This window comes from Phycisphaerae bacterium, from assembly GCA_035275405.1.
Classification (GTDB): domain Bacteria; phylum Planctomycetota; class Phycisphaerae; order UBA1845; family UTPLA1; genus DATEMU01.
On the sequence record DATEMU010000003.1, the window covers coordinates 518,178 to 633,520 of the forward strand.

Annotated in this window: 99 protein-coding genes, 1 tRNA gene and 2 pseudogenes (2 of these 102 cut by a window edge); 53 read left to right on the top strand and 49 right to left on the bottom strand. The window is 62.1% G+C overall.

Annotation, left to right across the window (positions count from 1 at the left end):
- Nucleotides 1-1,190, bottom strand: the 5' portion of a protein-coding gene (locus tag VJZ71_04065; protein ID HKQ47229.1) for an NCS2 family permease. Its footprint begins 682 nt before the window's first position; the window shows 1,190 of its 1,872 coding nt (coding positions 1-1,190); its start codon is at nt 1,188-1,190; the stop codon falls past the left edge of the window.
- A gap of 335 nt (nt 1,191-1,525) precedes the next feature.
- On the opposite strand from VJZ71_04065, the gene VJZ71_04070 reads away from it, so the two are divergent.
- The 5 genes from VJZ71_04070 to VJZ71_04090 all read left to right on the top strand — a co-directional run bounded on the left by VJZ71_04070 (nt 1,526) and on the right by VJZ71_04090 (nt 4,313).
- Nucleotides 1,526-1,747, top strand: coding sequence for a hypothetical protein (locus VJZ71_04070; GenBank protein ID HKQ47230.1), 222 nt, complete (start codon nt 1,526-1,528; stop codon nt 1,745-1,747).
- A 26-nt stretch (nt 1,748-1,773) separates the two neighbouring features.
- Entirely contained in the window at nt 1,774-2,559 is a 786-nt protein-coding gene (locus VJZ71_04075; GenBank protein ID HKQ47231.1) for a hypothetical protein, read from the top strand.
- A gap of 782 nt (nt 2,560-3,341) precedes the next feature.
- Entirely contained in the window at nt 3,342-3,551 is a 210-nt protein-coding gene (locus tag VJZ71_04080; GenBank protein ID HKQ47232.1) for a hypothetical protein, read from the top strand.
- Nucleotides 3,552-3,631: 80 nt separating this feature from the next.
- Nucleotides 3,632-3,928 carry a MoaD/ThiS family protein gene (locus tag VJZ71_04085; GenBank protein ID HKQ47233.1) on the top strand — a complete coding sequence of 99 codons (297 nt, stop codon included), beginning with the start codon at nt 3,632-3,634 and terminating at the stop codon, nt 3,926-3,928.
- Nucleotides 3,929-3,953: 25 nt separating this feature from the next.
- Nucleotides 3,954-4,313 carry a DUF1428 domain-containing protein gene (locus tag VJZ71_04090; protein ID HKQ47234.1) on the top strand — a complete coding sequence of 120 codons (360 nt, stop codon included), beginning with the start codon at nt 3,954-3,956 and terminating at the stop codon, nt 4,311-4,313.
- Between the two features lie 66 nt (nt 4,314-4,379).
- Here VJZ71_04090 and VJZ71_04095 read toward each other — a convergent pair whose 3' ends face one another.
- The 3 genes from VJZ71_04095 to VJZ71_04105 all read right to left on the bottom strand — a co-directional run bounded on the left by VJZ71_04095 (nt 4,380) and on the right by VJZ71_04105 (nt 7,489).
- The gene (locus VJZ71_04095; GenBank protein ID HKQ47235.1) at nt 4,380-5,582 is read right to left on the bottom strand and encodes an amidohydrolase family protein; all 1,203 of its coding nucleotides are present in this window, start codon (nt 5,580-5,582) and stop codon (nt 4,380-4,382) included.
- Between the two features lie 95 nt (nt 5,583-5,677).
- On the bottom strand, nt 5,678-6,973 hold the full coding sequence (locus tag VJZ71_04100; GenBank protein ID HKQ47236.1) for an amidohydrolase family protein: 1,296 nt from the start codon (nt 6,971-6,973) through the stop codon (nt 5,678-5,680).
- Nucleotides 6,974-7,114: 141 nt separating this feature from the next.
- A complete protein-coding gene (locus tag VJZ71_04105) occupies nt 7,115-7,489 on the bottom strand; it encodes a thrombospondin type 3 repeat-containing protein (protein HKQ47237.1) in 375 nt (124 codons plus the stop codon).
- Nucleotides 7,490-7,774: 285 nt separating this feature from the next.
- Here VJZ71_04105 and VJZ71_04110 point away from each other — a divergent pair, with 285 nt between their 5' ends.
- A complete protein-coding gene (locus VJZ71_04110; GenBank protein HKQ47238.1) occupies nt 7,775-8,098 on the top strand; it encodes a rhodanese-like domain-containing protein in 324 nt (107 codons plus the stop codon).
- 24 nt (nt 8,099-8,122) lie between these two features.
- Here the strand turns inward: VJZ71_04110 and VJZ71_04115 are convergent, their stop codons facing one another.
- Nucleotides 8,123-8,272, bottom strand: coding sequence for a hypothetical protein (locus VJZ71_04115; GenBank protein HKQ47239.1), 150 nt, complete (start codon nt 8,270-8,272; stop codon nt 8,123-8,125).
- Between the two features lie 61 nt (nt 8,273-8,333).
- Here VJZ71_04115 and VJZ71_04120 point away from each other — a divergent pair, with 61 nt between their 5' ends.
- Together VJZ71_04120 and VJZ71_04125 are read left to right on the top strand one after the other, a co-directional pair.
- On the top strand, nt 8,334-8,594 hold the full coding sequence (locus VJZ71_04120) for a DUF3175 domain-containing protein (protein HKQ47240.1): 261 nt from the start codon (nt 8,334-8,336) through the stop codon (nt 8,592-8,594).
- Nucleotides 8,595-8,795: 201 nt separating this feature from the next.
- Nucleotides 8,796-9,977: a PQQ-binding-like beta-propeller repeat protein gene (locus VJZ71_04125; GenBank protein HKQ47241.1), complete on the top strand. Its 1,182-nt coding sequence runs from the start codon at nt 8,796-8,798 to the stop codon at nt 9,975-9,977.
- Nucleotides 9,978-10,017: 40 nt separating this feature from the next.
- On the opposite strand, the gene VJZ71_04130 is transcribed toward VJZ71_04125, so the two are convergent.
- Complete coding sequence (locus tag VJZ71_04130) at nt 10,018-11,544, bottom strand: transglutaminase family protein (GenBank protein HKQ47242.1); 1,527 nt, start codon at nt 11,542-11,544, stop codon at nt 10,018-10,020.
- Nucleotides 11,545-11,657: 113 nt separating this feature from the next.
- Between VJZ71_04130 and VJZ71_04135 the strand changes: the two genes are divergently transcribed.
- Nucleotides 11,658-12,206 (top strand): hypothetical protein, encoded by a 549-nt coding sequence (locus VJZ71_04135; protein ID HKQ47243.1) that lies wholly within the window; start codon nt 11,658-11,660, stop codon nt 12,204-12,206.
- 46 nt (nt 12,207-12,252) lie between these two features.
- On the opposite strand, the gene VJZ71_04140 is transcribed toward VJZ71_04135, so the two are convergent.
- Nucleotides 12,253-13,020 carry a DUF4190 domain-containing protein gene (locus VJZ71_04140; GenBank protein ID HKQ47244.1) on the bottom strand — a complete coding sequence of 256 codons (768 nt, stop codon included), beginning with the start codon at nt 13,018-13,020 and terminating at the stop codon, nt 12,253-12,255.
- A gap of 39 nt (nt 13,021-13,059) precedes the next feature.
- On the bottom strand, nt 13,060-14,304 hold the full coding sequence (locus VJZ71_04145; GenBank protein HKQ47245.1) for an alcohol dehydrogenase catalytic domain-containing protein: 1,245 nt from the start codon (nt 14,302-14,304) through the stop codon (nt 13,060-13,062).
- Nucleotides 14,305-14,545: 241 nt separating this feature from the next.
- Between VJZ71_04145 and VJZ71_04150 the strand changes: the two genes are divergently transcribed.
- The 3 genes from VJZ71_04150 (at nt 14,546) to VJZ71_04160 (ending at nt 18,296) form a co-directional block, all read left to right on the top strand.
- Nucleotides 14,546-15,115 carry a response regulator gene (locus VJZ71_04150; protein ID HKQ47246.1) on the top strand — a complete coding sequence of 190 codons (570 nt, stop codon included), beginning with the start codon at nt 14,546-14,548 and terminating at the stop codon, nt 15,113-15,115.
- 24 nt (nt 15,116-15,139) lie between these two features.
- Nucleotides 15,140-17,425: an HDOD domain-containing protein gene (locus VJZ71_04155; GenBank protein HKQ47247.1), complete on the top strand. Its 2,286-nt coding sequence runs from the start codon at nt 15,140-15,142 to the stop codon at nt 17,423-17,425.
- A gap of 274 nt (nt 17,426-17,699) precedes the next feature.
- A complete protein-coding gene (locus VJZ71_04160) occupies nt 17,700-18,296 on the top strand; it encodes a hypothetical protein (protein HKQ47248.1) in 597 nt (198 codons plus the stop codon).
- A 597-nt stretch (nt 18,297-18,893) separates the two neighbouring features.
- Here the strand turns inward: VJZ71_04160 and VJZ71_04165 are convergent.
- Nucleotides 18,894-19,655 (bottom strand): MBL fold metallo-hydrolase, encoded by a 762-nt coding sequence (locus VJZ71_04165; protein HKQ47249.1) that lies wholly within the window; start codon nt 19,653-19,655, stop codon nt 18,894-18,896.
- A 122-nt stretch (nt 19,656-19,777) separates the two neighbouring features.
- Between VJZ71_04165 and VJZ71_04170 the strand changes: the two genes are divergently transcribed.
- Nucleotides 19,778-21,553 (top strand): hypothetical protein, encoded by a 1,776-nt coding sequence (locus VJZ71_04170; protein HKQ47250.1) that lies wholly within the window; start codon nt 19,778-19,780, stop codon nt 21,551-21,553.
- Nucleotides 21,554-21,557: 4 nt separating this feature from the next.
- Here the strand turns inward: VJZ71_04170 and VJZ71_04175 are convergent, their stop codons facing one another.
- Entirely contained in the window at nt 21,558-22,154 is a 597-nt protein-coding gene (locus VJZ71_04175; GenBank protein ID HKQ47251.1) for a Uma2 family endonuclease, read from the bottom strand.
- Between the two features lie 123 nt (nt 22,155-22,277).
- Here VJZ71_04175 and VJZ71_04180 point away from each other — a divergent pair, with 123 nt between their 5' ends.
- The gene (locus VJZ71_04180) at nt 22,278-23,747 is read left to right on the top strand and encodes an AMP-binding protein (protein ID HKQ47252.1); all 1,470 of its coding nucleotides are present in this window, start codon (nt 22,278-22,280) and stop codon (nt 23,745-23,747) included.
- A gap of 102 nt (nt 23,748-23,849) precedes the next feature.
- Nucleotides 23,850-25,169: a C45 family peptidase gene (locus VJZ71_04185; protein HKQ47253.1), complete on the top strand. Its 1,320-nt coding sequence runs from the start codon at nt 23,850-23,852 to the stop codon at nt 25,167-25,169.
- A 1,095-nt stretch (nt 25,170-26,264) separates the two neighbouring features.
- On the opposite strand, the gene VJZ71_04190 is transcribed toward VJZ71_04185, so the two are convergent.
- The 4 genes from VJZ71_04190 to VJZ71_04205 all read right to left on the bottom strand — a co-directional run bounded on the left by VJZ71_04190 (nt 26,265) and on the right by VJZ71_04205 (nt 30,731).
- Nucleotides 26,265-27,248 (bottom strand): hypothetical protein, encoded by a 984-nt coding sequence (locus tag VJZ71_04190; GenBank protein HKQ47254.1) that lies wholly within the window; start codon nt 27,246-27,248, stop codon nt 26,265-26,267.
- 79 nt (nt 27,249-27,327) lie between these two features.
- A complete protein-coding gene (locus VJZ71_04195; GenBank protein ID HKQ47255.1) occupies nt 27,328-27,588 on the bottom strand; it encodes a hypothetical protein in 261 nt (86 codons plus the stop codon).
- A 699-nt stretch (nt 27,589-28,287) separates the two neighbouring features.
- Complete coding sequence (locus VJZ71_04200) at nt 28,288-28,689, bottom strand: hypothetical protein (protein ID HKQ47256.1); 402 nt, start codon at nt 28,687-28,689, stop codon at nt 28,288-28,290.
- A gap of 80 nt (nt 28,690-28,769) precedes the next feature.
- Nucleotides 28,770-30,731 carry a tetratricopeptide repeat protein gene (locus tag VJZ71_04205; GenBank protein ID HKQ47257.1) on the bottom strand — a complete coding sequence of 654 codons (1,962 nt, stop codon included), beginning with the start codon at nt 30,729-30,731 and terminating at the stop codon, nt 28,770-28,772.
- Between the two features lie 161 nt (nt 30,732-30,892).
- Here VJZ71_04205 and VJZ71_04210 point away from each other — a divergent pair, with 161 nt between their 5' ends.
- Entirely contained in the window at nt 30,893-32,266 is a 1,374-nt protein-coding gene (locus VJZ71_04210; GenBank protein HKQ47258.1) for an alpha/beta fold hydrolase, read from the top strand.
- A gap of 11 nt (nt 32,267-32,277) precedes the next feature.
- Here VJZ71_04210 and ade read toward each other — a convergent pair whose 3' ends face one another.
- Nucleotides 32,278-34,020 carry an adenine deaminase gene (ade, locus tag VJZ71_04215; GenBank protein HKQ47259.1) on the bottom strand — a complete coding sequence of 581 codons (1,743 nt, stop codon included), beginning with the start codon at nt 34,018-34,020 and terminating at the stop codon, nt 32,278-32,280.
- 160 nt (nt 34,021-34,180) lie between these two features.
- Here ade and rpsP point away from each other — a divergent pair, with 160 nt between their 5' ends.
- The 3 genes from rpsP to rplS all read left to right on the top strand — a co-directional run bounded on the left by rpsP (nt 34,181) and on the right by rplS (nt 35,753).
- Nucleotides 34,181-34,441, top strand: coding sequence for a 30S ribosomal protein S16 (rpsP, locus tag VJZ71_04220; protein HKQ47260.1), 261 nt, complete (start codon nt 34,181-34,183; stop codon nt 34,439-34,441).
- An 87-nt stretch (nt 34,442-34,528) separates the two neighbouring features.
- Nucleotides 34,529-35,290: a tRNA (guanosine(37)-N1)-methyltransferase TrmD gene (trmD, locus tag VJZ71_04225; GenBank protein ID HKQ47261.1), complete on the top strand. Its 762-nt coding sequence runs from the start codon at nt 34,529-34,531 to the stop codon at nt 35,288-35,290.
- 19 nt (nt 35,291-35,309) lie between these two features.
- Complete coding sequence (gene rplS / locus VJZ71_04230) at nt 35,310-35,753, top strand: 50S ribosomal protein L19 (GenBank protein HKQ47262.1); 444 nt, start codon at nt 35,310-35,312, stop codon at nt 35,751-35,753.
- Nucleotides 35,754-35,781: 28 nt separating this feature from the next.
- Here the strand turns inward: rplS and VJZ71_04235 are convergent, their stop codons facing one another.
- Nucleotides 35,782-36,858, bottom strand: coding sequence for a hypothetical protein (locus tag VJZ71_04235; GenBank protein HKQ47263.1), 1,077 nt, complete (start codon nt 36,856-36,858; stop codon nt 35,782-35,784).
- Nucleotides 36,859-37,265: 407 nt separating this feature from the next.
- Between VJZ71_04235 and VJZ71_04240 the strand changes: the two genes are divergently transcribed.
- From VJZ71_04240 to VJZ71_04250, 3 genes are read left to right on the top strand one after another with little or no spacing between them, the layout of a single operon-like run.
- Complete coding sequence (locus VJZ71_04240) at nt 37,266-37,637, top strand: YraN family protein (protein HKQ47264.1); 372 nt, start codon at nt 37,266-37,268, stop codon at nt 37,635-37,637.
- Nucleotides 37,638-37,678: 41 nt separating this feature from the next.
- Nucleotides 37,679-38,452, top strand: coding sequence for a TatD family hydrolase (locus tag VJZ71_04245; protein ID HKQ47265.1), 774 nt, complete (start codon nt 37,679-37,681; stop codon nt 38,450-38,452).
- The gene (locus VJZ71_04250) at nt 38,449-39,417 is read left to right on the top strand and encodes an ROK family protein (GenBank protein HKQ47266.1); all 969 of its coding nucleotides are present in this window, start codon (nt 38,449-38,451) and stop codon (nt 39,415-39,417) included. The genes VJZ71_04245 and VJZ71_04250 overlap by 4 nt, the downstream gene beginning before the upstream one ends.
- A gap of 13 nt (nt 39,418-39,430) precedes the next feature.
- Here the strand turns inward: VJZ71_04250 and VJZ71_04255 are convergent, their stop codons facing one another.
- The 5 genes from VJZ71_04255 to VJZ71_04275 all read right to left on the bottom strand — a co-directional run bounded on the left by VJZ71_04255 (nt 39,431) and on the right by VJZ71_04275 (nt 43,611).
- Nucleotides 39,431-39,685, bottom strand: a complete 255-nt coding sequence (locus VJZ71_04255; protein ID HKQ47267.1) for a hypothetical protein — start codon at nt 39,683-39,685, stop codon at nt 39,431-39,433.
- Between the two features lie 124 nt (nt 39,686-39,809).
- Nucleotides 39,810-40,412, bottom strand: coding sequence for a hypothetical protein (locus VJZ71_04260; GenBank protein HKQ47268.1), 603 nt, complete (start codon nt 40,410-40,412; stop codon nt 39,810-39,812).
- Nucleotides 40,413-40,449: 37 nt separating this feature from the next.
- Nucleotides 40,450-41,352 (bottom strand): DNA-formamidopyrimidine glycosylase family protein, encoded by a 903-nt coding sequence (locus VJZ71_04265; GenBank protein ID HKQ47269.1) that lies wholly within the window; start codon nt 41,350-41,352, stop codon nt 40,450-40,452.
- A gap of 52 nt (nt 41,353-41,404) precedes the next feature.
- Complete coding sequence (locus VJZ71_04270; protein HKQ47270.1) at nt 41,405-41,839, bottom strand: CBS domain-containing protein; 435 nt, start codon at nt 41,837-41,839, stop codon at nt 41,405-41,407.
- A gap of 83 nt (nt 41,840-41,922) precedes the next feature.
- Nucleotides 41,923-43,611 carry an ATP-binding protein gene (locus VJZ71_04275; GenBank protein ID HKQ47271.1) on the bottom strand — a complete coding sequence of 563 codons (1,689 nt, stop codon included), beginning with the start codon at nt 43,609-43,611 and terminating at the stop codon, nt 41,923-41,925.
- A gap of 299 nt (nt 43,612-43,910) precedes the next feature.
- Here VJZ71_04275 and VJZ71_04280 point away from each other — a divergent pair, with 299 nt between their 5' ends.
- Together VJZ71_04280 and VJZ71_04285 are read left to right on the top strand one after the other, a co-directional pair.
- Nucleotides 43,911-44,324: a hypothetical protein gene (locus VJZ71_04280; protein ID HKQ47272.1), complete on the top strand. Its 414-nt coding sequence runs from the start codon at nt 43,911-43,913 to the stop codon at nt 44,322-44,324.
- Nucleotides 44,325-44,602: 278 nt separating this feature from the next.
- Complete coding sequence (locus VJZ71_04285) at nt 44,603-45,676, top strand: choice-of-anchor P family protein (GenBank protein ID HKQ47273.1); 1,074 nt, start codon at nt 44,603-44,605, stop codon at nt 45,674-45,676.
- Nucleotides 45,677-45,749: 73 nt separating this feature from the next.
- On the opposite strand, the gene VJZ71_04290 is transcribed toward VJZ71_04285, so the two are convergent.
- A complete protein-coding gene (locus VJZ71_04290; protein HKQ47274.1) occupies nt 45,750-46,238 on the bottom strand; it encodes a hypothetical protein in 489 nt (162 codons plus the stop codon).
- A 52-nt stretch (nt 46,239-46,290) separates the two neighbouring features.
- Entirely contained in the window at nt 46,291-46,818 is a 528-nt protein-coding gene (locus tag VJZ71_04295) for a hypothetical protein (protein ID HKQ47275.1), read from the bottom strand.
- A gap of 429 nt (nt 46,819-47,247) precedes the next feature.
- Here VJZ71_04295 and VJZ71_04300 point away from each other — a divergent pair, with 429 nt between their 5' ends.
- Nucleotides 47,248-47,709 carry an Rrf2 family transcriptional regulator gene (locus VJZ71_04300; GenBank protein ID HKQ47276.1) on the top strand — a complete coding sequence of 154 codons (462 nt, stop codon included), beginning with the start codon at nt 47,248-47,250 and terminating at the stop codon, nt 47,707-47,709.
- A gap of 44 nt (nt 47,710-47,753) precedes the next feature.
- Here VJZ71_04300 and VJZ71_04305 read toward each other — a convergent pair whose 3' ends face one another.
- The 9 genes from VJZ71_04305 to VJZ71_04345 form a co-directional block, all read right to left on the bottom strand.
- Nucleotides 47,754-48,449, bottom strand: a complete 696-nt coding sequence (locus VJZ71_04305) for a hypothetical protein (protein HKQ47277.1) — start codon at nt 48,447-48,449, stop codon at nt 47,754-47,756.
- A gap of 53 nt (nt 48,450-48,502) precedes the next feature.
- Nucleotides 48,503-49,015 (bottom strand): DUF456 domain-containing protein, encoded by a 513-nt coding sequence (locus VJZ71_04310; GenBank protein HKQ47278.1) that lies wholly within the window; start codon nt 49,013-49,015, stop codon nt 48,503-48,505.
- 11 nt (nt 49,016-49,026) lie between these two features.
- Entirely contained in the window at nt 49,027-49,299 is a 273-nt protein-coding gene (locus tag VJZ71_04315; GenBank protein HKQ47279.1) for a EutN/CcmL family microcompartment protein, read from the bottom strand.
- A 4-nt stretch (nt 49,300-49,303) separates the two neighbouring features.
- A complete protein-coding gene (locus tag VJZ71_04320; GenBank protein ID HKQ47280.1) occupies nt 49,304-49,579 on the bottom strand; it encodes a EutN/CcmL family microcompartment protein in 276 nt (91 codons plus the stop codon).
- Nucleotides 49,579-50,196 carry a BMC domain-containing protein gene (locus tag VJZ71_04325; GenBank protein ID HKQ47281.1) on the bottom strand — a complete coding sequence of 206 codons (618 nt, stop codon included), beginning with the start codon at nt 50,194-50,196 and terminating at the stop codon, nt 49,579-49,581. Before VJZ71_04325 ends, VJZ71_04320 begins: the two co-directional genes overlap by 1 nt.
- A 6-nt stretch (nt 50,197-50,202) precedes the next feature.
- Nucleotides 50,203-51,660, bottom strand: a complete 1,458-nt coding sequence (locus VJZ71_04330; GenBank protein ID HKQ47282.1) for an aldehyde dehydrogenase family protein — start codon at nt 51,658-51,660, stop codon at nt 50,203-50,205.
- Nucleotides 51,661-51,750: 90 nt separating this feature from the next.
- A complete protein-coding gene (locus tag VJZ71_04335) occupies nt 51,751-52,038 on the bottom strand; it encodes a EutN/CcmL family microcompartment protein (protein ID HKQ47283.1) in 288 nt (95 codons plus the stop codon).
- Nucleotides 52,039-52,105: 67 nt separating this feature from the next.
- The gene (locus VJZ71_04340) at nt 52,106-52,414 is read right to left on the bottom strand and encodes a BMC domain-containing protein (protein ID HKQ47284.1); all 309 of its coding nucleotides are present in this window, start codon (nt 52,412-52,414) and stop codon (nt 52,106-52,108) included.
- A 23-nt stretch (nt 52,415-52,437) separates the two neighbouring features.
- Nucleotides 52,438-53,076, bottom strand: coding sequence for a hypothetical protein (locus VJZ71_04345; protein ID HKQ47285.1), 639 nt, complete (start codon nt 53,074-53,076; stop codon nt 52,438-52,440).
- A gap of 213 nt (nt 53,077-53,289) precedes the next feature.
- Between VJZ71_04345 and VJZ71_04350 the strand changes: the two genes are divergently transcribed.
- Nucleotides 53,290-53,478 carry a hypothetical protein gene (locus tag VJZ71_04350; GenBank protein HKQ47286.1) on the top strand — a complete coding sequence of 63 codons (189 nt, stop codon included), beginning with the start codon at nt 53,290-53,292 and terminating at the stop codon, nt 53,476-53,478.
- On the top strand, nt 53,463-53,765 hold the full coding sequence (locus VJZ71_04355) for a type II toxin-antitoxin system RelE/ParE family toxin (GenBank protein HKQ47287.1): 303 nt from the start codon (nt 53,463-53,465) through the stop codon (nt 53,763-53,765). The genes VJZ71_04350 and VJZ71_04355 overlap by 16 nt, the downstream gene beginning before the upstream one ends.
- A 9-nt stretch (nt 53,766-53,774) precedes the next feature.
- On the opposite strand, the gene VJZ71_04360 is transcribed toward VJZ71_04355, so the two are convergent.
- A complete protein-coding gene (locus VJZ71_04360; GenBank protein HKQ47288.1) occupies nt 53,775-55,904 on the bottom strand; it encodes a prolyl oligopeptidase family serine peptidase in 2,130 nt (709 codons plus the stop codon).
- A 288-nt stretch (nt 55,905-56,192) separates the two neighbouring features.
- On the opposite strand from VJZ71_04360, the gene VJZ71_04365 reads away from it, so the two are divergent.
- Together VJZ71_04365 and lysA are read left to right on the top strand one after the other, a co-directional pair.
- Nucleotides 56,193-56,777: a hypothetical protein gene (locus tag VJZ71_04365; protein HKQ47289.1), complete on the top strand. Its 585-nt coding sequence runs from the start codon at nt 56,193-56,195 to the stop codon at nt 56,775-56,777.
- 28 nt (nt 56,778-56,805) lie between these two features.
- Nucleotides 56,806-58,110: a diaminopimelate decarboxylase gene (lysA, locus tag VJZ71_04370; protein ID HKQ47290.1), complete on the top strand. Its 1,305-nt coding sequence runs from the start codon at nt 56,806-56,808 to the stop codon at nt 58,108-58,110.
- On the opposite strand, the gene VJZ71_04375 is transcribed toward lysA, so the two are convergent.
- Together VJZ71_04375 and VJZ71_04380 are read right to left on the bottom strand one after the other, a co-directional pair.
- Nucleotides 58,107-60,425, bottom strand: coding sequence for an O-antigen ligase family protein (locus tag VJZ71_04375; GenBank protein ID HKQ47291.1), 2,319 nt, complete (start codon nt 60,423-60,425; stop codon nt 58,107-58,109). The two genes, lysA and VJZ71_04375, sit on opposite strands and share 4 nt — an antisense overlap.
- Nucleotides 60,422-61,510, bottom strand: a complete 1,089-nt coding sequence (locus VJZ71_04380; GenBank protein HKQ47292.1) for an MraY family glycosyltransferase — start codon at nt 61,508-61,510, stop codon at nt 60,422-60,424. The genes VJZ71_04375 and VJZ71_04380 overlap by 4 nt, the downstream gene beginning before the upstream one ends.
- A gap of 167 nt (nt 61,511-61,677) precedes the next feature.
- Between VJZ71_04380 and VJZ71_04385 the strand changes: the two genes are divergently transcribed.
- Complete coding sequence (locus tag VJZ71_04385) at nt 61,678-62,244, top strand: 5-formyltetrahydrofolate cyclo-ligase (protein ID HKQ47293.1); 567 nt, start codon at nt 61,678-61,680, stop codon at nt 62,242-62,244.
- 51 nt (nt 62,245-62,295) lie between these two features.
- Here VJZ71_04385 and VJZ71_04390 read toward each other — a convergent pair whose 3' ends face one another.
- Nucleotides 62,296-62,973, bottom strand: coding sequence for a hypothetical protein (locus VJZ71_04390; GenBank protein HKQ47294.1), 678 nt, complete (start codon nt 62,971-62,973; stop codon nt 62,296-62,298).
- An 859-nt stretch (nt 62,974-63,832) separates the two neighbouring features.
- Between VJZ71_04390 and VJZ71_04395 the strand changes: the two genes are divergently transcribed.
- Nucleotides 63,833-64,438 carry a hypothetical protein gene (locus tag VJZ71_04395; GenBank protein ID HKQ47295.1) on the top strand — a complete coding sequence of 202 codons (606 nt, stop codon included), beginning with the start codon at nt 63,833-63,835 and terminating at the stop codon, nt 64,436-64,438.
- 608 nt (nt 64,439-65,046) lie between these two features.
- A complete protein-coding gene (locus VJZ71_04400; GenBank protein ID HKQ47296.1) occupies nt 65,047-65,526 on the top strand; it encodes a hypothetical protein in 480 nt (159 codons plus the stop codon).
- A gap of 285 nt (nt 65,527-65,811) precedes the next feature.
- On the opposite strand, the gene fabG is transcribed toward VJZ71_04400, so the two are convergent.
- Nucleotides 65,812-66,558, bottom strand: coding sequence for a 3-oxoacyl-[acyl-carrier-protein] reductase (fabG, locus tag VJZ71_04405; protein ID HKQ47297.1), 747 nt, complete (start codon nt 66,556-66,558; stop codon nt 65,812-65,814).
- 172 nt (nt 66,559-66,730) lie between these two features.
- Here fabG and VJZ71_04410 point away from each other — a divergent pair, with 172 nt between their 5' ends.
- Nucleotides 66,731-68,440 carry a M2 family metallopeptidase gene (locus VJZ71_04410; protein HKQ47298.1) on the top strand — a complete coding sequence of 570 codons (1,710 nt, stop codon included), beginning with the start codon at nt 66,731-66,733 and terminating at the stop codon, nt 68,438-68,440.
- Between the two features lie 19 nt (nt 68,441-68,459).
- Here the strand turns inward: VJZ71_04410 and VJZ71_04415 are convergent, their stop codons facing one another.
- From VJZ71_04415 to VJZ71_04440, 6 genes are all read right to left on the bottom strand, one after another.
- Nucleotides 68,460-70,532: a S46 family peptidase gene (locus tag VJZ71_04415; GenBank protein HKQ47299.1), complete on the bottom strand. Its 2,073-nt coding sequence runs from the start codon at nt 70,530-70,532 to the stop codon at nt 68,460-68,462.
- 113 nt (nt 70,533-70,645) lie between these two features.
- Nucleotides 70,646-71,839: an exo-alpha-sialidase gene (locus VJZ71_04420; GenBank protein HKQ47300.1), complete on the bottom strand. Its 1,194-nt coding sequence runs from the start codon at nt 71,837-71,839 to the stop codon at nt 70,646-70,648.
- Between the two features lie 32 nt (nt 71,840-71,871).
- A complete protein-coding gene (locus VJZ71_04425) occupies nt 71,872-72,318 on the bottom strand; it encodes a DoxX family protein (GenBank protein ID HKQ47301.1) in 447 nt (148 codons plus the stop codon).
- Between the two features lie 182 nt (nt 72,319-72,500).
- Nucleotides 72,501-72,785 carry a hypothetical protein gene (locus tag VJZ71_04430; protein ID HKQ47302.1) on the bottom strand — a complete coding sequence of 95 codons (285 nt, stop codon included), beginning with the start codon at nt 72,783-72,785 and terminating at the stop codon, nt 72,501-72,503.
- Between the two features lie 35 nt (nt 72,786-72,820).
- Nucleotides 72,821-76,165: a protein kinase gene (locus VJZ71_04435; GenBank protein HKQ47303.1), complete on the bottom strand. Its 3,345-nt coding sequence runs from the start codon at nt 76,163-76,165 to the stop codon at nt 72,821-72,823.
- Nucleotides 76,166-76,183: 18 nt separating this feature from the next.
- Nucleotides 76,184-76,789, bottom strand: coding sequence for an RNA polymerase sigma factor (locus tag VJZ71_04440; GenBank protein HKQ47304.1), 606 nt, complete (start codon nt 76,787-76,789; stop codon nt 76,184-76,186).
- A gap of 268 nt (nt 76,790-77,057) precedes the next feature.
- Here VJZ71_04440 and VJZ71_04445 point away from each other — a divergent pair, with 268 nt between their 5' ends.
- On the top strand, nt 77,058-80,357 hold the full coding sequence (locus tag VJZ71_04445; protein ID HKQ47305.1) for a dockerin type I repeat-containing protein: 3,300 nt from the start codon (nt 77,058-77,060) through the stop codon (nt 80,355-80,357).
- 101 nt (nt 80,358-80,458) lie between these two features.
- Here VJZ71_04445 and VJZ71_04450 read toward each other — a convergent pair whose 3' ends face one another.
- From VJZ71_04450 to VJZ71_04460, 3 genes are all read right to left on the bottom strand, one after another.
- Entirely contained in the window at nt 80,459-83,716 is a 3,258-nt protein-coding gene (locus VJZ71_04450) for a dockerin type I repeat-containing protein (GenBank protein HKQ47306.1), read from the bottom strand.
- A gap of 88 nt (nt 83,717-83,804) precedes the next feature.
- Nucleotides 83,805-84,842 (bottom strand): prepilin-type N-terminal cleavage/methylation domain-containing protein, encoded by a 1,038-nt coding sequence (locus VJZ71_04455; GenBank protein ID HKQ47307.1) that lies wholly within the window; start codon nt 84,840-84,842, stop codon nt 83,805-83,807.
- 489 nt (nt 84,843-85,331) lie between these two features.
- Nucleotides 85,332-85,787, bottom strand: coding sequence for a hypothetical protein (locus VJZ71_04460; GenBank protein HKQ47308.1), 456 nt, complete (start codon nt 85,785-85,787; stop codon nt 85,332-85,334).
- Nucleotides 85,788-86,092: 305 nt separating this feature from the next.
- Here VJZ71_04460 and VJZ71_04465 point away from each other — a divergent pair, with 305 nt between their 5' ends.
- The 11 genes and pseudogenes from VJZ71_04465 (at nt 86,093) to VJZ71_04515 (ending at nt 97,193) form a co-directional block, all read left to right on the top strand.
- Entirely contained in the window at nt 86,093-86,704 is a 612-nt protein-coding gene (locus VJZ71_04465) for a sigma-70 family RNA polymerase sigma factor (GenBank protein HKQ47309.1), read from the top strand.
- Complete coding sequence (locus VJZ71_04470) at nt 86,701-87,402, top strand: zf-HC2 domain-containing protein (protein HKQ47310.1); 702 nt, start codon at nt 86,701-86,703, stop codon at nt 87,400-87,402. Before VJZ71_04465 ends, VJZ71_04470 begins: the two co-directional genes overlap by 4 nt.
- 70 nt (nt 87,403-87,472) lie before the next feature.
- On the top strand, nt 87,473-88,606 hold the full coding sequence (locus VJZ71_04475) for an STN domain-containing protein (protein ID HKQ47311.1): 1,134 nt from the start codon (nt 87,473-87,475) through the stop codon (nt 88,604-88,606).
- Between the two features lie 71 nt (nt 88,607-88,677).
- Nucleotides 88,678-89,121: pseudogene (gene rpiB / locus VJZ71_04480) on the top strand (ribose 5-phosphate isomerase B).
- A gap of 291 nt (nt 89,122-89,412) precedes the next feature.
- The gene (deoC, locus tag VJZ71_04485) at nt 89,413-90,162 is read left to right on the top strand and encodes a deoxyribose-phosphate aldolase (GenBank protein HKQ47312.1); all 750 of its coding nucleotides are present in this window, start codon (nt 89,413-89,415) and stop codon (nt 90,160-90,162) included.
- An 86-nt stretch (nt 90,163-90,248) separates the two neighbouring features.
- Nucleotides 90,249-91,523 carry a GTPase HflX gene (gene hflX / locus VJZ71_04490; protein ID HKQ47313.1) on the top strand — a complete coding sequence of 425 codons (1,275 nt, stop codon included), beginning with the start codon at nt 90,249-90,251 and terminating at the stop codon, nt 91,521-91,523.
- A gap of 173 nt (nt 91,524-91,696) precedes the next feature.
- Entirely contained in the window at nt 91,697-92,404 is a 708-nt protein-coding gene (locus tag VJZ71_04495) for a PilZ domain-containing protein (protein ID HKQ47314.1), read from the top strand.
- Nucleotides 92,401-93,150, top strand: a complete 750-nt coding sequence (locus VJZ71_04500) for a hypothetical protein (protein ID HKQ47315.1) — start codon at nt 92,401-92,403, stop codon at nt 93,148-93,150. The genes VJZ71_04495 and VJZ71_04500 overlap by 4 nt, the downstream gene beginning before the upstream one ends.
- Nucleotides 93,151-93,488: 338 nt before the next feature.
- Nucleotides 93,489-96,017: a matrixin family metalloprotease gene (locus VJZ71_04505; GenBank protein ID HKQ47316.1), complete on the top strand. Its 2,529-nt coding sequence runs from the start codon at nt 93,489-93,491 to the stop codon at nt 96,015-96,017.
- Nucleotides 96,018-96,059: 42 nt separating this feature from the next.
- Nucleotides 96,060-97,109, top strand: coding sequence for a thiamine phosphate synthase (gene thiE / locus VJZ71_04510; GenBank protein ID HKQ47317.1), 1,050 nt, complete (start codon nt 96,060-96,062; stop codon nt 97,107-97,109).
- Between the two features lie 11 nt (nt 97,110-97,120).
- A tRNA-Ala gene (locus tag VJZ71_04515) sits at nt 97,121-97,193 on the top strand.
- A 144-nt stretch (nt 97,194-97,337) separates the two neighbouring features.
- Here VJZ71_04515 and VJZ71_04520 read toward each other — a convergent pair.
- Nucleotides 97,338-98,318, bottom strand: coding sequence for a GDP-mannose 4,6-dehydratase (locus VJZ71_04520; GenBank protein HKQ47318.1), 981 nt, complete (start codon nt 98,316-98,318; stop codon nt 97,338-97,340).
- 61 nt (nt 98,319-98,379) lie between these two features.
- The gene (locus VJZ71_04525; protein ID HKQ47319.1) at nt 98,380-99,351 is read right to left on the bottom strand and encodes a hypothetical protein; all 972 of its coding nucleotides are present in this window, start codon (nt 99,349-99,351) and stop codon (nt 98,380-98,382) included.
- Between the two features lie 376 nt (nt 99,352-99,727).
- Here VJZ71_04525 and VJZ71_04530 point away from each other — a divergent pair, with 376 nt between their 5' ends.
- From VJZ71_04530 to VJZ71_04565, 8 genes and pseudogenes are all read left to right on the top strand, one after another.
- Nucleotides 99,728-100,783 (top strand): MoxR family ATPase, encoded by a 1,056-nt coding sequence (locus tag VJZ71_04530; GenBank protein ID HKQ47320.1) that lies wholly within the window; start codon nt 99,728-99,730, stop codon nt 100,781-100,783.
- A gap of 23 nt (nt 100,784-100,806) precedes the next feature.
- A complete protein-coding gene (locus VJZ71_04535; GenBank protein HKQ47321.1) occupies nt 100,807-101,733 on the top strand; it encodes a DUF58 domain-containing protein in 927 nt (308 codons plus the stop codon).
- A 7-nt stretch (nt 101,734-101,740) separates the two neighbouring features.
- On the top strand, nt 101,741-103,888 hold the full coding sequence (locus VJZ71_04540) for a BatA domain-containing protein (protein ID HKQ47322.1): 2,148 nt from the start codon (nt 101,741-101,743) through the stop codon (nt 103,886-103,888).
- A complete protein-coding gene (locus VJZ71_04545; GenBank protein ID HKQ47323.1) occupies nt 103,885-106,290 on the top strand; it encodes a VWA domain-containing protein in 2,406 nt (801 codons plus the stop codon). The genes VJZ71_04540 and VJZ71_04545 overlap by 4 nt, the downstream gene beginning before the upstream one ends.
- The gene (locus VJZ71_04550; GenBank protein ID HKQ47324.1) at nt 106,257-110,477 is read left to right on the top strand and encodes a hypothetical protein; all 4,221 of its coding nucleotides are present in this window, start codon (nt 106,257-106,259) and stop codon (nt 110,475-110,477) included. Before VJZ71_04545 ends, VJZ71_04550 begins: the two co-directional genes overlap by 34 nt.
- Nucleotides 110,464-111,558, top strand: a complete 1,095-nt coding sequence (locus VJZ71_04555; protein ID HKQ47325.1) for a prenyltransferase/squalene oxidase repeat-containing protein — start codon at nt 110,464-110,466, stop codon at nt 111,556-111,558. Before VJZ71_04550 ends, VJZ71_04555 begins: the two co-directional genes overlap by 14 nt.
- Nucleotides 111,559-111,656: 98 nt before the next feature.
- Nucleotides 111,657-112,781 (top strand): NPCBM/NEW2 domain-containing protein, encoded by a 1,125-nt coding sequence (locus VJZ71_04560; GenBank protein ID HKQ47326.1) that lies wholly within the window; start codon nt 111,657-111,659, stop codon nt 112,779-112,781.
- A gap of 205 nt (nt 112,782-112,986) precedes the next feature.
- Nucleotides 112,987-113,178, top strand: a pseudogene (locus VJZ71_04565) (translation initiation factor).
- Here VJZ71_04565 and VJZ71_04570 read toward each other — a convergent pair.
- Nucleotides 113,151-115,343, bottom strand: the 3' portion of a protein-coding gene (locus VJZ71_04570) for a tetratricopeptide repeat protein (GenBank protein ID HKQ47327.1). The gene runs 396 nt beyond the window's last position; the window shows 2,193 of its 2,589 coding nt (coding positions 397-2,589); its start codon lies beyond the right edge, outside the window; its stop codon occupies nt 113,151-113,153. The pseudogene VJZ71_04565 and the gene VJZ71_04570 sit on opposite strands and share 28 nt — an antisense overlap.

The following is a 115,343-nucleotide window of genomic DNA, read 5'->3' on the forward strand; positions in this document are numbered from 1 at the left end:
GCGATGATGACACCGATGTAGAGCACGATCGCCATGCCCGCCTCCATCGGGATCACGGCGAAGGTGAGCTGCCCCAGTCCCAGGATGAACACGACCGTGAAAAAGAGGCCGTTGATGATCGAATACCCGCACCGCGCCCCCAGGGCCTTCCAGCCGGGATGGCCGATGTAGATCGTCGTCGGGAAGCAGCTCCCGAACAGACCCGCCGCGATCGTCCCGACGCCGTTGACCGCCATGCACGGGCCGGTCGAGAAGCGATCGCCCGCGGCCTCGGCCGATTCAATGTTCTGCAGCGAGCCGATCGCGTTGATCAGGCCCATCGGAACGATCACGCCGAGAAACGACCAGAGCAGATCGGGATGATCGCGGAACAGATCGACGATCTCGCGGCCGAAGAAGTGCGGCTCGAGCAGCTTGTTCCAGGCGGGCTGCTGCACGAACCCGCCGATCGTCGCGCGGACGCCTTCCCACGCGGTCGTCACGTCGCCGGTGCTCATCATCTTTGGCCCCAGACCGGAAATCAGCGGCAGCGTCCACGCGAGGATTGTTCCCAGCGCCAGTGCGACGAGACCGCTGGGCATGCCGAGCGGAAATCGTACGCGCGCGAAGTAGCCGATCAGCACGACAAACAGCGGCACCATCGCCACGAGCGGTCGCTCGTAGATCTGAAAGGCGAAGGGGCTGGCGATGAAGATAACGCCGATCGCCGCAAGGGCGGAGAGCAGCGCCGCCCGCGGCGTGACGCGGCGGACCCAGCCGCCGATGAAGGCCCCGAGAAATTCAATGACCCCGCTGCCGATGCAGGCGACGAGCCCGACCTTCCACGCCAACTCGCCCGCCTGCTCCGGGCCGAGTTCGGCGGAGAAGCGCTGATAGACCGGGGCGAGGATGAAGAGGATGTACGCGAAGACGGACGGCGTGTTGATGCCGTAAGGCAGGGCGGTGCAGGTCGGGTTGCCGTCGCGCCGCGCGACCCGCCGGGCGTGCAGGGCGTAGTACAGGTTGCCGATGAGCAGGCTGACGGCGATACCCGGCAGGACGCGGTGGTAGACGAGCTCGTCGGTAAATCCGCAGAGCTGCGTGCACAGCGCGACGATGACGAGCACTTGCACGAGGTTGTCGACAGCGAGGCCGAAGAAGCCGTCGAGATCGCCTTTGACGAACCATCGGTAGCGGATCGTGGATGCCATGAGCCACTCCCCCTCTCCCTTCGAGGGAGAGGGCCGGGGTGAGGGTTCGATGCAGTGTTCCTGCGAGAGTCCTTTCTCGCAGGCGTGCCGGCGGGAGTCTGTTCCCACAAGGCTATTTCAGCGACTTGCCCACCAAGCCGCGATTATTTCAGCGGCAGGTTATACCACCGACCGAGGGGCAGGAGAATAATCGCCTGAGTCAGGGGTACAATGAAGAAATGGGCCATCGCGAACAACATGGGTTTCGGGTCGTTCCGTCTATTTTTAGATTGCGAATAAGTCCGGCCCTCCTTGCCTTGATTGTTCTTTTCGCAGGGATCACGCTTGGCGATTTGATGATTGCCGCTGGCATTGGAACCGGCTCGCGTTTTCAAAAGATCTTCGGGGGCATCATCATGATCGGCTCACCGTGCGTGGCGATCGCCTTGATGGTCGTCGAAGGTCGGAGAAACAAGCGGGAGTCTATGCCGCCCGGTCACTGCCACTCCTGCGGCTACAACCTCACCGGTAACGTCAGCGGTCGCTGCCCGGAATGCGGAACGCCCGTTTCACTATGATACAACAATTCCCAGTTTCTGACAGAATGTCGCTAAGACAAAAGGGGTTGTTGCTCGTCGCTGGAGTAGCGGCGCTCTTGATGGTCGCGTTCTGGATCACATCCTATTTCTGGACCGCCATCCTGAAAGTCGAATCTTGCATTTTCGCGATCCATCGTGGAGTTATCGATTGGTGGCCTGAATACGATCTTCACATGGACATCGAGATTCCGAGCAGCGCCATAGCACTTCACAAGGCGGATCAGGCCCTGTTTGTGATTGGGCAGATACCCCTCGGAGCGCTTGTGGTGGTGTGCCTCGCGGCATTCCTCGCTTGGACGCCAAACCCACAAATTGGAAAAATCTGCCTTCGATTCCGAACTCGACCGCGCACGAGAGTGGCGTTCGCCTGCTTTTGCGTGTCTCTGCTCGTTTGTTGGGCGCTGAGCCTGGGACGAGAGATGGGCGCCCAAATCCCTTTCGCCCGCGCAGCGGTCGCGACGGGCCAAGTTCACTTTGCATGGAATCCGTCATCGGGGAGTGATAAGAAATCGGACGCCGTGCGAAGTGCCGATTTCGACCTTTGGTGCCGTGAAGCAATGATGCGGTCTTGCCCGGGCTGCGAACAGGGCTATTACATGAATTCGTACCACACAATGAATGGAATCAACCTCCTCTGGCCGTTTTCCATCTTTGTCTCCGGTTTTTTTCTCATGGAGCGCGGTGTTCGTGAAGCCAGAAAAGGACATTTGTGTCACCGCTGCGGCTACAACCTCACCGGCAACGTCAGCGGTCGCTGCCCGGAGTGCGGAACGATATGCAAGCCGCATTGAACGCTGCAACTACTTCTCGGCCCGCCCATAAGTCGCACGTGCTCTTGTTGGTCGGCGGTGCGATCCTCGTTCTGGCGATCATGGTTTGGTCAGCGTTCTCGCAGCGCGCGATCTTTTTCCACCATATTCCCCTTAGCGACGGATTCATCCGTATTGAAATCCGGGAGGGCCGACTTCGATTTGACGGAAAGACGCCCACAAGCGCAGGTGTGTCCTCGTACCCTCATCTTGCAAGAGTGCCGGGCATCCTATCCTACCTATGGTACGTAACGAATATTGGCATGGCGACCACACCCCCACGACCGGGAGCAACTTGGCTGAGCTGGCATTCGAGGATTCATCTCGGAGTTTTTATTGCGATACTCATGCTATATCCGGCGATCGTCTCTCGCGACGCCCGAAGCCTCTTAAAGTGGGCCGGGCTCGGATGCTGCATAGCGATCTTTGCCAAACTAGTCGTGGCTTTTCGCGTCGCCGCTACCTCACGAAACTACAGCCCGGAAAGGCTGTTTCTCGACTTGGCCGTACAGTTCTTCGTGGTGCTGATTCCGACAGCACTTTTGTTCTTGTGGGCCATGAAGGCTGAGAAAAAGCCCGGATATTGTGCGCGATGCGGCTACAACCTCACTGGCAACGTCAGCGGTCGCTGCCCAGAGTGCGCAGCGCCGGTCGGGGGAACAATCCCCGATCCGGCATAGGACGAATGCCCCGGAAGCCGATAGAAAGAAGGCGGGACACCGCGAGACTATGATCCACCGGTCTCGCCGATTCGGAGATTGAACATGCGACTTGTCCTGAGCTTTGTATTTGCCCTGGGGATGGCCGTCGGATTGGGTGCGGGGTGCTCCGACAACAGCCATGAGTGCTGCGACCATCATGCGCGCCACGACGACGCGGACATCAAGGTCGATGCGCCCTACGCCCGCGTCCGAGTTAACATCCCGGACAATGATGATGACGACGTCGACGTCGATGTGGATGTCGACGATTAGCGCGGGCGGGTCGATCCGCCACACGAAAATAGCGAGAGGCCTTAGCTCAGTTCCTGGCGACGATCTTCGCGCTGCGTGACATGATCCGAGTCGTTATCCCATTCCACCTGCGAACCCTGGCCTGCGTGGACGACGAGGTGCCTCTTGATGTGGAAGGCCCAATCACACAGCGCTCCGTCCTCGACGCCCTCGATGCCCGTTATCCGATGCTCCGCGGCACGATCCGCGATCATGGCACGTTGAAACGTCGGCCGTTTATCCGCTTTTTCGCCTGCGAACGTGACCTGTCGCACGAATCGCCGGATGTCCCGCTGCCCGAGGCGGTCGCGACCGGCCGCGAACCCTTCCTTATTGTCGGCGCGATCGCAGGCGGTTAGACTGGCTGCCAACGGAGGAAATACCATGGCTTATGTTGATGGATACGTACTGCCGGTACCCAAGAAAAACCTCAAGGCCTATGTCGGCATTGCGAAAAAGGCCGGCAAGATCTGGCGCGACCACGGCGCGCTCGAGTATCGCGAGTGCGTCGGAGAGGACCTGAACGTGAAGTTCGGAATGCCGTTTCCCAAGCTGGTCAAGCCCAAGACCGGCGAGACGGTCGTCTTCTCGTACATCGTCTTCAAGTCGCGGGCCCATCGCGACAAGGTGAACGCCAAGGTCATGAAGGACCCGCGCCTCATGCAGATGTGCGACCCGAAGAAGATGCCCTTCGACTGTAAGCGGATGGTCTACGGCGGATTCGAGACGCTGGTCGACGCCTAAGGCGGTGTTTCCCGGCGCACGACGGAGGCAGTGCCGAGCAGGATCGCGCACCGCCGCCGCGCATTCCTATCGCGTCTCGCTGCTGACGACCTGGCCGTTGATCACCACGCCGGTGCAATGCGTCGTGTATTCGAAGGGATCGCCGTCGTAGAGGGCCACGTCGGCGTCCTTGCCCGGTTCCAGGGAGCCTACGCGGTCGGAAATGCCGAGCATTTTCGCCGCGTCGATCGTGATCGTGCCTAGCGCCTGCTCAAACGTCAGGCCGTTCGCCGCTGCGATGGCCGCCTCGAAGAGGGCGATGCGCGTCTTGGGGACGTAGTCCTCATAGCCGCTTTGCAAGGCGACCGGGATCCCGGCCTTGATCAGCGTCGCCGCCGATTCCATGCTCAGATTCTCCGTCTCGCCGCGACCGGTACGCGTCATGGTCGGGTGGATGATGACCGGCACGCCGGCAGCCTTGATCTGGTCCATGACGAGGTAAGATTCCGCCGCACCGTCCAGCACGATCTTGATCTTGAACTCCCCGGCCACGCGCAGGGCCGAAACGATGTCCGTCGCCCGGTGGACCGTGACCAGCAGCGGCAGTTCGCCCTTGAGGACGCGCGTCATCGTCTCCAGCCGCAGATCGCGGTCAGGCCGCTTCTTTTCATCCGGCAGTTCCAGTTTTCGCTGGTACTCCTGGGCCTTGATGAGCTGTGCGCGGAGCATCGCGATCGCCTTGGAGCGCGTGCCGGGAGATTTTTTCTCGGCATCTTTCCCCTTGGCCCGCGCATCTTCGCCCAGCGTACAGGCCACCATTGCGGTTGGATTGATGACCGCGTCCTCGACCGTGTTGCCGGTCGTCTTGACGATCATCGTCTGTCCGGAGATGAGCGCGCCGGGGGCGTGGCCGGTGTGCAGGGTCGTGACGCCGAAGCCGCGGACCCATTCGATGAGGCGTTCCTGCGCGTTGTAGGAATCGATGGCCCGCAACTCGGGCTGAATCGGTTCGCTGGCATCGAGCTGGTCCTGGTCCTGATCCTGATTGAGATAGCCGGTCAGGCCGACGACGCTGTGGGCATCGATGAGGCCGGGCGTGACGACCTTGGCCGTGAGTGTCTTTACTCCGTCGGGGATCGTGACGGTATCGGCCGGACCGACCTTAACGATCTTTTGGGCTTCAATGAGAACAACGCCGTCCTTGATTGGCGCGCCGACCATCGTGTAGACCGTTTCACCGCGAATGGCGAGTTGGGCTGAAGCGGGCGCGGACGAATAGAGCAGATTCACCACAGAGGCACAGAGACACAAAGAAAGGACTCTGTTCTTCGTCTCGGTGCCTCTGTGCCTCTGTGGTGCATCTTCTGTTTTCGAAGAGTTCATGGCTATTTTTCCCCGGTCTCAAAGCAGCACAGGTGCATCTCCTGGTCCCGGCCCGCGCCGTAACCGCCGACGGCGTAGAGGTAGTCCTTCGGATCGCTGCGATCAAAGACTTTTTCGCCTTCGACGTACGTCTCCAGCACCTTGGTATAGACGCTCAAAGGATCGCCGGACAGGATGATGAAATCCGCGTCCTTGCCCGGTTCGAGCGAGCCGATCCGTTTATCCAGATCGATCATTTTCGCCCCGGCCATCGTCATCGCGTAGAGCGCCTTTTCGCGGGACATCCCGGCTCGCACGCCCAGCGCGGCCGACCGGAGAAAATGCCGCGAATCGGTGATCCAATCGTCGCTATGGTAAGCAGTCAGGACGCCCGCCTTCTCCAGGACCGCACCGGTATTAAGCAGCAAATCTCTGGCCTCGATCTTCCCGCCCGGGCTGTCCACGAGGATGATCGAACACGGAACGCCGGCTTTGGCGATCTCCTCCGCGACCTTCCAACCCTCGCTGACGTGGTGAAGCACGACGCGGAAGTGAAACTCCTGCGACAGGCGAATGACGGTGAGGATGTCGTCGGCACGGTGGGTGTGATGGTGGACGATCCGCTTTCCGTCGAGCACTTCGAGGAGGCCTTCCATCTCCAGATCTCGCTCGGGTCGTTTTTCCGGGTCGTCGCCGGCTTGCTGAAGTTTGCGGCGATATTCCTGGGCCTTGACGAACTTTTCGCGTATCAGTGCGGCGGACTTCGAGCGCGTACCGGGAAACGGCGCCTCGCGCTGGGAGTTGGTGCCGTTGGCCATCTTCATGCCGCCGAGGATATTGCCCGCCTCGTCGTGGATCGCCATCTCTTCAATCGTGCGGGCCTTGCGAAGCTTCAGATAGATTGTCTGGCCGCTCAGCAGGTGGCCGGAACCGGGCATGACGTTCAGCGTGGTCATGCCGCCGGCCCGCGCGCGGACAAAGCCGGAATCGCGGACATTGACGGAATCGAGCACGCGGACATCGGGCTGGATCGGCCCGCTGCTGTCGGCGGCCCAACCGCCGCCGATGTGGCTGTGAGTGTCCACCAGGCCGGGCATGATGACTTTGCCCGTGCAGTCGACGCGCTGCGCGTCCGCGAATCCAGCGTCGGGACCCACCGCTACGATTCTTCCTTTGTGCACGACAATCGTGCCGTGGGCGATCGGGTCGCCGACAATGGGAATGATCTTCGCCCCGACAAATGCCACGGGCTCGTCCTGCGCGGGGGCGAGGGAAGTTAGCAGTAACAGGGTGGAAATCGCAAGGGATGCGTACTTCATCGATCCGCTCCAAACCTCAGGACCTTCTTCCCGAAGGAGCGGATCTTAACGGATCGGGCCGATCGCGTCCCCCAGTGCCCGCACTGCGGGTGGGGGCACTGGGCAACGCGTCGATCAGGGGCAATTGATCCCGAATAGAAGTTATTGAACCAGCGGATTCAGGGGCTGGGCGTCGCAGACATCCCCGGCGCTGTCGAAGTCCGCGTTTTCCTGGCCGGGATTGCTTTGCGCTGGGCAATTGTCGCACGCGTCGCCCACGCCGTCGACGTCGGCGTCGAGTTGATTCCCGTTGGCCGTATTGTCGCAGTTGTCGCAGGCGTTACCGACGCCGTCCGAGTCGTCATCCGCCTGATCCGTATTGCCCACCGTCGGACAATTGTCGGCGTTGTTGATGACGCTGTCGCCATCCGCATCATTCGTAAACAACCCGAGCAGAATGTTGCAGCCGGTCAGCACCAGTAAACTGAGCGCGCAACACACTACAAACCGAGTCCCGATCAATCTTGCCGTGGCCATGCTCTACCTCCACGAAAAGGGTTCCACGCGAGGGCCGGCGAGGATGGTTCAGTTGAGTCACCGCGCTTCCGCGGTTGAGATTAGCCGTGCCGAAGGATGCTATTCAGCACGTTTCAATGCGGTCAAGGTGTATCTAAAACCCCGGTAACGAATGCCCGTGTTTTTGCTGAATAATTGAGAATCGGCGCGTCAAGATCACATTCTGTTTACGTCGAATTCATCACCCATTCATGGCTGTCGCGCAGACTGGTGAGTGTTGCCGTCAGTCCCCCTTTGGAGTAACCGATGCCTACGACGATTCAAACGATTTCAAAAGAAGAACTGTCACAGAAGCTTTCGGAACACGATCGATTCCAACTCCTGAACGTGCTGGAGCCCGAATACTACAAGGAAGGGATCATCCGCGGCTCTCGAAAGATTCCGCTTTCACAACTCGACCGGCGATTCAATGAGCTGGATAAGTCGCAGGAAGTGGTGGTGTATTGCGCCAGCCACGATTGCCCGGCTTCCCGCCAGGCCGCCGAAGCCCTCGCGGCAAAAGGTTTCGACGTGAAGGCCTACGAAGGCGGCATCAAGGAGTGGAAAGAAGCCGGACTGCCGACCGAATGATCGCCGTCCCTGCGCGCCAAGGGCTTACGCCCTCTTGAAATACTGGATGGCGCGCTCGTGCTTCTCGGCCGCTGCCCGCGAGTTGAACGTGCCCAGATTGCGACGTCGCCCGCTCTTCGGGTTTTTCTTACGCGAGTAGAGTCGATACTGACCGGTGGCCAGTTTGCGGATCATCAATCATCTCCTTTTGGCGCGGCCCGAAAGATCCTAGGCGCTGCAAGGGAGGAAATCGCGCGTGGCGGAAAAGAAAAAATGGTCGCACAAGGTCAAGACGACGTCGACGTATCCGCCCGCGGGCCTTTTTACCAGGAGCGCCCCCGCGATTGCTCGTGGAATGGCCAGCAGGCGCGTCAGCCCCAAGGGCATCAGTTCCGGCATCCGCATGATCCAGTTTTTCATTAACCGGGCAGGCAAGGGGCTGTCGCCGACGCGCCGTCGCGAACTCGAACGGGCCAAGCGAATGCTCCAGGCGCGATTGAAACGACGCCGGGCTTGAACCGGCCAGAGTCTCGGCGCAAGATGTGCAGGGCGGTGTCCTATGCGAATCCGATCGGCGTTTGTCCTCAGCTCTTGTCTGTTCGCTTTCACGAGTCCTCCTGTGAGAGCCGGCAACTGGCCTTCCTTCCGCGGACCCAATGGGCGCGGTATCGGCGATGGCCGACCGCCAATTGAATGGGACGTAGAATCCGGGGAACATGTGAAATGGAAATCGTCCATCCCCGGCCAGGGCCATTCTTCCCCGATCCTGTGGGGCGATCGCATTTTCCTCACGACGGCCGTCAGCGCGGATAAGTCATCGCCGGAATTCAAGACCGGCTGGCTCGACGGCACCGGCGAGTCCGCGGCGGACGAGGGGCCGTGGACGTGGAAGGTATTGTGCCTCAACAAGAAGGATGGTCGCCTCGTGTGGCAGCGCGACGCCCACACGGGTATTCCCAAGTCCAAGCGTCACATCAAGGCCACGTATGCGAACAGTACGCCTGCGACCGATGGCACGCACGTCGTCGCCTTCTTCGGCTCCGAGGGCCTCTACTGTTACGATGTCGAGGGCGAGCTTCTTTGGAAGAAAGACCTCGGTCTGCTCAAAAGCGGTCCCTACAACGCGGAGGATCTGGAGTGGGGCAGCGCGAATTCGCCGATTATCCATGATGGTCAGGTCATCCTCCAGTGCGACGCGATGAACAACGCGTTCTGGGCCAGTTTCGACGTGAAGACCGGCCGCGAGCTGCGCCGCGTGAAGCGCGTCGATATCACGACGTGGAGCACGCCGAGCATCGCCGAGTCCGGCGGGCGAACGCAGGTCGTTTGCAACGGATACAAGGAGATGGCGGGATACGATCTGAAGACTGGAGAACGATTATGGACGCTGCACGGAGGCGGCGACTGTCCAGTCCCGACACCGCAAGTCGTCGGCGACATGATCTACCTGACGAACGGTCATGGCCGCAGCCCAATCTACGCCATCCGCGCGGATGCCCGCGGCGACCTGACGCCGACCGATGAGGTTGCGCTACCCGAAGGCCTTGCCTGGTGCCAACCGAAAAACGGCTCCTATATGCCGACGCCGCTGGTGTTGGACAAAAACCTCTACGTGGCGAGCGACAACGGCATCCTCGCGGCATATGACGCGAAGACCGGGAAGCAACTCTATCGCGAGCGGATCAAGGGAGCCGGCACATTTTCCGCGTCAATCGTCGCTGCCGACGACCGCCTCTACTTCGTCAACGAAGCGGGCGACGTGTTCGTCTTTCAGGCGGGCGATTCGTTCAAGCTCCTGGCGAGCAACTCCATGAACGAAATCTGCCTGGCCACGCCGGCGATTGCGGATGGGCAGATCTTCATCCGCGGCCGGGATCATCTCTATTGCATTGGCGATTAATATGAGGCAGCCGCCCCCGACGGCGTTTGTGAGTGAGGCACTACTTCACTTCCACGACCTCGATCTGCAATCGCCCCAGTAGCGGCAACATGGTCGCAATGGAATCGAGAATCCCCTCGTCGTTGAGCGGAAGCAGCGAGAGCGCCACGTGAGTCGGGTCGCAATCGGTCTGCCGCAGCGCCGCGTCGATGTCCACCCATTGGCCGCCGATGTTGACTTGTGCCCACATGTGATAGCCGAAGGCGGCTTCGTGGCCCTCGGCATAGCCCTCCGGTATCTGCACGATCCCGCTGACGCCGCGGGCCGGCAACCCTGCCGACCGCGCCAAGGCCGCCAGCAACACGCCGTGTTCTGTGCAATCGCCGGCCTTGTTGCGAGCGACTTCGCTCGCCGTTGCAAAGCCCACGTCCAGGCTCTTGTCCTCGACGAAGTCCGTGACAAACTTCCGCAGCGCGTCTGCCTTGTCCGCGGGCGACTTCACTCCCCGAACCGCCTTTCGCGCGAGCTTCTTTATTCGCCCATCCTCCAGATCCAGCATCGTAGATGATCGCAGATACTCACGCAGTTCCGCAGAGGGCGCGCCGGCGCTGGCCCTCTCGACTTTCTTCCAGTCAATGCGGCGAATCGTCAGCAGGCCTTCGTGGTCGTTGATGCGCCGAAACGACTGCATGCCCGTCTTGGGCAACTCCGGCAGCTTGCGCGGATCATCCGCGGGCAGGCGAAGGCGCAAAGTAACTTCCCGCGCCTCCGGGTCGATGCGCTGCTCGACCGGTATAAACGTACTGAGAAACAACTCCGGCGGCGCCCCGCCCTTAAGGGCCTCCTCCCTGGTCGAGCGGACCACCGTAATTTTGGCGATGCCCATGTCGAGCGTCGTCAGCAGCGGCGTCGAATCTTCATCCACCCATGACTCCGTCACGATCGGCATTCCCTGAAGCTGCATCGTGGCCGTGACGCGCCAGGCATCCACCTTTTTTCCGTCCAGCTCGATCCTGTCCTTGCCGTGGACCTTAAAGGTCATGCTCACGGGGCCGTCCGGCTTCATGCTCGGTTCGTACGTCTTCACGGTGAACTCGGTACCCGTCTTCAGGCCGCGTTTCCGCTGCTCCAGCAACTGGCCCCAGGCGAACTTGATCTCGGGATCGAAGTCCATCGTCTCTTGGCGCGAAGCGCCGGCCTGCATCGTTGTCAGCGTCAGCCGACCGTCCTTGATCACCCCGGAGTGTCCGATCGGCATCTGCCCCATCGTGGATTCGTGGGAGAAGGCGATCGGTCGGCCGCCCAGCGTCTCGCGATAGCTCTGATCCATCGTGATCTTCACGGTCGCCTCCGCCCGCGCGATCTCGAAGCTCATGCGCACCTGGGAATGAACTTCGTCCCCCTTGCGGTCGGCGGAGGCCATCATGTATCCGCACTTGGTGTCCTGCATTTTGACGACGTACCACTCCTCCTCGCCGTCGGGGTATTGGATGTCCGACGGAGTCCGCGCGAACGTCCCCAACGCAATCGACAGCACCATCGCCGCAGCGGACAAGTAAGTTCGACGCCGTAAGAGCAAGTGAGGCATGATTACTCCTTCTGAACGGTCAGGTCTCGCCGGTTTTTCGGTTTACTTGACTGTCCGATTCCAGGAGTTATTATCCTAGTCCGATGAACGCAGGGACGCGAATTATCGGTTCGATGCTGCTGATCACCGTCGCGGCGGCCGGCTGTCAGCGTCCGGCCCCTCCCGAATCCCCCACGGCGTCGACGATTACCGACGAAGATGTTCAACCGCTGTGGGACACGGCTCTGGCCGTCCTCATCAAACACGACTTCCGTCCCGATCGCCAGGACCGCACTGCGGGGATCATCACCACTCATCCGACAACCAGCAAACAGTGGCATGAGCCATGGCGGCAGGACGTCGCGGATTCATACAGCCTTGGCGAGGCCTCGCTGCACACCGTTCAGCGCCAGGCGACGGTGCGGTTCATTCGTCATCCAAAAGACCAACCTCCCGCTGCTGATAATTGGGCGATCGAGGTGCAAGTCGATATCTATCGCCTGTCCGTCCCGGAATACCAGATCACGTCGTCTTCGTCCGCCATCCGCAGCTTCAACGCCGACCTTCCGACGGTCACGGGGGAAAAAGTGGCCGACGCCCGCGCCGCCCGTCGCTGGGTTCCCCTGGGCCGCGACGGGGCCATGGAAGAGCGGCTATTGTCGCGAATCCTCGCGTCGTATTGATCTGGGAACGCAAGGCCCGGGCTAGCGCGGCCATCATTGTTCATCCTCAAAAAATCCCCACATTCCGCGCCACAAAGATCAGCACAGACACTCCGCCGCACACGATTCCGCAGATGCTCATCGACCGGCCCGCGCCAATCTGCCCCAGGGTCCGAGCACGCTGAAGGGCCATGGCGCCAAAGATGACCGCGGCCGGACCGAGAACAGGCAGGCAGTACGTCGGAAGCGAGAGAACCCCCAGCGTCAGGGCAAAGGGGGCCAGCGAATTCGTAATCGGCCCGGCCTCCATGATCTGCGTGGCCCCCTCCATCGTGAACGGCATCCCACACGCTCGGCACGTATTCACATCAACCGGCATGTCGCGGCCGCAGCGCGGACAGACGATGACCTGCTCGCCGTTGGCCAACCGCTTGATCGTCGGCGCTTTTGTTCCGGCGGTCGCATAGGCGTGCATCGGCGTCGGCAGTTGACCGTCCTCCGCCACGGCGGCGGGACCGGCGGCGAGGCCCGAACTCGGATCCATCATCGGAACCGTGAACACGCCGCCGCAGGTCGGACAGCGTCCCAACTGTCCGCACTGCTCTCCGCGGGCTTCGAGAATGGACCCGCAACGGGTACAGGAAAACGTGAACCGGGCCAATTTGGCGGTCGGCCGCACGGAAGGGTTTGACGGCCGGACGACGAAGGGTTTCTCGCCCTCGGCGGGAAGGCTGAAGTGACACGCACAGTGCGGACAAGCCATCATCTTGCCGACGAGATCAGGCGTGATCGTCAGGGACTTGCGGCAGGCCGGACAGTCCAACAGGTAGCCCATTGCGCGGAATCATACCTTGTGGGCGGCGTGGCGGCGGCGCTAACTGCTCTGGGGATCGAAGACAGCCTTGACGATCGGGTGTCGGCCCCTCGCCAGAAGGTGTCCCAGGGCGGTTCGATATTCGCTGAGTTTGTAGCGCGCGACGGGAATGGCCGACAAGTCGAGCCGCCCGGCCCGCAACCACTCCAGCACCAGTTGATACGTATGAATCGGCCGCTCGCCGTCGCATTCGATCTGCCGGCCGTTGGCCCCGACCACTTGAATCTCGTTGAACCAAAGCGGCGTCGTATCCACGAGCGCGATCCCGCTGGTGCCCACGAGCACCACCGTACCGCGACTGCGGGTCCACTTCATGGCGTCGGTCAGGCTCGTTCCGGTTCCGATGCAATCGAACGTCAGATCGAAACCGCCGATCAGCGCCTGATTCCCGAACCGCCCGGCCAGACGGCGGCCGCCGACGGCATCGGCGATAGCGTCATAACGCTCGGCGTTACCGGCCCCGCGCGGAATCCGAAGGATGGACGTCGCTCCGAGGGCGCCGGCCAGTTCCCCCTGAAATGCATGCCTCGCCAGGATCGTAATCGGATTGTCGTGTCCCAGCGCCCGGATGGCGGCAATGATGCCCAAGGCGACAATTCCCGATCCGCAAACAAGTATGGCCTCTCCGGGCTTCGGTCGTCGGCGCAGGACCGCATGCGCAGCGGAAGCAATCGGGTCCAGGAGCACGGCGACCTCGTCGCTGATTGAATCGTTTACGAGGTGAAGCTGCGAGTGATGAGCAACAAAATACTCGGCCCAGCTTCCGCCGGTCCTGGCATTGAGCCCGATCAGGGAGCGGGGCGGAAAACCGTTTTCGGCCGCGCTCTCGCAAAGCGAGCTTCGCCCCGCGGCGCACTGCCGACATAGCGCGTCCGTGCCGCGAGCCCTGCATCCCAGCGCGGGCTCAACGCACACCCGCTGACCGATCCGGTAGTCATCGACACCGTCGCCGACCTGATCAATCGTCGCGACGTTTTCGTGACCGAGGACCGCCGGAAAACTGGCGAAGGCCTGAAGTATCGTCGCGGGATGCTGGCGCTGCGTTATCAACGCGAGGTCAGTGCCGCAGATGCCGCCGAGGCGCGTTTTCAAGCGAACCCAACCCGGGCCCGGCAGTTCCGGCATCGGTCGGTCCACGAGGCGCAGTCCCGACAAGGCGCCGTAGTAGGCTCGTTGCGCGACGGCCCCCGCGACCTTGCAGATCACCCATCGGAAAGGGGAAACATCGTAAACAAGGGCCTTCATGGGGCGCGTAGTATAGGCCCGGCCAGTGAATAGTATTTGACACAATGGCAAGGAGCCGCGGAAGCGACTTGTTACTTTCAGTTCTCAATGTTCTTTGTGCAGGCCACCGTGAATTCGCTATTCAACATGTTGAGGTCGCACAATTTTGGCCTTGTTAATTTGGGGGCTCTAGGTAGGATGCGTATAAGACCGAAAATAGAAAAGGGTGGCGGCAATGCACTCCCCGCCGACCGAGTGGCGTATGAAGGCCGTCTTCACTACTGGCGAGATCGCCGAAATCTGCAAGATCAGCCAGCAGACCGTGATCCGCTGCTTCGACAGCGGCCGGCTCAAGGGATTCCGCGTGCCCGGTTCGAAGTTTCGTCGCGTGCCCCGGGCCGAACTCATCGCTTTCATGAAGCAGAACAATATCCCGATCGAGAACCTCGACACGGGCAAGCGGCGCGTGCTCATCGTCGATGACGATCCCGCCATCGTGGACATGCTGACCGACCTGCTCGGCCGCGACGGCCGCTTCGAAGTAAAGTCGGCGTCCAACGGTTTCGACGCTGGAGCCCTGACCAAAGAATACAAGCCGGACGTCCTGCTTCTCGACTACCTCCTGCCCGACGTGAACGGCAATGTCGTCTGCCAGCGGGTGCGCAGTGACCCTGAGCTCGCGCACACGAAAATCATCATCGTTTCCGGAGCGGTGGCGCCGGCGGAACTCGAAAAGCTCCGCGCTGCGGGGGCCGACGATTTCATCAAGAAGCCGTTCGACATCGACAAACTCATTGACCGAATCGCGGAACTGTGCAGCAGCGTTTATTAGTTCGCATGTGAAGGGAAGACCGCCATGTCCGAAGCACCTCGCCCAGGCGGAACCTCGCAGCTCGAAGATGGACCGTGGGGCACGGCCGCCGCCGCCGATCCCCACAAGGTTGAGCAGATCCTCTCCCAGCTCGATGAACTGCCGCCGCCTCGGGTAGGGGGTTTACGAACGGCCGATGCCGGCCGACTCGCGAATTCGATTGTCGCGGACGCCCCATTACTCGCCGAGATGCGAGCGATTCAGGCATTGCCAGCGTTCGATCCCCGGCCGGCACGAGTCTTCGTCGGGGAGTGGATCGCCCTGCACGGCGTCGAGGGGGTTCGAGCGCTCGCCCTCGCCCTCAAAATCCTGGACAACTTGGAAACCGGCTGCGGGGATCGCCGTGGTCGCCTCGACCAGGCTGAATTCAGGCGGCACGGCCTGGCCGTCGCGTGTGGCGCCGCACAAATCAGCCAGGCATTGGAAATGCCGGTCGCGTCGCTCGAAATGTTCGCGGCGGGGCTGGTCCACGATATCGGCAAGGCCGCGCTCGATGCGGCACTGCCGAAAAGCTACGTCCGCGTGCTTCGCCGCTTCGAAGCGACCGGTGCGGACTTCGCCGACGTCGAGCAGGCCGTTCTCGGCATCGATCATCTGGCTGCGGGCCGTCATCTCGCGCAGCGCTGGGGACTTCCGGAGCGGGTCGCGGAGTGCATCTGGTTGCACCATCACCTGCCCGAGTCGCTGCCGGCCGCTGTCGCTGTCGGGAGGCACGTGCAAATCGTTCAACTCGCCGACACCCTTGCCCGGGAGCGACGGATCGGCTTCTCCGGTACTCCAACCATCGCCCGCTCTTCGCAGCTTCTCGCCATTCAACTCGGTCTCTCGGAAGAGAAACGAAATACCATTGCCGACGCACTCCTGAGCGAAGTCTCGGCGCGGGCCGGTTGGCTGTCGCCCCGGCCGAAAACCGATCCTGTCAGTTCGGCCCTTGTGGCCTCGGTGCGCGACAAGTCGGTTCGATTGATGGAGGAAAACCGCCGGCTCAAAACGGATCTTCGCTACTTCACGGCCGTCGACCGGTTCAACCAGTCCTTGTCGGCCACTGCCAGCGTGCGCGAGGTATGCGCCGCCGGGGCCGGGGCCATTCAGCGGGCATGTCGAACCAGCCTTCATGAAGTTCGCGCGGTCGTCTTTGTCGTCAGTGCGAACGGCCAGTGGGTCGATGTCGGCTGGGCGGAGGGCCAGACACGCAGCGCCGTATATCAGCGATCGGTCGACGCAGCGGGCGGTACGTCGTCCGCGACACCCGAAGCGCAACATGCAGAAGCCGGTGCAGGGCTTTTGGCGGTGCCCGGCGACTTCGCGGACGTCATTGATCGTGCGCGAGGGGCGCTGGGCAACGGAACCGTGCGGCTATTGCCCATTCTTCATGACAACCGCTGGGTGGGGGGCGCGCTGCTGACCGGGACCGATGACGCAATGACCGCGCTGGAGCGGCAAATAACAGGGCTTTCCGCTTTGGCGCACGCCGTCGGTCTCGCTCTCGCTCGTGCCGGGGAATATGCCGCTGGTCGCCGCCTCGCTGACGAACTCGCCGCCGCGCAGCGCCGCGCTGCCGCGCTGGAGCCGCACCGGATTCGTAACAGCACGCTCGATACCGTACTCGCCATGGCCGCCGGCGCCGCGCACGACCTCAACAATCCGTTGGCCGTCATTTCCGGCCGCGCACAGCTCCTTCACAGCCGCATCACCAACGAACCGGTTCGCGCGGTTCTGAAGGAAATAGCCGGCCAGGCTCAAAGTGCCAGTAACATCGTCACCGAGTTAATGGACTTTGCCCGACCCTGCACCCCCGTTCCCGAATCCATCAATCCCGCGGAGTTTTTTGAGACCCTCCGGACAGAACTGGCCGCCGCGGGATTATTGGATGGGCGGGACCTGTCGTTGGAGGTTGCCCCATCTACGCCGCCTGTATGGTTTGATCGCACACAGTTATCGCATCTCTTTCGGGAACTCATCGCCAATTCCGTCGAGGCCACGACCCCCGACGGCGGCCGTTTGACCGTCAAGGCCGCTCCCGATCTGGCCGAAGAACACGTCGTCATGCGGGTGTCCGACAATGGACGTGGCATGACGGCGGACGTACTCGGGCGGGCGATGGATCCGTTTTTCTCGCACCGACCGGCGGGCCGCGGACGGGGGCTGGGGTTGGCCCGAGTGCAGCGCTGGGTCGCGGCCGGTCAGGCGGCGATTCAGATTGATAGCCAACCCGGTCAGGGAACAACGGTCACTCTGCGACTGCCTGTCCCGCCCGTTCAAACAAAGTAAGCGAACTTCGGGCGAGGGCCGCTATCTGAAAACGGCGGCCGATTGGGGGGTCAATCAACCAGTATTCATGCGCCAACAGGCGACAACGAATTCCGGGCCAGGCGGGTCGCGTAGGCCTCTCTCCCTCCTCCCCTCGCTCTCACGGCTGAAACGGCCCGCCGGCCACTTTTTTCCCTCCCCTTGCGAAGGGGCGGGTCAGGGTGGGGTTGATCAGTATTCGCCTCGGATGGAGTGAATGGGGAACGAAGCAAGGAAGCGAATGAAGGAAGCAAGGATGCCACACAACCATCTTCAAATCCTGATCGTCGCGGATGAGCCCGATATCACCGCGATGCTGGCCACGCACATTATGACCGCCCGGGACGACGCGCACGTGTCCGTCGTGGACACGATCAAAGAGGCCCGTCGACTCGCTGCCTCCGATGCCTTCGACGTGATCGTCGCTCAGGAAAACCTTTCCGACGGTTCAGCCCTGGGGCTGGTTGAAGTCGCCGCAAAGGCCGTTGTGACGCCGCTGGTCGTTGTCGCACCTAATGCGGACGTCGAGCAGGTTCGCTCGACCTTCCGCGAAGGCGCGGCCGACGTGATCGACTCGGCGGCCGACGGTGAAGGACTCTTGGACTGCATCGATCGCGTGGTCGCACGCGGTCGCCAGGAGCAGCGCCGCGGCCGGCGCAGCCGTCGCCTTCGCCGCGTCTCCTCGCGGCTCATCAAGGATCGCCGCGAGCTGCGCCAGCGCGTGGATCTGATCTGCCGGGACGTTGTCGACGCTTATCGGCGGCTGGCGGAAAAGGTCGTGGCCGCCAAAAACGGCGACGACCCGCGCAACCCCATTCGCCGCGCCCCGCGGCCGATGGTGGAAGACAACTGAATCGCCGCTCGTCTCATAACGAAATTTCATCCTCTCCACCGCCGTCCGTGTTTTCGACCCTTCGCAGATTCCTCGGATTCGCCCGCGAAGTCTCCCCCTTTCAGGAATACAACTGAATAGAGGAAATCCGTCCCTATCAGCGCCGCGCTGCGCGGGATGGACCTCGATGGGGAGGAAATCCAGTGGTGGCGGGTTCATCCTTCGGCGCGATCGCGCCGAGGGTCCTCTATGCGCGATCCTGTTTCGGCGTCCCGCTCTGGGCCGGTCGCATGTGGCTCCCCGCACCGGCGCTGGCGGCGCTTTGCTCGCGACTGCGAATTCGCCTGCCGGAACCGATCGGCTACGCGATCGAACGCGTCAGCCCGGCGTACTACGTCGAACTTCGCGCGCTGGATATTGCGAAAGCCGAAGCGGAGGACTCGACGCGAAACCTCAGCCCAGCGCCCGTCAAACCGTCTTCTCTGCTTTGGCCTTTTCGATGGCCTCAACCACTAGGTTCGCGGCCATCAGAGTCGCCAACTCAATTTTTGGAACAAGGCCCACCAAGATACATTGACCTCCTGAATTGATCGCGGCTGTTCTTATTCGAGGCGGCCCCTACACCTCAAACACATCGCTCACTTGGTACCGCGATGCCAGATGCACCGGAAACAAGCTTCCGATCCGCTTGCGATGCGTCTCCAGCGCAAGATCCGGCCGGTTGTTCTCCTGGCTCAGGTGCGCGACGGCCACCCATTGCAGACGGCGCGATTTGCAGCGCTGCGACAACTCCGCCGCCTCGTCGTTGGACAGGTGGCCCGCGTCCCCGGCGATGCGGCGTTTGAGTTGCTCGGGATACGACCCCGTCCGCAGCATTTCCACGTCGTAGTTGCTTTCCAGGTAAGCCGCATCCACTTCCCCCAGCACCGACTGGAGTGCCGCGAATGGATGGCCCAGATCCGTAAAGATCCCCAGCCGCTTGCCCTCGTGTTCCACGACGAAACAAACCGTGTCGATCCCGTCGTGCGGCGTGCGGATGGTGTGGACGCTGACATCACCGAATTCGAGACGGTCACCGGGGGTGTAGGATCGCACATCCCGCACTTTCCCAAGTTTGTAACGGATGGCCCGAAAAACTGCGTTGCTCATGTAGATAGGGAGCCCGAACTTCCGCTGGAACACGCCGGCACAGCGGGTGTGGTCATAGTGATCGTGGGAGATGATAAGGGCCTGGACGTCGCGGATGTCGCGGCCGTGGGCCCGCATCCGGTTGGCGGCCTGCTCGCCGCTGATCCCCGCGTCAAAGAGCAGCCGGGTGTCCCCCGCCTCGACGTAGATCGAATTCCCGTTCGAGCCGGACTGCAATGAAAACGTCAGCATCGGCCCCCAGTATAAACGCCAAAACGCCGAAATAAAGAGGGAGGACGAGGCTCTTGCCGAGCCGGCTCGATCGAAGCGAACCACTTATGCTAAAATCCGTTTCTTAGGAAGGAAGCCTGACTATGCTCAACGTTGTCCATGTCACCCACGAGGCCGTGCAGAAGATCGGGGGAATCGGTTCGGTTCTCGAAGGGCTGATTACTTCGCCGGCCTATTCCGAAGCCGTCCATCGCACGATCCTCTTATGCCCCCTGTTCCGCGCCGACGGTCACGTAGACGACCGCCTCGGGCCGGAAGGGGAGGTTCTGTACTCGTCCATCGACGGCCGGACGAATCACGCCCTGGCGGAGGCCTTTCGGCAGGTTCAGCAACGCTTTCACGTCGAGATCGTCTACGGCCGGCGCATGCTCCGCGATCCGCTTACGGGCACTGTGCAGCGCCCGGAAGTCGTCTTGATTGACATTGGCCGCGCGGCGGCGGACGCGGTCAACGCCCTAAAGGGCCGGTTCTACGAGGCCTTCGGGATCGTCTCCACGCGCTATGAGCAAAGTTGGGAGTACGAGCAATACCTTCGACTGGCCGAGCCGGGTCTGGCCGCCGTTCGCGCCCTATGCGGCGGTGCGGCTCATTCGCAGAGTGTCATCGTCGCGCATGAATTCATGGGCCTGCCGACGGCCCTGGCCGCGAAGCTCCATCCCGAGTGGAACATGCGGACGGTCTATTATGCCCACGAAGTTCCGCCGATTCGCAAGATCGTCGAGGAGCATTCCGGCCACGACACGATGTTCTACAACGTCCTGGCGCATGCACAAAGAGAGGGCCGCTACATCAATGACGTGTTCGGCGACCAGTCAGGCTACTTTCGCCACGCCCTCGCCGAGGCCAGCCGCCATCTGGACGTGACCCTCGCCGTCGGCGATTACGTGGTGGACGAATTGCACTTCCTCTCGCCGGAGATGAAGCGATCGAACATCCGCCTGACGTACAATGGCATCCCCGCCTACGAGAATGCGGAAAAAGAAGCCGCCGCCAGCAAAGAGCGCCTCGCCGATTACGCCGAGGCCCTGCTCGGCGACCGCCCGGACTACATCTTCACGCACGTGACGCGCATGACGCCGAGCAAGGGGCTCTGGCGCGACCTCAACGTGATGAAATACATCGAGGAGGACTTCCGCCGCCACGAAACGACCGCGGTGCTCTTCGTCCTTTCTACTGAAATAGGCGGGCCGCGGCCCCCCGACGACGTTCGGCACATGGAGCGCTGGTGGGATTGGCCCGTCGCCCATCGCGAGGGAATGCCCGATCTCACCGCCGGCGAGGCCCTGTTTTACTCCGGCGTGCAGTCCTTCAACGCCCGCAGCCGCAACGCCAAGATCGTCTATATCAACCAATTTGGGTTCGACCGGTCGAGCTGTGGCACGAGGATGCCGCGCGACATGCAGTTCTGGGACATCCGCCGGGGCAGCGACGTCGAGTTCGGCCAGTCGATCTACGAACCCTTCGGCATCGCCCAGTTGGAGGCATTGTCCTTCGGGGCGATCTGCGTGATGAGCAGCATCTGCGGCTGCGCCGGGTTCGTCTCTAAGGTCGCGGGTCGCGGCGGCACGCCGAACGTCGTCGTCGCGGATTACACCAATTACCGCACAACACCGGACACGATCGAGGAGTACATGCGGATGACCCGCGAGGCCCGCGAGGATTTCGACGACGAAGTCGCCGCCGACGTGGCCCGCGAATTGCTCAAGCGCCTGCCGCGATCCCACGAAGAGAAGGCCGCTTACATACGCAGGGGTTATGAACTCGCCAGCCAGATGAGCTGGGACGTGATCGCGAAAGACTACTTCCTTCCGGCGATCCGCGAGATCTCCGACGCGAAACCGTCGGCCGGCGCGGCATGACGAGTCATTCGAACGATCGCCGCAAGCGATTCAGATCGAGTTCGAACCCTGGGATGGCCTCGCTCATGAGTTGGTCTCCTTTAGGGGCCATCATGACATACCGCCCCTGCTTCAGCGAATAAAAAGCCAACTCCTTGCGATAGGGGTCGATGATCCAATATTCGGGGACGCCGCAGCGTTCGTAGTCCCCCTTCTTCGTTTCGTAGTCAAAGCGGCGCGAGGAGGTCGAGATGATCTCCACGACGAGGTCCGGCGCCCCGGTAATGCGCGTCAGATTCTTGGAAACCCGTTCCTGCCGAAGGAACACGATATCCGGGCGATAGACCAGATCGCCGCCGCGCGGGCCCTCACCAAGATAGACATCCACTTCGACAAAGACCTCGCCGACGGGATGAGTATCAAGATATTGGTCAATCTGCGACGAGATTTTCACGGCCACTTTTTGGTGCAGGGGCAGAGGGCTGGGCGACATGCAAACCACTCCGTCAATTAGCTCATACCACTCCTCAGTCTCCGGAAGCGACGCATACTCCTCGGCCGTCATCCGCAGACCCTGAAGAAGCTCCGACTTTTCTGATGCGATCAACACAGCAGCCGCCATGGTGTTCTCCTGACCTGCTATTTTAGCACCGTCGCCGGATAATCGGAAGCCCGAAGTTGGGCGGTGTTCCCTTGGTGTAGAGTGCACTATTATCTTCGATAAGTCCTGATTTCGGAGCGCACCATGCTGATAGAAACCTTACTCGCCTCCGCCGAGCGCGGTCCCGACAAGCCCGCGGTGAGTGATCCCTTCACCTCGCTCACGTTCGCCAACCTCCTCCGCTTCGCCGACGTCATGCGCCGGCAGGTGGAGAAAACCACGCAGGCGCCGCATGTCGGAATCCTCATGCCGAGCAGTTGCGCATTTGCCGGGACCTTCTACGGCATCCTCTGGGCCGGTCGGACCGTCGTGCCGCTCAACTTCCTTCTCCAGCCCCCCGAAATCGCCGCGATCATCAATGACGCCGGACTCGACACGATCTACACCGTCAAACATTTCGCGGACGCCGTCGCGCAGCTTCCCGTGAAGGCGATTTTCATGGAGGACCTGCCGATCAAGCGCGAGATGGTGCTGGAGCGGCTCCATCGCACGCCGCCGCCGCCGAGCGTGCAGCCCGACGACACCGCGATCCTGCTCTACACTTCCGGCACTTCGGGTGTGCCCAAGGGTGTGTGTCAGACTTATCGCAACCTGAAAAGCGACATGGACGCCGCGGTTGAAAAGGCCCAGCTCAAGCGGGACCATCATTTCCTCGGTGTCCTGCCGCTCTTCCACAGCTTCGGCATCACGGCAATGCTCCTCGTCCCCGTCGCCCTCGGCTCCTCCACCTATTACCTCCCGCGCTTTACCCCCGCGGGAATCATCGAGGCCATCCGCGAGCAAAAGGTCAGCGTGACGATGATGATCGCCAGCATGTTCACCGCAATGCTCCGCGTAAAAAAGGCCACGCCCGACGATTTCGCCACGATCGAATACGCCCTCAGCGGCGGCGAGGCCCTCCCCGACGCCGTCCACGCCGCCTTCAAGGAGCGCTTCGGGGTCGACATCCTCCAGGGCTACGGCATGACCGAGGCCTCGCCCGTCGTCAGCCTCAACGTCCCCTGGTCCAACCGCGTGGGCACTGTCGGTCAGGCCATCCCCGGCGCGGAAGTGGCGGCGTTCGACGACGAGGGCAAGCGCGTCGCCGCGGGAGAGGTCGGCGAGCTGCGTGTCCGTGGGCCGATGGTCATGAAGGGCTACTATCATAAAGAGGCCGAAACACGCGCGGCGATCACTCCGGACGGCTGGTATTGCACCGGCGACATGGGCACGGTCGATGCCGACGGATACATCCGCATCACCGGCCGCAAGAAGGAGATGATCATCGTCGGCGGGGAGAACGTGTACCCGCGCGAGATCGAGGCGGTCCTGGAGGACCATCCCGCCGTCGCCGAGGCGGCAGTCGTAGGGCAAATGGATGCGTCACGCGGCGAGGTCGTCGTTGCGTTCGTCGTCCCGCGCGAGGGACAGGAAACAACGGAAATCGCCCTGCGAGACTTCTGCCGCGACCGCGTGGCGGGCTACAAAGTCCCGCGCCGCGTGGTGATCGCCAGCGATCTCCCCCGCGGCCCGACAGGAAAAATCCTGAAGCGCAAGCTGAAGGAACTGCTGTAGGACGGGTTCCACCCGCCATCGCCGGCGACAAGGTTGTGTTTGCGGAGCGGAGGAGGCCTGAGCTTGACCGCAAGATTGGAACGCAAATTCTCTGATCCTCAAATGAATCGCTCGAACCGGCTTGCCGTTTGGCAGATCAATCGAATCCGTCAACGCCTTGGATTCTGGTGCGTTGCATCCGCCATTTCGGTATTCGCATTTCCTTATGCTGTCATTGCCGCCGAGCCCTCGAAACCCATCAACGGCGAGCTCCGCGAAATCAAGGGCGTCCCCGTCCTCCGCATCTGGGGCACCCCGCGCGAGCAAGGCTACGCTCAGGGCTACCTCCTCGCCCCACAGGGAATCAAGCTCCTGGACGGCTATCTCCGCGGTCTCGGCGGCCCGGACGCCATCAAGGCCTACGAAATCACCTCCTTCATGGTCATGCAGCGGATGAAAATCCCGCAGGCCTACAAGGAAGAACTCGAAGGCATCATCGCCGGAGGCAAAGCCCGCCTCGGCGACAAGTTGACCGTCCCCGCCCTCGGCCGCGCGCTGGAGTATCGCGACCTCCTCGCCATCAATTGTATCCCCTACACCGCGCGGATGGGCTGCTCATCCTTCGCCGCCTGGGGACCGCTCACCGAAAAAGGCCACACCCTCGTCGGCCGAAACCTCGACTGGGTTCACTATCCCGCCCTGGACGGTCAGCAGATCGTCGTCGTCCGCATCCCGCCCGACGGGAACAAGACCCTCGCCTGGGTCTCCGTTACCTGGCCCTGCTTCATCGGCTGCCTGACCGGAATGAACGCCGAGGGCGTGACCATCAGCATCCACGACGCCGAAGGCCCGACGGCCAGCGATCCCTCGCGCCTGGCCCCACGGGCGATGGCCCTGCGCGAAGCGTTGGAGCAGGCGCACGCCGCCACGGCCCTCGACGATGTCGCCCGCGTACTGAAATCCCGCACGACCGCCGTCGGCAACAACGTCCCCGTCGCCTTCCCCTACGACGGCAAGCACGCCTCCGCGGGCGTCTTCGAATACGACGGCGATCTGGACAAGGACAGCGGTGTCACCCTGCGCATGTGTGAGTCGAAATCCGGCCCCTACGCCGGAATGCTCACCTGCACCAACCACTATCTCAGTCGCCGTCCGTCGGTCTCCTGCGATCGCTACGAGAAGATCGATCGCCGCCTCCACGAAGCCGCCTCCGGTCATCACAAGATCGGCCTGCCCGAGGCCTGGCAAATCTTGAAGAGCTCCCAGTTCACCGGCCGCGTGCTGACCTACCACAGCGTCGTCTTCGAGCCGAATGAGATGCGCATGCACGTCGCCTTCGCCGTCGGCCAGCGCCCCGCCCCCGAGAATCCGTCTATCGAACTGGACGTACGCTCGCTGCTCCTGGAGTCGCCGCCCCCGCGCCTTCCCAGCCCGAAGGGCTGATCGACAGTAGGCAGGGCAACGCCCCCGTCTGGATTTTCAGCCTGAAGGGCTGACCGTTAGTAGGCAGGAGGCAACGCCCCTGTTACCAAGCCCACCAAAAATAGAATCATGATCACGAAGGGATCGAATGGTTCTTAGCCCCCAACGGGGGCGCAGGACCGTAGCCACGGTCGCGAGACCGTGGGAAGGATGTCCCCCAAAATAAATCCCCCGCCCCGAAGCGGGCGGAGGAATTGCGCAATCCCGGCGCCGGCCGCCATCGTTTTCTGTCCCTTCCGTCTCTTTTGTCCTTTTGGTCCCTTCCGTCACTTTGCTCTTCCCCAACGCCAAAGGCGTTCCATCACATAGCCCAGGGTTGTCCCGGCGCGCCGGGGCTACCCTGGGGGACCGCGCATTGAATTCACGCTGCTACCCCAACGGGGTTGTGTCCCGCCCCCCCCGCTTCCAATATGATGGCCTTCTTTTGCTCCTCTGGAATCGCCGTCCCACACTCCGGACATCGACCGCTGACATTGCCGGTGAGGTTGTAGCCGCAGTCTCTGCAACGAAACCGCCGATTGAACCGGTTGAGCTTGCGAGTTACACGCCAAAGGGGAAGTGCCAATACCACCGTTGCAGATAGCGAAATTGGAACGCTGTACAAACTTCTCCCGGACTCGAAGAACATCCACGGTAACGGCCAGCAAACAAATTGAGGGTTGTAGTTTTCACGAATGTGCCATCCTTTTGTTGGGCCATATTCAGGAGGCCCGTGAAGAATAGCCAAGTGACCGCTGCAAAACGACACTTCATTGGGCGACATATCGCTGTCCCAGCTCACGACCCAGATGCAGCTGAGAATCGTGAGCCCGACGATGAGAAGCAAACTCGCGCCGTACAACTGCCTCGCGCGTTGAAGTCGACGGATTATCCGATCTCGTTGCAACACAGACTATTAATCCACCGGCGACTGTTCCCGATCGAGGCCTATGATAGTCCCACACTCCGGGCACCGTCCGCTCACGTGGCCGACCAGACTATATTGGCATCGCCGACAGACGTGTGAACACGTACCACGCCGGCGATGCCTTCGGCCATAGACGATCAACGCGATCATCACTTCCAGACCTCGTCCCACCCCTCAGTAACCGGGCTTTGCTTCCGTTGAATCTCCTCCCGAAGCAGCGTCGAAAAAACGGAGTCGTATCGCCCGTCCCCACCGTGTATCCGGTAGAGGGTGCGCGTCCCGCTGACTGTTTCATTAGTCGGAAAATCAATCGCGGCCGACACCTTGATTCGCTCATTTTCGATGGACTTCGCGCTTAGCTTGTAGTAAAGACTGTCCTCGCCCTTTCTGACGATTTCGATCACGATGCTGCTGACAGCCGGGAGATATCGCGCCTCGCGCAGCTGCAACACAGCGCTCATGGTAAACACGCGATCACCCTCATACTCGATCTGCCCAAGCCCCTGAAATGCCGACTCCAGCGTCCCCGACCAATCGAAGGTCCCGTCTTCCCGGACGACCAACACGGCCCTGGGATCGTCCGGCGACAAAGACCATTTTCCCGCGAGGCGGGAAGTATTGTCTACCCGGTATCGCCGTCGATCGTGCCGCGTAAGTCTCAGCGAACTCAGGGGTGCATAGAAGCCGCCACAATCCATCAACGCCGAACCATCGCCTTGCAGTTCCAGATTGATAAATGCTTCATCATCGGGGCTACTCGTGGCCCCGTCCGCCCCGCCGCGCTGAATCCTCACGCGCGTCTGCGTCGGCGTGTATTCCGCCGCGGTCAACCTGAATGCGCCGCAAGTGTCGCCTGCATTTCTGAGGCCATGCAGTCCATAGGGCGAAGTCATGAGAGAACGCGACCAATCAATCATTCCATCCGGTTCGATCGTCACGAAGACCACCCGCTCATTGGCCCACCATTGCGGCGAGGTCCCGCTTGAATCCTGCCCTTCACTAACTGCCCGCTCCACTTCCCTCCAGGGAATCGACCACCGCCCCGCCAGCTTCGAAAACGTCGGCTCGTCCGCAACGCGGATATTGCTCGCCCCGCACCCCGATCCTGTCGCGATCGCCACCGCGATGATCATGAGGGATAACCTTGACATATCCGCCGCTACGCGGCGCCGCTCGCCCATGACTCACCGATAATCTGACCCAGTAGCCGCATTACCGCTTCGCAAACGCTTCCCATTCCGAATAAAAATCACGAGCGGGATCAGGATTAACCCAATAGGGACCGTCCTTGTGCCAGCGCTCATACATCGCCCCATCGGGGGTGTACCAGATCGCCTCTCTGATCCATTCATGCCTATTGTGATACCACTCCACCTCGGGCCTCTCAAAGACGAACACGGCCTGAAGGCGATCATCGTGTCCGTAGAAGCGCACGCGTCCCCAAGGATCGCCAAACCACTTCCATCCCGTCACTCGAGTAATCGGTCTAGCAACGTCTTCGGGCCAGATGCGTTGAAGACACTCCGCTTGTGACATCGGGAGTGGTACAAGGTTGAATCTCCAAAGACCCCACAACACGACCACAGCAATGGGTACACCTAAGAGCGTGAGATAGAACCTTGAAGCGCGCCGGGGACGCCTCCGGAAGGTTTTGGGCTCGTTTATGTTGAACCCTTGTCCACACTCTGGACATCGCGAACAGGCGGGAAGCCCAAGGAGAGAATATCCGCACTTCCTGCAATATCGATCCCCACTCGGGCTCGGCATCGAGTATTCAGGCATGATCACCTCTTCGTACTCCCGTAGGGTGGCCACAACCTTTTCTGTCGCCCCATCCGACACGCGCACCTGATAATCAAACGCCACTCACTACAACGATAGTCGCCCCTCGCCCGCCCGCGCAACGCCCTGGCTCGCGATTTTCTTTACCTCGCTATTCCGCGCCTAACCCATTGCCCCGCCACCACTAACAGTCCGACGCAATCTAGTCCGAGTTTACAGTCGCCGCGAACCTCAAGTCGAAGTTCCAGAGTTCACCCGCCAAGGCGGGTGGCGGACCCCAAGCCCCAAGCCCCAAGCCCCAAGCCCCAAGCCTCCGCACACCCCTGCCTTCACCTGATCGTCTACACCCCCGTTCCCCTGATCAACTATTCACCTGTTCCCCTGTTCAGATTAGAGGGAGCGCTGAGCAAGAGTATCTGGCAGAGGACAAATAGAAGCGGCGAAGCCGCCGCGCTTACGCTGCAATGGCCACTGATCACTGTTCACTGGCCACCAGCTCTGCGGAGTCTCCGCGCCATGAAGATGATTTTCAAGATTTTCAAGCGTTTTCAACTTCAAGAGTTTGATCGTTTGCATCTCGCGGCTCCGCTCAACTCCCGTCGCCTCACCTGCTCTCCTGCCTGCCTGTTCTCCTGCTCTGATATGGCGCTCGTTTGCGGTCGATTGCGCAGCAAACAAACCTCTCGGTATCTCTGTGCCTTCTTCAATCCTGTCAATCCTGTCAATCGTGTCCATTCGTCTGTGCCCATCTGCGTCATCTGCGGAACCATTTTTTCGCTCGTTCTCGCTCAATTTCGCCCCCCTCCCCCCGGGGATTCGAGTTCGAACCTCATCCGCGCAGGGAACTCGACATAGAAGTGTGATTCGCTTTCTTAGCGACCGCGGGATGCTCCCGCCGCCGCCTCCAGCCTCCCCCGCACCGCAGCATCATCCGGATTTACCGCCAGCACCCGCCGATACTGCTCCGCCGCCTCCGCCTGGCGCCCCAGCCGCATCAGGCAATCCGCGTAGTTCGTGCGAATCACCGTCGCCGACGGCGCGATCCTCAGCGCCGCCTCGTAGTGGGCCGGGGCCTCCTCGGCGCGGCCGAGCTGGATCAGAAGGCCCGCCAGGTTGTTGTGGGCGCCAGCCGAATCCGGCTGCAATCGCAGCGCCGATGCGTACGCCTCCGCCGCCTCCGCCAGCCGGCCGACCTTCGACAGCGCGTTGCCCAGGTTGTTGTGCGCCCCGGCCCAATCCGCATCCGACCGGATGGCCGCCTGGTAATGCCCAATCGCGTCCTGCGTCCGACCCTGCTCCGCCAGCAGCACGCCGAGGTTGTTGTGCGCCTCCGCATGCTCGGGTTGCAGCGCCAAGGCCCGTTCGTACTCTGCGATGGCCTCCGCCTTTCGCCCCTCCTGCGCATAGACGATCGCCAAGTTGTTGTGCGTCCGCGCGTCGCTCGGATCGAGCGCCAGTGCGTCCCGATAGTGCCCGATCGCCTCGTCCCTTTGGCCCGATTCCGCTTTTGCCACTCCCAACGCGAAGTGCGCGCGCGGATTGTTCGGCCGCTTCTCGAGGACGTCCGTCCACATTCGCACGACCGATTCATAGTCGCGGTTCCGCGCAATCGTCGCGCCTCCCAGCGCCGCCGCGACGATCAGCAGCAAGACGACCCCGACCGGCCGGTGGCCTCGCGGCGCAAACTGTCGAAGCGCGCTGTCCACGACGAAGACAACGATCGCGATCACGGCCGCCAGCGGCAGATACATCCGATGCTCAAACGCCGCGTCCTTGATTGTCACGAAGCTCGACGTCGGCGCGAGGATCAGGAAAAACCACACTCCGAGAAACCCGATCGCCGGTCGCCGCACCGACGCCCAAAGCGTCGCGGCCAGGAGCGCGCCAATGAACAACCCTGGCCCGATCGCTTCCCGCGCGGGCGTCACCAGCGGCCACGCATAGTCCAGGCACAATGGATCTGGCCAGAGAGACAATCGAATGTAATGCACGATCACACCGAGTTGTGTCGTAGCGTAATCGAGCGGCGTGATCCCCTTGATCCCCACCCCCGCCGTCACCGACCGCGGTCCGCCCGCGACCAGCCACGCGAGAATCAGCCATGTCGCCGCCAGGCTGGCATAAAGTCCCCAGCGCCGCCGCAGCGCCTCTCGAAACGTCCCCGCAAGAATCGCCCGGTCGTAAAGCAGCGCCACGACCGGCGCGGTCACCATGACCTCTTTCGTCGCCATCCCCAACCCGCAGGCTGCGACCGCAAGGATGAACCATCGAAGCCCCGGCTGCTCCGCATGGCGAATCACGGCGTACAAAGTGAGCAAATAGAACAACCCCATCAGCGATTCAACGCGCTGGATGACGTAGGTCACGCTCTCCGTCTGCAACGGATGCACGACCCAGAGCAGAGCCGTGGCCGTCGCGAGTCCCGTGGCAGAGGCATGAAACCGCTGGTCCTTCAAGCAGAGCAGCGTGCGCCGCACAATTCCAAACAGAACCAGTCCCGCGCAGAGGTGGATCAACAGATTGACGACGTGATACCCGCGAGTCGAAAGTCCGCCGGCTGCGTGGTTTAGCGCCAGCGTCAAATTCGCCACCGGCCGCCCCGCCACGGTCGTGTTCCGCGGGGGCGAGAGAACTCCGCTGAGCGGCCACCATTGGCGGATCGTGCTGTTCTCGACGATGCCATCCTGATCGTCAAAGATAAACGGCCCGCCAAGACTGTTCGCATACACGACAATCCCCGCGAGGACGATCGCAAAGTGGCCCACCGTACGAATCGTTCGATCGCCGCGGCTCGCGCTGTCCGCCGCCTTCGATTTCTTCGCCTTTCTGCCCATGGCGGCAGGATAGGCCCAAGCCCGCACCTCCGCCAAACATCCGCGTGCCGGTCCGGCGTGCAATCATCGGAGTCGCCGCGTTAATATTGCTTGTTGAGCAGCGTTTCTTCTAAAGACACTGCAGTATCCTTGGCTCCATCGTCTTGAGGGAGAATTGCAATATGAAGTCAAACCGCCGGGTTGCTGTCGGACTTTGCCTCACCTCCATTGCGGTGGCGGCGTCGCCCGTTTTAGCCGGCCCAAAGTCCAAGAAAGAACCTGCCTCCGCACAGCGCCGGGAAAAAAGGGCCGACGCCGTCGTGAAGGCCCTCGCTGCGGGCAAATATGCCGACGCCACGAAGTGGTTCGACAAGACATTGAAGGGCGCCTTGCCCGCGGCGAAGCTCGAGGAGATTTGGAAATCCCTCGAGACGCAATGTGGTTCGTTCAAATCGTTCGGTCCACAGCACGCCCGGAAGGACGGCGGCAATAACGCGATCTCTGTTCCCGCCGAATTCGACAAAGCCAAACTGCAGCTGCAACTCGTTTTCGACAAATCCGACAAGATCACCGGCTTCTGGATCAAACCCGCCGAAGGCGCCGACCTCTCGCCCAAGCCCTCCGCGCCACCGCCGTATGACGAACCCGGCATGTATACGGAAACGGCCGTCGAATTCGGGAAAAGCCCGTGGACGATCAACGGCAAGCTGACGGTCCCGCGCATGCGGGTCCTCTGCCCCGTCGTCGTTCTGGTCCACGGCTCCGGCCCGCACGATGAGGATGAAACCATCGGCCCCAACAAGGTCTTTCGCGATTTGGCGTACGGTCTTTCGTCGAACGGCGTCGCCGTCCTCCGCTACCACAAGCGCACCCACGCACACAAGGCGGAACTGGCCAAGACCGGTAAAATCACCGTACGCGAAGAGGTGATCGACGACGCGCTGGCGGCGCTGAAGTTTGTACGGACACAATCAAACGTCGACACGTCGCGTGTCTATCTGCTCGGCCATAGCCTCGGCGCGACTCTTGCGCCGCAGATTGCGACCGACGACAAGAAACTCGGAGGAGTCGTCCTTCTTTCCGGCACGTCGCGAAACTTTTATGACGTCATTCTCGGTCAGCTTTCGTATCTTGCCTCGCTTCCCGGACCCGATCAGGAAGTCACGAGGAAATTGTTCGAGGAAAATCGAAAAAAAATCGCCCTCACTCGATTCGGGAAGGCGCAGCCGGGAACCGATCTGCTTGGCGCACCGATAGGCTATTGGGATGACCTGAACAAATACGCGCAAAAAGCCGTCCCGCAGGCGGCGGCGCTGGATTGCCGCATCCTCGTCTGCGGCGGGGGCCGAGATCACCAGATCACGAAGGAGGACTTTGAGATCTACCGAAAGGGCCTGGGAAGCAGGAAAAACGTCACGTTCAAATGGTACGACGACCTGAACCACCTCTACATGACCGGCAAAGGCATGTCCACGCCGGCGGAATACGAAAAGGCCGGTTACGTCGACAAGAAAGTGATTGATGATTTGGCGGAGTGGATTCGCGAGGGTTCTTGAGACCATCGGGCTTAATTCGAAATCAATAAGATCGGCTCAAACCGCTCCACATCGATCAGCCCCAGATTCGTCAGCTTCAACTTCCCGATCACCGACAGACTCAGGAACGACAGAGCCATGAACGGCTGCTCCAGCCGGCAGCCCAATTGCCGCGCCGCGGCGCACACCTCGCGCAGCTTGTCGGCCACCGCCTCCGCCGGCTCATCGCTGACCAACCCTGCGATCGGAAGCGGCACTTCGGCCACCACGTTCCCGTCCGCCGCGACGACGAGGCCGCCGCGCATCTTCACCAGCCGCACGGCCGCCGCCATCATGTCCTCATCCGACATGCCGACCACGATGATGTTGTGCGCGTCGTGGGCCACCGACGAAGCCATTGCTCCGCGCTGCAGATTGAATCCGCGGACAAATCCCCGTCCAATCTCTCCGCTCGCCCGATGGCGCTCGATGACCACCAGCTTGGCCAGGTCCCGCGACGCATCGGCCACCAGCTGGCCATCGCGCACCGCCGCCGATTCGACGCTTCGCTCCGTGTCGATGCGGTTCTCCAAGACGTGGATGACGTGGATCTTCGGCGGCGATTGCGAAGTCGCCCCCGGCGGCGCCGCCACGACAAAGTCCTTCGGCTCGATCCAATGTACGTCTACGCTGCTCCGCAGCGCCGCCCGCCCGGTTGCGGTGGGGCGGTCCACCACGCACCGTCCATCCTCCGCCACGAGCCGACCGCGATGATAGGTTTCCACGACGCGGCAGCTTTTCAGATCCTCCAGGACCGCCAAATCCGCGCGATAACCCGGCAGGATTGCGCCGGCCTGCCGCAGTCCGAAGTACCGCGCTGCGTTGAATCCGGCCAGTTTCACCGCCAGGATCGGATCGAGCCCGCCCGCGATCGCAGTCCGCACCATGTAATCGATTTGCCCCTCCTCAAGCAGATCGCGCACGTCCTTGTCGTCTGTGCAAAACATGAAACGGTCGGCCGTTTCCGGTTTCACCAGCGACAACAGCGCCGCCAGGTTTCGCGTCTGCGAGCCTTCGCGGATCATGATGCACAGCCCGCGGCGCAGCTTCTCCGCCGCCTCCTCGGCGCGGGTGCATTCGTGATCGCTCATGATCCCCGCCGCCGCATACGCGGTCAGCGCCGCACCCTTCACGGCGGGGGCGTGCCCGTCGATGACGCGCTCCTTGCAGATCGCCAGCTTCGCAAGCACCTCCGCGTCGCCTTCAATCACGCCGGGGTAGTTCATCATCTCCGCCAGCCCCAGCACCCACGGATTCGACAGAAACGGCGCGAGATCCTCCGACGTAAGCTGTGCCCCTGCGGTCTCCAGCGGACTCGCCGGCACGCACGAGCTGAGCATCACATAGACATCGATTGGCGCGTACTTCGCCTCCCGAAGAACATACGAGATGCCCTCCGCCCCCATGACGTTGGCGAACTCGTGCGGGTCGGCCACGACCGCCGTCGTCCCATGGGCCGTCACCACTTGCGCGAACTCCGGCACGGCCAGGAGCGACGATTCGATGTGGACATGGGCGTCGATAAACCCCGGAGCGACATAGCGTCCCGCCAAATCGATGGTCTTGGTCGCTTGATAATCCCCGATTCCGGCGATTCGCTCGCCTACAATGGCGATGTCGCCTTCCTGTATTTCGTGGGATACGACATTGACGATTTTGGAGTTCTTGAGGACTAAATCGGCCGGCCGGCGGCCCGCGGCGACATCGATAAGTTGACGTAAGTGGTTATCGGACACGGACGTAACCTCTGTTAGGGCGGTATTATACCGCGACGGGACGATCCAATGACAGACGTCCAAAGCACGCCAAACTACGGGTTGCCGAACCCCGGCTTTGTGGTATCATTCGGAGTTCTTCGCTGTTTGGAAGGCGATGTAGTATCAATCTGAGGCACCCATGGCAGTCACCCTGAGACTCGTTCGACTCGGCCGCCGCAATCGGTCATTCTTTCGTCTTCGCGCATCGGATCGCCGCGATCCGACCGGCGGTCGGTTCCTGGAAGAATTGGGATTCGTCGATCCCATCCAAAAAGATCAAAGCAAACAGGTCGTTCTGAAAAAGGAGCGTATCGAACATTGGCTAAAAAACGGAGCCACGGCGTCCGACACCGTACGGACCCTGCTCAAAAAGCACGGCATCGGCACGCAGCGCGCGTGAGTTAGCCGGGTGGCACGGGCGTCTCCGCCCGTGAATCCCTTTCGGTTCGCTCCGTCGCACGGCCGATCGCCACCGGCAGGTTTCGCCATGCGGATCGACGTGCTGACACTTTTCCCGGAGGCCTGCGAGCCCTTCTTTGAGGCGAGCGTCCTTGGCCGGGCCCGACGATCGGGCCGAGTGACGATTACCTGTCACAACATCCGGGACTTCACCACCGACCCCCATCGAAAGGTCGACGATCGACCCTTCGGCGGCGGACCCGGGATGGTCATGATGTGTCAGCCGGTCATCGACGCGGTCGAGGCCGTAGAAAAATTAGCGGAGTCGCCCGCGACACGCGTCTTGCTGACGCCGCAGGGAATGCGGCTCGATCAACGAATCGTTGAGGAGTTGTCGACGCGGTCGCGGTTATTACTCGTTGCCGGCCATTACGAAGGCTTCGACGAGCGAATTCGAGAGTTGCTGTCGCCGATGGAGATTTCCGTCGGGGACTACGTGCTGTCCGGCGGCGAAGCGGCGGCGATGGTGGTCGTGGACGCCGTCGTGCGGCTGTTGCCGGGAGTGCTCGGCGACGAGACCTCGATTGAGGAAGAGTCGTTTTCGACGCAGCCGCTGGCTGCGGAAAACGGCGCAGGCCGCGCAGAACTTGCGGCGTACCTGGAGTACCCGCAATACACCCGCCCGCGGGTGTATCGAGAGAAGGAAGTCCCGGAGATCCTCCTCAGCGGCGATCACGCCCGTATCCGGGCGTGGCGCGCCGACGAGGCCCTCCGTCGAACAGTGGAGAGACGCCCGGATTTGGTGGCGAATCGGTTGACGAAGACGGACACCCCGGAATGCCGACATTGAGAAGGTCAGGAGACGTATCATGCGAAACAGATTCATTGACAGCATCGAAAAGGGCCGGCTCCGCAAGGAACCTTTGGCCTTCGACATCGGCGATACCGTCTCCGTCGGCGTGCGGATCATTGAAGGTTCGAAGGAACGCGTGCAGCCCTACGTCGGCGTCGTCATCGGACGACAGGGCCGGGGCATGAACGAGACCTTTACCGTCCGGCGCATCGTCAACAATGAAGGCGTTGAACGGATCTTTCCGATCCAGTCGCCGCGCATCGTGGCGGTCGAAGTGATTCGCCACGGCAAGGTCCGCCGCAGCAAGCTCTACTACCTCCGCGACCGCGTCGGCAAATCCCGCAAGCTCCGCGAACGCCGCGGCGGCGAGCGCGCCGAAGAAGCCTCCGGCGCCGCCGAAACCCCCGGCGTCCCTACAGAGAAAATCCCCCGCGGCGCGCAAGTCGCCGTGCCGGTCTGATCCCCCATCGGGCCAGGCCCCGCCGTAGTCAGTCGTCGTAATCGATCAACCGGCCACTTTCATCGAATCGCAATTCGATGGTCTCGCTTTTTGACTTCGCTTTTCTAACGCCCCGTCCGTGTTTCTCTTTATACTTCCACTTTACCCAGTGCATCTCGACTTCGGCCTCAAGTTCCCCGGTTTCTTCGTCAAAGTCCTCGTGCGTTACCTCGGCAACGACCTCGTTTTCAATAGGATCGAGGCCTTCAGCACGACAAAATAGATCTACGGCGATCTCCGCTAACTTATCGCTTTCAGGAGCCGGGGGGTACGCCGCTTCTGGATCCAGGTGGCGCGGCTCAACGACGGTGGTCCGGCCCGGTGGATTCGGAGGACCGGAAAACGAAGGTTCCACACGATAAGGATGCCCTTGCGGTGAATCCGAATACTCTCGCGGGGGTTCGGCGGGCGCGGAGGGGCGATCTTGAAATTGCGGCCTGGGCGCCTCGACCCGCCCTGCACTCGGCGGTCGCTGTGACGGCTGCGCCCTCGATCGCTTGTCAGGTTGCGACGGCGGCTTGGCGGCACTTCCAGCGATCTCAATAAAAGGCCGGATCGTCGAATCCTCCGGATTGGCGGCGATGTAATCAAGAAGCGTTTGAGCGCCCGCTGCGCGATCGCCGCTGAAATACCGCACAAAGCCCAGAAGGAAGTACATTCGCGAACTCTTGGAGTGAAGCTGGGTGATTTGCTCCAGGTTCGCGAGTTGTTTCTCGATAATGCCAATCTCACCAAATAGTCCGCGCATATCCAGCGGAGTCGCGGCCAGGTCCGGGGCGATCTTCATGACTTCGCGAGCCGTCGTCGCCGCATTCTCGAAATCGCCGAGGGCAAATTCGCTGAATGACTTCGATAAGCGGCTTCGTGGATCATGCGGGTTGAGCGACGCGGCACTGGCAAAGTACTCACGAGCCTTTGCATAATGGCCATCCAGAAGCGCCTTCTCGCCCTGATCGAGAAGCCCCTCTGCATCCGAGGCCGTGTCCTCTGGAATGGGGCCGACACGGTCAGGACTCGATCGTGGCCCCTCGAATTTTTCCCCCGGCTCACCCCCAGCCCCAGTCACCGGAGGTGCCGCCGCCAAAACTGCGAGCAGTGCAATGGATCTGTACAGCGGGAATAAGTAACGATCTGAAAGTATCATCTCTGCAACTCCGATCGGTGGTTGGAGGTTTCGCCGACGGACATTTGGAGGCGGTGGGAGTTATAGCCGACCGTCCCCCCTATATGATAGCCCAGACCTTTCGTGTCATGCCGAAAAGAAAGTGCATCTGACTCGCGATGTTCGGTCATGCAGGCGTATGACTTCCGCGCATTTCCAAATTCTGTCAATCCTGTAATCCTGTCAGTCTAGAAGAAGCCAGAATCCCCTCCGCTTGGCCTGCCGGCGTTGTAGCATCAGGCGCTCGGGGCTGTTTGAAAATGGCCTGAGTCACTCGACACGATTCGTGGCCCAGGCCAAAATCTCGTCTCATGCGTACCGCCACCCAACAACTCGGTCAGGCCGGCGAAAAAATCGCCCGGCGCTTCCTGAAGAAGAACGGTTTCCGCGTCCTCGCCGCCAACTACGAGTGCGCCGCGGGCGAGATCGACCTCATCGGTTTTCGCGAAGGCTGCATCGTCTTCTTCGAGGTCAAGAGCCGCGCCTCCGACGCCGCCGCTCCGCCGGAAGAAAACATTACGCCCGCCAAGCGTCGGCAGATGGAAAAGACTGCCCGCTACTGGCTCGCCGCCCACCGCCATCCCGATTGTGCGTACCGTTTCGATGCGATCAGCGTGGTCATTCCGCCCGAGGGCGAGCCAACGGTCCGGCACATCATCGAAGCCTTCACGCCCTCGCGGTAGAATGGCGTGGTGGCGATTCTCACCGGTCCTTGGCGGCGCGCATGATCGACTCTCATTGCCATCTCACCTATCCCGAACTCGGCTCGCAGATTCCCGCCGTGCTTCAGCGCGCCGCCGCCGCGGGCGTGCGGGAGTGCGTGACCATCGCGACGGACATGGATGACGCGAGAAAAGCCCTGGACCTCTCCGCGCAGTTCCCCAACGTCCACGTCGTCTGCGGCATCCATCCGCATCAGGCCGGCAAGGTTGAGGCGGGATGGGACGCCGCACTCACTGCGCTCGTCCGCCGCGAGGATGTCCACGCCGTCGGTGAGATGGGCCTCGACTATCACTACGACTTCTCCGACCGCGAGTCGCAGCAGCGCGTCTTTGCCCGTCAGCTCGAAATTGCCGCCGAAGTGAAAAAACCCGTCGTTATCCATTGCCGCGAGGCCCACACCGACGTGCTCAATTCGCTCGCGGGTTGCCAAGGCATCCCCAACGTGGTATTCCACTGCTTTACCGGCAGCGAGTCGGAGGCGAATGAGATTCTGGAGCGCGGCTACTGGATTTCGCTGACCGGCGTTGTCACCTTCAAACGCTCCGGCGAGCTGCGCCGTGTGGCCGCGATGATCCCCGAGGACCGGCTGATGATCGAAACCGACTCGCCCTACCTGTCGCCCGAGCCGGTCCGCAATGCCCGCCCCAACGAGCCGTCGTACCTGCCGCATACGGCCCGCTGCATCGCCGCGGCCCGCGGAATCAATTTGGAAACGCTGATTACGATCACCGAGGCGAACACCCGCCGGTTCTACCATCTGCCTGTGCCTCAATGAGCGAACCTGCGACCAGACTGGCGATTGGTGTCGACGTCGGTGGAACAGCCGTCAAGGCGGGTCTCGTCGATGAACTCGGTCGCGTCCTGCAAACCGACTGTGTCCCCACCGAGGCGGATCGTGGAGTGGATCACGTGCTGGCCCGTCTTGCCGACGTGGTCGGAAAGCTGCAAGTTGCCGCCCAAAGCATGACTCGGCCCGTGCTCGGCGTCGGTCTCGGCGTCCCCGGCACCCTCAGCCGCGCGCGAGGGATCGTCATCTCCCCACCGAACCTGCCGGGCTGGAAAAACGTTCCCATCGTCAAGCGCCTCAAGGCCGCGACGGGCCTGACGATCTGGCTCGACAACGACGCCAACAACGCCGCCCTCGGCGAGGCCCTTTGCGGCGCCGGTCGCGGCGTTCAAGACATGGTCATGCTGACCCTCGGCACGGGGGTTGGCGGCGGTATCATCGCCGGCGGCCGGCTCTGGCGCGGGGCGCAGGAAAATGCCGGCGAACTGGGCCACATGATCGTCCAGGCCGGCGGTCGCCGCTGCGGCTGCGGTCAACTCGGCTGCCTCGAGGCCCTCGCTTCCGCCACGGCGACGGTGACGACCGTGAGCGAATTCCTCGCGCAGGGCCGCGACTCAACGCTGCAACAGATCTTGAAATCCGGCCGCGACCTGCAATGCGAAGATGTCCAGAAGGCCGCCGACGCAGGGGATGCGGTCGGGCGCGAAGCGTGGCTGCAAACCTGCCGCTACCTGGCCATCGCCTGCATCAACATCCACCACATCCTCAACCCGCAGCGAATCGTACTTTCCGGGGGAATGAGCAGCGCCGGTCAGTCACTGCTTCAGCCCGTCACTCAATTCATCGCCGAATTCGAATCGAAAATGCTCGGCGACCCGCCTGAAATCCGCCTCGCCGAACTCGGTAACGACGCCGGTTTCATCGGCTCGGCGCTGAGCGTGTTTCAGCCGTAGTTCTTCGGTTCGCCTATTCGCGGATGTATTCATCCCACGCATCATTGGCCGTGTCGAAGACGTCTTGGCGATAGTCGTTGACGCTTTGGACAACGGAAGCGTCCGGGAGGAAACCCAGCGAACCGAAACCGTATGGATCGTAATAGTCATAATAGCCGCCGAATTCCGTCAGATCGCAGCCGCTTGCCGAGAAGATGCCCGCGAGCGCGAGCAAGATAAGTCCCGTTCGACGTGCCGATAAACCGATCATCTTTTTTGGAACTGCCATGCGTGTACCTCCTTCGCGCAACAACACAGGCAACGAAATGACCTGTTAACCGCTCAATTCATCGCGTTTCATTTCTATACAAAATAGCCGGCCCGCAAGCAAACCCGTCGCACTTTTCCCTTTTTCACGGCCGTGCGGGCTCGGTTTTGCGGACGACGCTGCCGCACTCCGGACAGATGCCGCTGACGTTACCGGTCAGGTCGTAACCGCAGGTCAGGCAAAGGTACGGCGAAAGTCGGCGGACGACATCATCATCCTTCACGCCCATGAACCCGACTCGCAGACCGGCGCGCCGTAGCACACGCGTGGCCCGATTATTGATGTAAAGCAGGACCAGGAAATTGACCATCGGCATCCAACAGGTCAGGACAAAGAGGATGATGAGCGCGGCGCGGTGGGGGAGCGCCGCGCTCATCCAGATTGTGGCAAGCACCACTGCAAGAAGCGTTCCCACCCAGATGACGCCCGCGCCCATTACGAAAACCATGTTGACGCCGGATTGGCTGAGGGCGGCGATCATGAAGATATAACTCGCGACGCACGCCAGGGTCATCCAAAGGAGCCAACGTTGACGCCGCGCGATGCTCCGCATTTCGTTCCCGCCCGCCAATTCCACTTCCCATTGCCGGTCGGCAGCGGCGTGAAATCCGCACACCGGGCACGGTGCCTCGATGGACCGTGGATCGAGGGATGAGTGCTTGCAGGTAGGGCAAATAAACCGGGGCATGACGTTCTCGCCGGGTGTCGCCATTATGGCGGAGAATTCATTGGGCGTCGCCTTCCAGTTCCTCAATTGTTCTCGGCCAATCTTCCTTGAGCAATCGTGAAAGCGACCGATCCGCCAGGACGCGCCCCTCCGTCTGGCATCGCGGGCAATAGTTCGTCTCATTTTCCGCGTATCGGATCCGCTGCACTTTCGTTCCGCACGCCGGGCAGGGTTTTCCAAAACGGCCATGCACCGCGAAATCCGGCCGGAAGGCCGTGATCTCGCCGGGACCGGGAAAGCGTTCGCCAAACTCTTTCAGGAGCACATCCGTCCATTGCCGAAGCGTCGATTGGGTGACGCGATAGAGCCGCGCGATCTCTTCCCCGGTCAGTCTCTGCGTCAGCTTGACCGGCGACAATCCCGCCGCATGGAGAATCTCGTCGGAATAGGCGTTTCCAATGCCCGCGAAGAGACGCGGATCGGTCAGCGATCGTTTCACCGTATGGTTTTCACGAACGAGCCGATCATGAAACGTGGCCGCATCCACCTCAAACGGCTCAATACCACCCGGGTCATGTGCCGCCAGCGCCGTTTGGCCCCGTACGAGATGGATAGACGCCCTTTTCTTCTTGCTCGCCTCCGTCAATAGAAGTGTTCCCCTGGGGAAATGCATCGCCGCGAGGGATATCTTGCGCGGCGGCCTCGTCTGACGCGGTTCCCAGCGGAGCCGCCCGGCGATCATCAGATGCAGGATCAGGAAAAGGTCTTCGTCCAGCGCGAGGACCAGCCGCTTTCCGATCCGGCGAATATCTTGAACCCGTTTCCCATCGACCGCCTCAATTGGCGGCTCGTAAGTCCGCACGACGAACGGGCTGATGATCCGAAACCGCGTCAGTCGTTCCCCGACGATGCGTCGACGCAGGCCCTCTCGATAGACCTCGATGTCGGGAAGCTCGGGCATGACGAATGGAGGGGACTCGGGCCGCGACCAGAAAACGTGAATAAGAGAACGGTTACCTCGGCCCCTGCATGTATTCGTGAAGATACTTGATCGTCTCTTCCGATTCCTGCAGTTCCTGCGCGAGAATGTCCCCGCTGGAGACCATGCCGACGAGCTTGCCGCCCTCCACGACGGGAAGGTGCCGAAGCTTGTGCCGCGTCATGACGCTGCGGCAGGCGTCGATCGTTGTGTTCTGCACGCAGAAGGCCACCTTGTCCGTCATGACCTCGTGGACTTTGGTCTTTTTGGGATCGCGCTCGGCGCCGGCCACGCGATTCATCACGTCGCGCTCCGTGAAGATTCCGGCGATCCGGCCTTCCTGCATCACCACGACCGCGCCGATCCGCCGTTCGTTCATCAGGCGGATCGCCTCAAAGACCGTCGCGTCGCGCTCGACCGTGGCCACGTCGTGGCCCTTTTTGTTCAGCAGATCGCGAACCAGTGACATGGCACACCTCGTCTTCGTCCGGCCCGATGTCCGAGAGATTATATCGAGCTCGGTTCGATTGCCAGCGGGTGCGACAAACGGAATTAGGTATCGTCCGGCGCATACGCCGGGCCGTGCGTGGCCGCGCTATCCACGCCCGGTGTCGGGTTGACGGGCAGGCGGACGCGGATCAACGTGCCTTCCCCCGCCATTGACGTCACTTCGATCCGCCCGCCATGTTCGTCCACAATCTTCCGGGCCACCGCCAGGCCCAAACCGGTACCCCCATGGCCTTTGGTTGAGTAAAAAGCGTCGAAGATCCGATCGCGCATCTCCTCGGGAATGCCCGGCCCGTTGTCCCCCACACTGAGCACGACCCATTGGCCGGTCGGATCGAGCGCCGTCTTGACTTGCACGACCCCGGTCGTCTTGGGCACCGCGTCGATCGCGTTGGCGACGATATTGAGCGCGACCTGATGAATGCCGTCCTCGTCCATGGGGACCGCGGGGACCATTTCATTCAATTCGCCCTTGACCAGCACGGCCTTGTCGTCCGCCCGCCGCTGGACGAGTTTGAGCACGTCCGCCACGACGGAGTTGAGCTGCACTGGCGCGCGGCGGGGCGTGCGCTGCTTGGCGAAGGCCAGCATATTCATCGTCAGCGAATAGATCTTGTCGAGGTTCCGCTGAAAGATCTGCCAGCCCTGATCCACGGTCGGCAGCGCCTGTTTGGACAGCCCCATTTCAATAATGTCGCTGCCGCCGCTCATGCCCTGCAGGATGTTCTTGATGTAATGCGACAGCGCCGCCACGGTCTCGCCGGTGGCCGCAAGCCGTTCCGTGCGCATTCGTTCGTTGACCAGGCGCACATCCTCCAGCGCCAAGCCGGCCATCTGGCCGATCGCGGCGACCAGACGTAGCTGTTCTTCCGTATGAATATGCGTGGCCATCGCGCATTCGATATACAGCACCCCGAGTATTTGTTCCCGCGAAACCAGGGGCACGCAAATCACCGAGCGAAGGCCGATGTTTTGCGACGCGCTCGCCCGTTCGAGTCCGCTGAAGCGCGCGTCACTGGTGGCGTTTGACGCCAGAATGCCTTCCTTCCGCTCGATGACGTGGTCCAGAATCGCCTTGTTGGCCCGGATCTTCTCCGGCGCGTCGTTGCGCTGCCGCACAACCTCCGTTTCAAACGTGCCGGTCTGCGGATCTTTGATGAGTACGAATCCGCGATCGGCCGGGACTTCTTCGAACAGGATGTCCAGAACGCGCTCCGCAAGTTGTTGCGGCGTGACCACGGCGGAAACCGCGTCCAGTAACGCCGACATGACCCGCCACGAGCGCACCGCCTCGGCCGCCGCCGGAGAGGCCAGGATCATGCTGTCCTCGCTCCCGGCGACGGAGCCGATAATTGAGGCATCGCCGCGATCGCCGCCGGCCTCCAGATCGACCAGTTCACCGGCAATGGGCGCCGTCCGCTTCGACGGGTCGACGACCGCGTCTTCGCTGCTATCCCAGACCAGGATCGTGCCGCCCATGCGGATTTGATCGCCGTGCCGCAGGCGTGTCGGCCGCTCCAGACGCCGGGAATTCAGGTACGTCCCGTTCGCGCTGCGATGATCTTCGAGCGTCCAACCCCGGCCGGTGGGAAGAATCTCGGCGTGCCGCCGCGAAACGGTATAGTCCGTGAGCGCGATCTGTTCGCTCGCGCGCCCGAGAAGGATTGACGCCCCATCCACGGTCTTGTATCGCAGCCCCTTGTCGGGGCCTTGGATCACCAGGAGGCTGGGCAACTTAACATGCTCCGGTCATTAGAGTCCGCGAACCCGCACTCGACAGAGCGCCAAAGGCCATCGGTTTGGCGACGGCCGAACTGAAGTGTCGGCGGCCAAGACAGCCCCGTCAGATCTGTCGTTGGGTGGGGCTCGATCGGGTCAACTCCACCAAAAAGTCTAGCCCGTTGACACGAGGGGGTCAAACCGGTTGCCAGCGCGGCGCCGGGGCGCTACGATGGCCGGCCGAGTCGGCGGCTTATCGGCCTGATGGGAGAGATTCCCCGCCACGCGCACGGAAACCAGGACCGGCCCGGCAAATGTCTCGAATTACGGAAATTGAACGAAAGCGGTTGCAATCAGCCATTCTGGAGCACGATTTCCTCCATCGCGTCTTGAGGCAGATCGAACGCCTTCATCGTGTCGTCTTTCACGAGCAAACCCGGCATCTGGATCGGCAGTACATCCGAGCGTCGGCCGAGGAAATCCTGATCGCCGACCTCGTCAACCGCCACGAAGGCAATTTTGACAGCATTTATTTTGCATTGCGAAAGGCCGAAGATTCGGGCCGCTCCTGGGAACAGGCCATCAGCGAATACGCGGCCTACGCACACAATTACTTCACCACGCCGCTCGGCGTGGTCATGCGCCGCGATCTCTTCGGCGACGATTGCCATTTCGTCACGCCGGCGGCCGGGAAGCTGGCCGGCCCCCACAGCAAGTCGACATCATAATCACCACTTCACGGGGCGCCGGCCGACTTGGTCAACTACCGGCGCCTTGAAGATTATTCCCATTGCGCGGGGGCGCGTTCGGGGTTTTCACCAGGGTAATGCCCATTCTCCGCCGCGAGCGTCGCTTCACCACCCGGAGATGGGCTGACAGCAAGTTCAGAGTCGCGCGCACCGGCCGAACCGCGAAACCCCGGGAATAAACTTGGAAGGTCGGCGGAATGTCGGGCCCGGAGAAATGTCAACTTTGTGAGCGGGACAGGCCTTTGGGAGAAAAATTTATGATTACCCGCAGATCCCTCAAGACAGGACCCCTGGCGTTGCGCTCGTGGAGCGCTGTCTTCGCGACATCTTTGTGCCTTTTGGGCGCCTGGATGGCCGCGTGCGATATCATGCCCGTGCCTCCCCCAGTCGAGCCGGATCCGTTTAGCGGCCGCGCGGGAATCTTCCGGGCCACGATTAACGGCGTCGAACACAGCCTGGTCGATACCGGTCCGCTTCCCGCGGAAGGCGGCGCCCTCGAAGAGTCGGCGTTGGATGCCAACATCGCCGGCATTGTCACGGCGCAAATCCTCCATGCCTCCGTCATTGCCGAGGGATCAAAGGTCGAAGCGGAAGCCTCCGTCGCCGACTTCGATCTGAACGTAGAGGACCACAACATCTCCTTGGGCTTTTTCATTTCCCGGGCGTCCGCCGAATGCCAGGGGGGGCAACCCGTCGTTGCCGGGAGCACCGAGATCGTCGAGCTGGTCGTCGACGGAAATGCCGTATCGGCCTCCGGTACGCCGAACCAAATCTATACGATCAATGACATCAACGGCGTCGAGGTCGGCCGCATCACCATCAACGAGCAGGTGTCCACCATCGATGGGGACATCGGCGACATGACCGTCAACGCCTTGCACATCGTGATCCACGGCAAGGCCGACATCGTCGTCGGCAATGCCCACGCCGATATCAAGTGCATCGCCGCGCCGCCCCCGCCTCCTCCGGGCGACGACTTTGTCACCGGCGGCGGGTTCATTGACACGACTCCGACGGGCTCTTTTGCCAACTTCGGCGTGGCCGGCGGCACCCGCGGCGGCGTGCTCTTCGGACACCTCGTCTATATCGATCATGGCACGGACCTCAAGGTCAAGGGGACCGGCATCACCGCGTACACCGTCGTGGATGCCACGACCCGCCGGATCGAAGGTCCTTGTGAGATCAATCAAGTCGCCGGCGCCACGTTTGTCGTGGAGGTCGCCGACAATGGCGAGCCCGGGATCGATGATACGTTCATGATCACGCTCTCCAACGGCTATACCGCCACCGGTACGCTCGTCGGCGGGAACATTCAACTGCACGATCAATAGAACGAAGCCTCCCCCCGTTGGGCCGGATAGGGACATCGCAGCCCCCGTCACCGCAAGGTGGCGGGGGCCTGCGTTACTTGATGAACGGCCCAAACGCGCGGTCATAGCCTTCGAGCATCTGCCGCGTCTTGCTGCGTACGGCGGGGTCCGACAATTCGTTGAGATCGCGCAGCTCGAACGCCGTCGCAAAGTAGAAGTACTTCATCTCCTCGCGGAAGTGCTCCACCGTCGGCTCCAGCCATTCCAGGCCGGCTTCGTGGAAGCCCATCTCCACGAACTCGCTCATCGTATCGCCCGACTCCTCGATCCTCTCTTCGAAGTCCTCGCTCTTCCATCGATCGTCCGTCAGGACGCCGACCCGTACTTGCGGTATCAGCGGCCGGACCGCGATCTCGAACCAGACGTGTTCGTTGACGGACGACCGCCAGCGCGTCGCCAGCGTCGAGCCGTCCTCACGATCGTGCCGATGCGAGCCGGCGAATCGTTCATCCCTCGCCAGGGCCGTTTCGAAGTGGACTCGAAATGCCTCGACCTTGTCTCGTTGTTCCGTCGTGACTGCCATGCAGAGCCTATCCTGGGTAAGGGGTGAGTGGAGACCGACTCGCTTTCCTACCTCAACCCGGCGAGCGGACGCGGATGTCGTCACGGGCACCCAGCCATACCAGGACTTGCCTTCGCAAGAGGGTGAGCGGCCGGAATACCCATCGGTGCCATCGTATCCAAAACGGGGGGCGGCCGAAACGGTCGGCGTCGGCTCGGCTGAGCTGATCAGGCCGCAAGCGACGCCAGTGCTTGTAAAGATGGTACCGATCCGAGGCCCGAAGCATGTCCCCGATCAACCGAAGGAAAAGTGTCTGGCCGCCACGGTTGGCCGGCACATGCCAGGAAATCTGAAAGTCAATCAGATAGGGCCGCCCATCCTCGCCGAGCAGAACATTCTCGCGTTTCTCAAGGTCCACGTAGGCGATGTCGCGGTGATGCAGCGCTTCCAGAATGGCCGCCAATTGACCAAAGAACCGATCGCCCGGGGCGTCGTCCCTGGAAAGGGGTCGTCCCTCGACGTATTCGTGCGCGAAACCGGTCGGCCCCCATCTTCCCACGAACTTGGGCACGCCGGCGATTCCCTGAGCGTGTGTATACAAACGTATCTCATGTTCTGTAAGTACTCTTCCCAACCATCTCAGCGGGATTCCAAAAACAGGCGCGATCCGTCCGATCTTAACCACAATTTTTTGTGCGCCCCCTTGATACAACCCCGTCGCGGCGAAAAAATCGTGTTTAAACGTCCGTACCCGCTGGTAGCTCGACCCTCCGACCATCACCGACGCCGGCAAGTCCTCACCGGCCAGCGCACGGAGCCAGGCGGGGGAGTCGGCGTTGGTTTTTTGGTTGTCCGCGATCATCGCACCGGATAGATTGTTAAGGCCCGTCCCCACGGGCGAGTGTGTTTGGTCATCCCGATCATGCCCAGCGGCATAAGCTTTAGTGGCGGCTCCAAAAGGCAATAGCTATTATCTGATATATCCGAATGGGGCCGATGCGCCCGTGCAACACAGCATCGGGAGAAAAACATGCTCCGCAAGAAAACAGCAGCGTACGCACTTCTCGCCGTTTACGAAATCGCCCAGCAACAGCAAGGCGCCGCCGATCCGCTCGGCGTCCGCGCCGGCGACATCGCCCAGAAGCACAAGCTTCCCAAGGCCTATGCCGCCAAGATATTAAGCCAACTCGCCAGCGCCGGCGTGCTGCACTCCGATCGCGGCCCGCGCGGTGGCTTTAGACTGAGCCGCCCTGTGGAAAAGATATCACTCTTCGATGTCTTCCAGGGCGTCGGTGTCCTCTCGTCGCCGCGCTCGCGCGGCCCTATCGTCAAGGGTCTTCCGAATGCTGTCCAGTCGGTCCTCGATCGCACCGATCAGGAAGCCTCCAACGCCCTCCGCGACCTCTTCATGCGCACCACCCTCGCCGACCTCCTGAAATCATCCACCGTCAACACCCCGCCCATCCGCCAGCAGGTGCCGTCGCTGGTTTAGTAGCGTTTCCTCGAGCCACTGCTCATGTGTCGCGCAAAGTACCGTCAATTTCCGGATTGGCTCGTAGGGCGAGAGCTCGCGCCGCCTTCGCCGCCCTGCGGGTCGCGATAGTCCTCCACCGCCTCGACTGCCGACCAGTACGCCGCCTCCGCGTCGTACAAGTTGGATTCGCGGTTGGATTGCAACAACCGTTCCGCCGCCTCCGGGTTCTTTTCCTTGGCCCGGGCATAGTTCGCCTGAAAGATGTCGTCCATTTTCTTCCACGAGCGAAGCCGCTCGCCGACGATGTCGAAGATCACCCGCTCCACACCCCGCGCGTCCTTGGTCCGGTCGAAAAAGCGTTCGATAATCTCTGCCGGCGACTCAAAGAGAAGGTGCACGCCCCGCTCCATCCAATCGGGATCGGCCGTAGAGAGAAGCCTGACCGCCACCTCGACGCGGAGCGCCGGGTCCTTCGGCTTGCCCAGGAGCGCCACCACGCGGCTGGCGATTTCTTCGTCGGGATCGGCGATGTACTCGATCAGTTCGACACTGACCGCGTCCCCCATCGCCGCCAATTGTCGGTGCGCCGATTCTCGCGCCTTGAAATCCGGCGATCCCAGTTCGGCCACCAGCCGTACGATCTCGGGGCGGCCGGCGGGTCGCGTTGCCGGCTGCGACGCCGGTTGAGACGTCGGTCCAAAGCCCGGCGGTATGACGGTCAGGGCCGAAACAATGAAGAACGTGAAGGTAGCCTGCATGGTGGAAGTAGTCCGATCCGCTCCCGGCGCGCCGGGATCGCGACTGCACTATCCTACCAGACGGCTGACGCCGCGAGCACAAGCACGATGCCCGCAATGACGAGGGCGGCGGACGTCTTGGCCATCATGCCGATCAGTCGCCCGATGGTGGCAAACACCCCGACCTTCGTCCCTGCGGTAAAGTCTTGCCGGACGCTCATTTCTCCGGCCAGGGCCCCCAGGAAGCACCCGGCCATCCCGCCGAGGATGGTCCCAAGGATCGGAATCGGCGCCGAGAGCAGGATCATCCCGGCCAGGCCGCCGATGACCGCGCCGATGCTCGCCCTTCGGCTCGCCCCTCCCTTACGGGCGATGACATACGACGCCCCCGTCTCGATGACCTCCGCCGCGAGCGCCGCGGCCGCCAGTCCGACCAGCCATTTGCAGCCCATCGCCCCCCAGCCGTGATACCAGTCGTATCCGATCGCCGCGGCAAGGATGAGCCACGTCCCGGGAAGTTGAAGCGCGGCGAGAAGGATGCCGGCGAGGGCGGTCAGACAAAGCACGGCGAAAAGAGTGTATTCCATTCCGATGATGATTACCCGCCGACATTCACGTCGTCGACAATCCCCACGATCACACTTCGGACCGGGCCGTTGGGGTCGTCAAGCACCTGTCGCGCACCGTTGCCTTCGTCGTTAACAAGCACGCGATCGCCGACTCCTGCATCGACCGTATCGACGGCAATGACATACCGGCCGGTCGGTTTTCCTTCCGCGTCAAGATAATCCACGACGAGCTTTCGGCGGGTAACGTAGAACGGGTGCTGAATCGTCGAATACATCGAACCGCGAACGATTCCCAGGATCATGCGACTACTCCGCGACGACGTCGACGCCGTCCACGATGCCAATGATCGTATGATCGACCGGCACGAACCATGGTTCCAGAGCCAACGCCGCCTCGCGCCCGCCTTCGTAGTAGATCAGCTCGCCCGGCCCTGCCATCCGCGTCGCGTCACAACAGACGATCGGTGACCCAGCGTCTTTACGGTGCTTGTCGAGCGGCTGGACGAGCAGCATCGGCACGCCCTTGAGGCCTTCATAGGCCACGCAGGGCACGACGGTCCCGATGACGCGGCCCAGAAGCATCAGCCGCCCTCCCTGCCGGTGTTGCGAGTATCCCTACCCGTACCCTCCTGGAAATACGTCGACTTCGCGTACATCGCCCGAAGCTCCGCATCGATCCGCGGGATGATCGTCTTCCAGACTGGTTGATTGCGATGAGCGATCCGCGACGTGCCGATCTCGATCGCCGCCTCCACGTCCGCCTGTACGCCCGCAAAATGCGCCAGCCCCTTGCCATCCAGGCCGTCGCCGAGGCGAATCTCGACGACCTCGACGTTCGCGCCTTTAACGGCTGCGTCCGCCGCCTCGATGACCGCCGCCATCGAAAAGGTCTCGATAATTCCCAGCGTGTCCTCCCGCCAGTCGCCTCGTCGCCCGAGGATGGCTTCGTAAACGCTCGGCGCGACGTCGGGCAGGAACACCCGGTCAATCACGCAATCCGCTCCGAAGCGGCATCCTTCCACATACGATTCATCCACCGCCGCAACCTGACCGCTGAACAGGATAGCGTACTTGCCGGGATGGAGCGTCCCCGTACGGACGATCGTCACTGGAGATTTCTTGGCAATGGCGTCCGATGCCCGCGCGCCGATGGCGATGCTTCCGAACTCGATCAGCGCGATGGCGGGATGTTCATCCACGAGGGTTCACACGATCCTGAAATGATCCACGATCACACAGCGCCGCTCTCGCGAAAACGATCGCGGGTCGGTCAGTCCCTCGCCCGTTGGGCTGGCGATGGAGAAGGAGCTGTAGCCCTCGCCACCTTCGCCGAGGCCCGCGTAGATCGGCCCGTTTTTTACAAAGATGCTGCAATTGATTCGCCGGGCCATTTCGCTTAAGTGCGACAAGTGCTTGGAATGCATCGCCGCGGAGTGACCGAAGCCGTGCTCGGCGGCGACGGCCAGATCGACCGCTTCGTGTACGTTGGCCACTCGCGCGACTGGGAGGACGGGCATGAGCTGTTCTGTCCAGATCAGCGGGTGCTCGACGGGTACGTCGAGTACAGCGAGACGAACGCTGTCCGGGACGCGCATGCCGATCTGCTCCAGAATGACGTTTGCATTCTTGCCGACCCATTTCTTGTTCGTGACGCCCGGCTTGCGCGGCCCGCGCGTCTCCTCGAAGATGACCTTTTCGATCGCCGCCGCCTGGGGCCGCGTCAGAACCACAGCGCCTGCCGCTTCCATGGCTTTGATGAAGCGATCGGCCACCGACGCGACGACGAAGACTTCCTTCTCGTCCGTACAGACGACGTTGTTGTCGAAGGATGCACCCAACACCACGTCGCGCCCGGCCTTCTCGATATCGGCGGTCTCATCAACGACGACCGGGGGATTACCCGGCCCGGCGCAGATCGCCCGCTTACCGCTGGCCATGGCCGCCTGCACGACGCCGGGCCCGCCCGTGACGACGAGCAACCGCACGCCTTTGTGCTTCATCAGTTCCTGGGCGCTTTCGATGGTCGGCTCGGCCATCGCCGTGATGACGTTGGGAGGCCCGCCCGCGCGGATGATCGCCTCGTTGATGAGGCCGACATTGCGGCACGAGACGCGCTTGGCATTGGGATGGACGTTGAAGACGACCGTGTTGCCCGCCGAGACCATGCCGATGGAGTTGCAGATGATGGTCGACGTCGGGTTGGTCGTCGGCGTGATGGCCGCGATGACGCCGAAGGGCGCCCGTTCCATGATCGTCAGGCCGTTATCGCCCGAGACGGCCCGTGGCTCGATGGCCTCCGGACCCGGCGTCTTGCGCGTTACGACGCGGTTCTTGACGATCTTGTCTTCGACGCGCCCCAACCCCGTTTCTTCGCGGGCCTCACGGGCCAGATCGATTGCGTGGGCCAGCATCGATTCGCGAATGGAGGCGATGATTGCCTTGCGTTGCTCAAGCCCGATCCTGCCGAGGGCGACGAACGACTCCCGGGCCGCCGCAACACATTCATCGATGGAGCGAAAGACCCCCATCGGCCGCGCGCCGCCGCGCGCCAGCGTCTCCGCCTGGGCAGGAGCGATCGTCGGCGATGTCGGCGCCGAGGCGCGCAGCCGATCCGCGACCCTGCGAGCGATGGCGTCGATTTGGGTATCCGAGAGCTGCGACATGGGGCGCCCAATTACAAATGTCGAATTACGAATTACGAAAGGAGAGCGGCGACGGACAGGCTTTTGTCATTCGAAATCCGTCATTCGTCATTATTTCTTGTATTTCATCTCCCCGCCGACTTCCCACTGATCCACGATCGCCATCACCACGGCATCGACTGGTCGCTTGTCGGTCGCCACCGTTTGCCGCGCCGACGAGCCGCTGGCATACAGCACCATCTCTCCGACACCCGCCCCGACCGCATCGGCGGCCACGACCGTTGTGCCCGCGGCCTTGCCTTCCATGTCCACGTTGCGAAGGAGCAGCAGCTTCAGACCGGAAAGGCTCTGTTCCTTTCGGGTGGAAACGACGGTCCCGATGACTTGAGCAAGCAACATGACAGCACGCGCCGGACTTTGAGCCGCGACCTTGAAAAGCGAAGGCCGGTTCAGGGACCGCTTTTCGCTATTGTCCCTTCGCCGCTTTCTTCGCCTGCTCCGCGCGGCCCAGCGGCAGCACCGTGTCCACGTTCGTGTGCGGCCGGGCAATGACATGGACGGAGACGATTTCACCGACGCGCGAAGCGGCCGCCTGCCCGGCGTCGCAGGCGGCCTTTACGGCCGCGACATCCCCGCGAACGATGGCCGTGACGTATCCGCCGCCGATCTTCTCGTAGCTGACCAATTCGACCTTCGCGGCCTTCACCATCGCGTCCGAGGCTTCGACCATCGCTGCAAAGCCGCGAGTCTCAATCATTCCAAGTGCATCAGTCATTCGTCAAAACCTCCCGAACATGTCTAGTGATGCTTGTGCTCTTCCGTCCGCCCCGTTACGCCTGCGATTGCGGCCTCGGCCGCACGATAGGCCACGTCGATATCCCGTTCCTCGCCGCCCAGATAGACGCGGCCGAAGCTCCCGAAGGTCCGCACTTCCAAAATGTTGATCTGCGCCGCTTTCTCCGCCTCATTCGCCGCGAGCGCCGCGTAGGCCGCCGGCTCCAGCTCCATGATATAGAGTGTGTGCCCCGGCAGGAGCATGTTGCCGTGTCGCATCCGGTTGATGAGCTGCGTCTGGTACGCATCGACGTTGCGGATCACCTGGCTGGAGCCGACCTTGGGCTTGCGCCGGTCATCTTCCTTGATCTCCAGCGCCTCGAGGATCGCCCGACCGGCCGCGCGGACGTCCGCCTGCGACTCCGAGTGGATCTCCAGCATCCCGTACAGCCGCTCGACGATTTGCATGCCTGGAGTGACGTGGGTGCTCTTCAGCGCAATGTCGGTAATGCGGTTGATCTCGATGCCCGGTGAAATCTCGACGTACAGCGACGCCATCTTGGGGACGGGCAAAAACCCCTGCGCCACGGTCGCGATGAAGGAGGCGTACTGGGGCTGCATGCTGTCGAGGAAGACGTAGGAACGAAGATCGACGCGGCTCATGCGATGGGCACCCGACCGGCAGGATCATTCCTGCAAATAATGGCGTTAACGTAGGGCGAGGGTAAGAGGATGTCAAACCGTTTGGCGACGGCGTCCTGGTGAAATGTCGCCCACGTCGCTGGGACCAAGGGGGACTTGGCGTGCGAACGGCCCCCAGGGATGGTATAATAGGGCAGTAGGGTGAGCAGGTCAGCCGGCACCACGAGCAATGCCATGTTGAATACAAAGGAACAGGTCCGAGAGCTTCTTGATCGTTTACCAGACGATTGTTCGATCGAGGATGTACAATATCAACTCTATGTAGCAGATACAATTCGCCGGCGGCTGGAAATGGCGAAATCCGCACCACTGATCCCGCAAGATCAAGCTGAGACTCGTCTGCAAAAATGGCTTATCAAGTAAGTTGGCTGGACGCCGCCCTCTTAGATCTCGAAGGGATAGTGGAGTTCATTTTCCTCGATTCACCTGCTTACGCTTCCGTGGTGGCGGCGCGGGTGCTCGCCGAGGCAAGACTTCTCTGTGAATTTCCCCGAATTGGCCGGTGCGTTCCCGAATGGGACGACGAGAACATCCGAGAGCGAATCATTTATAGTTATCGACTTATCTATCAGGTTGGTGATGGTGAAATCACAATACTCGCGGTCATCCACGGCGCGAGGAACCTGCCGGACGAAATACGAAATCGATAATCTAACGATTCATCCCCGAATCTTGGAATCATCCATCCCCAGCGTTCGTACCAGAAAGCCCCACTTGTCGGCCTGCTCTTCGATGATCTTGGTCGTGGGTTTGCCCGCGCCGTGGCCCGCGCGGGTCTCGATGCGGATCAGGACGGGGGCCTTGCCCGCCTGCGCTTCCTGGAGCGCGGCCGCGAACTTGAAGCTGTGCGCCGGGACCACGCGATCGTCATGATCCGCCGTCGTGACCAGCGTCGCCGGATAGGACTTGCCCGGTTTGATGTTGTGCAGCGGCGAATACGCGAATTGCGTTTTGAATTCGTCGGGGTCCTCCGAGCAGCCGTAATCACTCTTCCACGCCCAGCCAATCGTGAACTTGTGGAATCGAAGCATGTCCATCACACCAACCGCCGGCAACGCCGCGCCGAACAGGTCCGGTCGCTGCGTCATGCACGCGCCGACCAACAGGCCGCCGTTGCTGCCGCCGCCGATCGCCAGCCTCTCGCTCCGCGTGTATTGATTGGCGATTAGCCACTCACCGGCGGCGATGAAGTCATCGAAGACGTTCTGTTTGTTCTTGAGCCGCCCGGCGTCGTGCCAGTCCTGACCGTACTCGCCGCCGCCGCGGAGGTTGGCCATCGCATAGACGCCGCCCATCTCCATCCAAACGACGTTGCTCACCGAGAAAAACGGCGTCATTGAGGCCTTGAAGCCGCCGTAGCCGTAGAGATAGGTCGGGTTGTTGCCATCCAGCTCCAGCCCCTTCCTGTGCGTGATGAACATCGGGATCTGCGTGCCGTCTTTGCTGCTGTAGAAAATCTGCTTCGTCTCGAAGTCGGCCGGGTTGAAATCGACCGTCGGCTGCTTGAAGACCGTGCTCGTACCGGTGGGGATGTCGTAGCGATAGACCGTCGCGGGCGTGGCGAAACTCGTGTAGGAGTAAAAAGTTTCGGTATCGCTGCGCTTGCCGCCGAATCCGCCCGCCGTGCCGAGCCCCGGCAGCTCCACATCGCGAACGAACGTTCCGCCCAAGTCGTAGAGCTTGATCTCACTGTACGCGTCCTTGAGATAGGAACAGATGAACCGATCGCCGACAAGCGTCACGCCTTGCAGCGTCGCCTTGGACTCGGGGATCAGTTCCTTCCAATCGGCCTTCGCGGGATGGTGGGTGTTGACTGCGATGACTCGTCCCCGCGAGGCGTTCAAATCGGTCTGAAAGAAAAAGACCGGCCCGTCGTTGTCGATGAAGTTGTACTCGGCGTCGAAGTCGTTCAGCAGTTCGACGACCTTCGCGCCGGCATCCTGCAAGTCCTTAAAGAAAACACGGTTCTTTTGTTCGGTGCCTTTCCACACAGTTAGGATGAGATATCGTCCGTCATCCGTCACGCTGCCGGCAAACCCCCACTCCTTCTCATCCGGGCGCTCGTAGACCAACACATCTTCAGACTGTGGTGTTCCGAGCCGGTGGTAATAGAGTTTGTGAAAGTAGTTGGCCTGCATCAGCTTGCCGGCTTCGTTCGGCTCGTCATAACGGCTGTAAAAAAAGCCGTTGTTGTCAGACGTCCACGAGGCGCCCGAGAATTTGACCCACTTGATTTCGTCACTGGTGTCGTGGCCCGTGGCGATGTCGCGGACACGATAGGTAACCCAATCCGAGCCGGCGTCGGAAATACCGTAGGCCATGTACCGGCCGTCGTCGCTGATGGTGTAACCGGCCAGCGCGACCGTGCCGTCGGCCGAGAGCGTGTTCGGGTCGATCAGCACGCGCGCCGCACCATCCAGCTGCTCCGCGGTGTAAACGACGTTTTGATTCTGCAGGCCGTCGTTCTTCGAAAAGAAATACCTTCCTCCTTCTTTGAACGGTACGCCGTATTTCTCATAATCCCACAATTTTGTCAGACGCGATTTGATTTTCCCCCGCGCGGGAATCTGTTCCAGATAGCCAAACGTCACCTTGTTCTCGGCTTCGACCCACGCCTTCGTCTCCGCCGAGTTGTCATCCTCCAGCCAGCGGTAGGGATCGGCGACCTTGGTGCCGTGATAGTCGTCCACCTGATCGACCTTTTTGGCCTTGGGGTAATCCAACGGTCGACCGGAATAGGTCGTCGGCCCGCCGCATCCTGCGGAACCACCAACCAATGCTGCCGCCATTAATGCCGTTAGGAGTCGAAAACACATCGCTGGTCTCTCCGCACAAGGGGTGTCTTCCCGCCCTGGGGCCGGGTAAGTGTCGATGGACGGGCAGAACAAATCTGCCGCCCGCTGCACTGATCATTGTAAAGTAAACGACCGCCCTGCTCCAATCTCACCGGCGAGAGAAAACGGGGGCTGGTCGCCCCGTTTGGGCGACAGGGCATGCCGATTCTGTGTCTTGTGGGGCAGGACGATGATGGCGAGAATTCCGGGTCCGGGCGGCCGTAACCGTTGGAGGACGAACCGATGAAAAGTAGATCCGTCTACCTGGCCATGGGCCTGCTGGCGCTGGCCCTCACAGGAATTCGCGTTAAGTCGGAGCCGACAACGACGACGGGCCCCGATCTAGATGAATCGAAGGCGCTCCTTCGCTCCGACGAGACCGGTCGGAAGGCCGGTATCCGCAGGCGCGAGCGCGAGTTCAAGAAGGCCCTCACGGGGGCGACGTTGAAGGGCACCTGGCAGATGACCGGCGAGGAGGGCCTCGCGGGCAAGGCCCCGCTCAGCGAACCGCGGCCGGAAGTGTACACGATCGACAAGGTCTCCAAGGCGAGCGACGACTACTGGGTCATCACCGCGCGGATTCAGTACGCTGATAAGAATGTGTACATCCCCGTTACCGTCCGCGTCGTTTGGGCCGAGGACGTGGCGATGATCACGCTCGATGAGATGGCGTTGCCCGGACTGGGGACCTACTCGGCGCGGGTGATGATCCATCGCGGCTTTTATAGCGGGACGTGGTTCGGCAAGAACTACGGCGGCGTATTGTCGGGTCAGATCGTTCACAACGAGGCAGCCAAGCCTGATTCCGCGACTCAACCCGCTCAGTAAAAAAGCGGGCGAGGAACGCAAATCATCAATGGACCACTTTCAATATCAGAGCGGCGAGCTTTTTTGCGAAGGCGTACCTATCTCGCAAATATCCGACGCCATCGGTACCCCCGTCTACATCTATTCGGCCGCCACGCTCCTGCGTCATTACGACGCCGTCGCCGCCGCCTTCGCCGCCGTTGATCCGTTGATTTGTTACTCCATAAAGAGCTGTGGCAACTTCCATATCTGTCGCTTGCTCCGCGAGCGCGGCGCCGGATTTGACGTGGTCTCCGGAGGAGAAGTCGTCCGCGCGCTCGCGGCGGGGGGGGAACCCGCCAAAATCGTCTTCGCCGGGGTCGGCAAGACCGACGAAGAAATCGAACGGGCCATCGACGCGAATATTGGCTGGTTCAATATCGAGTCCGAGGCCGAACTGGAGAATCTGATCGCCATCGCCCGTCGGCGCGGCATCTCGGTGAGCGCCGCCCTCCGAGTCAATCCCGACGTAGACCCCAAGACCCACCGGTATACCAGCACCGGCAAGAAAGAGACGAAATTCGGCGTCGATCTCGATCGTGCCCGCCGCGTCTTCGATCATTACGGCCGTCAAGATTCGGTCCGCCTTCGCGGCATCCATCTGCACATCGGCTCGCCGGTCAATACCGTCGAACCGTATGTCGCGGCCATTCAAAAGGGTCTCGCGCTCATCGACGAGCTTCGCACGTGCGGGTTCCTGATCGATATGTTGGACATCGGCGGCGGTTTCGGCGCGCACTACAAGGGCAGCGAGGCTCCGCCCGCGGTTCGCTACGCCGAGGCGATCGTGCCGCTTCTCGCTCCCTATGCGGGACAGGGCGCGACCAAACCGCGATTGCAAATCATCATGGAGCCCGGCCGGTCGATCGCCGCCAATGCCGGCATTCTGGTGACGCGGGTACTTTACCTGAAGAAGTCCGGCGAGCGGGATTTTCTCATCATCGACGCGGGGATGAATGACCTGATCCGACCGGCCCTTTATGAGGCCTATCACTTCATCTGGCCCGTCCGCCCGGCGACGGGTTTCGTCACAAACGAGCGCGGCGAATGTGTTAACCTCCCCGGCCTCACTCCCATGGACGTCGTCGGCCCGGTCTGCGAAAGCGGCGACTTTTTCGCCCACGAGCGGATGCTGCCGCCGATGCAGCGCGGCGACCTCGTCGCTATTTTCACCGCCGGGGCCTACGGCATGGTCATGGCCAGCCACTACAACAGCCGGCCCAATCCGCCGGAGGTTCTCGTCGAAGGTGACGGTTATCGCGTCATCCGCCGACGGGAGACGTACGAGGACCTATTGTTGCCCGAACAGACTTAGGGTTGCGAGGTGGGAACCGCAAGTTGCGACAGGCGATCTTGAATCGCCGCGCGGTTCTCCGCGCCCAACCGGTTAGGGGCCGAGACATAAATTCGTCGATCGTCCAGGTCCAGGGCATTTTGCAATTCCGCCGCGGCCAATCTTCGCAGTTCCGGCGAATCGGTGAGCCGCGCGAATTGTTCGTACAGCGTCGCGAGTACCAGCCGCCTGTTCGGCGACGTGGGGTACATCTCGACGGCTCGCAGCATCGAAGCGATGGATCGGTCCCTATCGGCCGGATCGTTGGTGCGGCTAAAACGGCGAAAATAAAGGGTCGCGAGATAGTGATGGGTCGAGGCGTTCTGCGGATCCCGGGTCTGGAGCATTCTTGCATATTCGGCCGCGAAATCGACCTGCTCAATCGTTGACGCCCGGCGCGTGAGTTCCTCGACCAACTCGTCAACGGCCGTCCCATCGAGCGGCCAGGCGTCGATCGCCCGTATGTACGCCTGATATCCTCCAGAATTCTGATACTCCTCCCACAAGTTCCCCTTGCCGCTCGTTCGAGCCTCCTGCAGAGCAGCGCCGGCAATGGCCATGGGCCGTACAACGAACGCGACGAACAAGACAATTCCAACAAATCCGAATGCCCCCACCACGACGCCCGCACTTTTCTTCGGCGAAGGGACGACGACGCGATCAGTTGACTCCCATCGCGCATCGCGCACCGCCAGCGCAACGGCCATTATGGCGAAGAACGTCGTCGCCGCGCCGCCCTGGAACATCGCGAGGTCGATCCCCGTGTGAATCAGGAATCCGATCATTCCGGCACACAACGTCGTGAGCATCGGTCCGGGCACGTCATTCGCCACAAAGCGGGACGCGCTCGATTCGCACGACACGGTGATGGAGCTGATGACCCAGAGAATCGCCGGCAGATAGAGCACCAAGATCGTGAAGTCCTGGGGCGAGCCTGCGAGCAGTGCCGCCCACGATGCGAATACGATGGCGCCGATCGCGCCGGTCCAGAGGACGATCGATCCGCCGGCTTGATCGGCTTCAACAACGTGCGAACCAACGAGGAGAATACGGTCCGGCTTGCCTTCACCTTTCGCCAACCGCAGGCTCACGCCGAGGAAAACGGCGAACATCCCGGTCAATCCTACGGCGCCCCACTCCGCCAGCGCCTTGACGGGCCAACTGTGCGGGTCCTCCACGTCCTCGGGGCATTCCACTGCCTTGTAACGCGAAAAATACCGCCCAAAGTTGTCCGCGCCGATTCCCCAAAGGCCTTGATCGCGTATCAGGGTCGACGCACCCTGCCAATAGAACGAACGAAAGAGCATCGACCGCCCGAGCGACTCCGGTCTGGCCTGCAATGTGGCAACGAGCGCGACGGCGGCAATGGCAAACGCCGTCCAAAACGCCGCCGCGATCGCGTACGGTCGTCGTCGAATCACGTCTGAAAACCGGCTGGTGAAAAGCCAGATGAGTATTGCAACGCCGCAGGCCGCCGCCGCGCCTTTGCTCTGGGCGAAGTACAGGGCGGCGAACGCGGCAACCCCGATCAGTGCTGGCATAATCAGTGTCCACACGGGTCGCCGACGCCAGCGCGACTGGGCAACTGCCGCTGCCGTCATGATGACCAGGATCAGGTAACTGGCGAGGACATTGGGGTGCTGGAAATAGCCGCTGACCGCGCCGGAGCGCATCCGCTGCTCGAAGTCGTGTAGCATCCCAGACGAACGATCGTCGGCTCCAGAGTCCTGCGTAAACTCCGCCTTGTGCTCCTCGTAATACTGAATGGTGTCGGGAATCTCGACCCAGCGCTGATAAGCGCACTTCGCGGCGACCATTGCGCCGGTAGCCAGGATGGCGATGAGCACCAGTCGCACGTGCCACGGTCGGACAAGGAGTTGCCGCAGGGTCAGCAAATAGAGAAGCAAGCCCAGGAAATCGAGGCTGCCCGTGAGCGCCAGGTGCTTTTGTCCCGCGCGGGCCGTGCTGACGGTCATCGCGATCGCGAGAACGGCGATACCCAGCTCCGATCCCGTCCACCGATAGGCTCGTCCGCCCTGCCAAAGCCGAACTGCCGCGACGAGCACCGCAGCGCCGAGGATCACCGCGAAGATCGCCGTCGTCGTCGCGGGCATCGCCCCCGGCGGCGTATCGAGATGGCGCAGCAGCCGGGCGACCTCAAATGTTCGTGTCTCGGAGATAACGGCTCGAAGCGGTATTAGCGCGACCAATACCAGAAGTGCGAGGCGTTCGAAGATTGTCAGATCGCCGGCGGCGAATCCCGTTAATTGGCCATCCTCGCGTTGAGGTTTGCTCACGGTCGCCCCGCGCTTTCCAATAGCGCCACGAGCGCGACGACCAGCACCGTCTGAAGGCCGATCCCCCACGCCAACGTCCAGCTCGCCGTCGGCAGGAGCAGCGCCGGCAGTGCCGTCACCAGCGTAGCCAACCAGATCACCAGCACGGCCTGCCGCTCGCTCATTCCGCGCGACACGAGACGGTGGGAGAAGTGCCTCCGATCGCCGCTCCAGATCGGCGCACCGGTCCGGGCGCGAAGAAAGATGACGCTGAGAGTGTCATAGAGCGGTACCGCCATGACCACGAGGGGTGCGATCACGCCGACGGGATGCTGGCCCTGTACCGGCGAGGCAAACGTCGTCAGGATGGTGAAGACCGCAAGAAGTAGACCGACGAGCAGGCTTCCCGCATCGCCCAGATAGATGCTGGCCGGATAGAAATTCAGCGGCAGGAACCCCATCAGGGCCCCCGCCAGCAGCCAACAGCACGCCGGCACGAACACCTGCCCCGCGCCCTGGGCCGTCATGGCGAAGACTCCGGCGGCGATCATCCCCACGCCCGCCGCCAGACCGTCCATGTTGTCCAGGAAATTGAGCGAGTTCGTCAGCGTGAGAATCCACAGCACCGAAAGCGCCGTCGAGATCGCCGGGTGCAGGTGCGACAACAAGCGCAGGTTGCAGCCGACGACCAGGGCCAACGCGATCGCCAGTTGGACGAGGAACTTCAACCCCGCCGGCAGCGGTCGCGCATCGTCGATCAACCCAAGGATGCAGATCGCCGTCGCCGCGGCCGCGATGGCCAGGGCCATCGGTGTTTTCGCCAGAAGCCCGCCGATGTGTTGGTGAAACTCCGCCGGCATCCACGCCGGTCGATCCTGTCCAAAGAGCCGCGCTGCCGCGACCGCCGCGAGCATCGGGACCACGACGGCGAAGAGAATCGCGATTCCTCCGCCCAGCGCGACCGGCCGGGGATGCGCTTTGCGTCCACCGGGCACATCGACAAACCCGCGGCGCGCTGCCCAGGAACGGACGATGAGCGTCCCCGCGAACGACAGCAGCGCCCCGATCACGAGCGCGGCGTAGGGCCAGGACGTTGTGTTCATCATCGGCCTAACGAAATGGGTTGCCCGCCGACCGCCACTTGCGCGCCGATTGAGCACCCGTCGCGTGCGAAAACGCGTAACTCCATGCGGAACAATCCGCGCGCGGCCCATGCTATTGAAAGCCTTGCGGCCGGTCTATATGCTACGAGCATCGCGATCGCGAGGATTGGGTGAAAAAGGAACTTCGGACCAAACTGCGGGCCCAACTGGCGGAAATCCCCCTCTCCGAGATACAGAATCGCTCGCGGCGGGCGGCCCAGCGGCTCTTCGCCGAGCCGGAATACCGTCGCGCCGAGATCATGATGATCTACCTGTCGCTGCCGCACGAGGCGGACACGACGGAGATCGTCCTCCAGGCCTGGCAGGACCGCAAAAAAGTCGTCGCCCCGCAGGTCAGTTGGGACAGCCGCCAGATGGTCCCCGTCGAGATCCACGACTTGGACGGCGACGTCGCCAGCAACCAGATCGGCATCCGCGAACCCATCCACGGCCTGCCGATCCCCATCAGCCTGATCGACCTCGTCATCGTCCCCGGTCTGGGCTTCGACCCCTTCGGCAACCGCCTCGGCCGCGGTCGGGGGTTCTACGATCGCTTCCTGGGCAAGCCCGAGTTCAAAGGTATCCCCTGCGGCTTCGCCCTGGAGCCGCAGCTCGTCGCCTCCATCCCCGCCGGCCCGCTGGACCAGAAGGTGCGGATGCTGGTGACGGATGAGATGGTCCGGCGGTTTGATCCGTAGGGACGGAAACGTCGAAACGTCGAAACGTCAAAAAATCAAAACATCAAAAAGTCAACTGTCGGCCGGCTGAGGGATGTCGGCGTCGGCTTGGGCGGTGCATACGCCGTCTGCGCCGTCGTTGCTGCAGGCCAGGCGGAGCGGCTGGGGGTTTACAGGCTCAGGGGATTGAGGGACTGAGGGATTAAGGGATTGAGGGGCGGGAGGAGACCGATCGGGGCCCTCTTTGAGCAACCGCAGGTGTCGTTGGCGCATCACTTCGAGGGCCTCGGATTTTAGGCGGAGGTGGTCGCGGTCGTGATCGAGGCGGGCTCGTGCCCGGTGGGATTCTTCGGCGAGGCGGCGGTCGTGGAGTTTCGTCCTTACGGACCGGTCGTGGGAGGCGAGGAGCGCGGCGATTTCCTTGTTGAGTTCAGCGCCATCGGTGTTGAGGAGGAGTTCGAAGAGGCGGCGGTCGGCGAGTTTGCGGATGGCGCCGTCGAGACCGGGGTCGTCCTCGGCGGCGAGACCGGCCGCCTCGACGAGGTTGACGCGGTCGCGGAGTCGGCGGGCGTAGCGGTAAAGGGCGTAATAGCTGACACCGAACTTGCCCAGCTCGAACTGCATCCAGATGGCGCGGAAGTTGGGCGGGCAGTGTTCGATGATGGCGACGTTGACGGCGCGGCGGAGGTCGGGAGGGAGTTTTTCGAAGACGGAAGAGCGACAGTTGTCCTGTTGGGCGTCGTGGGACATGGGAATTACCTCGGCGGATTATTTTTCATGCGCAATCGAGCGCAATCGAGCGCAATCGAAAGGACAGGATTGACAAGATGAACAAGATTGCACCACAGAGGCGCCGAGCCACAGAGACGAAAGTGGTTTTGGTTGCACATGGCGCGGAGACTCCGGAGCCGCAGTGGCCGGTGGTCAGTGCAGCAGAAGCGCGGCGGCTTCGCCGGTTCTTTTTGGTCCTCAACCAGTTACCTTGCTCAATGTGCCCTCTAATCTGATGGATTTCTTTTACGAAACTAGGGGGCTGGGGTTGTTAATGCTGGCGGCGCAAGGGGTTAGGGATCGGAAAAAAATTTTCGGGGCGGCCGTTGCGCGGGTGGGGGCTCGTAGGACTAGTTAAGAGGCCTGAGGCTTGAGGAAGAGGACTGGTCATGGTGTGCGAGCGTTTGCGTGGGCGAGGCGAGGGTGTGTCGCCCGAGGCAGTGGACAAGGCGCTGCGGGCGTTTTGGCGTGGGTCGGCGTGCGAGATCGATCAGTTGGCGGGAGTGAGCGGCGATGAGCGCCCCGGGTTAGGCGAGTTACTGCTTTGGTTGATGAATTCGGCAGGAACCTCGCGGTCGGCGAGGACGCACAGGAGACTCTTGTGAATCGGAAATACGACAAACGTAGGTCCCTTGGTCGACGCGTGTCGATTATTGGGCTTCTCCTCAGCACTCCCATGGTGACGGCGGATATTGTTCGTTTTGAGGGGGCGTGCGTTTCTTTCGGGCGTGATTCTGGCTGTGATGGATGCGAGAAGGGCTGCGTCTCTGACTCATCCGGTGCAATAGAGTGTGAGGCCGGCCTCGCGCTGCAACCCCACGAGGAAGGATGGGTGATCATGGATGAGATTCCCATCGGGTTGGCCTATCGCGCCGCCTGTTCCGCAAGCGTCACGATCTTCGTGGAAGTCATCAATCCAGACGATGCGGGCAGCCTGAGCGCGTATGTCAGTTACGGTTGCGATCGCGTGCACTGGTCGGACTGGCAGCCTCCTGACGCAAGCAAGCGTTATACCGGAGATCCGCCGCCTCCACTGTTTTGCTCTGATATCACAGTGAAGCGCAAAGACGCAGAGTATTTCAAGGCGCAACTCGAAAAGCTGGGTGAACCCGAAGAAGGCAAGGCCCGGGGGACGGACGGCCTCTTCCGCTGGATCGCGAAGCGTCAGCCTGATTTGTTCGAGCGCGTCATTCCCGCGGTCGGTTACATCCGCATCAAGATTGTAAACCCGAGCGACAAGTTAATTACGCTGTCAAGAGTGAACGCGCTTATTTCCTCGTATGTTTCCGGGATGCATCGTTTGGGAGAGCCCTTCGATACAGATACCCGATGGAACTTCGATCTGCGCGCGGCGACCAGCCAGCCTACGTCTCAACCGGCAACGATGCCGGCTGCTGGTAATGAACGGTCGAGCGGCACGGCAAACGAAAGTGAGGAGAATTAGGTGACTGTCCCTGATAGTCCGTGGTTCACACGCTATTCCCATCAGCCTGCCGAGCGCTTTGCTGCTTTTAGTTTCATCGTGGATGTTTTGGCGACGACTTCCGTATTCAGGTGTTCACTGCGCGTTGTGCGGCTACAACCTGACCGGCAACACGTCGGGCCGCTGTCCGAGTGTGGCACTATCTTACAAGGGACTGGCAGCGAATCGGTGGCGGATACATTCGCATGATGATCCGCTGAGGTAATATTGTCGTGCGTCGAACTGGGCAAATACGAGCTTGCATTCGATGGGCCGCAACGGTGACACTCTTGTTGATTTCAGTTTTGTGGATCCTCAGCCACGTCACAAGCATCACGTATCGCGTATTAACCGGCCTATCATGGCCAACCGAAGGCGCTGATCATCCATCCTCTCAAGTCTATAGATTTCACCAGCTTCAAGCGGGCGCAATCGTATGGAATGCAGGTTTTACGACGTCGAATCGAACGGAATCAATCAAGAGCTTTGTCTTTGGCGAGTATCATTCTTGGCTACCTAAGTGGCCTTCATCTTATGTTCCGTCCTATGCTCGCGGTTCTGGTTCCTTCGGTTCCGTTGGAGTTATCGTGATGCCACTCTGGATTCCGCTTCTTCTCGTTGGGATTCCCGTCGTGATGCTGTGGCGACCTGAAATCCGACGGCGACGTTGGCTGAAGCGGGCCGGAAGTATAAGAAGCGTTCAAAAACGCTTTGGCCCGCGAAGCGAACGAGTCGCTTCGATCGCCGTTGCTGTTGTTTCCTTGATCGTTGCATTTGTTCTGTTAGATGCCGCTGACGCAGGATCTCCGCCATGGGTTGCGCAAACATTAAGGCCTGTCATCGACTTTTCCTTGCCGCTTTACCTGGCCTTTCTCCTTTTGTTATGGCTGGGCACTTCATACTTCATCGCTAAGCTAATCCGCCGATTCTTGTTGTGGAAAGCCTGTTACATGGAACTGCCGCTCTGTCCCCGCTGCGGCTACAACCTGACCGGCAACACGTCCGGACGTTGCCCGGAGTGCGGGCAGCCGGTAGAGATCAACGCGTTGGTTGAACCCGAACGGGCCTAGAGTTGCGGGGCGGCGGGTCTCAAAGACTCGACCTGCACAAGCGATTCCTATCGACGCAACGCCGGTGGCGTAGGGTGAATTTGAACCCTACGGGATCGATGGGGGTGGGCGGGCGGCATTGGGTACAGTGGAGTTGTCGCTGCCTACTAACGGTCAGTCCTTCGGGCTGTCGCAGAATGCCATGACTGTGGGAAGGGATTACCAAGGGGGATGGTGCGAGAATCCCGGCGCGCCGGGATCGCACCAGCGAACTTTCGCTATTCGCCATTCGCTATTCGTCATTTCCTACATGTACATCCCGCCGTTGACCCCGAGGATTTCCCCCGTAATGAACGAGGCCTCAGGCGACGCGAGAAACACGACGGCGGCGGCGACTTCTTCCGGCTTGCCCAGGCGGCCCATGGGCGTCATCGCCTTGACCACGTCCAGCGAGGCGGCGGGGACTTCGGCGGTCATGTCCGTCTCGATGAAGCCGGGGGCGACGGCGTTGACCGTGACGCCCTTCTTGGCGAATTCGCGGGCGAGGGTTTTTGTGAGGGCGATGAGACCGCCCTTGGCGGCGGCGTAGTTGGCCTGACCGAAGTTGCCCATCTGACCGACGATGCTGGTGATGTTGATGATTCGTCCCCAGCCGGCATCGATCATGGGCTTGACGAGGCGGTGGATGATCATGGCCGGGCCGGTCAGGTTGACGTTCAGGACTTCGTGCCACATGGGGCGGTCCATCTTGACGAAGGATTTGTCACGGGTGATGCCGGCGTTGTTGACGACGATGTTGATCGCCTTGAAGTCCTTTTTGAGTTGGGCGACGAGGGCGTCGTCATCCTCCGGCAGAGAGACGTCGGTCTTGTAGACGATCGCCTTACGGCCCAGCTTGTGAATCTGCGACGCGACTTCCTCGGCCGGTTTTCGTTGGGCGACATAGGTCAAGGCGACGTCCGAACCCGCCTCTGCCAGGGCGATGGCGATTGCCCGGCCGATCCCCCGCGATGCCCCGGTCACCAGACTGACTTTTCCCTCTAGACTTCCCATGATGATTCCTCCGATTCGGCGGCGGACGCCGACAACCCCGAAGCGGGGTAAGACGACGCCATTGTAGCCCTTTGTGAGGGGGCAAGTCTATGGAGACTCCGAGATGACGTTGATAGCCGCGGCGCGTTATGCTGTGGCTTGTGACAACCCTTCCTTGTTTTAGGAGATGGCGATGTTCCTCTTGCGGACGACCCTCTGGGCGGCGGCGATTATGAGTATTTCTTCGTCACTATCGATGGCCGATGGGCCCAGTTCCCCGGCCGGTAGCGCGGCGGAGCGCGAATTCCGCTCCCTGCACGATGCTTATCTGGAGAAGTTCAAGCCACTGTTCGTGCGCTCCGCGAAGGCGTGGTGGGTGGCGAACACGACCGGGTCGGATGAGGCGTATGCGGAGAAGAAGAAGGCCGAGGCGGCGCTGGTCGATTTGCACAGCGACAAGGCGACGTTTGCGAAGCTCAAGAGCCTGCGCGACGGCGGGCAGGTGACTGATCCGGTGCAGAAGCGGCTCCTGGAGGTGATGTACCTCACGTTCCTGCCCGGCCAGGCGGATCCCGCGCTTCAGAAAAAAATCGTGGAGATCGAAAATGACGTCGAACAGATCTTCAACACGCATCGCAGTAGGGTCGGCGGCAAAGAACTGAGCGAGAACGATGTCCGCCAGATTGTCTCGGATACCAAGGATTCCGCGCAGGCCCGAGAGGCCTGGGAGGGCTACATGGCCGTCGGTCAGAAGATCGAGGGCAAGTTGAAGGAGGTTGTCCGGCTGCGGAATCAACTGGCGACGTCGCTGGGGTTCAAGAATTTTTACGTGATGAAGCTGGAGTTGGACGAGATCGGCGATGACCAGCTTATTCGGGTGTTTGATGAGCTCGATTCGTTGACGGCGGGACCGTTCGCGCAGCTCAAGGGCGAGATTGACAAGGTTCGTGCCGCAAAGTTCGGCATCGACGTGAAGGATTTGCGACCGTGGCATTTTGGCGACCTGTTTTTCCAGGAAGCCCCGGCCATGCAGGCGCTCGATTTGGATGAAGTGTTTAAGGACCAGGACCTACTGGCCCTGACGCGGGATTATTACGAGAGCATGGGGCTGGAGGTGGACGACATCATCGCCCGCAGCGACCTGTACGAGAAGCCCGGCAAGAGCCCGCACGCCTTCAGCACGGACCTGGACCGCGAGGGGGATGTGAGGACGCTGTGCAACCTCAAGAAGAATGCCTACTGGATGGACACGCTGCTGCACGAACTGGGCCACGCGGTCTATGACAAGTACATCGACAAGGACGTGCCGTTTGTTCTGCACGAGGCGTCACACAGCATCACGACTGAGGGGTTCGCGATGATGATCGGGGCGATGTGCAAGAACGAGGACTGGCTGGAGAAGTGCCGCAAGCTGCCGCCGGAGAAGGCGGTGGAAGTGGTCGCGGCGGCGCGGCGGGAACTCCGCGCGGAGAAGCTGATCTTCAGCCGCTGGACGCAGGTGATGGTGCGCTTCGAGCGCGGGATGTACGACAACCCGCAACAGGACCTGGGCAAGCTCTGGTGGGACCTCAAGAAAAAGTACCAACTGCTCAACCCGCCGGAGACGACGAGCCGGCCGGACTACGCCGCAAAGATTCACATCGTGACGGCACCGGTTTATTACCATAGCTACATGATGGGCGATCTTTTCGCGTGCCAGGTGCACAACGAGATCGCGGCGGAGGTGCTCGGCGTGAGCGATCCGACGACGACGAGTTTCTACGGCAAGAAGGAGGCGGGGGACTACCTGCGCAAACACATCTTCGGCCCGGGGAACCTGTATTCGTGGAACGACCTGACGAAGCGGGCGACGGGGGAGCCTCTGACGGCGAAGTTCTTTGCAAAGCAGTATGTGAATCGGTAGGCGGTATCGCGGACTCAGTTCACTTCCCGAGAATCTCATCCGCCAAGGCACCGGCGTCGTACACCTTTCGCAACGCCTCGATGATCGCCTGGCTGTGGACGCCCACGGCGCGGCCGAGTTCGTCGCTGAACTGGAAGTCCCAGATCAGGCCGTGGATGTTGCCGTCGAAGACGATGCCGACCACTTCCGCCTTGCGGTTGAAGATCGGGCTGCCGGAGTTGCCGCCGATGATGTCGTTCGTCGTGACGAAGTTGAACGGTACGGACAGGTCGAGCTTGTCCTTGCGCTCCTCCCAACGCTTGGGCAGGTGATAAGGGTCGGTGTTCTCGTGCTTGGCGGCCAGGTCGTAGAGACCGGCGTAGGACGTCATCGGCGGAATCTTGCGGCCCGCCTCTTCGTATCCCTTGACCGTTCCGATGGCGAGGCGGAGGGTGAAGGTTGCATCGGGATAGACGGTCTGGCCGTACTTCTCGAAGCGCGCTTTGGCAAGTTCGGCGTAGGCGTCCTTCTCGATGCTCTCGAATTCGTCCTCGTAGCGTTTGCGGATCTTGCGGGCGGGCGGGTCGAGTTCCGCGGCGTAGCGGATCATGGCATCCTTGCTCTCGGCGATCGCCGCCGAGCCGCCTTCGTAGAGCTTTTTGCGAACAGCCACGTCGAGCAGTTTCGTTCCGCCGACGAGTTCCGCCGCGAGAGCCGCCGCGCTCTTGCCGCCGAAGGCCGCCTGAACGTATGGATGATCGCCGCCCAGCGCGCGGCCCAGGCGGATGAGGCTGTCCTCCAGCTTGTACTGGTCGAGTTCGGGGTAGATCGGCGCGGCGGAAAAAAGATCGCCCTCCAGCGACGGGAGGTTGGCGTCTCGATACTCCTCCAACCGCTCGCCGTCAGGCTTGGCCTTTTCCTCGGCGGCGCGGACCAGTTTCGAGGCGATGGAAAAGAGCCGGCACAAGCCCGCCCGGCGGTTCTCGATGAGGAAATATTCCGCGTAGAACGAGCGCACGTTGTTGAGCGCTGCTGAGAGCTTGTCAAACGCCTCGCCGTACTCCTTCGCCCGCGCCGCGTCCTCGTCGATAAACGCTCGCAACTCCTTCTCCGCCCGCTCCTTGAGGTCCATCAGCTTCGCATCGAGCAGACCGGCCAAGATGCCGCCGTAGGCCTTGCGGCCGTTTTGGATGCCGAACAGATCATCCTTGGCGATCCGCTTTTGCTCGGCGCTGCGTTGGGAAAAGAGCATCAGCGCGACCTCGCGCTGGTTGTACGCGTTGAGGATGAGCGGGATGTGCACGTCGCGCAGGAAGCGGAGGTGATCGACGGTGTAGAGCCGCTGGGTCCGACCGGGGTGGCCGGAGATGAACGTCAGTTCGCCGTCCTTGGGGCCGGTCGCGCTCCACTTGAGATAGTCCGGCGTTTTGGCGGGCTTGCCGTCCTCGTACGCACGGAGGAAAGAGACATCGAGGTTGAAGCGCGGGTACTCAAAATTCTCCGGGTCGCCGCCAAAAAAGGCGATCTCCGACTCCGGCGCGAAGACCAGCCGCACGTCGGTGTAGCGTTTGTAGAGGTAGAGGTCGTACCGGGCGCCGTTGTACAGTTCGACAACTTGAGGTTGCAGGCCCGTCCGCTCCTTGGCCTCCTTTTCGATTTCGGCCTTGGCCTTCTTGCGCGCGGCCAGCGCGTCGGCGGGGGACATCTTCTCCGTCCCGGCATTTACTCGGTCGGTGACCGGCTCGATCTCCATGAGTACGTCGAGTTCGAGGTGCGGGCACTTGAGTTCCTTGTCGCGGGTCGGGGCGTAGAAGCCGTCCTTGATGTAGTCGTGCTTCTCGTCGGAAAGATCGGCGATCACGTCGGAGGCGACGTGGTGGTTGGTCATGAGCAGGCCGTCGGGCGAGACGAAGGAGGCCGACCCGCCCTCGCCGACGCGGACGCTGGCCCGCTGGACGTGCTTGAGCCAGGCCTCGTCGGGCGTGAAGCCGTACTTTTTCTGAAGCGTTTGTGTCGGCAGGTGATTGAGCGGCCACATGCCTTCGTCGGCGTGGGCAAGCGTATTGGTGAGCAACATGACGATCCCCGAAAGTACGATGGTGGACTGGCGCATCTTTCAACTCCTTGCGGGCCAAGCGTGAAAGAGGCGATTGTAACGGGGAATGCGACGCCGTGTCACGGGCCGGGCGATGATCGAGGACGAAACCTGTCTGGCGCAGCACGCCATCAGGGCAGCGACTGCGCCTCGACGGAATAGACCGCCGGCAAGTCGCGGGCGATCGCCGTCCAACTGTCGCCGTTATCCGCCGACGCATAGACCTGACCGCCCGTCGTGCCGAAGTAGATGCCGCAGGGGTCGAGCGTGTCGACGCTCATTGCCCCGCGCAGGACGTTGACGTAGCAATCGCTTTGGGGCAGACCCTTGGTCAGCGCCTCCCACTCGTTGCCGCCCGCGCGGCTGCGGTAGACGCGGAGCTTGCCGTCGGGAGGGTAATGCAGGGAATCGCTCAGGATCGGGACCACGTAGATGGTGTTGGGTTCGTTGGCATTGACGACGATGGGGAAGCCGAAGTCGCTCGGCAGATTGCCGCTCACCTTTTGCCAGTGGTCCCCGGCATCGTCGCTCCGGCAGACGTGCCAGTGGAGCTGCATGAAGAGCGTATTTGGCTTTGACGGGTGCATCGCGATGCGGTGGACGCAGAAGCCGACTTCCGGGGGCGGGTCCTGTTCGGGGAGATATTTCGACGTCAGCCCGCGGTTCTTCGGCGACCAGGTCTTGCCGCCGTCGTCGGAGCGGAACACGCCCGCGGCGGAAATGGCGGTGTGGATTCGGTCGGGGTTCTTCGGGTCAAGGACAATCGTGTGCAGGCCCATGCCGCCCGCGCCCGGCTGCCACTTCGGCCCGGATTCGTGACCGCGCAGGCCGGCGAGTTCGTGCCAGGTTTTGCCGCCGTCGGTTGTGCGGAAAATGGCCGCGTCCTCGACGCCGGCGTAGACGGTGTCGGGATCGTTCAGCGAGGGTTCGAGGTGCCACACGCGCTTGAATTCCCAGGGGTGCTGCGTGCCGTCGTAAAACTGGTGCGTGGTGAGTGGCTTACCGTTTGGCGGCGCGGTGTCGTACACGAACTTGTTGCTTTCGCCCTTGGGCATCCCGTCGGGTGTGGTGGTCGGCTCGCCGGGCGGCGTCCCGGGTTGCACCCAGGTTTTTCCACCATCATTGGAACGTTGAATGATCTGGCCGAACCAGCCGCTGGTCTGCGAGACGTAAATGCGGTTGGGATCGGCGGGCGAGCCCTTGGCGTGATAAATCTCCCAGCCCGCGAAATGCGGCTCGCTGATGTCCCATTTTTTTCGGGTGGCGTCCGACGTTAGAACGAACGCGCCTTTTTTCGTGCCGACGAGTACGCGTATCCGGCTCATGTTTCTGCTCCTTGGCTCAGCCGGAAGGTAGTTTACTCCAAGACTGCCATTGGTCGCCCGGTCTTGTCTGACTTTGGCAGCGGCAGGCACCGGCCGAGGCTGAACCAGCCGGGGCCGGCGAGGAGGATAGGCGCGAGGAGGCCGATGAGGGCGAGGTTGTATTCAAAACCGCCGGCGCTCAGGAAGAACCCCTTGGGACCATGGACCTGCACGATGGCCCCGATCATGATGACGATCAAGGACGCGGCCGAGAAGCGGCAGAGGAAACCGATGATCAGGCCCAGCCCGCCGAAGAACTCGCCGATCGTCACGAGATAGCCGATCGGGCCCATCATCTCGACCACCTTCGATAATCCCGGCCCGCCGAAGGCGCCGAAGAGCTTTTGCGCCCCATGCGCCGCAAAAATCACTCCCACAACGACGCGGAGGATAAGCAGCGAGGCATCCACGACCCGTCGATCTCGAACGGGATTCAACATGGGCTGATTCACGCTTTCACCTTGGGCTTATGCTGTTCTATCTTGACCAGTTCGAGTGTGCCGTCCTTGTAGTATTTCTAAACCACGCCGTTTTTCAAGCGGCCATCGGCCGCTCGCTTGCTTTTTTCCCCCTTCAAACGGGGTACTCCGATCTAAATATCTTGTAATGCTGCGGTGACTGCTCAATAGTCCGCGTAGATCTCCGCCCACCCATCCTCGCGCGGGTGGCGGATCAGGATGTGCGCGACCTGGCCGAGATCGCCCGTCTCGCCGTCGTGTGTGCGAAAATAGACCTCGGTTCCGGGTTGAATCGCATCCGCGATGCCCTCCGGAAGTTCGGCCAGAGTAATTCCCGCAAAGACACGGCCGCCATATTCGATCGTCAGGTTGGTCTCGTCGCGCCGCACCGACGTGATGATGTGGCGGCGGTAACCTTCCGGCACCATTTCGTGCTCAGGCGATGCCATGCGCGCCATCATAACCGATGGCCAGCGGCCACAAGTTACTGGGCGGGGCGGTACCCCTCGGCCCAGCGCCGCCATGCGACTAATTGCTCCTCGCCTCCTTGGCACATCATTCCTAATCGCTGAAACTGCGTCTCGAAATTTCCCGCGATGTGGCGCCCATAATAGGTCAAGTCCCAATCCCGAAGCGTCCCGTCCAGAGACGCGGAGATGAGCGTGCGCCCATCAGGTGAAAAGCGCAGTGCCATGACCGAGCCGGAATGTCCCGTCAACGTCGCCAGGAGTCGGCGCGTCGGGGTGTGCCAGAGGAGAATGTTCCCGCCGGCGTCGCCGCTGGCCATCCATTCGCCGCTGCGGTTGATATCCACACAGTAAATCTCCTGTCGGTGTCCGGCGATCGTCTCCTCGACGCGGCCGCGCTCGGCGTCCCACATCTCCAAAGTGCGATTCGCCCCGGCGGCGATCAGCCATCGACCGTCGGACGAAAATCGCACGGCCCGGAGCGGGTTGTGGGTCGCCTGTCGCCAGATTTCGCATTCCCCGGTATCGAGCTTCCAGACCAGAAGCGCCCCGTTCCGGACGGCGGCGGCGAGTCGTCGGCCTGGCGGATCAAACGCCAACTGCGGCACGCGGTCGTTCGAATCTCGAAACTCGCGCTCCGGGGCCCCGTCCGCGGCGCGCCAGATGCGAACCCCCCCGTCATCACACGCAGTGGCCAACCGCGCCCCATCCGGGCTGAAACTGACGTAACTGACCAGGCCCGGATGCTCCAGTCGCATAGCGGGCCGCCCGGGATCGCTTCGCGACCATACGAAGACAGCGTTTCCATACGTGGCGGCGGCGATTCGCTCGCCATCAGGGGAAAAGGCAACGGCCGAAATGATCGCGGCATTGCCGAATGGAGCGGTGACTACATTCCACGAGTCCCGATCGATGTACTGGAGCGCTCCCATTCCGCCGCCGGCCGCGATGTGTCGGCCGTCGGGGCTGATATCCACGCCGTGCAACGACTCGCCGGCGATCCGCGCCACGCGAACGCCCGCGTCCGGTTCGACTTCCCAAAGGCGCAAATCATTGTCACCGCTGGTCCAGATACCCCGTCCGTCACCGGTGAAGGCGACGCTCCGCATGCGCCCCGCATGGGCGACGATCCCGACCAGGCGCTTTCCCGATTGCGCGTCAAAGACACGCAGTTCGCCGCCCATGTCTCCCACCGCCAGCCGGCTGCCGTCGGGGCTGAAACTGAGGATTCGATGGCTGCCGGGTCGCTCGGAGAGTTCAACGAAATCAGGCGGGTCCGCGGCCAGGTCCCAGATGCGTCCGGCCGTCTCCTCCCAGCCGTCTGCCAACCTGCGATCATCGGGCGCGAACAACAGGCCACCGATGACGCGCAGGTTCTCGCGCGCCGCCGCTGCCCCGAGCGCTGTGATCAGGCGCTGCCTCGATTCGATGTCCCAGACATACAATCCGCCGAGGCGATCGCGCGCGGCGAGCCGCCGATCGTCGTTCGAGATGGCGATCCCGAGAATGGCGGCGCCGTCGATCTCGAAACGGCCCGCTTCGCCGATCGGATCGGTATTCCAGACGAACGCCGCGCCGTCGTGAATCGCGGCAAACCGGCGTCCGCTTCGCGAAACGAAAAAGCCGCCCGACTCGAGAACGGAGGAACGCGGCAGCTCCACCAGGGGCTTTTGCAAATCGTTGCGTCGCCATACCGCGTAACAGGAGGTATCGTATTTAAAGATGTAGTCGCCGCGGGCATCCACCACTGGAAGCCCGAGAGGGCTGGGAAAGGCTACGTGATATCCGTCGAGTCGCTCGCCGCGCTCGTCGAGCCTTTGAATATTGCCGTCCACGTCCGCGGTCCAGATGGTTTTTCCATCGCCGGAGAGTGTGACGGAGCGCATCGCACCGGGGGCGGGGGTAATCGTGCGCCGACAGGGATTGCGGCGATAGACTTCCCACAGCGCCCAGTAAGCCTCCGGTGGTCCCGGCGGTTCATTGAGCCGCAACGATGAAGAATCCGACCCTTCGCGATGGGTGAGCAGCTCGCGCCACAGCAACCGCTCGGCCTGATCGATGTTTCCCAGCAGTCCGGCCATGCGCCCCTGCTCGATCTGATTGCGAGAGAGAAGTTCGGCCATTGACGCGGCGGAGCGGACGGCCTCGCGCTCCAATTGCGTCGATTGGCGGTAGAGCAGTGTCATCACGACGCTGGAGAACGCGAAGAGCATCATGAACGCCGCCGCGAAGGCCACGCGTCGCCGATAGCGCCGCAGCGTCTTCCGCAGGACGTAAATCGCGCTGTCGCGCTTCGCTTCGATCGGCTCGCCGATCAGATAACGCCGCAGGTCGCGGGCCAGATCCCCGGCGCTTTGATAGCGCCGTTCGCGCTCCTTGGAGAGGCACTTGAGAACGATCGTCTCGAGTTCGTCGTTGATCGTCGCGCGACCGGCCGCCGCGGCGATCGCGCCGGGGTGGGGGGGCTCGCGATGGAGGATGTCATCCATCGACCGGCGCAGGTTGGTGCCCACGTCGAACGGCAGCCGCCCCGTGAGCAATTGGTAAAGAATGGCTCCGAGCGAATACACGTCGGTCCGCAGATCAACTTTCGTGGACGCTCCTTCGACCTGCTCCGGCGACGCCCAGGGAAGCGAACCGACGAATTGGCCCGTCTGCGTCATCATCGAATCCGCCTGCGCCTCGGCGGATTTCGCCAGTCCGAAGTCCAGAACAAACGGCTGCCCGGACTGATCGACGCGGATGTTGCTGGGCTTCAGGTCGCGGTGGATGATTCCGCGAAGATGCGCATCATGCACCGCGTCGCAAATCTTGCAGAATAGCGCGATGAATTCACCCAGCGTCTGCCTCGGAGATGGTGAGTCGGCGCCTGTTGAATCCGCAATTTCGTCCAGAGCCCGGCCATCCACGTAGTTCATTACGAAATAGTGAAAACCGGCGGCGGTCCCGGCATCGTGAACCGCCACGATGTGCGGATGGTTCAGCCGCCCCAGCGTTTCGATTTCGCGGTCGAAGCGGACCCGGTCGGCCAGGGTCGCGAAGGGCCCCTGTTTCATGATCTTGATCGCGACATCCCGTTTCGTGGAGTGCTGAACCGCCTGATACACCACGCCCTGACCGCCGCGATGGATCTCGCGAACGATCGTGTAGCCGGGAATGTCCAGGCGATAATCCGGCTCGGGGACATTCGCGGGGAGCAATCTGCCCGCAACAGCAAAGTGACTGAGAAACTGATTGTCTTCGCGGATGCGCTCCAGCGAACCACGACAGGCCACACAGTTGTCGACGTGATTTCGGACGCTGGACGGTACGTCCCCGCCGATGGCAATTCCTTCAAGTTCGTCGGATGACGGACATGGCATTGGCGAGACCGACATCTTTCACCCGCCCAGAAAGCTCGCCTCGTATCGCTTGACGATGTCGCGCAATTTCTCAACTACGCGGTTCTTCGCGTTGTATATTTCCTGCGGCGTCAATCCGATCTGAGTCGAGACCGCCTCGACTGGCTCATGGCGAAGTACGACGCGTTCGAATGCTTCGATGGTCCGTTCGTTGAAACGTGTCGTCTCGCGCAGTTCCCGGATGGCCTGCTGAAAGATGAACCGGCGTTCCTCTTGTTCCCACGCCGAATCCGCGTCCGCCTCGACCGGCAGGTCCAGGATCGCCGATTCTCCCCGAGTCACCCGCCGACGGGCGGCCGATCGCCACAGATCCGCCACTCGGCAACGTGCGATGCCGATGAGCCACGATCGCAGACGGCCCTGGGCACGATCGTACTTGTGATTTCGATAGTCCTGTACAAAGCAGGCCAGCGTCTCCTGGGCGACATCCGCGGCATCCGCCTCATTGAGCCCGGTTCGGCGGAGGAACGCCACCAGGATGGGTCGATAACGGCGGTCAAACTCGTCCCATGCTGCTCGATTACCCTGCTCGTGGAGACCGTCGAGCAAGGCGGTCGTCGTTACATAAAGATTGGGTGAACTCACGCTTCCTTCCCCGATGCGATAAATCCATTATACCTAATTGGTTACGCGACTCCAAGACCGCCCGAAACCGTTGGAAATCGCCGTCTCTGGGCTCAGAAACGCGGATTCTGGCCTTCCAACTTGGAGATTTTCCTTTCAACTACGGATGCAAGGTAAGGGCGGGTTCCCTTCTCCATACGCGCCCTGCGTATCGCCGCTGCGCCGTCGCAGATTGGCGAGTCAATACATGCCAGTCACGTGAGGGTGACGGGTGGAAGGAGTCTCAATCATGTCGAAGATGCAGTACGTCCGTCGAACGGTCCTGGTCGCGATTTGTTTGTGTTTGTGCAGCGGATTCTCGGCCTCGGCGTTCGGTCAAGGACAAGTCTGCCCTCTCCCGCCTGGAAACCAGCTCTGCGCGCCACTTCAAGCCGCGCAGTGCCAGTCGACGGTCCCGGGACTCCAGTGCCGGCCAACTCGCGTCGTCTATTCCCCCAACGCGGCGGGACTTGTCCACGCCGTTGAATGTCAGTGCGTCAATGACTCGGGCGTTTGTGGTCCCGTCTCGGTCGTGGGCGACTTTGTCCGCTGTCCGGGCTTTTGTCCCGTGCCTCCTCCCGGCAACGAGTGCCGCGTGTTTGCCAATGGTCAGCCGACCGGGCAGACCCAGGTCATCTTCACCCAGTATCCCATCGGCACCGAGTTCACTTGCGACTGCCAGGCCATCGATCCGCCGCCCTGCGAGCCGGATCCGAATCCCGCTGTCCTGGGCTGTCTGCCGCATACCTGTCCCACCCCGAGCGAAACCTGTAAGCCCCGCTGCATCCTCTTGGACTTCCAGGGGCTGATCACGGTCACTGATTGCGAATGCACGCCCGATCCGCAGCCCGGGGTACAGGGCTGTCACGTCGCGCCGCCCGATGCGGTGAATCCAGAGCCTTACTGCGTGGGCGATTGTCCGCCGGGGTTCACCTGCTTCAGCACGGTCACGACCACGCCGAATGGCACGCTGTACTGCTGCGAGTGCCGGCCCGATCCGCCGGAGTGCGTGCCCACGTCAGACCGCCAGAACTGCGTCAACTTCGTGTGCCCCGGCCCCGTCCCTCCGATCGACCAATGCAAGCCGCGGTGCGTCCGCTATCAGCCCGGCACGCCGTTCTACGAAGTGCTCGAGTGTGATTGCCGAAATCCCCAGGAGTGTCATGTGGAGATCGGCGCGGTGGGAACGGTGCCGCACTGCGAAGGCGGATGTCCGCCGGGTCAGGTCTGCGTGACCAACGAAGTTCAAAACGGCGACGGCACGATCACGATCTGCTGCGACTGCATTGATCCGACCTGCGAGTGCCTCGGCGACGTGGATGGCAACGGAATCCTCAATGCCCAGGATATCGCCGGATTCGTCCGCTGCTTCCTTGGCAACCCCTTGCCCACCGACAACTGCACCTGCGCCGACATGGATGAGAACGGCGTGTACACGGCCGTCGATATCAACCTGTTTGTCATGGCCATTCTCTCCAAGTCCAAGTGCTTCGACGATCCCTGCTGCCCGCAAACTGATCTCGATTTGGACATCGGCTCGGGCGTCGATGACAACGGCAACCTTATTCCCGTCGGCCAGGATGATGACGACACCATCGTCACCCTCGATGCCAGCGGGGGGACCGTGCCGAGACCGGCCACCGTGGTCACGCCGCACCCGTTCTGGAACACCATCCCCGGGACGCAGTGGGTCAGCGCGACCTATTTTGGTCCGAACGGGGATTACCAATACAAATTCTGCTTCTGTCTCGACCCGCGCGCCAAGAACCCGGTGTTCACGATTCAGAGCCGCGCCGATGATGCCGGGCAGGTCTATCTCAACGGCAATTTACTGGGCAATACCGGAGGGTTCAGCGACGTCAATCCGACCACGCTGAGCACGAACAATCCGAACCACTTCATCTTCGGCGGGGAGAACTGCGTCACCATCAACGTCCAGAACATCGGCGGCGCGCCCACTGGGGTCAACTACCTGGCCAACATCACTGCCGTCGACGGGGCCTGCTGCTGCCCGCCGCAGGACCTGGATAAGTCGCTCAACACCGGCGTCGATGACAACGGCAACTTCATCGGCAACGGGCTCGACGATGACGACTGGGTAGTAGTGGTTGATGCCTCCGGCGGATTTACCCCCCGGCCAGCCACGGTCATCACCAACATCCATCCGCTGTGGGACACGGTGCCGGGGACCCAGTGGATCTCCGCCAACCAGAACGGGCCCAACGGACTCTACGTGTACCAGTACTGCTTCTGCCTCGACCCGCGGTTCAAGAACCCGGTTCTCACCCTCGATGTGCTCGCCGATGACTACGCGCAGCTCTTCCTCAACGGCAACCCCATCGGCGCCACGCCCAACGGCTGGGCCTTCCAGAATCCGCCGACGCACATCGTGGTCACCAATCCGGGCTTTTTCCGGGCCTGCGAGAACTGCATCGAGGTCCACGTGCTGAACTCCGGCGGGCCGCCCACCGGGCTCAATATCGGGGGCAGCATCGTCGCCGAGGATGGCCGGTGCTGTGACGACCGGCCGCTGTCCTGCTGCACCAGCGACGGGTTCTGCATCGACCTGCCGCCGGGAACCACGACCTGTCCCACCGGCGAAGCACCGTTCGAAGGGCCGTGCGGCCCGCCGCAGGCCTGCTGTTTGCCGGACGGCTCCTGCCAGACGATCGATCCGCGGTGCTGCGAACAACGCGGCGGGACCGTCATGCCCGCGGGCCAGACGTGCAGCCCGCAGCCCCAGGCCTGCTGCATCGACACGCCGAATGGCCAATCGTGCATCGTGGTTGATCCGCTCTGCTGCGTCGTGATTTACAACGGCGTGGTGAACCCGGCCTTCAACCATTGCGCCGACACCGATGGCGACGGCATCCCCAATGCCTGTCAGCCGCCGCCTGATCAGTGCGAGGTCGATCCGCTGACCGGCCGCTGCCGGCAGAGCCATTGCCCCAACCCCAACCACATCTGCCAGCCCAAGTGCGTCCGCGTCGATCCGGCCACTGGTCAAGTGCTCGCCATCGAGGTGTGCGAGTGCATGCCGACGAGCAAGTGCCATGCTGAGTTGACGCCGCCGCCGGTCGTGGCCAACTGTTTCGGTAACTGCCCGGCCCCGCAGATTTGTCAACGGACCATCACGCCCAACCCCGACGGTACCGAGACGCATTGCTGCGAGTGCGTCGATCCGCCGCCCACGGTTTGCCCGCTGAGTTCGGCGCTGGGGTCGCAGATGTGCGCCCAGCGGCAGCAGGCGGATTGCCAGCTTTCGGGCGTGCCTAATGAGACCTGTCACCCGCGGACCATTATCACCAACGGGCCGGGGCAGGGGATCTTCGTGGAGCAGTGCGACTGCGTCACGACCGGCGAGCCGTGCGGTCCGATTGATGTGCAACCGGCGGCGACGCAGGGCGACTTTATCCTCCGCTGTGTGGGGCCGTGCGGGCCGGACGCGGGGTGCAATGTGTTCGTCAACAACACCCCCATGGGGCCGCAGGTGAATACCGCGACCCTGCCGGCGGGTAGCACGGTGAGGTGTCAGTGTTTTATTCCATAGGCCGGATTGCCAAAGCAATCGCCCCGGCTGGCATTGCGTCAACCGGGGCGATTATGAAAGGAGTCTTGGGTTGTTGACCGTAGGACGACCGACGGCTTGATCTACGGACAGGAAGAATCCGCCCCGCCGTTCAGGCGGCAGCAGACGAACCGCTGGATGTCTTCGCCATTCGCCAGCGTATCGCTGTTGAGGTCCGCCCGCTCAACGGTGGCAGTGGTCACGACGTTGCCGAGGAGCACCTCGACGAACAGGGCCGTGTCGACGTCGTCGCAGTCATTATCGCCGTCGATGTCGCCGCAGCGCTTGCTGAGACACAAGGGGCCATTGAAGCCCAGGTGAGCGTTCAAGATCGCCAAATCGGCGTTATCCACAACCTCGTCGCCGTTCAGGTCACCATCAGCCCAGCCGCCCGCTCTCGGAAAAGGCGCGACCGGGTTAATGCCCTGGAGCCTGTCGCTATCCACGGCGTTCACGTCGCCATCGAGATTCACATCGCCGTACTCCGTGCACAGGATCGTATGGACGATCTGGTCCACGTCGCGCTGATCGATGACGAGATTGCTGTCCATGTCGCAACTCAGGTCGATCAGTGCCGCGTGATCGAGGTAGGTGCCCCAATCGCCGCGATTGGCATAGACGTAGTCGATATCGTCTGCATCAACGCTGAGGTCGTGTCCGTTCGGGAAGGCCCCGCGGAAGGGACCCTGGACGCTGCCGGCCACGTCGCCGCGCGAATCGCCGGACTTGTAGGCTGCGCCCGTGGTGTGCGCCAGCGTGCCGAAATAGTTGTTGTTGGCCGTGAGGGCGAACCATGCGTCATCCACGTCGATGAAGCCCTGCTTACGGTCGAGATTTCCGGAGACGGAATCGAGGGCCAGACCGTCCGCGAAGTAGCGGGCGTCAAGGCTGTCAAAGTTGCCGTCGCCGTCGAAGTCGCCGATGACCTCGGGAATGACAAAGTCGTCGAAGGTCGGCGTACCGGCCAAGCCGCCGCCCGTTCCCGCCGAGACGCCCTCGGCCGTCTGAAAGGCCCGCGGATCCTGGAGGGCCAGCATCATGTCGGCGATGTCATTGATGTTGCGCAGGCCGTCGTCGTTGAAGTCGCCGGCGATGCGGTTGCGGACATTCAGCCGATGGGTATTGCCGATGACGTTGATGACGAAGGCAGCTCCATTCCAACCGTAGTAGCGGCCGTTGGAGCTGCCGTCGCTATAGGTCCCGCCGCCTCCGGTTGCCCGGTCATTTCGCCGGGGAACGAGGCCGGCAACGTTGACGCTGCCGAAGGTGTACGTCCGCGTCGTGTTGCTGCAGCGGACATAATTCTGGGCTGCCTGCACGAAACCGGGATTCGCGCTGGCGTGAACGTTCGTGGGGTTGCTGCCGACAGGGAGACCATCCGCGGAGGCCGTCGGCATGAAATTGCGGGCGATGGCTTCTCCCGGCATGTTGAAGTTGAGATCGCTGGGCGGGTTTCCGGCAAAGGCTAGAAGCGAATCCGAGATGTTGCGGATGTAGTCCCGCGCGGCGAGGTTGGCCATCGGGGGGTTCGTGTTGCCGTTGCGGCCCGATTCGGGGTCACCCACCGTGCCGAAGGTCTGGGCAGCGCCGATCTGGTAGCCGCAGCGAGGATCGTCGTTGTCCAGAATCGTGGACACTGACGGCCGGACGTATCCGCCGTGGGCCGGGGTAAGTTCATCCGCAGGGTTCGGACAACCGGGGATGGCCGGAACCCCATTGAAGGGCAGGTTCGCCGGTCCGCCGTCGCAGGCGTCGGCTGAGCAATCGCTGTCGATGACGCCATCGCCGTCGCCGTCGATATCCTTGCAGACGCTGAGCATTTCGTAACGTCCGGCCGCCGTATCGTCCGCGGCCCGACTGGAGCCGAAGTAGCCGGTGAAACCGATCGCCAGTCGTCGGTCCGTGACCGCGTCCTCCATGATGCCGGAACCGCCGCAGTTCGTCGGCTGCGTGCGGGAACCGATGGGCAGCATTTCGATTCCGGCCTGGTCGTTCACGACGCCGAGTCGGACCTCCTGGGAGGTGTTGACTCGCGGTCCCAAGTGATCGCCAACGCACCAACTGGGGTCAATGCCCAATCCGTTGGCCCAGGTATTCCGCGTGCCCGATCCCACGTCGCGAACGCATGCCGTAACGTTTTCGCCGTTCGGAAGCCGACCGGCCACAAAGACGTACTGCATTTCGGTGTACTTGATGTTCTCCCGGCCGACACCGCGGCTGGCGATGCAGCAGACCGGCGACCAGGCGGTCACGGAGTCAAAGATCGTGTTGGCGTCCGGCACCGGTGTGATCGGCGGATTGTTGTTGAGGTTCAGGGATAAGGGGCCGCGCTCCAGCGACGCCAGCAGATTGGGATAGCCGCTCAGCGTGGCGTGGTGCGAACCCTCGGAGTTCTGTCCATAACCCGAAGTGGTCGGCTTGGTATGCCACACGGCGCTGCCCGCGGGTCCTTTTACGGCCCAGGCACTGGGGACGTCCGTGTTGGAAATGTCAATGCTGTTTTGGAGGACCGGCGTCCCGCTTTCGTCGTTGATCATGGCGTCGCAGTCGCTGTCTGCGATGCACGCATTAAGCGGTGAGACCTGAGCACCCAGGTTGGCGTAGCGTTGCCGGTTGAGGAGGCCCCGCTCGGAAGGAACGTTCGTCGGAATAGTGCCGAGCAGTTGATAGTCTACGAACTCGACAAACCCCTCAACCGATCCGACAGAGCGGTAATTCACCAGCCAGTGCCCTTCGAACGGCACGGCGCAGAGATAGCTGGGGGCAAGCTGATCGACAAAATCGCCGACGCCGTTGCAGTTGATGTCGACAAAGCCATGGAAGGGCACCGGCAAAGAGGGACAAGCCGGCATCGAACGAGCGATGAAGTCGTGGTCGGGGTTGTTGTAATCGTTCGTAATGGCGGGCTGCTCGAAGAAGTCAACGAACAATGTCGCGCCGGAGATGTTGACTTGGCCGCCGTTGTAGGTGCCGTTGAGGCTTTGCCCCGTCGGATCCTCGAAGTTGAAGGTCACGGAATCGCAGACGCATGGCGATTTGCAGTCCGTACTATAGCCGGTGAATACGCCAATGGCCGCGTTGCAATCGAATTCCGTCTCCCGCGTGCAATCGGTACCGCCGACGCAACACGCCCCCAGACACGCATCACAGGTCGTGTCGTCGCCGCGGTACGTTCCGCCCGCCAGGGCGCATGCGGCGGACGTCTCGATCGTGCAATTGCCGGCCGGTAAGGGGTGGCAACACGCGCCGGACTGCGCCCACGCCGGAGCCGCCAACGCCACCACCAGAATCGCGGCCAGGCCGCCGACGAAAAACGGTCCCACGCTGGATTGGATCTTCATCTTCTGCCTCCGTTCAAAAACGATTGCCAGTTCGTCCATCCGTGCGAAAAGTTGCTTCTTTCCCCTCCCGCACGCTCTTCATTGCCACTCAATACGGCGGTCCGATCTTGTTGTGCCCGGTGATGGAGAAATACCGGGTGCCCCACTCCCAGTTTTTCACCGTCTCCAGCACCGATTTCTTTTCCACGTGACCATCGGCGTAGAGGAAGTTCGCGGTGCCGCCGATGTAACTGTCCGTCGCGCCGATGTGGTGCCGGCCCACCGCGTTGGTTTCCATAATGCCCGGCGTGTCCAGCATACCGGTCGCGTTCTGCATCGATTTCTTGGGCAAGAGTCCGTAGTACGGCCCGTTGCCGTAGCTAAACCCGGGGGTATCCGGACCAGCGGAATATTCGTCCGAGCCACTGCTCAAATGGGTAAAGGGGTTGATGGAGCGATGTGCCTTGGAGAGGAGGCCGCCGCCTTCGCCGGTCGCCGTCACTTTCCAATTGTCCGCGTATTCGGTGACGAGAATCGTCTTGCCGGCATCGCCGATGTGGCTGTCGCTGGTGAAGATGTTGACGCGCTGACCGCCCGATAGAGCTTCCGTAAATTTGTTTCGCGGGAAGATCGCGGCATTTCCCGCATAGGCCAGTCGTTTCGCCTGGGAGTCTTCGACGTCGCCGGGCGGACCGCCGCCGCCCTGATCGACTTGTCCCTCTTCCCATTCTCCCCGAGCGCCCGGGTTGGTGCGCGGCGCGCCGCCTTTGTAATACCCCGGGCACATGAAGCTCTTGTCATCGACGGTGCCGCGGTTGTAGAGAAACCACGACCAGTGGAGGTAGCCGAACGGATGCGACGCATCCTGTGCGTAAAAGTCGTAATTGCCCTGTGGATCCGTCGGATAGATGTAGGCAGGCGGATAGGTTCCCGACCATTCGGTTTGATATCCCGCCATGGCGGACCCGATGTCCTTCAGATTGGCGGCGCACTTCACGGCCTGCCCGACCTTGCGGGCGTGGTTCAGGGCCGGCAACAGGATGGATATCAGTAGGGCGATGATCGCGATGACGACCAGCAATTCAATCAACGTGAATGCCAGACGCCTCCTCGACGCAATGTTCGTGAAATCTGGGGAGTCGCTCACAGAATTCTTCCTCTCTCGCGCGGCGCCTTATTAACGAATTCGCACGGTAAACCGGACGTGTTAGGGTCCGACAAGCGACTCGTTAATAGCCAGTTAATCCTCAGTTAAGGTCCGATGCCCGTTCCTTCGAGCGGCTGGGCAAGTCCGCAGCGGTCTTCGGACGCGAATCGCAGATACCGGTCGACGGCTGCTAACCGGAGCCGCGCGCAAAGGGTTAGAAGTGTCGTCAAGCCGTAGTGAGACGCGATCGCGCCTTGCGAATGCAGGAAATGGTCACGCTTTCAAGTTAGCGCTCGATGAAGAGCCGGTTAGCGCCGGACCAAGATTGAGTAAGATTCGAACTAGGAATTGATGAAGGGGCGCATAAAAAAACCAATGCCGCGCGTCGTGGCGACACGCGGCACCGGTTATTCTTGTCCAAGGTCCATCGCCTGGTGAGCGCTCAGGAGCGCCGCCTGGACCCTCAGGACTCTAGGTCCGACCGCCGATTTACCAGGCGACGTAGCTGCGGCGGGCCTTGTTCGTGCGATTGTAGCGCGTGTTCCAACCGGTCCGGCGGGCCTTCGTGCTGGTCCGTCGGTTCTTGCGGATCATGGTCCGGCGAGCATTAGTGCGCTTGGCGAAGCGGCGCTTGGCGTAGCCGCGAATGCTGGTCTTGCGGCCATACGTCTTGCGGCCGCGGCGGATCGTCGTCATGCTGCCGATGTTGCTGATCTTGCAATTTCGCGTGATCCACTTCCACGAGCCGAAGCCGCACTTCTTCCACTGCTTGCAGAACTGATTCAGCTCTTTGCAGATCCGAACGCACTCGGCCTTCAGGAAGCGCTTCTCGGTCATGGTTTTTGCGGCGGCGAACCGTCGCGCGAACCGCTTGAACTGCGCCTGCTTGCGCGTAATCACCGCTCGGAAATTCGACTTGCTGAACGTGTTGGTCTTGAAACCCATGTGACTTGTCCCTTTCTAGAGAACCATCGATGATCCCCGGGTCCAGTACCTGGGGTTCTGGCGTGTCGTCGGCACCCCGGAGACCCGAGTTAAGGTAACGGGACGAGGACTTGCTGATTTTCTATTCGAAGGGGACGCTATCGAACCTCGATGCAGATTTGCTATACAATTTGTTCAGGATTGTTTTTGCGGGACCTCAACCGTAAGATACAGCCACTGCGCGGCTTACGTCGCGGCGATGAATTTATGGCTTACTTTTTGTCATATCGGACCCTAACTCCGCCGCTGCGGAGCGGTCTAAACAGTTGAACAGCGCGGCGGCCCGCCGGATGGATGACACCGACCCCCGACGTACCGACGCAGAGGCTGTCGCGAGGACGCTCTCAGGCGACCTGACGGCCTACGACCGGCTGATTGAAAAATACCAGCGGCGGGCAGTGGCCGTGTCGTACCGGCTTCTGGGCAACGTGGCGGATGCCCAGGACGTTTGTCAGGAGGCCTTTCTCAGGGCGTTTCGGTCGCTGGAAACGTTGAAGGAGCCAGAACGGTTCGGCGCATGGTTGATGCGGATTGTCAGCAATCTGTCGCTCAACTTTCGGCGCGGCCGGAGACCGACGCTGGCCCTGGCGACAAGCGACGAAGACGCCGGACCGCACGATTCGCGGATCGCGGCGAAGAGTGAATATAGCGGGGGTGCGGAGCGTATGGCGGGTCAGGAAACCCAGGCGGCCGTGACAGCGGCCGTGGAGGCCCTGCCGCCCCAGCAAAGATTGGCCCTGGTGCTTTTCGCGATGGAGGGGCTTTCCCAAAAGGAAGTCGCGGAAATCATGGAGTGCAGCGTCGAAATGGTGAAGTGGAACGTCTTTCAAGCCCGAAAAACATTGAAGGACCAGTTGGCGGAATATCTGGAAGAATGAACGATCAACGCGAAACATATGAGCAGCTCTTGAGCGAGCGGGCTGACGGCGAATTGACGTCGGAACAGCGAGCTGACTTGGAGCGTGCCCTCGCCTCTGATGCGGATTTGGCTCGCCAAGCCGGCGCCTACCAGGGGCTTCACGCCCTTCTCGACGCGTGGCGCGCCGTGCCTAGCGATATCGATTGGCAGAATCTCTCGGCGCGGATCAGCCGCGAAGTCGGCGAGGAAGCCGCTTTGGTTGCGGTTGAGCCCATCGACAATCTCGTGAGTCGTGCGCATGGGCCGATTCCTGACGTCGATTGGCCACAACTCCAGTCGCGAATCTCCGCGGCCGTCCGGGCTGATGCCGCAGCGGGGCATGGTGCCGGTACAGGCCTGACGCGCCGCTCCTGGTCGCGCATGGCCAAACGGATCGTCGCCATCGGTGCGCCCCTCGCGGCGGCTGCGGCCATCGCCCTGGCCCTGTGGTTGCCGCGAACTTCGTCACCGGTCGCTCCGACGGGTCCGACGCCGACGAAGGCCATGATTGTCGTCTCGTATGAGACGCCGCAGCCCGCGGGCAAGGTCAAGGTCGCGTTCGAGGAAAAGCCCTACACCGGCCCCGACACCGAAGCAGTATCCAACGGCGCGGCGATCGCCAACGGACCATCGCGGGCCTTTCCCCGCGAGCGCGTTGAAGAGACCGTGCTATACTGATGGCCGGCGGCCTCGCGGGTGGGCGCCTTCGAATCAAGGATGAAATAGCGGTCGCCCCGAGGAGCGTGCCATGATTTCCATTACGAAATCCATTGTCGGATTTGCGGCGTGCCTGGCGACGATGTGGGTCCAACCCCAGCCTCCGCCCGCCGAATCCGGCGCCGCCCCGCTGCCGGCGCTGGACCAAAAGCTCGAACAATTCACCGTCAGCGACGCGGAGATCGCCGATGCTCTGGCGGAGATGGGAAAGCAAGTCGGCCTGTCGATTTCTCTCGACGATCGCGCCCTGGAACTGCTCCCCTGGGGAAAACAGACCAAGCTCGCGCAGGTCAACGTGTCGAATGCATCGCTTCGCGAAATTCTCCCGCAACTATTGAGCCCCCTGGGCATGACGTACGAAACGCGCGATGGCGGGATCGTGATCGTTCCGACGGAGCCCCTCAAGCGCCTCAATCGCCGGCTCACCTGGGAGGACCTCAAGCTGCTGAAGCAGGCCGCCGAGTCGGAGTACACGCCGGAGAACTTCGCGGCGTTCAAGGTGCAATACCGTATTACCAGCAAGATCGATGCGGCGAAGATGCTCGAACATCAACTGGCCCGAAGCGGTCGCGGGACGGTGGCCGAGATGTTGGAGACCGCAACGGGAGCCTTGGGATGGATCTGGTTCCCGGAAGAGGACCATATCGTCATTCGGACCGGCCAGGCGCAGATTGCCAGCCTTCTTTCCCGCCGAGTGACCGCCCGCTATGCGAACGTGCCGCTGACGCAGATTCTGACGGACCTGGCCGACAAGGCGGGCGTGGCGCTGACGATGGAGCCGGGCATGATGACCAAGCTTCCGCCGTCGACCGCACAGAGCTACACGCTCTTTCTACAGTCCTCGTCGATTCGTCAGGCGCTGGAATCCATCGCCGCGGAGACCGGTCTGAAGTACGAAATCACGCGGGACGGTGTCAATGTGGGTTTGTCGGACGCCGTGACGGACGCAGGAAAGCCCGGGGGCTCGACGCGTAGTTCGCCGTATGTCGCCAAACTCATCGTTCCCGGCGTTGATGGGAGCTACAGCGTAGAGTTTCTGGTCCGCGCGGAAGATCTGCCACAGGATATTCTCGATTATCGCGACCAGATGCTGGGCGACTTTATCCAAAAAGTCCGCCGCGAAATGGCCCCTCCGGAAGTGCCGGGTTCGCCCAATACACCATAGAAAAGCAGTCCCGCGTTCGCTCCGCGCTTTGTTATAATTGGAGTTGCGCGAGGGGCGCGCCGGATGGGTTCATGGCGGACGGTTCGAAAACACATCGCATTGCACTCGGCGCGGACCACGGCGGATTCGACCTCAAAGAGCACCTCAAGCGATTCCTCGCCGAGCGCGGCCATAATGTGCAGGATTGCGGCACCTACGACAAATCTGCGGTAGACTATCCCAAGATTGCCGCGGCGGTCGCCCAGATCGTCTCGGATAATCAATGCGAGCGGGGGATCATCATCGACGGCGCGGGGATCGGCTCGTCGATCGTCGCCAATAAGTTTCCCAACGTCCGGGCGGCCCTTTGCTACGACGTCTCCTCCGCAAAAAACAGCCGCGAGCATAACGATGCCAATGTCCTGACCCTCGGCGCGGGACTGATCGGTACGGCCCTGGCCGAACAGATCGTGGAGGCCTGGCTCGCCGGTCAATGCACGGCCGACCGGCATCGCAAACGCGTGGCCATGATTGGCGACGTGGAACGTGGTATCCTATCGGGTTCGCCGCCGGCCACTTCGCCGGTCGAACTCATGATGGCAACGTCTGCCGCGACCGAGCGGCTGCGGGAGATTCCGGACTTGGCCGAACTGTCGAACGAAGACCTCGAACGAATCGTCGCCCGCATCCTGGAGATGACCGGCGGATCGGCGTGGCCGGCCCAGCCGGCGTGTGCGTGCTGCGGAGCGCAGTGCGACGGTCAGTGCGCGCGGAAAAACCCGGCGGCCGTTCGGGACTTCCTTGGACTGGGCGCGGGCCGCATCGGCATGGGCCTCGCCGCGGGGGCTGGCCCGATTGCTCGCGATGTTGCCCAGTACATCGATCACACGCTGCTCAAGCCCGAGGCGACGAGCAAGCAGATCGAGCAGCTTTGCAAAGAAGCGATGGAAAGCGGCTTTGCCTCGGTCTGCATCAACCCGTCATGGGTCCGGCTGGCTACCAACTGCCTGAAGGGCTCGCCGGTCGCCGTGTGCACTGTGGTTGGTTTTCCGCTCGGCGCGCACGTGCCGGAGATCAAGGCCCTGGAAGCTCGCCGGGCGATCCGCGAAGGGGCCGGCGAGATCGACATGGTGATCAATATCGGCGCGCTCAAAAGCGGCGACGACGAGGGCGTTTATCGCGACATCAAGGCGGTCGTGGATGCCTGCGCCGACGGCCGGGCGATCTGCAAGGTCATCATCGAATGCGCTTTGCTGACGGACGATGAAAAGGTCCGTGCGTGCAAGGCCGCCAAGCGGGCGCGAGCGGACTTCGTCAAGACAAGCACGGGATTTTCGACCGGCGGGGCGACGGCCGCCGACGTGGCGCTCATGAGCGAGGCGGTGGCAGGGACGCGGATGGGCGTCAAGGCCGCGGGTGGCATCCGTAGTTACGAGGACCTGCGGGCGATGGTGCAGGCCGGGGCGACGCGAATCGGGGCGAGTGCGGGCGTGCAGATCATCAAGGAAGCCAAGACGGGGAAGTCTTCGGGCGCGGTCGCAGCGGCGGACTCCAAGGGCGGGAAAGACAAGTATTAAGCGCCTAACATCCCGTGGAGGGGTGGGCCAGAATCACATTGAGAGACACTCGCCAAATTGAAACAGGGATAGCCGCTGAGCGGGCCGTGCTCGTCGGGTTAATTTTGCCCGGTCAGGAGCCGGCGGGGACGCGGTACGATCCGCTCGCGGAGCTGGCCGCACTGGCCGAGGCCGCGGGGGCGAACATCGTCGGGCGGATGATTCAGCGCCGCCCGAAAACGTGCCCCGCGACCTACATTGGTAAGGGCAAGGCGGCCGAGCTGGCGGACTACGTCATCGAAAAAGAGGCCGACATCGTCATTTTCGACAACGATCTTTCCCCTTCGCAAATCCGCGAGAATGAGGCGCTTTGCAAGCGCCGGGTCATCGACCGCACCGAACTGATCCTCGACATTTTCGCCAGCCGGGCGCGGACGAATACCGCGAAATTGCAGGTGGAGCTTGCGCAACTGGAATACACCGCTCCGCGCCTCCGCGGCATGTGGACCCACCTGGAGCGCATTGCCGGCGCGGGCGGCGGCGGCAAGGTCGGCGCGGTCGGCGGCATCGGGACGCGCGGGCCCGGCGAACGGCAGATCGAAATCGACCGGCGCATTGTGCAAAAACGTGTGTCGTTTCTTCGCGGGCAACTGGCCCAAATCGACAAGCGCAAACTCCGCGAGGTCCGCTCGCGCAGCGACTATTTTACCGTCAGCCTCGTGGGCTACACCAACGCCGGGAAGAGCACGCTCATGAACGCGCTGACCGGCGCGGGGACCTTCGTCGCCGACAAGCTCTTCGCCACCCTTGATACCAAAACTCGCCGCTGGGACCTGGGCGGTGGCCAGACCGCACTGCTCTCTGATACGGTTGGATTCGTTCGCAACCTGCCGCACCATCTTGTCGCTTCCTTTCGGGCAACGCTGGAAGAAACGATCCACTCGGACCTGATTCTCCACGTCGTGGATGCCGCCAGCCACGACGCCTCCGCGCAAATTCGCGCGGTTGAGCAGGTGCTTGCCGAATTGGGCTGCCAGGATATCCCCCGCATCAACGTCTTCAACAAAATCGACGCCGTGGGCGACGACTCCGCCATCCACCTGTTGCGCGTCAGCCAGCCGGAAGCGGTCGAAGTGTCCGCCGCCACGGGGCAGGGCATTCCCTATGTTGTCGATCGCGTCCTCCAGCACATGCGCGATCGCTATGTCCGAATTACCGTTGAGACCGATAGCTCCAATGGGCGATTGCTCGCGTACATCAGCAAGTATGGCCACATTCTCGGACAGGATTATGAAGATGGACGGATGCGCCTGGACATACGCCTCCCCACGGCCGAAGTGCAGCGGGTCGTCAATCTCGGCGGCGTGCTGAAGTCCGCGTAGCCCCTCCTCGCGGCTGAACTCTCCAAGTCCCGACTTCAAGTAACCCTCGCATCGGACCGAGAAAGTAGCGCGCGCTCGGTATGCGCGGACCCCCTGCACGGCCGCCACCGCGACGCGCAAGGAATGGGGTCGAACGGTTTCGCCATCCGAACGTGCCTCTTGGGGCGACAATTATGAACGAGAGTATCACGCTCGACACCTCGGCTTCCCAAAATGCCCTGGAATGGGCGATTCGCACGCAGGCTCAAATCGTGCTCGAATCGGCGGTCATTCCTAATACCACCGTAAACGGAAGCCTGATCAGCGGCGACGAACATGCCCTGCTGCTGGAGATTACCGGCCAACCCGCCCGCGATCCCAATTTGCTCGTCGATGCCGCGGCGCAGGTGCAGGTTTACAGCGACCGGCGCTACAGCTTCGCGACGACGATCACCGCCGCGCCCCATTGGGGCGACACGCGAGCGCTGGCCATCGATCGTCCGTCGATTCTCACGGTCGTGGATCGGCGACGGTTCGTGCGGGCGCGCCTGGCCCCGTCGTCGCTCGTGAAGGTCGAATGGCGGCACGCCGGCGCGGATCATCGGCGCGTCGCCACACTCCTGAACATCAGTGCGGATGGCCTGGCTTGTCGAATCGAAGATCCGGCAGCCATGGCTATTGAGCCCCGTGATCCGCTGCGCGTGCAATTCTCCCTTCCGGGGCAACATTCGACGTTTCACTTGACGGCCGCGGCGTCCAACGTGACGCCCGCCGGCGGCGGCGCGACAATTCTGGGTCTGCAATTCACTCGCTCCATGGAGACGGCCCAACTGCTCAAGGAACTCCGCGCGTCGTTGCGTTCGCCGCACGAGGCCGGTATTGAATCGGAAGCCCTGGTATGACTCAAGGAATGGTTCTTGACGCCAATTCCGCGACGGCGATCCTGGTCTGGGCTGCCCAGCGCCAGATGCCCATTACGGCGTCCCTCCTGACCGAGGGCCGCTGGTGCAACCTCCGCTCGCACCTGATTCGCTACGACGGGGACCGCAACGTCATTCAGATCGTTTATCCCATCGCTCTCGACACGCTCGCCCCGCCCGAGATCGCGGCCGGGGAGGAATTGGGCATCTCACTGCGCCGGGGCCACAAGAAATGCATTTTTGTCAGCCCGGTTTTGATGCGATCGCTGGATAAATCCGCCGATGGCCAGGCGGTGGACACGCTGGTCGTGCGCGGCCCGGTACAGATGCGCGAACTGCAGCGCCGCGTCTACCAGCGCGTCATGATTCCGCAGGAACGCTTCATCGCCGTCAAGCTCTGGCAAGGGGGGCTGCCCACGGAGGACAGCGCCACATGGCCCCTCTGCTCCGGTCGATTGGACAACGCCTCGGTCGGCGGCATCCTCGTCGATATCCGCAACGATCAGAACCCGCGACTCGGCGTCGGCGATCTTGTCGGCGTGGAGATCACGGCCTCCCCCGGCCGGCCGCCGCTATTGGCCGAAGCGCAGTACCGTCATTGCGTGGTGCGCGGTCCCGGTCGCCTGGGTCTGGGACTGCAATTCCTCGGACTTGAGCACGACCTGCCCGACCGCGCCACTATCTCTCAAATCGCTGACTTCGTCCGCGCCTTACGGGCCACCGCCTGAATGGCACCGCATCGCACGATTCTGGCATTCCGCTAATGCGCTGGTGACTCGGAGCGCGCGTATTGGCACATGACAGGGCCCGTGACACCTGGATCGGCTTACGATTCGACGAATTAGCGGATGCAACATCTCTTGACCTCGACCGTCGCGGTCAAGTAAACTGATATAATACCCGCTAAGGCTCTTCGAGCCCCTCCCCGGGCGACGATGAGGGAAAGTCGATAATCGACCGCTCTACGCGGGTGTTCGCTTTTTTTTTGAGGCTGGGGGTTCGTCCCGTGGAACGTAAATCGTTGTTTGGGAAGAGCATCCGAACCGGGAATTAAGGGACTGAGCAAATGCAAACTTGGAACGGAATCGTGCTGATCACCCTGCTCCTGCTCATCGGTTTGGCCCTGGGGGCTGCCGTGACTCCATCCGACTCCTGTCAAACCCCTGACGCGGTAGCTGCAGCGGTCGCTCAGCCGGCGGCGTGCGTTCATCCGACCGTCCTCGCCCGAGCCAAGAATCTGGATCGCGCGGTATCGCCCGAAATCTTATCTTTAGCAACCCGCTTGCGGCAGATCATCGATTGCGGGCCGAACGCCTCGGGCCCGCCGATCTTTTGTTTCGACCCCAGCACTCCCGATGTGGACATGACGATTCTTTACGATCTGGTCCCGGAGCTGAATCCCGCTCTCCGCTACCAGTTCGGCGATAGTTCCCGTTGGGGCGGTTCGAGTCAGCAGGGAAATCCCACCACGCTGAGCTGGAGTTTTGTCCCCGACGGCCTTTCGGTAGATGGCGAAACCAGCACACTGTTTAGTTCGATGGACGCGAAGTTCGGGAATCGCGCTCTATGGGTCGGGCGCGTGCAGGCGTGCTTTGATCGCTGGGCGGCGCTTACGGGGACCAGCTATGTTCGCGTGACGGCGCCGGGGGTTGACTGGGACGACGGCGCGGCGTGGTTCACGGCCGGCGACGACGTGAATCGCGGCGACGTGCGTATCGCCAGCATCATCATAGACGGCGGATCCGGCGTCCTTGCCTACAACTACTTTCCCGAGACCGGCGACATGGTCCTCGATTCTTCCGAGGCCTGGGGCGTCTTCTCGGCCAACAACCATCGATTCTTTCGCAATACGATTATGCACGAACACGGCCACGGCCTGGGCTTCAGCCACCAATGCCCCATTTACGAAACCGCCCTCATGGAGCCCTTTCTGAGCACGATGTTCGACGGACCGCAACACGACGACATTCGCGCCGGCCAACGCGGCTATGGCGACGCTAACGAGATCAACGATTCCTCCGCCAGCGCCACGAACATTGGTACGGTGATCTTCGGATCGCCCGTATCCTACGGGTCGGTTCCCACGCCCGGCGTCTCGCACGGCTCAATTCTCTCGATTGACGCCGATGTCGATCAGGACTGGTATCGCTTTACGGTCATCGCCGACAGCACGGCCTCCGTTACCCTTTCGCCCACCGGGTTGAATTACGATTCAAGCCCGCAGAATTGCTCGGGCAACCCCGGGAGTTGTTGCTCGTTCAATTTCACCGATAGTTTGTCCATCTACGATCTCGGCGTGCAACTTGTCGATTCCGATGGGTCCACCGTGCTGGCTACGGCCAGCGCTCAGCCTGCCGGATCGGATGAAACCCTGACCGACATTCCCTTGCCCAACAGCCCGGGCGATTACTACATTCGCGTTTATCCCCTCGATTCGAATACGAGATCGCAACTTTACAAGCTGAACATTTCCGTCGTCACGGTCGGCGCCGACATCAGTTCGCCGCAACCCGATCCCATCGGCTTTGAGCAGCCGCCGCTCCCCGATAGCACCTCGGCGATCACGATGATTGCCAACGAAGCGACGGACGCGACGGCGCCCATCTCCTACCAGTTTGATTTTGTCAGCGGCGGTGCCGGCGGCACCGACAGCCCGTTCCAGGCCTCGCGTAGCTACACCGATACCGGCCTGCTGCCCAACCGGAATTACACCTATCGCGTCCGTACCCGCGATAGCGCCCCAGCGCCCGGGCCCAATACCGGCGCCTATTCCGCGAGCGTCATCGGCACGACACATATCGAAACACCGACCGGCGTGGCCATCGGCACCGTCACCGATACCACGGTGCAAATGTCCGCGACCGGCATCATCAGTTTCTACGACTCCGGGCAGGCCGGATTGTTCTTTGATTCCGTTACGCCCGGCGGTAACACAGGCCTTAACGAGTGGATACAGGTCAACACCGACACGGCGACCAATCTTGTCCCCAATACGGAATATGAACTCCGGGCCAAGGCGCGAAACCGCAATGCCATAGAGACCGTTGACTTCAGCCCCTCCAGCTTTGTCGTAACGCTGGCCGCCGTCCCCGGTGCGCCCGTCTTGACCAGCGCCACCAGCGCCACGATGTACCTCGATCCCGATTCGGTGAACAACTCCGCCGCAACGGAAATGGTCATTCAATGCACGGCCACTTCGCCTTTCGACGCCAATTGGGATGGTCAGTTCGTTTCCGCATCCGGCGTTCCGTCGGCGTCCGAGGTATGGCAAAACGACGCCGCATGGGGCAACCTGCTTCTGACCGGTATGCAGCCGGAGACGCAATATACCTTTGCCGTAAAGGCCCGGAACCTGTCGCTCATTGAGACGGCATTCGGCCCGGCCGCGTCGATGAGCACGACGAGCACGACATTTTGCTCGGTCTTGGGCGACGTGAATAACAGCGCGTTCCTCGACGGCGGCGACATCGCCGGTTTCGTCCGCGTCAAGCTTGGCGTCCCCGAGCCCGGCGATGTGGTTCCCTGCGCCGACTACGGAAACGGCGATGTCGCGCTTGATACGGCCGAGTTTGTGGACGACCTTCTCGACGAATAAGATCGGGGCCGGCGACGCTGCGCGGTGTTACAATTCCCCGGCATGGACCCCGGCGTACTTCGAATCCTCGATGCCAACCTGAATCGGTCGCGTGAAGGCCTTCGCGTCGTCGAGGACTACGCGCGAATGGTACTCAACGACGACGGCCTTACGGCCCGCATCAAGGACTTTCGCCACTCCATCGCCGCGCTGGCCGATTCCATCGGTCCACATTCGATGCTCGCGGCGCGCGACACGCCCGGCGACGTGGGCACGCGGATCAGCGTCGCCGATGAACAGTTCCGCGAGAATCCCGCTCGCGTCGCCACCGCCGCCCTCAAACGCGTCGGAGAGGCCCTTCGTTGCATCGAGGAATTTTCCAAGATCGAGTGCCTATCGGCGGCGACCGGCGCGGAAAAGCTTCGCTACGAACTCTATTCGATTGAGCAAGATGCGCTGTTGACCTGTCCGCGGCGACAGCGCCTGTCCCGCGCCCGACTCCATGTCCTGGTCACCGCGTCGCTTTGCCGAGGCGATTGGCTGGACGTCTGCCATCGCGTCCTGGCGGGCGGCGCGGAGGTCCTTCAATTGCGCGAAAAGGACCTGCCGGACTGCGAATTGCTCGCCCGCGCTCGAACGATGCGGGAGATCACGCGGGCCCACAACGCCCTGCTCATCATCAACGATCGACCCGACATTGCCCGGTTGGCCGATGCTGACGGCGTCCACGTCGGCGCCCTCGATTTACCCGTTGTGGCGGTCCGTCAGATCGCCGGCCCCACGATGCTCGTCGGAAAAAGTACGCACAGCGTTGACGACGCCCGCGCGGCCATCGCCGAAGCGCCGGACTACATCGCCGTCGGCCCGATGTTTCGGTCGCCCACCAAGCCCGATGTGCCGGTGCAAGGCCCCTCGCTGCTTGCAGAGGTTGCGGTGCTGACCGATCTGCCGATCGTCGCCATTGGTGGCGTGACCGCACAGAATATGGATCGACTCCGCGCGCCGCGACACTTTGCCGTCGCCGTCAGCAGCGCCGTGATCGGCGCAGCCGACCCCGAAGCAGCGGTCCGCGGTCTCTTGACAGCGCTGCCGCGCGATCCTCTAATTACCTGAAATAAATCCCCGGGGCCGTAGCTCAGTTGGGAGAGCGCTTGCATGGCATGCAAGAGGTCGAGGGTTCGACTCCCTTCGGCTCCATTGAATGAGCGGTCGTCATTGAAGAGCCGTCTCCGCGGCGACAGGCTGTAAGTTCGACTCCCTTCGGCTCCCATTCACAAGTCTTTCAAGTTCCGCAGATTGCTCCCGACCCTTGACCAGGGCACCGGTCGTAATACGGTCCTATCAGTGCTTCCTCGCGTTCGACGCTTCTCGTTTTTCGGCGATGACCTGGCGCAGGATTTCCGCCAGGTCCGTCTTCGGTTCAAAGCCAATGAGGCCGCGGATACGATCCAGGCAGGGGATGCGCCGCATCATGTCGTCGAAAGGCCTGCCGTATGCCTCTTCATAGGAAAGGTGCTGTTTCGTGCTGCGGCTGCCGGTCATTTGAATGATCTTGTCCGCCAGGGATTCAATGCTGATTTCCTCGGTCGATCCGATGTTGTAGACCCGGCCCGGCGCATCCTTGCAGGCCATCAAATCGATGATCGCCTTGACCACGTCGCCGACGTAGCAGAAACAGCGGGCCTGCTTGCCGTTGCCATAAATCTGCAGCGGCTCGTTCTTGAGGGCGCGTTCGACGAAGCGGGGGATCACCATGCCGTACTGACCCGTCTGCCGGGGCCCGACGGTGTTGAAAAAACGCGCGACGACGACGGGCAGGGCGTATTGCTGGTGATAGGCGAGCCCCAGGAATTCGTCAATCGCCTTGGAGCAGGCGTACGACCAGCGGGAAAAATGCGTCGCGCCAAGGACCGTATCGTCTTCTTCTTTGAACGGGACCTTTTCACTCTTGCCGTAGACCTCGCTGGTCGAGGCGATCAGGACCGGCTTGCGGAACTTGTTGGCCACATTCAGCGCGACTTCGCTGCCGTGGATATTCGTCTCGATGGTATGCACGGGCTGATCGACGATGAGTTGCACGCCGACGGCCGCCGCCAGGTGAAAGACGACGTCGCATTGTTCGACCAAGAGGTGCATGGTCTGTGTGTTGCGGACGTCCTCCTGTACGAAGCGGAACTTGGGGTGGTTCATGACTCCGGCGAGATTGCGAAGGCTTCCCGTGCTGAGGTTATCGAGGGCGATGACGGAATCGCCGCGGGCGAGAAGCGCCTCAGCCAGGTGAGAACCGATGAACCCGGCGCCGCCGGTGATAAGGGAAACCATGAAACCTCCATCGTTGTTCGAGAGTACCGGCGAAACTCCGCCGATTCGCCGTTCGGATGCATTATCGCAGGATCGTCGCGTTTTGGGAGCGCTTCACAATTTCCGCGGCCCATGCCTTATCGATTGGCCGTGTGGCGGTGGCGGCGACTCGTTCGGCAATCCGCTGCGCCTCCCAGGGACGAAAATAGGGGGTCTCACGGAGGCGCCGATTGACGTAGAATTCCGCGAGGGACAGTTCGGCCCAGATCGGATCCTCCGCCACGCGAGCCGCGGCGAGCAAATCCTGTTCGGCGGCCGCCCAGTTCTTCAGCTCTACTTCGCAGAAGCTCTTGTACACGAGAATGCTCACTTTTGAAGTCCGCGTTGGAACGGCCAGCGCCTCGCGATGCCTCTTTGCCGCCTCCCCGAAATCTCCCGCGGCTTGCAGCTTGCGCGCCTGGCGATAAATGAGCAAGGACCACAGCTCCACCGCGCCCATCGCCGCCATCGGAATCAATGGCACCAGACTCCAAAGCAGCGCGGGCTTGATCGCGCGACGGAGAAGCAGCAGGGCGTGCGCGGATGCGATGGCATAGGCCACCGACCAGATATAGCCATTTCGTGTCAGCGCGGCGATCACGCAACTCGCGGCCATGACCCCGGCCAGCTTCCGGGCCGGACGCGAACAGCCGGTCGTCCGGGCGGATTGCCAGAGCGACACGAGAACGAGTACCAACCCGTATATCCAGATTTCGGCGATGATTGACTCGCGAAAGTCCGGCCAGGCCGTGAGTTCCGTGCTTCCATAAACCTCCAATAGAAGCAACCGCGCCGGCAGGTAGTCGAGGAGCAGATGGCTGAACACGGCGACCGCAATGCACAGGTAGGGCCACGGCGATTGCACGCGGGCCAACGTGAGGATCGCCCACAAGATCACGACGAGGACGGACGTCCAGAGCGGCGAGTGCGTAACGAGATGCTGGCTGAATCGCGACGGCTCCCAAAGCGTGATCAGCCACTCGGCGATGTCCACACTGTGCGCGGCGAGCACCATCAAGCCGAGCCAGAAAAAGGGGAATGCTCGAGTCCGAGCCCGGGGCGAACACAGACCTCCGATGGAGAGCCCAACCAAGGTATGTCCGATCGTCGCCAATCGTGAAAGCTCCGAAAGCCAGTCTACTCGCCGGAGCCATCATACCGATGGCCCCAGGCCGCAATAGGCGCAACGCTCCAGGGGGCCTGGGCCGACGGGTTTGCTTTCGCGGTTTAACGTCGGTTGACGATAAAGACCCGATGCGAGCGGGGACCGGCGAAACCGCGCGCAGAACGACGCCGTTTTTCAGGCGTATAATCGATTGAAGCCTCGCCGGGGGAGAACGCGAGTGGCCGATAGTAATGCTGAAAACGCAGTTTCGCCCGTTAGCGGCGAAATGGAAGCGGTCCGTATGCTCGCAGCGAGCCGGGAGCGGATTCGTCGGGAGCTGTCCAAGGCCATTGTCGGCCAAAACGAGGTCATCGATCAGCTTCTGATCTGCCTGTTCGCCCGGGGGCATTGCATCCTCGAGGGAGTCCCCGGACTGGCCAAGACGCGGGCCATCCGGTCTCTCGCCCAGACTTTGAGCCTGTCGTTTGCCAGGATTCAATTCACGCCCGACCTGATGCCCAGCGACATCACCGGGACCGAGATCATCGAGGAGAACAAAGCGACCGGCGTGCGCCAGCTTCGCTTCGTGAACGGGCCGGTTTTTGCCAATGTGATCCTGGCGGACGAGATCAATCGTACTCCGCCGAAGACGCAGGCGGCATTGCTCGAAGCGATGCAGGAATACCAAGTCACGGCGGCGGGGTTCACCCATCGACTACCGAGGCCGTTCTTCGTCCTTGCGACCCAGAACCCGATCGAGCAGGAGGGCACGTATCCACTGCCGGAAGCGCAGCTCGACCGTTTCATGTTCAAAGTGCTCGTCGATTACCCCTCGGAGGAGGAAGAGTTGCGGATCATCGGTTTGACGACGACCGCCGCCGATCCGGCGATTGAGCGCGTATTCTCGGATGAGGACATCCTGGCCTTGCAGGAGATCGTTCGCCGCGTCCCCTGTCCGGACCACGTCATGCGCTATGCGATGCGCCTGGCCCGCGCCACGCGGCCGGCGCGGCTGGCGGCGCGCCGCGCCGACGAGCGCGATCATCCGGTACTCAAGTTCATTTCTGATTACGTCAGTTGGGGCGCGGGACCGCGGGCTTCGCAGAACCTCGTCCTTGCGGGCAAAGCCCGCGCGATCCTGGACGGCCGATACCACGTCGCGACGGAGGATATTCAGGCGGTCGCGCATCCGGTCCTGCGACACCGAATTGTGACGAACTTTAACGCCGAAGCCGAGGGCATCGGCGTGGATCAGCTCGTCGACTGGCTGATTCGCGACGTGCCGGCCCACATGACGCCGGACTTGGAAGCGGTGGGGGCGAGTCGCGTGCTCAGCACGTGAGCGCCTCGGAGGGTCTCGGACCCATGTCCGAAAGTTACGACGATTATCGACGCTACCTGGACCCGGCGGTGCTGGCGCAGATCGGGGCGCTGGACCTGCGTGCCCGACTGCTTGTTGAGGGGTATATTTCGGGGATGCACCGATCGCCGGCGCACGGGTTCTCGGTGGAGTTCGCCGAGCATCGCAAGTACTGCCAGGGCGACGATTTGCGTTTCCTGGATTGGAAAGTCTACGGCCGTACCGACAAGCACTATATCAAGGAATACGAGCAGGAGACGAACCTGCGGCTCCTCCTGGCCGTGGACTGTTCGGAGTCCATGTCCTATCGCTCGGCGGCGTCGCCGATGTCCAAGCGCGAATACGCCATCACCATCGCCGCCGCCATGTCGTACCTGGCGCTGCAACAGGCTGACGCCGTCGCGGTCGCTACGTTCGACGACGTCGTGCGGCGGACAAGCCGCGCCTCCAACAATCCCGGCAAATGGAAGGGCGTCGTCCACGAACTGTCCCATGCCCCCGTGGGCCCGAGGACCTCGTTTCGAGCAGTCTTCGATGCGCTGGCCGAGACGCTGGCGCACCGCCACCTCGTCGTAATTTTGAGCGATTTGTTCGGACCATCGGCGGAGATTACGGCGGGGATTCAGCACCTTCGCCATCAGCGTCACGAGCCGCTGGTGTTACAGGTGCTGGACCATGCAGAATTAACTTTTCCGTTCACGCGGCCGCTGGAATTGGTCGGCTTGGAGTCGTCGGGCCGCCAAGTCGCCGAACCGCGCGTCGTCCGCGAGCAATATTTGAAGTCGATCCAGGGATTCATCGGAGAAATTCGTCGGGCCTGTCACGAGCATCGCACTGATTTTGAAGTCCTCGATACGAGCGCGCCGGTGAACATCGCGCTGGCCGCTTACCTGTCCACGCGCGCAGCGCGGGCGCGGCGATTCGCGGGGTGACGCGGCGATGACCTTTCTTCATCCGGCAATGTTGGCGACGGCGGGCGGCCTGGCCCTGCTGCCGCTGGTCATTCACCTGCTCAGCCGGCGCGGCTATCAAAGCCAACCCTGGGCGGCCATGATGTTTCTCGCCGCCGCGCAAAAATCGGCCAAGCGGCGAATCCGCATCGAGCGTTGGTTGCTCCTCATCCTGCGCACGCTGATCATCGTCCTCCTTGGCGCGGCGATCGCCCGACCTCTCGCGACGGGGTCGTTGCTCGGCGACGCCCTCGCCCGCCCGCGATTCGATCGGGTCATCCTTCTCGACGACAGTTTCTCGATGCAGGCCGTTCACCCGGACGGGTCCACCTCGTTCGACGCCGCCAAGGCCCTGGCGCGAAAAATTATTGAACAATCCGATGCTCGCGACGGTTTGGCGCTGATTGCCGCGTCGCAATCGCCGCGCACCTGGATGGACCAACCGGTGCACGATCGCCAGGCGCTCCGCGGCATCCTCGACGGATGGAAGTGCTCGTGGGCGACCGGCGACGTACCGGGTGCGATGCGGTTGTCCGCAGACGTCTTGTCGCGTGGACAGGCGGCCGCCGGCGCCCGGTGGGTGTATTTCATCAGTGACGGAACCGCGGCGTCGCACACCATCTCCAATAGGGCGACCTCGGCTCCCGCGGAGTTGGGAAAGCGCTGGCCTACTATTGACCGAATCATCGTGCTCAACGTCGGGCCCGCCTCGCGGGACAATGTCGCTGTGACGGCATTAACGGCGGCCAGTCAAATCGTCGGCGTCGGCGTCCCCGCCCGATTCAATGTTCGACTCACCAATCATGGAGCCCGCCCACTCGAACGGGTGAACTGCGATGTCCTGGTCGACGGCGCCGTCGCTTCCACTCGGACGATCGGTCCGATCGAACCCCACGGCGAGGCCAGTGATCCGTTCGAGCTGGTGTTCAACACGGAAGGGCCGCATCGCGTCGCGGCACAAATCAAAACGGATGACGCCATGCCCGCCGATAACACGCGATTCCTCGGGGTGCAAGTCGCGTCCGACCTGTCGGTCCTAGCGGTGGAAGGATCGGACGATTCTCGAAGAGCGGCGCGCGAGTTGTTCTACTATGCCGTGGCGGTCTCGTCGTCAACGTCACGGCCTGAGCGAACGAATATCCAGATAAAGACGATCGCTCCACTCGAACTCGAGGGGGAGGTTCTCGCGGATTATTCGGTCGTCGTGCTGGGAAACGTGCGAAATCTGCCAGACGCCGAGTGGGGGCGAATTGAGCGTTTTGTGCGCACCGGCGGCGGCCTCCTGGTGGTCTGCGGCGACCGCATCCTGACGGATCATTTCAACGATGTCGCCGCCCGCCATACCGGCCTTTTTTCATTTGAACTCGAAGACCAGGCGAAGGCGTTGGCCGAGCCGTGGCGCGTTCGCCTCGATGAACCGGGACATCTGGCCCTGGCCGACCTCGTCCATAGCGATCGCGGAGGACTTCGCGCCGCTCATGTGAATTCCTATTGGAAATGCCGGCCGCGCGCGACCGAACGGGAGCTGCATGCCCCGCTTCGGCTGTCGAACGGCGACCCGCTCTTGATCCAGTCCGATGTCGGGCAGGGGCGGGCATTGTTCTGGCTGACCAGTGCGAACATGGCCTGGAACAACCTGCCCGCCAAGCCGGACTTTGTCCCGCTCATGCTGAACCTCACGCTCTTTGCCGCCGGTGGTGATCGAAGCACGACGAACTTGCTCATCGGCCAGAGCATACTTCACTTGGACCAAGGAAAGGAACCCCGCAGCGCGGGCGTCGTTCAGCGCCCCGATGGCGCGTCGGTAAAAGTAGATTGGACAGACACCTCGGGCGGCACGGCCGTCGTCTATGCCGGCACGGATCGACCCGGATTCTACGGCGTCACGGCGGGCCGCGAGCGCTTTATCGACGCCGTCAACATCGATCCCCGTGAAAGCGATCTTGCGCCGGTCGACGCCACGGTCGTCCGCCGGTTACTGGGCGACGACGTTAGGTTTGCTGCGCAGGTGGAAGACGCACTGGCCGACCTCGGCACCCGGCCCCCGCGGGAGATCGCGCCGCTTATTATGGTCGTGCTGCTCATGGTTCTTTCACTGGAGACCATCATGGCCATGCTCTTCCGGGGGCAATCATGACGGGTCTCTTGGAAACGCTTCTAGGCCTGGACCGCATCCGTCTTGCGGACGAGGGTCCGGTCTCGCTGCAATTTGCCGCGCCCCCGGCGCCGTGGATCATGCTCGTCGGAGCCGTGGTCGCCGGCATCGTCGTCTGGTTCGCCTATCGCCTCGAACCCCATCCGCGGCCGTTTCGCTGGACGCTGGCGGTCCTTCGATTCGGCGCGATCATGACGGCCCTTTTTATTTGTGGTCAGCCGATGCTCGTCTTGCGGCGCAATCACGTGGATCCATCGTACGTCGCCGTTCTCGTCGACCGTTCGGCGAGCATGGCCGCGCGCGACGCGGCGCCCACGCTCGTCGATCCGCCGAGTCGCGAGCCGCTGACGCGATGGCAAGAGGCCGCGGGGGCCTTGACCGCTCCCGAGGGTGGAATGTTGGGCCGGCTCGGCGAGCGGCATCGACTGGGGTTGTGGCTTTTTGGAAAGCAGGCCGAACCGCTGGCGGTTTTGGACGTCAAGGATGCGGATCATTCGAAAATCACTCGGAATCTCGAATCAGTAGTTCCGATGGGAAGCGGCACCGACGTTTCCGGCTCCATTGTCCAGGTCGTTCACCAGACGCAGGGCCATCGCATGGCCGGCCTCGTCGTCATCAGCGACGGCCGCCAGACCGCCGCCGATGACATCGAGGAGGCGGTCAGCGCCGCGCTGGCGCGATCCATCCCGGTACATGTTGTCGCGGTGGGTTCGACCCAGCCACGCCGCGATCTGGCCGTCGCCTCGATCTGGGCGCCGGAAGAGGTCTTCTTGAGCGATACGGTTGCCGTTCGTTACGAGATCGAGGCGGTCGGCATCGATGTGCCCTTGTCCATCGTCGTAGAACTGTCCGACGCCGCACGTCGGGAAGTCATCGCCACGCAGACGCACCAGGCCGTTCCCCTTGGGCCGCCGGCCAAGGGCGAGTTTCAATACCGCCCCACGGCGGTGGGCCGGCGCGTCCTTCAAGTGTCCGTCCGACCCTGCGCGGGCGAGCTGGAACTGGAAAACAATTTTGCCCAGACGTCGGTGACGGCGCATGACGAGAAGATCGGCGTGCTCTATGTCGAGGACATGCCGCGTTTCGAATATCGCTATTTGAAGAACCTGCTGCTTCGCGAAAGCGGCATCGAAAGTAGTTGCCTCCTCCTGGGGGCGACGTCGGGCTTTCTGCAGGAAGGGACGCTGCCGATTCGGCGGTTTCCCCAGAGCATCGAGGAACTACGCCCGTACGACGTGATCGTCCTCGGCGATGTCGATCCCCGCGGCGACTGGCTGACACCGGTTCAGCAATCGCTGCTCGTGGATTTTGTTTCGAAACAGGGCGGCGGATTGGCGTTCATCGCGGGCGAACGAAACATGCCGCAACGGCTTCGTCAGACTCCTCTGGAAAAGCTCCTACCCGTGGAGATCGACCCTCACTTTCACGGTCGGTACGAAAAGGCTTTGGCGGAGGAATTCCGAATTCAACTCACCAGCGAAGGCCAGTCCCACCCGATCTTTCAATTGAGAGATGAGACCCTGCGGCCGGGCGACGAAATGCCCTCGATGCCGGGCCTCTACTGGTACGCCCGCGTGCTGGGGCCGCAGCCGGCCGCCAGCGTATTAGCGGTTCACCCGACGGCGCAATCGGCGGGCGGGCCGATTCCCCTCGCCGTGCTGGGACGATACGGCGCGGGGCGGACATTTTATCTTGGCAGCGACGATCTCTGGCGCTTGCGGCAGGACTCCGGTGAAATATTTTACGACACATTTTGGTTGCAAGCCCTGCACACACTCGCCCGCGCCAGAAAGCTCGGCGAGGGGCGGCCCTGGCGGCTGGAGGCGGATCGGGGGCGATGCGAAGTCGGGGAAAAAATCCAGGTCAGACTGACGGCGTCAACTGACTTGCCGATCGGCGATTTGACCACCATCGCCGGTCAGGTGCGCGATGCCGCTGATGAACTCGTGGGGCGGCTTGTCTTGCGATCAAACGGGCCGGCAACCCGCGTGTTCGAAGGCGAATTCCGGCCGCGGCGACCGGGGACCCTCGCACTGATCGCCGAGCCACCGGCAGCGGGCGCCCCTGCGCGCCGTTACGCAAGAAACGTCACGGTTGTCGCCGGCGACGTCGAGCAGCGGCGGCTGGAGGCGGATCACGAATATTTACAGCGACTCGCGCGACGAACCGGCGGTCGTTTTTGGCGCCTTACGAACGACTCGGCGGGCGCCGTTTCGGTCGACGGACTGGACCTCAATGCCCTGGCATCGGTGATCCCCGATCGAAGCATCCAAATCGCCGACGACATCGAGGAGCCGCTGTGGGACAAGGGCGTGATTCTCCTACTCTTTGTGACGCTGATCGGAACAGAATGGACCATGCGTCGATCGGCGGGAATGGCGTGAACGAGCAAGCGACAAATGTCGAAACGAATGCGATGCTGGCGGACCTGCGCCGCGTCCGCCGGCGGGTGCGCGCACTTCTCGTCGTAGAGGCCATCGGCCGGCTCATTGCGTGGGTAATATTGATGGCCGCCATCCTGGCGGTGTTGGATTGGTGGGTTCGATTTCCCTGGTTTGTCCGCATCAACTTTCTGGCCCTCGGGACCGTCTTCGCGCTCTGGTGGGCTTATCGCGCCATTTGGCGGCCGCTGACCGCGCCCATCCATCTGGATCAACTGGCCCTCGGACTCAAGGCCCTCCCGGCGCATGTGAAAGACCGGCTGGCCGGGACCGTCGCGTATTTGCAGGCGGGTGGAGAGGGCTCGGACGAGATGTGGCGACAGGTCGTGAGCGAGACGATCCGCTCCACCGAGGGCCTTCCATCGCGGGGCCTCCTCCGCGCCCGCCCGGCGATTCGCTCAACTCTCTCTACCATGGGTGCCTTGACCGCTGTCGGCCTGGTCGCGTGGTTGGCCCCGGGTTTCGTTTCCACGGGAGTCATCCGACTCGCTCGGCCATTCGCCGCGGTTGAATGGCCCAAGGCAGCGCAGATTTCCCCACTGACGACGGATGTCGTTGTGGCCTGGGGCGAGGCCTTCACCGCCCAAATGCGGCTGGATCGCGGGGATCGAGCCTCGACGCGGGCCTTCGTTCATTGGAGTTCGTCGTCGCAGCACCGCCAACGCGAGCAAATGCGCCGCGACGCCGACGGCGTCTATCGGTTCACTCTGGAGAACATTCGCTCCCCCCTTTCCTATAGCTTCTCTGCGGGCGACGATGACACGGCCAATCGTCCGTTTCAGGTCAAGGTCGTGAAACGGCCTGCCGTCACTGCCGCCCGTGTGACTGTTACGCCGCCCCCATATGCCCGTCACTTACCCGCGCACTCGCGCGTATTGGACGACGCGCCGGTAACGGCGCTGCGCGGCAGCCAAGCCCGATTCGACGTGACGCCGGATCGTCCGATCGGGAGCGACGGAGCTTCCAAGGCGGCGTTGATCCTCGACGGCGAATGTCGCGTGCCGCTGATCGCCGAGAATCCGGCCGGCGCGATGTTTTCGGCGAATGTGACGCTTGATCGAAGCACGACGATTGAGACGGCATTGGTCGATGCCGACGGCCTCGAATCGCGCGGCGGACCCGTTTATCGAATTCGCGTGAGACCGGACGAGCTGCCGACGGTCGCCATTCAGCGCCCCGCCGGCGTCAGCGAGGCGACGCCGGCCGCCATCGTGGAGCTTCAAGCGACGGCGCAGGATGATGTGGGTTTGGCCGCCTTTACCCTTCTGGCCTCTAAGAACACGCCGGAGTTTCAGACCGTCGCCGATCTCTTGACGATCGCGCGTGACGGTCCTTCGGAGGGCGAATCAGCGTCGAGGCCGGCGCCGCCGCCGCTGCGCTGCGCGCTGGTCTATTCATGGAATATCGAGACGCTGAAGCCGGTGCCGGGCGACGCCATTCGGATTTGCGTCGAGGCGCGGGACGGTTTCGACCTCGACGGCCGTACGCACGAGCCTGTTCGTTCGCTGATCGTCACCATCAACATCATCTCTCTGGAACAGTTCGCGGATCGGCTGCGGTCTGAGCTGATGGCCGTCCGCGGTCCCTTGCGCGATTTGTTGACGGACCTGCTTGCCGCAGCCGAGCGGACTCAACAACTCGATCAGAATCCGGCCGCAGCGACGCCCCTTGATGCCACGGAGCGCCAGGCCGTCGAATCGCTCGTGGCTCGTCTCCAGCGATTGACGGCCCAGAGCCGTCAGGCCGCCGAAAAGACCCAGGAAGTCGCTCAAAGGGCCGCCCGCAATGGGGCCGCGACATCGGAATCCATGCGCCAGGCTGAACGCCTGGCTCGGCGGCTTCGCGGGTCCGTAGAGGAACGGTTGAAAGAGGCGGCCCAGTCGTTGGCGAGGTCCGGCGACGCGCGGAAGGCCGACGTCCAACACGAACACCTGCAGGCCTCGCGGGATGCGCAGGATGAAGTCGCCGGTGTGCTGCAATCGATGCTTGACGAGGTCGAGCGTTGGAGCGAATTCGAGGAGCTCGTTCGTAAGCTGCGCGAGGTGCTCGATCGCCAGGAGGCGCTCGAACGCGACACCGCCTCGCTGGCCAGGATCGCCGGTCGGTCGCTGGGCGAGACCGGTGAATCGTCGTTGCCGATGCTCGCGGCGCGTCAATCGCAACTGCGATCGGACGTGTCCACACTGATTCAAACCATGCAGACCTGGGCGCGGCAGAAATTGGAAAGCGAAACGGCGGCGAGCTTGTCGGTCGACGCGGCAGCCCGACTCGCCGAAGAAAAGGCCCTGCCGGCGAACATGGATCAGGCGACCCAGTCCATCGCCGAGGGCCGATTCAGCAGGGCATCCGAAGCGCAGCGCGGGGCCGCGGCGATTCTTCGGGCCATGATCGCGGCGTTGGAGAAGAAGCCCGACCGGGAATTGGCGGACCTTTCCCGGGCGCTTCAGGACCTGACGGCGCGGTTGCGGAAGATTATCGCGGCGCAGGAGGCGCTCCTGCGCGATACGGAGGCAGCCGCTTCGACGGGCGGGGCGGAGGAGACGCTGCTGAAGCTCGCCGACCGTCAGATGACGCTGCACAAGACAAGCCGGGCCGCAGCCGCGAAGGTCAAGGACTCTGAAGAGGAAGGACCGGCTGCAAGGAAGGCCATCCACGGCGCGGCGGATCGAATGCAGACCGCCGGAGAATTGTTGGAGCAGGCGGAAGCGGCAAATGTTCCCGACGCGCAGCGCGATGCACTGGACGGACTCCACGCGGCCCTGGAACTTCTTGAACGACTGGAAGGGCGGACCGAGCAGGCCATCGCGGAGCGGTCGCTGGCCCAGATCGTCGCCCTGCTCGGCGACCTGCGCCGCGCGCAGGCCGGCCTTCGCGGCGAAACCGCCGAAATCCACGCCCGCAGCAGCTCCGACCGGCGGCTGTCGCGGGCGGACAGTCTTCGCGCGGCAAAGTTGGCCAAGGACCAGCGCGGGTTGACGACGCCGCTGCAGGAGGTTCGCGAGAAACTGAAATCCAGCGTCGTGTACGACTATGTGTGCATGAGAATCGCCGAGCGAATGGAGTCGGCCGCTGCCAGGTTGGAGGAAAAGGACTGCCCGGCGGCCCTGTCGGAGCAGGATGACGTTCTGCGCGAGTTGGCGGATCTTCTCCAGGCCGCCGCGGAAGAACCGAAGAAAGATGAGGCCCGCTTCGTGGACGACTCTGGTGGCGGCGGCGCCGGCAGCCCCACCCCGGAGAAGCCCGTGCCGACGCTGGCGGAATTGAAAGTCCTGCGCCGCCTGCAAACCGAAGTCAACGCCCGGACTGCCGCATTGGATCGATCGATGCCTGATCCGCTGCTGCGAACGGAGTCGCAGCTCGAGGAAATTCAATTGACCGGCGGGCTGCAAAAAGACATTCACGAACTGGCAGTTAAGATGATCGATAAATCCGAAGAACCTAACCGCGATGGGGCCGACGGAGACAAAGAGGAAAAAGAGAACAAATTCAACAGGACCGATTGGCCGTTTTTTCTGCCGGGCTTCGGACCAACCACACAGCCAGTGGCTCAGGATCAGGAAGCGACGCTGCCTCCCAAACGCAAGACAAGCGATTCGGTGGTCGACGAGGAACTCGTCCGCAGGTTGCTCGGCGGCCAATCGTCCGTCGTAGACGCCGTCGAGAAGACGATCACCGCCATGGACGACGCGGCGGAAGGATTACGCGACCGGCTCGACACGGGTGAAAAGACTCAGCGCGTCCAGGTTCAGGTTCTCGAAGGTATTGACCAACTGATCGCCGAGGCGCGCAAGAATCGCGCCGCCTCGCGCGATCGCTCGTCGACGGTCCGGCGACGCCAGGCCAGGCCGGGCGGCCGTTCCTCGCCGGGCACCCCGGCGAAGTCGGGCGAGGGAAAGGCCCCGGCAGCGGTCAGTCGCCCGGCAGATCCTCAAGACGCCGCCCGCCGCGGGCGAAAGGGGGGCGATGCGGACAAGACCGACTTGTCTCGCGGCTGGGGCTATCTGCCGCAGCGCGATCGCGAGGAGATATCACAGGGGTTCGACGAGCAGTTTCCGGAAAAATACCGCGAGCGAATCCTCGAGTACTATCGCTCATTGGCGGACGAGGCGCGGCGGAATGCAGAAGAATAGCAAAGGGCGAATAGCGAATAGCGAAACCCGAGGCGGTCCATCCCGCGTCCGGGGTTCAATCTCTTCTTTCGCTATTCGCTATTCGCTATTCGCCATTCTCCTTTGCCCTTCCGCCCTGGCCCAGGCCCCCTCGACTCAGCCGATCGATTCGAGAGAAAAAGCTTCGGAACAGCAGCTCGCCATCAACAAGGGCCTCGCTTGGCTGTCCAAGCAGCAGAAGCCCGATGGCTCGTGGGGCAGCGAGTCGCAGTATGGCCGGCATGTCGGCATCACCTCGCTCGGCGCCCTGGCGTTCGTGGAAAGTGGCAGCGTCCCGGGTCGCGGGCCGTACGCGAAGAATGTCGAGAATGCGCTGGCGTTCGTCCTCGATTCGGCCTCGGAACAGTCGGGACTCATCGCCGCCGAAACCTCATACGGCCCGATGTACGGTCACGGCTTCGCGACGCTTTTTCTCGGCGAGATGTACGGCATGTCGCCCCGACCGGACCTCCGCGAGAAATTGCAAAAGGCCGTCGCCCTCATCGTCCGCACGCAGAATGACCGTGGCGGCTGGCGGTATCATCCGATCCGCGCCGACGCCGATCTGTCGGTCACGATCTGCCAGGTGATGGCCCTGCGCTCCGCGCGCAACGCCGGCATTGAAGTTCCCAAGAGCACGATCGACCGGGCGATTCAATATGTCCACGACAGCCAGAATCCCGACGGCGGCTTTCGCTATATGCTCGACTCGGCGGGCTCGATGTTCGCGCGCTCGGCGGCGGGCGTCGCCGCGCTGTACTACGCGGGGATTCACGACGACGCCTCCACGCGAAAGGGCCTCGTTTACCTCGAAAAGTTTCTGCCCGGCAAGACGCAGGAGCAGACGCACTACTATTACGGTCAGTACTACGCCGCCCAGGCGATGTTCATGGCCGGCGGCGAGCATTGGGCGCAGTGGTGGCCGGCGGTTCGCGACGAGCTGCTGGCTAAACAGTCGCCCGATGGGTACTGGCCCGGGGAGGCGGGCAGCGAGTACGGCACGGCCATGGCGCTGATTGTCCTGCAGATCCCGAAGCAGACGCTTCCGATTTTTCAGAAATAGGTGCGCTGGTGCGATCACGTGTTCTCGTCTTCTTTGCGTTGGCCGCCTCTGTAGCACAGGCGCCCTCAGCTCTGTTTGGAACACAACCCTCATCAACAGTGTCGGTCACACCGATCGGCAATTCACCCATCAACGGCCGCATCGTCTCCTGGGATTTCCCCGGCGATTTGTTCATCGCCATCGACGGCGGCAAGGATTCTCATTTTAACGCGACGGACGTCGATAACGTGCAGCCCCTGGCGGCCTGCACGGCCGCGATACCGCGCGGACCAAAGACCGCGAGCGCCCCGGTCGCGCCGGCGGATTGGATCGTGCGGTTGGCCGACTCCTCGCAGGTCCTCGGAAATATCTCCGGAGGCGATGACGAGCGCCTGCTGCTCCACAACGCCGATTTCGGCGAAATTGAGCTGCCCATCGAGCGAATCGATCGCCTTTGGCGACGGGCAGGGCGCGAGCCGCCACCGGCGGGGGATGAGGATGTCGTTGAGATGGTCAATGGCGATCGGCTGCGCGGCGTAATGGCCGGCGCTGAGAAGGGCATCCTGCGGCTGTCTGAGGGGGGCGACGAGCGGCCACTCGCCTGGGAAAAGATCCAGACCGTCGCCCTGGCCGCGGCCAAGCGCGGTGAGCCCGCCGGTCTCTCGGCCGACATACGATTGTGCGACGGCTCGCGATTCATGTCGCCGAAGTTCAATTGGAAAGTCGGCGAGTTGCACGCTTCATTCGCAAGCATGGAAAACCTGGTCATCCCTGACAAGCTGCTCATCGCCATTGAAGTCAACGGCGGTCGGCGCAAATGGCTCAGCGATCTGCCCGTCGAAAAGTACGAAGCCGCTCCTTATTTTGAAACGCAGTGGGGCTACCGAATCGACCAAAACGTACTCGGCGGCCCGCTTGTGCTGGCGGGGCGAACCTATCGCTGCGGCGTCGGTCTGCACTCGGCCTGCCGTATCACCTGGAATTTGGGCGGCGCATACCAGCGCTTGACCGCCCTCGTCGGCATCGACGATTCGGCGGGTCCTCATGCCGACGCCGACGTGATCATCCGCCTGGACGACCGCGAAGTGCTGGTCCTCCACGGTCTGCGGTTTGGTGAAGCGCCGCGTACGATCGACCTGCCCGTCACCGGGGGCGACCGCCTGACTATCGAAGTTGGCTTCGGCAAACGCGGCGACGTACAGGATCGTGTGAATGTTGCGAATGCGGCGCTGATTCGGAAGTAGGCGGAAACTAATTCAGCGTAGGAACTCTTGTCATCAATTCATGTCCGGCCTTTTCGACGGAACTCCGCTTGAGCGACCAGTGACCTGCGAACGGTGCGGGCAGGGGGTCCAGCAGTGTCGCTGCCCGCGCGGGGCGGATGGAAAGGTGCTTTTGCCGAAGCACCAGCCTGCGCGGGTGAGCCGCGAGCGGCGGGGAGGCGGGAAGATGGTCACAATCATCAGCGGCCTCGACGCTCGCGCGACCGACCTGCCGGCGATGCTCAAGACGTTTAAGGCGAAGTAGGGTGCCGGCGGCACGATCAGCGAGGGGCGGATCGAATTGCAGGGAGACCATCGGGACAAGATGGTCGGAATTCTCCGGGAACTGGGCTATCCGGCCAAGCCATCGGGCGGCTGAGATTTTTGCGTTGTCGTCGACGATTTTTCTTGCGACTTAGCAATCACTTCGAGAACGGCATTTGCGGCGTTTTTGAGTTGTGCGTCCGTTGCGGACGCCGCGCATTGGCGGGCGGCCTGGGCGGCGAGCGCGGTGTTGTTATTTTCGAGGGCGAGGCGGGCGAGGAGGTAAAGACCGGCGGGAGAGTTGCGCTGATCGGAAGGAAGGACTTCGAGGGCGAGTTGGACCATGCGGAGCCATTCGAGGCGATTGGTAGTGGGAACTGTGGGGGAACTAGGGGGTCCCAAGATCTCGGGAGGAGCATTAATCTCGTTTTCAACGAATGCCAGATATGCAATGGCCCAATTTGCGAAGGACCGGGGCGCGCATTTTTCAGGCAGCGGAGCGGCATATCGTACGGCGTGGTCGCCGTCGTGAGTCAGGGCGAGCGACCATACCAGCCAGGACCAGCGTTCAGGTTCAGGGATAGAGTCCCCTTTGTATGCGCGCCACAGAGCGACGAGTTCCCGGAACTGCCCCGCTCGCTGCAGCGCTTCGTGCAGACCGATCATCGCATCGCGGTTGTCGGGGTCTTTCGTGAGGATGGCGCGAAATTCGGTTTGGGCCTCGGTGTTGCGACCGGTGGTCATCCAGAGGGCGGCGCGATTGAGGCGGGCGGAGGTGTTGTTGGCATCCATCTCGATAAGCCGGTTGTAGAGGGCCTCGGCCTCGACGGCGTTGCCCGACCGTGCCTCAACGACGCCGAGGTTGAGCAGGGCGGCCTGGTCGTTGGGGTTGAGTTCGAGGATAGCGAGCAGGTGCGGTTTTGCCTCGGTCCATTCCTCCCGCTTCATCAGCAAGACCGCCAGCGAGAGCAGGCTGTCGCGGTGGAAGGGGTTGATACCGACGGCGCGGCGGTAGGCGGCGAGGGCGGCGTCCCATTCGGCGGTCTTTTCGAAGCTCTTGGCGAGGGCTACGACGGTGGGGAGATTGCCGGGCTGATCATCGAGGATGCGGCGGTAGTAGTCGCGGGCTTCGTCATGCCGGCCGACTTCGTCGAGCACGCGGGCGAGGGCGTGGCGCACGAAGACATCACTTCCTCCCAATCGGGCGGCGGCATAAGACAGCTCTTTCTCGGCGCGCGGCCAATCTTTCCTGTGGCGATAAACCTCGCCGGCACGGAGGGCGAGCCCGGGGTCGTCCGGCCAGCGGCGGCGCCCTTCCTGGACGATACGCAGGGCCCCATCCAAGTCTCCCGCATGGGTGTATGAGCGGGCGACTTCGTAGTACGCGTCGACGCTGTCGGGGAAGACTTCGAGTGTGCGATGTGCCTGGGCGACCATGTTCTTCCAGTAGCCGGCCTGGCGCCAGCCGATTTGCAAATAGACCGCGACGAGCGCGAGGATTGCGGTCCCGAACAGCGCGGTTGCGGGGAGGAGCGACCATTTCCTGTGGAGGGCGTCGAAGACCTGGACGACTGCGGCGGCAAGCGCGAGGTGCAGGCCGAGCATCGGCAGGTACATGTAGCGGTCAGCGGTCAGGAAGGTGCGCGCGGCGACGGCGGCGAGGAAGGGCGCGATCAGGAGCAGGAACAGCACGAGTCCGACGTAGGCGAGACGGCATCGTCGCCGCGACCAGAGGAGCAGTGCGAACAATGCCGCCCATTCGGCGAGGGCAATGGCGACAGGGAGGGAGAGAAAGGGGACGCGATGGGGCGGTGGTGCCCAGGCGGAAAGACGCGCAGGCCAGAGGTAGTTTTCGAAATAATAGCGACTGGCGATCAGGATGCGGACGGGGATGCTGGTCGTGGCTTCGGCCTGTGTGTCCTCGAAGAAACCCATTTCATGCGTCGCCCTGACAGCGAGCGTCGTGCCGGCCGCGCCGATGACGAGGAGGATCGCGTACACGAGCCAGGCGCGGCGCGTCAGGCGGCCGCGAAATTGGACGTCGCACCAGGCCGCGGCGAGCGGCACGCTGGGTAACATTTTGCTGAGGACGGAACCGAGCCATGCGGCGATCGCAAGGATGGCCCAGCGACCTTCGTGACCGGGGCGGCGGGATAGGCATACGAGAATGAGGGCGAGCGAAAACGTCGCGGTGAGCAGGACCATTCGGCCGGTGATCCAGGCGACCGGCTCCATGGCGAAGGGATGGCAGGCGAAGAGGAGGCCGGCGACGAGCGCGAC

Bases quoted from the DNA above. Each gene is read 5' to 3' on its own strand.
- VJZ71_04395 (HKQ47295.1), top strand. From the start codon at position 63,833: ATGGATGAGATTCCCATCGGGTTGGCCTATCGCGCCGCCTGTTCCGCA.
- VJZ71_04190 (HKQ47254.1), bottom strand. From the start codon at position 27,248: ATGATCATCGCGGTGGCGATCGCGACAGGATCGGGGTGCGGGGCGAGC.
- VJZ71_04330 (HKQ47282.1), bottom strand. From the start codon at position 51,660: ATGTCGCAGCTCTCGGATACCCAAATCGACGCCATCGCTCGCAGGGTC.
- thiE (HKQ47317.1), top strand. From the start codon at position 96,060: ATGGACCCCGGCGTACTTCGAATCCTCGATGCCAACCTGAATCGGTCG.
- VJZ71_04310 (HKQ47278.1), bottom strand. From the start codon at position 49,015: ATGGAATACACTCTTTTCGCCGTGCTTTGTCTGACCGCCCTCGCCGGC.
- VJZ71_04155 (HKQ47247.1), top strand. From the start codon at position 15,140: ATGTCCGAAGCACCTCGCCCAGGCGGAACCTCGCAGCTCGAAGATGGA.
- lysA (HKQ47290.1), top strand. From the start codon at position 56,806: ATGGACCACTTTCAATATCAGAGCGGCGAGCTTTTTTGCGAAGGCGTA.
- VJZ71_04075 (HKQ47231.1), top strand. From the start codon at position 1,774: ATGTCGCTAAGACAAAAGGGGTTGTTGCTCGTCGCTGGAGTAGCGGCG.
- VJZ71_04555 (HKQ47325.1), top strand. From the start codon at position 110,464: ATGCAGAAGAATAGCAAAGGGCGAATAGCGAATAGCGAAACCCGAGGC.
- VJZ71_04505 (HKQ47316.1), top strand. From the start codon at position 93,489: ATGCAAACTTGGAACGGAATCGTGCTGATCACCCTGCTCCTGCTCATC.
- VJZ71_04145 (HKQ47245.1), bottom strand. From the start codon at position 14,304: ATGAAGGCCCTTGTTTACGATGTTTCCCCTTTCCGATGGGTGATCTGC.
- VJZ71_04180 (HKQ47252.1), top strand. From the start codon at position 22,278: ATGCTGATAGAAACCTTACTCGCCTCCGCCGAGCGCGGTCCCGACAAG.
- VJZ71_04365 (HKQ47289.1), top strand. From the start codon at position 56,193: ATGAAAAGTAGATCCGTCTACCTGGCCATGGGCCTGCTGGCGCTGGCC.
- VJZ71_04140 (HKQ47244.1), bottom strand. From the start codon at position 13,020: ATGGGCTACCTGTTGGACTGTCCGGCCTGCCGCAAGTCCCTGACGATC.
- VJZ71_04110 (HKQ47238.1), top strand. From the start codon at position 7,775: ATGCCTACGACGATTCAAACGATTTCAAAAGAAGAACTGTCACAGAAG.
- VJZ71_04335 (HKQ47283.1), bottom strand. From the start codon at position 52,038: ATGTTGCTTGCTCAAGTCATCGGGACCGTCGTTTCCACCCGAAAGGAA.
- VJZ71_04340 (HKQ47284.1), bottom strand. From the start codon at position 52,414: ATGACTGATGCACTTGGAATGATTGAGACTCGCGGCTTTGCAGCGATG.
- VJZ71_04345 (HKQ47285.1), bottom strand. From the start codon at position 53,076: ATGAGCCGCGTCGATCTTCGTTCCTACGTCTTCCTCGACAGCATGCAG.
- VJZ71_04100 (HKQ47236.1), bottom strand. From the start codon at position 6,973: ATGAAGTACGCATCCCTTGCGATTTCCACCCTGTTACTGCTAACTTCC.
- VJZ71_04430 (HKQ47302.1), bottom strand. From the start codon at position 72,785: ATGGCATCGCCTGAGCACGAAATGGTGCCGGAAGGTTACCGCCGCCAC.
- VJZ71_04170 (HKQ47250.1), top strand. From the start codon at position 19,778: ATGCTCAACGTTGTCCATGTCACCCACGAGGCCGTGCAGAAGATCGGG.
- rplS (HKQ47262.1), top strand. From the start codon at position 35,310: ATGCGAAACAGATTCATTGACAGCATCGAAAAGGGCCGGCTCCGCAAG.
- VJZ71_04535 (HKQ47321.1), top strand. From the start codon at position 100,807: ATGTCCGAAAGTTACGACGATTATCGACGCTACCTGGACCCGGCGGTG.
- fabG (HKQ47297.1), bottom strand. From the start codon at position 66,558: ATGGGAAGTCTAGAGGGAAAAGTCAGTCTGGTGACCGGGGCATCGCGG.
- VJZ71_04160 (HKQ47248.1), top strand. From the start codon at position 17,700: ATGCCACACAACCATCTTCAAATCCTGATCGTCGCGGATGAGCCCGAT.
- VJZ71_04290 (HKQ47274.1), bottom strand. From the start codon at position 46,238: ATGGCAGTCACGACGGAACAACGAGACAAGGTCGAGGCATTTCGAGTC.
- VJZ71_04205 (HKQ47257.1), bottom strand. From the start codon at position 30,731: ATGGGCAGAAAGGCGAAGAAATCGAAGGCGGCGGACAGCGCGAGCCGC.
- VJZ71_04545 (HKQ47323.1), top strand. From the start codon at position 103,885: ATGACGGGTCTCTTGGAAACGCTTCTAGGCCTGGACCGCATCCGTCTT.
- VJZ71_04265 (HKQ47269.1), bottom strand. From the start codon at position 41,352: ATGCCCGAGCTTCCCGACATCGAGGTCTATCGAGAGGGCCTGCGTCGA.
- VJZ71_04070 (HKQ47230.1), top strand. From the start codon at position 1,526: ATGATTGCCGCTGGCATTGGAACCGGCTCGCGTTTTCAAAAGATCTTC.
- VJZ71_04400 (HKQ47296.1), top strand. From the start codon at position 65,047: ATGCCACTCTGGATTCCGCTTCTTCTCGTTGGGATTCCCGTCGTGATG.
- VJZ71_04495 (HKQ47314.1), top strand. From the start codon at position 91,697: ATGAACGAGAGTATCACGCTCGACACCTCGGCTTCCCAAAATGCCCTG.
- VJZ71_04285 (HKQ47273.1), top strand. From the start codon at position 44,603: ATGATTACCCGCAGATCCCTCAAGACAGGACCCCTGGCGTTGCGCTCG.
- VJZ71_04245 (HKQ47265.1), top strand. From the start codon at position 37,679: ATGATCGACTCTCATTGCCATCTCACCTATCCCGAACTCGGCTCGCAG.
- VJZ71_04420 (HKQ47300.1), bottom strand. From the start codon at position 71,839: ATGAGCCGGATACGCGTACTCGTCGGCACGAAAAAAGGCGCGTTCGTT.
- VJZ71_04530 (HKQ47320.1), top strand. From the start codon at position 99,728: ATGGAAGCGGTCCGTATGCTCGCAGCGAGCCGGGAGCGGATTCGTCGG.
- VJZ71_04380 (HKQ47292.1), bottom strand. From the start codon at position 61,510: ATGATGAACACAACGTCCTGGCCCTACGCCGCGCTCGTGATCGGGGCG.
- VJZ71_04165 (HKQ47249.1), bottom strand. From the start codon at position 19,655: ATGCTGACGTTTTCATTGCAGTCCGGCTCGAACGGGAATTCGATCTAC.
- VJZ71_04475 (HKQ47311.1), top strand. From the start codon at position 87,473: ATGATTTCCATTACGAAATCCATTGTCGGATTTGCGGCGTGCCTGGCG.
- VJZ71_04280 (HKQ47272.1), top strand. From the start codon at position 43,911: ATGTCTCGAATTACGGAAATTGAACGAAAGCGGTTGCAATCAGCCATT.
- VJZ71_04175 (HKQ47251.1), bottom strand. From the start codon at position 22,154: ATGGCGGCTGCTGTGTTGATCGCATCAGAAAAGTCGGAGCTTCTTCAG.
- VJZ71_04250 (HKQ47266.1), top strand. From the start codon at position 38,449: ATGAGCGAACCTGCGACCAGACTGGCGATTGGTGTCGACGTCGGTGGA.
- VJZ71_04350 (HKQ47286.1), top strand. From the start codon at position 53,290: ATGTTGAATACAAAGGAACAGGTCCGAGAGCTTCTTGATCGTTTACCA.
- VJZ71_04150 (HKQ47246.1), top strand. From the start codon at position 14,546: ATGAAGGCCGTCTTCACTACTGGCGAGATCGCCGAAATCTGCAAGATC.
- VJZ71_04410 (HKQ47298.1), top strand. From the start codon at position 66,731: ATGTTCCTCTTGCGGACGACCCTCTGGGCGGCGGCGATTATGAGTATT.
- VJZ71_04360 (HKQ47288.1), bottom strand. From the start codon at position 55,904: ATGGCGGCAGCATTGGTTGGTGGTTCCGCAGGATGCGGCGGGCCGACG.
- VJZ71_04270 (HKQ47270.1), bottom strand. From the start codon at position 41,839: ATGTCACTGGTTCGCGATCTGCTGAACAAAAAGGGCCACGACGTGGCC.
- VJZ71_04445 (HKQ47305.1), top strand. From the start codon at position 77,058: ATGTCGAAGATGCAGTACGTCCGTCGAACGGTCCTGGTCGCGATTTGT.
- VJZ71_04115 (HKQ47239.1), bottom strand. From the start codon at position 8,272: ATGATCCGCAAACTGGCCACCGGTCAGTATCGACTCTACTCGCGTAAG.
- VJZ71_04255 (HKQ47267.1), bottom strand. From the start codon at position 39,685: ATGGCAGTTCCAAAAAAGATGATCGGTTTATCGGCACGTCGAACGGGA.
- VJZ71_04080 (HKQ47232.1), top strand. From the start codon at position 3,342: ATGCGACTTGTCCTGAGCTTTGTATTTGCCCTGGGGATGGCCGTCGGA.
- VJZ71_04525 (HKQ47319.1), bottom strand. From the start codon at position 99,351: ATGGTGCTCGCCGCGCACAGTGTGGACATCGCCGAGTGGCTGATCACG.
- rpsP (HKQ47260.1), top strand. From the start codon at position 34,181: ATGGCAGTCACCCTGAGACTCGTTCGACTCGGCCGCCGCAATCGGTCA.
- VJZ71_04540 (HKQ47322.1), top strand. From the start codon at position 101,741: ATGACCTTTCTTCATCCGGCAATGTTGGCGACGGCGGGCGGCCTGGCC.
- VJZ71_04390 (HKQ47294.1), bottom strand. From the start codon at position 62,973: ATGTCCCACGACGCCCAACAGGACAACTGTCGCTCTTCCGTCTTCGAA.
- VJZ71_04135 (HKQ47243.1), top strand. From the start codon at position 11,658: ATGCTGCTGATCACCGTCGCGGCGGCCGGCTGTCAGCGTCCGGCCCCT.
- VJZ71_04500 (HKQ47315.1), top strand. From the start codon at position 92,401: ATGACTCAAGGAATGGTTCTTGACGCCAATTCCGCGACGGCGATCCTG.
- VJZ71_04300 (HKQ47276.1), top strand. From the start codon at position 47,248: ATGCTCCGCAAGAAAACAGCAGCGTACGCACTTCTCGCCGTTTACGAA.
- VJZ71_04185 (HKQ47253.1), top strand. From the start codon at position 23,850: ATGAATCGCTCGAACCGGCTTGCCGTTTGGCAGATCAATCGAATCCGT.
- VJZ71_04315 (HKQ47279.1), bottom strand. From the start codon at position 49,299: ATGATCCTGGGAATCGTTCGCGGTTCGATGTATTCGACGATTCAGCAC.
- VJZ71_04240 (HKQ47264.1), top strand. From the start codon at position 37,266: ATGCGTACCGCCACCCAACAACTCGGTCAGGCCGGCGAAAAAATCGCC.
- VJZ71_04435 (HKQ47303.1), bottom strand. From the start codon at position 76,165: ATGCCATGTCCGTCATCCGACGAACTTGAAGGAATTGCCATCGGCGGG.
- VJZ71_04415 (HKQ47299.1), bottom strand. From the start codon at position 70,532: ATGCGCCAGTCCACCATCGTACTTTCGGGGATCGTCATGTTGCTCACC.
- VJZ71_04320 (HKQ47280.1), bottom strand. From the start codon at position 49,579: ATGCTTCTGGGCCGCGTCATCGGGACCGTCGTGCCCTGCGTGGCCTAT.
- VJZ71_04355 (HKQ47287.1), top strand. From the start codon at position 53,463: ATGGCTTATCAAGTAAGTTGGCTGGACGCCGCCCTCTTAGATCTCGAA.
- VJZ71_04305 (HKQ47277.1), bottom strand. From the start codon at position 48,449: ATGCAGGCTACCTTCACGTTCTTCATTGTTTCGGCCCTGACCGTCATA.
- VJZ71_04085 (HKQ47233.1), top strand. From the start codon at position 3,632: ATGATCCGAGTCGTTATCCCATTCCACCTGCGAACCCTGGCCTGCGTG.
- VJZ71_04210 (HKQ47258.1), top strand. From the start codon at position 30,893: ATGAAGTCAAACCGCCGGGTTGCTGTCGGACTTTGCCTCACCTCCATT.
- VJZ71_04520 (HKQ47318.1), bottom strand. From the start codon at position 98,318: ATGGTTTCCCTTATCACCGGCGGCGCCGGGTTCATCGGTTCTCACCTG.
- VJZ71_04105 (HKQ47237.1), bottom strand. From the start codon at position 7,489: ATGGCCACGGCAAGATTGATCGGGACTCGGTTTGTAGTGTGTTGCGCG.
- VJZ71_04470 (HKQ47310.1), top strand. From the start codon at position 86,701: ATGAACGATCAACGCGAAACATATGAGCAGCTCTTGAGCGAGCGGGCT.
- VJZ71_04460 (HKQ47308.1), bottom strand. From the start codon at position 85,787: ATGGGTTTCAAGACCAACACGTTCAGCAAGTCGAATTTCCGAGCGGTG.
- VJZ71_04550 (HKQ47324.1), top strand. From the start codon at position 106,257: ATGGACCATGCGTCGATCGGCGGGAATGGCGTGAACGAGCAAGCGACA.
- VJZ71_04260 (HKQ47268.1), bottom strand. From the start codon at position 40,412: ATGCCCCGGTTTATTTGCCCTACCTGCAAGCACTCATCCCTCGATCCA.
- VJZ71_04090 (HKQ47234.1), top strand. From the start codon at position 3,954: ATGGCTTATGTTGATGGATACGTACTGCCGGTACCCAAGAAAAACCTC.
- VJZ71_04130 (HKQ47242.1), bottom strand. From the start codon at position 11,544: ATGCCTCACTTGCTCTTACGGCGTCGAACTTACTTGTCCGCTGCGGCG.
- trmD (HKQ47261.1), top strand. From the start codon at position 34,529: ATGCGGATCGACGTGCTGACACTTTTCCCGGAGGCCTGCGAGCCCTTC.
- VJZ71_04425 (HKQ47301.1), bottom strand. From the start codon at position 72,318: ATGTTGAATCCCGTTCGAGATCGACGGGTCGTGGATGCCTCGCTGCTT.
- deoC (HKQ47312.1), top strand. From the start codon at position 89,413: ATGGGCCTCGCCGCGGGGGCTGGCCCGATTGCTCGCGATGTTGCCCAG.
- VJZ71_04450 (HKQ47306.1), bottom strand. From the start codon at position 83,716: ATGAAGATCCAATCCAGCGTGGGACCGTTTTTCGTCGGCGGCCTGGCC.